The following is a 115,343-nucleotide window of genomic DNA, read 5'->3' as shown; positions in this document are numbered from 1 at the left end:
GGAAGGCGAAAATAAAGGAGAATTAATACTCCAGCCGGCCAAAGACGAAGTGATATTCCCCGATGGCGGCGGTTTCACCTCTACATTGAACCCATTGGTGGATAGAGCAAATTCCACTGACGAGACACGCAGTTACGATGTTATGGGTAACTTGTACTTACAGTACTCTCCTATCAAGGAAGTTATTCTGAAAACCACATTCTCTCCTACATACAACCGCAGCAAGCGAGGCGAATTCTATGGTGTGAATACAGACAGCCAGTTCTCTTCCAAGAACCCGAGCACGGGCGACCCTTACAATACGGCTACTATCACCAATGTTGATTATTTTACATATACCTGGGATACGCAAGCCAATTATACCAAAACATTCGGCGACCACAGTATCAACGCGTTGGCATTGTTCAGCGTATATAGCGCAACCAAAGAAGGGGATGCCATTACCGCCAACGATATGCCTTTCGATGTAGACTGGTATAATACAGGTTCTGCCGGCTTCCTGAGCAATGCAGACAGTTATTACGAAAAATTGACCATGCTCTCCTATGTACTCCGCCTGAACTATGCTTATAAAGGACGTTATTTGGCAACCGTATCCAGCCGTTGGGACGGAAGCTCCAAATTCCAGAAAGATAACCGTTGGGGCGCTTTCCCATCCATGGCATTGGCATGGCGTATCAGTGAAGAGGACTTTGCAAAAGAACTCTCATGGATCAGCAACCTGAAGTTAAGAGCAAGTATCGGTCTGACCGGTAACAACGCCAATGTGGGACCTTATGATACACAATCGCTGGCAGGAACCAAATATTGGTATAATTACGGTGGCGCACCGGCCTACGGATACGGCATCAACGGCATTACCAATACTTTGCTGACCTGGGAAAAGACAAGGGAAATTAACGTCGGTCTGGACTTTGGATTCCTCAACAATCGCATCAGCGGTAGCATCGACTGGTACAACAAGGTTTCAAGAGACTTGCTAATGGAACAATTAACGCCGCTGGAACTGGGTTCTTCAACAGGAGCCATGATGAACAACGTAGGTAAGGTAAAGAATACAGGTGTTGAAATCTCATTAAGCACAGTAAACGTACAGACCAAGGATTTCTACTGGAGCACTACTTTCTCTTTTGCCAAGAACAAAAACGAAATATTGGAATTGAACGGCGGCAAAGAAGACTTAGTAGCCAATAAATGGTTCATCGGCCAGCCTATCGACGTTATCTACGACTATGAATACGCCGGAGTTTGTACAGCCGAAGAGGCAAGGGCTTATGCCACAAACGACGCTATCAAGACTAAGTTCATCGAAGGTGAAATGAAGCTGAAAGACCAGCAGCAACCCGGTGAAGAGGGCTACGGAGTAATTGATGAAAACGACTTGGTTGTTTTAGGCCATGCATTACCGAAATGGACAGGTAGCGTTACCTCAAACATGACCTATAAGAACTTCGACTTCTCTTTCTCCATCTATACCAAACAAGGCGGTATGGTAGAAAGTCCGTTCATGGCCGAATTCACAAACTACAAAGACCGCGGACGTAACAAGCTGAAAATGGATTATTATATTCCCGCAGGCACTCCCGTGCTCAATGCCGACGGAAGCGGTTATACCTTAACTACGGAAGCTCACATGGGCGCATATCCTTATCCTACCAATACAGCCAACAACAACTATGGCGGCGGTATCGGTTGGGGTACCGACAAACAGACGACTTATGTAGGTAACTCTTACGTAGACAACTCTTTCGTGAAAATCAAGAACATCACTTTGGGTTACACATTCCCCAAAAGCTGGATGTCCAAGATTGGTGTAGACCATTTGCGTTTGTATGTCAATGTATTGAATCCGTTTACCTTTACAAGTTATAAGGGCTTTGATCCGGAATGGGCGGATGCCGCCTTAAATGACGGAACAGGCGGACCGAGTTCACGCACATACCAAGTTGGAGTCAATTTAAAATTTTAATACCTGATAACGATGAAAAAAGCAATATACATCGCAACCTGCCTGTTAGGGCTTAGCATAAGCAGTTGCTCAGACTTTTTGGAACAAGATAACAGATCGGATGTTCCCTCAAATGAATTCTATAATACCAAAACCGGTTTCAACAGCCTGTTGAACAGTACATATTCTTCTTTAAGAAGCATCTACGGCGGAGCTCCCTGGGTATTCAGCGCAGGAACGGACTTGTTTGCCGGCGGTAAACAAGGTGTGGACGCCATCGGTCTGTATGGCTCGTCTTACAATTCCGCCGACAAAGACGTGCAAGAGTTTTATACCGAATGCTACAAAGGAATACAACTGGCGAATTCCGTTATATATTATGGCGAATCGACAGAAGATTCTTCTGTAAGACTGCAATATGTAGACGAAGCGCGTTTCTTGAGAGCTTACTATTATTACTTACTGGTACAGCACTTCGGCGGGGTAGCTTTAAACACAACAATGTTTGAATCCGCAGTAATGAACCATGCACGCGAGAGCGCCGAAAACGTTTATCAGTTCGTTATAGATGAGTTCGCTTACCTGTCGTCCGACGACTCACAACTGCTGGAACGTTCGGAAGCTACCGGAGACAACTTCGGACGCGCCAACAAACGCGCCGCCATGCATTTCCTCGCCAAAACTTACCTGGCAAGAGGTTATGAAACTTTTGCAGACAGCAATGACTTTACCAATGCAGCCCAATATGCCGAGAAAGCCATAAACGGAGAAAAACCGACCATCGCTTTCAGTGATGTGTTCAGCATTAACAATGAAGAAAACGATGAAATCTTCTGGTCTGTACAGTACAGCAGCGCTACGTTGGAAGACTTGAGCAAAGACGGTAATATGCAACAATCGGTATTCGGCGTATACTTAGGCGGTGCCGAAGAAAAGAACAAATACAACGCCGGTTACCTTGCGCCGACCGTTCATCTGCACAATCTCTTTACGAAAGGTGACAAGCGTTATGAAGGTACATTCATGCTGGAACTGCATAAATTCTACTATGATTATTACACTGCTCCGACAACCTCTCCAATTAAGTATTTCTATGCTCCCGGCTGGATGTCGGATGCTGACATCACTGCTTGGAAGAACGAAAATCCGACTCTGCGCCAGAATGCGACTGTCATCAAAATGAGTGAGATGAGCGAGGACAGAAAAGGCAATATGACAGCATACGCCGATAAGTGTACGGATGATTACGGAGTGGCTTGTATAAGAAAGTTCGACGACCCCACTTCCGCGTTTTCTATGACCGGCAGCACGCATGACATCATCTTAGCGCGTCTGGGAGAAACTTATCTGGTAGCCGCAGAAGCTTATGTAAAACTGAATCAGCCCGACAAGGCAAAGGTTAAGATTAACGAGCTGCGCGAACGTGCTACGGAAGCCGGATATGACCTCTCGGTACAGGAAAGTGATGTGACCGGAGAACAAGGCATCGACTTTATTCTGGACGAACGCGCGCGTGAGTTGGCAGGAGAATATCACCGTTGGATGGACTTGAAACGTACCGGACGCTTAATTCAATATGTTGCCAATGGCACTTATGACGGACAAGCATGTTTCGCATATAATCACGATAACATCAAAGTCAGTGACTTTGTGGGCAATGACGGCAATTACAAAATACTCCGCCCCATCCCATTGGATGCCATCAACCGTAATAAAGAAACTGTAAAACAGAATCCCGGATTTTAATAAATTGCACTATGATGAAATTAAAGATATTCCTGATAGGCATTTTATTTCCCGCCGCTGTCTTTGCACAGAAAGCGCCTTCTTTAGATGCTTTGCAGGACGGAATACACCATTGGAACCTACTGCACCCTGACCGTACCTATGCCCGCTATGCCGAAAAGGATTACGAGAAGATTGCCGACAATCTGATTGCATATCAAAATGAAGACGGCGGCTGGCTGAAAAACATGGACTGGGCAGGCGTACTGAACATAGATTCCATAAAAGCCGGCCTGAAAGACGGGCAGAAGCGGAGTACACTTGACAACCGGAATACATTCTCGCAAATAGAGTATCTGGCGGATGTGTACACATTAACCAAGAAACAGAAATACAGAGCCGCCTCGGAAAAAGGTCTACGCTATCTGCTCTCCACACAAAAGGACAATGGCGGCTGGAGAGGCTGGGATGTAGATGCCGTTACTTTTAATGATGATGTTACCACCGGTACTTTGGAACTGTTCAGAAACATACTGCAAGGAGACTCCAGCTTTTTATGGCTGGACTCCGGTATGCTCAATGCAATACAGAAGTCATACGATAAGGGGCTTGCCGTAGTACTGAAAACACAATATGTACAGAATGGTGTTAAAACAGCATGGGCACAACAATATGATAACGAAACCCTTGTTCCCGTAAAAGCCAGGACTTTTGAGTTACCGGGATTAACGGCATGGGAAAGTACTGCAATCACCATCTTTCTCATGGGAATAAAGAATCCCTCGGAAGAGGTTATCCAGGCGATAGAAGCGGCGATAGCATGGTTCAATAACTCTAAAATAGAAGGTATCCGGATTGAACGCGTTCCATTGCAGGGAAAAGATATCATAAACCATGAATATCCTTACGACAACGTAGTGGTTAAAGATGAAACCGCTCCCGCTATCTGGAGCCGTTTTTATGAACTGTCTGACAACAGGCCGTTTATGGCTAAACGTTCCGGTGAGAAAGTATGGAAACTGTCTGACGTAAACGCGGAAAGGCGAACCGGATATGACTGGTACGGTTATTGGCCGGTAGAAGCCTTGAAGATGTACAAGGAATGGAAAAAACAATTCAAGCATTAAGAAGTTTCCGATAAACCGAAAGGAAAATAATGCTATTTAAATCGAAAGATATTAGATAGGCATTCTTTGCAAGGAAGAGGGACATCATTTGGATGATGTCCCTCTCGTTTTTACTCTTTTTCTTGTTCATCCTCTCCCCACAATTCCGTATCTGAAGGGGCTTTCTTCAGGCTCCAGGCTATTGCCGAGCCTATAACAAGCAAACTAATTAAATATATAATCATAGTTATGGTTTGGTTTCTAATTATTCAAAGAAAACATATTCAAACGGTTTATGTTCATTTTGAATACGAAATAGCGGTTTATCTCAGCGATTTATCCCGATACTCTGTCGGCGTCATGCCCATTTTCTGCTTGAAACATTTACTGAAATAGCGCGGGTCGTTGATACCGACCATATAGGATATTTGCGTCATGGAATACTCTCCGGTTTCTATCAGCTGGACTGCACGGTTGATGCGCATTTCCTTGATGAACTCGATAGGCGCCAAACCCGTCAGGGTTTTCAGCTTCTTGAAGAAAACAGAACGGCTGACGGCCAGTTCCCGAACAAAATCATCCACCACCAAGTCACCATTATCCATATTCTTCTCCATAAGCTCTACAAGCTTATCCATAAACTTACGGTCGTTGGGCGACATCACCGGAGCTTTATCCGCTTCGGGAACATCCGTTATATTCTCGTCATTCTGCTCTCCGGAGGCGGGAACGGGCGCTGCAACTCCTGCCGGCATCAAGTCCTGACGGTACAGAGCCTGCAACTTCTGCCGTTGGGCAAGCAGATTCTTTACACGCGCTTTCAGGTAGGTAGCGCTGAAAGGCTTGGTTATATAATCATCGGCACCGTATTCCAATCCTTCCAGCTTACTTTCGATGGACGACTTCGCCGTAAGCAACACAATGGGAATATGACTGGTAGTCATATCGGCACGCAGTTCACGGGTCATGGCGATACCGTCTTTTTCCGGCATCATCACGTCGCTGATAATAATATCCGGCAGGAACTTCAACGCTTTGTCCAGCCCCTCCACACCATTGGCAGCCTCTACAATGCGATACTCGGAAGCGAAGATACTGCGCAGGAAGATACGCAGTTCGGAATTATCTTCTACCAAAAGCATCAGGCCTTTGGATGTTTCCTCAGCCTCTTGCCCTTGCGGAGGCTCTTCTGCCGGCGGTTGCGGGGAAACGGTTTCTTCCGTACCCGCCATATTCTGCCGACGGATTTCCAGACCGGCCGTTGTATCATCCTGCATAAATTCCACCGCCTCGTCATAATGCTCCTTACCTTTCATAAAGTCTATCTTGAAGCAGCTTCCTTCGCCCAATTTACTGTCTACCGAAATCAGCGCCTTATGCATTTCCACCAGCTCCTTCACCAATGAAAGACCGATGCCCGTACTCGGATTGAACAAGTTACGGTCTACCAGATTCTCGAACCGGACAAAGATTGATTTCTTCTTATTCTCGGCAATACCGATGCCCTGGTCTTGCACGCCGATGGAAACCGTCTCCTCGTCCTCATGGATGAACAGCTTAATCATCTTTCCGTTCGGAGTATACTTGAAAGCATTGGAAAGCAGGTTGAAAATAATCTTTTCATACTTATCCGCATCTACCCACAGATAAAGCTCCGCCTTTTCCGTCTCAAACAAGAAGTCTATATGATGCTCCTCGGCCACAGAATCGAAGTTCTCCATAATCTTACGGGTAAAAGCCACCACATCGATGTGCTGCACCTGCATTTTCATCTTCTTGTTCTGAATCTTCCGGAAGTCGAGTATCTGATTGATAAGACGCAGCATGCGGTTCGTATTGCGTTCTACCACCTGTAACTGCTCGCGGGCATCCGCCGGTAATTGCGTATTCGCCAGCACGTACTCAACCGGACCGGAAATCAATGTCAAAGGAGTACGCAGTTCATGAGAAATATCCGTAAAGAAGCGCAGTTTCATGTTTGTCATTTGCTGCTCCACGGACACCTCATGCTTCAAGCGATAGATTGTAAACAGGATATAAACGGCTGTAACGATAATCAGCAATACGAACAAGACATACAGGAAATAGGCGAAAGGAGTTTCCCAGAAAGAAGGAAGCACCTCTATATCGAGCAAGCGCGTATTTTCCGTCCATATCCCTTCGGCATTGGTGGAGCGGACCTTAAACACATAATGGCCTTTGGGCAGGTTGGTATAAGTAGCCATCCGTTGCTTGCCTACGTAGTTCCACGCCTTTTCAAAACCTTCCAGAATATAGGCGTACTGTATTTCCGAAGGTTCCGTATAGTCGAGCGCCGCAAACTGAATGGTGAAAATATTCTCTTTGTGAGAGAGCGTCAACTTGCGGGTATCGTCCAGGCTCTGTCGCAGTATCGAATTCGTACCCGGTATCACATCTTCATTTGATATCAACAGTTTAGAGAAGACAATCGGCGGGACGTAGCCGCTTTTCCGGGTGGAGTCCGGATTGAAAAGAAAAATGCCGTCGCTCGTTCCGTACATGAGGTCTCCCCATGAGGTATAAAGCGATGCCGCCTCGCTGAAACGTACACGGAACGAGATACGCTCGTCGGCGTAATTCTCGAACCGTTCTTCTCCCGGGATAAACTTACTGATACCGTTCTCGGTGCTCATCCAGAGATTTCCCCCGTTATCCTCACGAATGGAAAGCAATATATCCGAAGGCAGGCCATCCTCAACGCAGTATGACCGGAACCTTGCATGGCCGTCCGCGTTTACAGACAGCAACTTATTCAATCCCCCGCCAAAGGTGGCCAGATAGAGTTCTTTTTTACGGGTGGACAGAATCCAATGCACGTCATTGTTGCTCAAACTGTACATATCGTCCTGCACACGCAGATAATGATGGAATACGGCATCTTCCGGATTTTTGAAACTACCGTTGACCATCAGCGCCCCGACAGTAGTGGCAATCCATATATTACCCTGATGGTCGCCGGTTATGAAGCGCACCTTATGGCATTTGTCGATAGGAAAGCCTTTCAGGTTGTTGCGGTGATTGACAAATATCTCCTTACCGTCCCGGTTGCGGGTCAGATAATTTATCCCGCCGCCGAAAGTGGCAACCCAAATACGACCTTTATCATCCTCGTAGACACAATACACATTGTCATCGCTCAAACTGTAAATATCATCTTTCCGGTGTTGATAACGTGTCAGTTTATAGCGCATCTCTCCCTGAGGTTCCGCTTTTACCAAGCCCTCTCCTTTGGTGGCAATCCAAAGGTTGTGCCCGCTGTCTTGAAAAATAAAATAAACATTCCCTCTTAGCGGAGTTCCCGTACGGGATACGACACCGGTTTCCGTCAGGTATCCGTATTCTGTACGGTTCTTATCATAAACCCTTAGCTTGCCGTCTTTTAATCCCACCCAGAGATTGTGCCGCGCATCTTCACACAACGCACGTACCTCATTGCTCAACGACTCGTACCGATGAGGTTCGGGCGTTATCATGCTGAACAGAGAGGGCTGGAAGGTAATCTTTTCCAATCCTTTGGAGTGGGTACACATCCACAGGTTACCCTGCCTGTCAGAAAAAGCCGAATGAATCTTATTGGAAAAACGCCAGTCGGCATCCGACAAGCCGTTGTAAAAAGCTCGCAGGCTATTGCTCGCTCTATCAAAACGCGAAAAGCCACCGCCATAGGGATGCACCCATACCGTACCGTAAATATCTTCGTGCACATGAAACGCCGGACGCGAACGGTCTGTGCTGGTAGGCTCCACACGTATCACTTCCGTTTTCAAGACCTTCGTTTTCGTATTGAAATGCGCGACGGTGCCCGGCACTTCCTGCTCAAACCATATTTCCGAGTACTTATCCACATAGATGGAACGTACCGGCGCTTTTGGCAAACGGGACGCCTCATAATGCTCGGTTGCTCCGGACTGTATGTTGTAAGTGAAGAATCCATCGGTTTCCGTCACAATCACAAGGTCGTGCTCATCGATGTTCTTTATCGCCACGATACGGGAAGTACCGGGTAGCTGCAATAAAAGGAATTGCCCGCCTTTCTTTTGATAACGCCATACACGTCCGTTATCCGAACCGAAAAAGATTTCATTTCCGCACTCCCGGGCTGTATAAAAGACTTGGCCGGACGTTTCTTCCTTATTGGCTGTTTCCACAAAATAAGAAACGAGTTCACGGCTGCCTTCGGCAAGCATCCCCAATCCGTTATTGGTCAGCATCCACTCGTTTCCGGCAAGGTCTTCATAAATATCATATACATGGGTGGCCGGAAACAAGCCCGATTTGTCAGAATACCACTCCGAGGTGAGACGATAGGTGGCCGGATCCGTTTTCACACGGATAGCTCCCTCATTCTCCGAAAGCAGCCATACAGAACCGCATGGCAACACCTTAACGGAAGCTATGACCGCTTTGCCGCCTTTCTCCTCCGTAGCGGGAACGCTTTCAAAGGTTTCGGAACGGGTATCAAAGCGATAGACTTGATTATCATACGTCTGCAACCAAAGGAAGCCGTATTTGTCTTCATACATATGGTCGGCGCGATTATTCGTCAGGTTAATCCGGTTATCGAACTTTGCCTTATAGGTTCTGAAAACATATCCGTTAAATTTATTAATGCCGTCCCATGTGGCAAACCACATATTCCCTTTCCTGTCCTGCAAAATACACATTACCGTATTCTGGGAAAGGCCTTCTTCGGATGAATAATGGGTAAACAGGCAGTCCGGCTGCGACTTAACCGGCAATGCGCATATCAAACCGACAATCAGATATAAGATTTTTCTCATAATATATTCATTCTGTGGCGTAAAGATACATATTTCGTTGAAAAATCTTGTATCTTTGTTTTTATTTTAAATATCGGCATGAGACTATTTGTTATTCTTTTTTCCTTTTTACTTTTCGCCAACCGGACTGTAAAAGCACAGACAGATACAATAAGCTACGGGGTGATAAAGAATATGCCCGCTTTTTACGAGCAACTGAAACAACAACTTACCTATCCCGAAGCATGGGGAAATTCCGCTACAAAAGACTTCGGAAAATGGAGAGCGGAAGCACGGAAAACGGTGATGGAATGTATGCAGAATCTGCCTCCCGCTCCCAAAGAATACGATATGTCCGTTGTCGGAACGGAGCAACGGGCAGGATATGAAGCCCGCAAAATATGGTTCAATGTTTCGGAATGGTCTCGCATACCGGCCTATTTATTGGTTCCTGACGGAAAAGGGCCTTTTCCGGCCATAATAATGCTGCACGACCATGGAGCGCACTTTTCCATCGGCAAAGAGAAAATGGTGCGTCCTTTCGGTGTTTCACCGGAAATATCGGCCGATGCCGGGGACTGGGTGATTCGTTGTTACGACGGGCAATATACAGGGGATTACTTTGCGCAAAACGGTTATGTGGTATTGTCCATTGACGCCTTGTTTTGGGGAGAACGCGGACGAAAGGAAGGGGTAAGTTATGACGGGCAACAGGCACTGGCTTCCAATTTTATGCAAATGGGGGCGTCCTGGGGAGCCTTTATCAATATAGATGATGTACGCAGCGCTGAATTTCTGGCTTCTCTGCCAATGGTGGATAAGGAAAAGGTCGGTTGCTTGGGATTCTCCATGGGAGCTTACCGTTCATGGATGTTGGCTGCGCTGACCGATTGTGTAAAGGCATCCGCTTCCATCTGCTGGATGAATACCACGGAACATCTGATGACGCTGACCAATAATCAGAACAAAGGCGGTTCGGCCTACTCCATGCTTATTCCAAATTTAAGGCGTTATCTGGATTACCCGCATACGGCAAGTATCGCGTGCCCCAAACCCTCTCTTTTCTTCAACGGAGCTAAAGACAAGTTATTCCCGGTGGCAGGGGTGAAAGATGCGTATCAAGCGATGAGGGAAGTATGGGAAAGCCGGCACGCCGGCGACAGGCTTGTCACTAAAATATGGGAAGAGAAGCACTTCTTTAACAAAGAGATGCAAAAGGAGGCGCTGGAGTTTTTTAATAAAGAAATGAGAAACAATGATTAACGGCTGGGAGTGTTCAAATACATTTTGACACACTCCCAACCGTTAATCACTGTTTCAGATGTTTCTTTATCCAGACCAAATGTCCATACTCCGTATCTTCGGATGTCCAATGTTCGTTAACGGGAGTAATAAGCGCTTCTTTGGGACAATCCAATACATTGTATACAATATAACTGGTAGTAGGCGGACAGGTATCATCGTTGTACCCCCAAGTCATGTAAGTAGGGATTTTTATCCGGCGGGCAAAGTTTACTACATCATAATAGGCCATTGTATTCAGCTTGTCGGCAGTATCCATGCCGGCCACACGGAAGAAATGCGGATAACCGCCGGCTCTGCCAGCCTTATATCCTGCCATATCGCTTAAAGCCGGATGATTGGCAACGCATGCTGTCACACGGGTATCCAATCCGGCGGTAATCAGCGCCAAAGCGCCACCCTGGCTACCGCCTTGCACGATAACATTTCTGCCATCCCATTCCGGTAAGGAAGTCAGGAAATCAATACTGCGGACGCATGCCAGATACACACGCTTCATGTAATAATTGTCCTTGTTATCCAAGCCGTTGGACAGGTATCCGTTCTCTCTGCCGTTGAACGCATTGCTAATTTCCTTAAATTCGGCTTCGGGCATCTCCGGATTGAGTCCATGTATCTCTATCTCGAAACGGATGCAACCCTGTTCTGCATAGTATTTGTGGCGAAGAGGGGCTTTGATGGTTTTGATTCCTGCTCCCGGCGGGCAAAGTACTACCGGACAGGCACCTTTCCGCATATTCTTGGGACAAGTCAAATAACCATAGATACTCTGTCCGCGACCGTTAAGCCGGAGCTTAACCAAATAGCAATCTATCTCATCGGTGGAATACTTTTCAACCCGCTCTTTCGTATATGCCAAAGGGAAAGCCGCGGCTTCGGATTTATTCTTATCCCAAAACTCATCAAAATCGGCAGGTGTCTTCGTATAAGGTTGAAGCTTCTCGGGTGAGAAGCCTACCTTTACATGGTGCTTATAAGTCTTTCCGCCAATAGTGGCTTGCAGACGGCAATCCCGAAACCCGGGCTGCTTCATGCTACCGATAGTAACGACGGCCTTGCCGTTCTTCAATATAACGGAACCTTTTGTATCGGAAGGCATCATATCGTCTCCGAGTTCGTAATTGACTGTCACGCCGTCTTGCGGAATACCGTATTTGTAGAACTGCACCTCTACGGTAGCTTTCTCGCCTGTCCGATAGAGCCAATCGGCATGATTAGGAACGGTTACCCAAAGCACATCGCTCCTGTAAGGATAATTCTCTGCGGCGGCAGTCAATGCCATCCCCAGCAGCAGAGTGATAACTCCCAGAATTGTTTTATTCTTTACCATTTCAGACTTGTTTTATCAATCAACGTTTGATGTCTACCAGCGCATTACCGTTGGCAACCGGATTCCAACCGTCGCTACCGGCAAGAACTGTCTCGATTTCATATCCTTCCGTGTCTTTCAACTGATGAGAGAAAGCGGCACGGGATTTAGGATTGGCTCCCGGACCATAGCTGTCATATTCAGCATAGAAAACCGTTTTCTCGGCATCTTTCTTGTTCCAATTGTGCCAACCGGCGGGAAGAATATGCTTTCCTAAATCACAATGAATAAACACGGCCCGGGCAAAAGGACGCCACGGACGGGATAGATAAACGTTCTTCACGTCTGCATCCGCAGTCAGTTTGCAGTCATAGAATACATAGCCGTATTTCTGCCCTTCATCGGTAGAAGGAGCCGTGACATAACCATCGCGTTTACTATGGATATGGCAGCGATTGAATACCGCCGTAGACCAACCGAATATAAAATCGACCGTACCTTCTACATAACAGTCCTCATAATACTGCCGCATTCCTTTTCCGTAGGTGTAGAGCGTATCTTGAAAACCGAGGAAACGGCAGTTCTTAAAATAAGCGCGGTCGGCGCTGATAAAACAGGCAACCGCCTGTCCTACCGGACCGGATGTATTTTCAAATGTAATATTCTCCGCATAAAAGTCGGGTGCATAGATATAGCAGGAAGACGAACCGGACGTACCTTTATTTTCACCAAAAACGTTCGGCTTGCCGGCATAATCGTCGTATGATATGACAGCCCCTTCCTGGCCTATCAAGGAGACGTTAATCTTGCTTTCGGGCACAATCAGCTTTTCTTTGTATACGCCTTTACGCACCAGTATCGTGGTACGGACATTCTTGCGGAAATCGGGTACGGCATTGATAGCCTCCTGTACGGTAAAAAAGTCGCCGCTACCGTCTTGCGCTACCACGAAATCATAATGGCGAACATATTTTGCCAACTCAGGCACTTCCCGGGCAATGACATCTACCGTAATACCGGCAATGACACGTGCGCCGTATATGTTGAGATGAGTATTGTCTTCGCGCCCTTTAGGCATGGCGGAGATAGTGTTGGCAGGTACCCACATGAAAAGCTTCTTCGATTCTTCCGGTCCCAGTCCCTCTACCAGATCGTGGGTGAGCTTATTCATATCGATAAAAGGAACATTCAGTTCCTTCGCTACATTACGCGGAGAATCCAGATAGGCTCCATGCGTATCAATCAGTTTGTCTCCTTCCACCACGCTGTGTTTTTGAGAAGCATCCTGTTTGGCATCAGGGTTGATTCCTTTACGGATATCATCCTGAAGAATAGCTTCTGCTACGGCTTTATTGTCGGCTGTGCCGAAGTTACGGCGTACGATGGAATTGAACAAAACGGGGATGCCGCCTTTCGCACGGGTTTCATTAACGAACTTACGCAGGTTGGCATCGAAAGTTGTTCCCGGATCTGTATGGCGGTCTGCTCTCGGCTTCTCGTCATTATGTCCGAACTGGATAAACACATAATCGCCTTTCTTCATCTGTGAAAGAACTTTGTCCCAGCGTCCCTCATCAATAAAACTCTTGGAACTGCGCCCGTTCATAGCATGATTATCCACCCGTATATCTTCTGAAAAGAAACCGGGCAATACATGCCCCCACCCTCTTTCAGGGTTACCGCCCGCCAACGACTTATTTGCCATTGTGGAATCACCAATCATAAATATCGTGATTACCGGCTTATCAGCCGTGAAAGCGGAACACAGAAAAAATGCTGCCAACAGCAGAATCAATTTATTTTTCATGGTTTTCAAACTTATTATTTAATATCGTATATTTGCCAAAATAAAATATCTTCCACACAATGAAAAAGACTAGAAGCAATACATTCGTTCTCGAAAACGAGAAAGTATGGGAACCCGCCGGTGAAGGCGTTGTTCGTCAGATTTTGGGGTATGACGGTCAGGTAATGCTCGTTAAGGTTAAATTTGAGCAAGGCGCCGTAGGCACACCGCACACCCATTATCATACCCAGACAACTTATGTGGCAAGCGGCAAATTTGAATTCACCGTTAATGGTGAAAAACAAATCGTGTCGGCAGGCGACGGAGTTTACATTGAACCGGACGCCGAACACGGATGCACTTGTCTGGAAGCCGGTATATTAATCGACTGTTTCAGCCCCATGAGAGCGGACTTTCTGAAACCGTAAGTTTAGCTTACGGTTTCCACTCACTGCATATCTTGAAAAGGTAGCTCATATCTTCATACTTTGCAACATCCTTTTGGGTCAGCCGCTTTATCCATTTCACCCGGTTGGTATCATCAGCTCCCTCTCCCGTATTGCCGAATTCGGCATAGCGGGCTGTCTTCTCATTTTCGGGATTACGCCAATTATTCCAGCCTGCCGGACAAATATGCCTGCCCAATTCACAGTTGATAAATACGGTAGCCGCATACGGGCGCCACGGACGTCCCAAATAAACCTTATCGACGCCCGGAGCAGCAGTCAGTCTGCAATTCTTAAACACATAACCCACTTCAATCTCCTTTGGAGTAGAGGCGGCCGTTATGTATGAATTGGATTTACTATGAATAATGCAATCCTTGAATAATGCGGTAGAAGGACCAAAGATGAAATCGGTAGTACCCTCGATATAACAATTCAGAAAATAGAGACGGGTACCTTTCGCACCGGTGTAAACGGTATCCTGGTTTCCCAGAAAACGGCAATTGATAAAGACCAGACGGTCGCCTTCCGTATGAAGCGCAACAGCCTGCCCCAATCGTGCGGCGTTATTCTCTATCGTCAAGTTCCTAAAAGTAATGGAACTTCCCTCCACTTTTAAAGTATAGGTACGAAAAGTACCCATCTTGTTTATATTGGCATGGTCGTCATAGGTAATAATCGTATTCTCTACATTCTCACCGATAAAATCGACGTTTTCCAGCCAGGAAGGAAGAACGACCTTTTCTTTGTATACTCCCTTTTTAACCAATACCGTCACCTTATAATCCATGAAAGCACGGATACCTTCCATCGCTTCGGTCAGCGTACGGTAATCTCCCGTACCGTCACGTGCAACCACAATCGTGTCTTTCCATTGCTGTGCCGCAGATAAAGAACCGATTCCGCACAGCAAAGTCATCACAAAGCAACACAATGTTTTCACAGTAACTTTCATCATCACTTCTGATTAACGATTGCTTTCACGTCCTGAAGACGTTCCCACTCCAATGATGCAAGAATAAACGGACCCACGGCTTTAGGATCGTTGTTGCGGATTGTTTCATTGATGTAATAATCATAATCGCCCGAACGATACACTTTTCCACCAAGACCGGCTACGGCACAAGCTTTTGTGATACTTACCACACCGTTCTTATCCACTTCTATAAAGTTATCAAGAATGCCTTTATATCCTTTAACAGCCACTTCCAGATAGGATTTATCGATATATCCCTTACGTACGCCCTTAAACAGGGAATATACAAACATGGTAGAGCAGGAAGATTCCAGATAATTGCCCGGGGCCCCGCTCTTGTCCAATACCTGATACCACAAACCGGTCTTGGAATCTTGCAGACGTTTTATCTGAGAAGCTATTTTATTGAAGATAATCAACATGGAGTCACGTCCCGCTTCATGTTCCGGAATAAAATCCAAAGCATCGACAAATGCCATAGCGTACCAGCCCATAGCACGTCCCCAGCTATGTTTGGATTGTCCGGTAACCGGATCTGCCCAACGCTCTTTGCGGCTTACGTCGCAAGCATGACGATAAACATCGTTCTTCGGGTCGTAAGTATGGCGCGCAGCCATCAGGAATTGATTGATAACATCGGCATAATCATTTACCCGATTGTTACGGAAAGCATATTCCGCATAGAAAGGAGCTCCCATATAAATACCGTCCAGCCATACTTGGTTCGGGTAAATCTTCTTATGCCAAAAACCTCCGTCGGCATTTCGGGGATGCTCATCGAGCTGGCTTCTCATCAAAGCAAGCGCTTTCTTGTATTTCTCATCCTTTGTCTGTTCGTAGATACGGAACATAAATTTACCGGAGTTTATACGGTCAAGGCTGTATTCTTCACGTTTGTACATTTTGATAGTTCCGTCGGCATTTACCATTGTATCGGCATAGGCCAATGCATAATCATAGATTTTCTGATCACCGTAACGGTCATATACATCCAGCATAGATTGCAGCTCCAGACCGTGGCAATAGTCCCATTTCAGCTTCGGCTGAAAATCCAGTTGCCAGGATTCCGGGCAGCGAATCATTTCGGATTCCACCATACGTACCGACCACGGCAGGTTTGTGCTTACACCCTGCGCAAACATACTCAAAGGAGAAAACAACAATAAACCGGATACAATAAAATTACAAATAGAGTTCTTTTTCATGAAGTTGTTCTTTTTTGGTATTAGACCTTATAATTTTTCACGAAACAAAAGTAGAGGTTTCTTTTCAAACACCTGTGCACTTTTTGGCGCAGAGGGTGTATTTTTTGATTTTCGTGTACGGAAACAAACAAAATTGTGCACGATAACGACAAATTTGTCCAAAATCATCCTTATTTACTATTTATTATGCCTTTACAGTTTGATTAATTGGGAAAAGGTCTTATTTTTGACCCCGATTTTCAATTCATACTATTGTAAAACATAATCATTTATCAATTAAATCACAAAAGAATGGAACAAGTTTTCGGTTACATCATCGCTTTGGGAGCGTCTGTAATGATGCCTATTATTTTTACAATCATAGGCATGTGCATCGGAATGAAATTTGGAAAGGCTCTGAAATCAGGTCTCTTCGTCGGAGTCGGATTCGTAGGTTTGGGTGTAGTCACCGCCCTGCTGACAACAAACTTTGACACTCCCTTGAAAGCCATATCCGATTTGTATCACCTGCAACTGAATGTATTCGACATGGGATGGCCTGCAGCCGCCGCCGTAGCTTACAATACCGCCGTTGGTGCACTCATCATTCCTATCTGCTTAGGCGTTAATTTCCTGATGCTTATCACTAAGACCACACGTACGGTAAACATAGACTTGTGGAACTACTGGCATTTCGCTTTCATCGGCGCTGTGGCCTATTTTGTTACCGGCCAAAACTTGGCATGGGGTTACTTCGCAGCCATCATCTGCTATGTTATTACACTGGTTTGCGCAGACCTCACTGCAGAAAAATTCCAAAAGTTCTATGATTTGGACGGAATCTCCATTCCTCAACCTTTCTGCCAGAGCTTTACACCGTTTGCCATACTTATCAACAAGGCGTTAGACAAAATCCCCGGTTTCTCCAAACTGGAAATCGATGCAGAAGGCATGAAGAAAAAGTTCGGCGTAATAGGCGAACCGTTGGTATTGGGAGTTATCGTAGGCATGCTGATAGGTTGGGCTGCACAGCTCGACATCAAGAAAGTACTCTTCCTGGGTATTACGATGGGAGCCGTAATGGAACTTATTCCCCGCATCACTTCTCTGTTTATCGAAGGATTGAAACCTATCTCCGAAAAGACTTCGGAACTGGTAAAAGCCAAATTCAACGGTAAGAAAGTACATATCGGTATGAGTCCTGCATTGGTTATCGGTCACCCCGCTACACTGGTGGCGTCGGTTATCCTGATTCCCGTTATTCTGGCGCTTGCCGTATTCCTGCCGGGTAACCAGTTCCTGCCATTGGCTTCACTTGCAGGTATGTTCTACTTGTTCCCCATGATATTGCCCTTTACCAAAGGTAATGTGTTAAAAACTCTCATCATCGGTCTTATTACTTTGATATTGGGTCTGTACTTCGTAACGGACATGGCGCCCGACTTCACATTGGCCGCCAATCAGGTATATGCCGAAACACACGATCCTACGGCACACATTCCCGAAGGTTTCGATGGTGGAGCCATTGACTTTGCCGCTTCTTTCTTCGGTTGGACCATATACAGAGGTATAAAACTCTCGTATGCAGGTGCTGCAATTCTGGTTGTGATAGCAATCGCCATGATGCTTATCAACCGCCGCATCATCATCCGTAGCGAAAAAGAAGCCCAAGCAAGTGCTAAATAAAAGAAAATTCAATCACAGCATATTAATATTTAAAGTTTATATCAGACATGAAAAAATTAGCAATTGCCCTGATGTTGGGTGCCGCCGCAATTACGGCTTCCGCCCAAGTAAATTACACTGTGCAGACTGCCTGCCATCCGTTGGACGTAAAGCACTATGATACAGAACGTCTTCGTAGCGCCTTTATGATGAGTAAAGTAATGGCTCCGGATGAAATCAACGTTACTTATACTCTCTATGACCGTTTGATTTACGGAGGTGCAATGCCTGTAAATAAAGTTTTGAAACTGGAAACCTTCCGTGAACTGGGTCCTGAAATCACTTACTTCCTTGAACGCCGCGAACTGGGTGTTATCAATACCGGTGGTGACGGAGTAGTTACCGTAGACGGTAAAGAATACCCAATGAAATATAAAGAAGCGCTTTATGTAGGTTGCGGTAACAAAGAAGTTACTTTCAAAAGCAACGATGCCGCCAACCCTGCTAAATTTTATATCAACTCGGCTCCGGCTTACAAACCGTACGTTACTCAGTTGATTACAACCGATGCCAAACTTCAAAAAGCCAATCCTAAGAAATATGCTCTGGGTATCTCCGACCATTACGGAAAAATGGAGGACAGCAACGACCGTATCGTAAACCAGCTGATTGTAAAAGATGTTTTGGAAAGAGTAAAAGACGGCGGTACAAACCAATTACAGATGGGACTTACCGAACTTGCTCCGGGTTCTGTATGGAATACTATGCCTGCTCATACTCACACACGCCGCATGGAAGCATATTATTACTTCAACCTGGCTCCGGGAAATGCAATCTGCCACTTAATGGGTGAACCTCAAGAAGAACGCCTCGTTTGGTTGCACAATGAGCAGGCCATCACTTCTCCTGAATGGAGCATCCACGCTGCCGCAGGTACCAGCAACTATACTTTCATTTGGGGTATGGGAGGTGAAAACCTGAAGTATAGTGATAAAGATGAAATCAAATACACAGATATGAAATAATATCCGTAGACAAGGAAATAGGCATGGTTGTTCGCAACTATGCCTATTTTTGTCATTTTCTCCATGATTTCTACCAAATATTACACACACACATAACACGAGAACGCGTATTTTTGCAACATTAAATAATAAATCTATTATCATGAGTACAATTCAGAACACACTGGGCAAGATGTCCAATTATCGTTGGACCATTTGCGCCATGTTATTCTTTGCGACAACAGTTAACTATCTCGACCGCCAGGTATTATCACTTACCTGGGATGAATTTATCAAACCGGAATTTCACTGGGACGAATCACATTACGGTACAATTACAGCAGTCTTTTCATTTGTATATGCAGCTTGCATGTTGTTCGCAGGCCGTTTTGTAGACTGGATGGGGTCTAAAAAAGGATATTTATGGGCTATCGGCATATGGTCTTTAGGAGCTTGTCTCCACGCTTTCTGCGGTATTATCACAGAACATTTCGTAGGGCTGCACAGCGCGGCCGAATTAATGGGCGCCACAGGTGATGTAGTTGTAACCATTGCTACAATCAGTATGTACTGTTTCCTTGCAGCACGATGCGTACTCGCATTGGGAGAAGCAGGAAACTTCCCCGCAGCCATCAAAGTTACGGCTGAGTACTTCCCTAAAAAAGACCGTGCGTACGCAACTTCCATCTTCAATGCAGGCGCGTCAATCGGAGCTTTGATCGCACCTCTCTCTATTCCTTTGCTGGCAAAAGCCTGGGGTTGGGAAATGGCATTTATCGTAATCGGTGTGCTTGGTTTCATCTGGATGGGTTTCTGGATATTTATGTACACAGCGCCGGCTAAGAGTAAACATGTGAACAAGGCTGAATTAGAGTACATTGAACAAGATAATTATGAAGAAGAAGGAAACGCGGTACCGCAAACAGAAGAAAAGAAAATGAGTTTCCTGCAGTGTTTCAGCTATAAACAGACTTGGGCATTTGCCATTGGTAAATTTATGACTGACGGTGTATGGTGGTTCTTCCTTTTCTGGACTCCTTCCTATCTGAACACGCAGTTCGGTATCAAAACTTCCGATGGCTTGGGTATAGCTTTGATTTTCACATTGTATGCTATCACGATGCTCTCAATTTACGGCGGAAAACTACCTACTATCATTATCAAGAAAACAGGTCTGAATCCTTATGCGGCACGTATGCGCGCCATGTTGATTTTTGCTTTCTTCCCTCTGTTGGTATTGCTGGCACAGCCTTTGGGTACTATCTCTCCCTGGTTCCCGGTTATATTGATTGGTATCGGTGGTGCAGCTCACCAGTCATGGTCGGCTAATATTTTCTCTACCGTAGGCGATATGTTCCCGAAAACCGCTATTGCAACGGTTACCGGTATCGGTGGCATGGCAGGTGGCATAGGTTGTATGGTACTTCAATACGTTGCCGGCGAACTTTTCGTTTATGCCGGAGAAACCAATATGGCATTTATGGGCTTTGAAGGAAAACCTGCCGGATATTTCGTTATCTTCTGTGTATGCGCTGTAGCATACCTGATCGGATGGTGTATTATGAAAGCATTAGTCCCGAAGTACAAGCCTATCGTACTGAACTGATACGAAGAAAATATATAGATACAAAAAAGCTCTTTCACATGAAAGAGCTTTTTTTTGCCCTCTACTGCAAATTATAATAGTGAGGGCAATCTTAAAGATTAAAAAAAGGGAAGTCTCACGACTTCCACAATTCTTCTAACCTTAAATCTAAATCTCTATGAAAAAAACGTGCTGCAAATATAAAGCTTTATTAAACACCTTGTTATTAATAAAGTATATAAAGAGAAAGAAAATATTTAAGATTTATTAAATGAAGAACTGATAACGGGCCATGAGAAAAAGCACAGTTTTAGTCCTTATGATTCACAACTTTGCAATAATCGGGAATAGATTGAATTCTGCTTCAACAATTGGGGAACTCCGGTTATGAACATCTGTTTACGGGCTCTGGTCAAAGCTACATTAAGTTTACGGTCTATTTGTACCCCGTTCTCTTCTGTCAGATTAGCGAGAAGTTTCAACTGGGATACTCTGTTCACACAGAAAGAATAAATGATGACATCACGCTCGCTTCCTTGAAATCGTTCCACCGTATCTATCAGAACATCATTCAGTTCTTTAATTCCCAAATCTGCGATTTCTTTCTTTATCAAAGCTATTTGGCTACGATAAGGGGTTATTATTCCCAAAGTGGAAGCGGTATTGAAACAACCCGTGGCAAAAATATATTGTCGATAGACAGCAGCAGCCAATCGGGCCACAATCTTCGCTTCCGAATGATTGATTTTTGCCGACTGCATAGGCTGCTCCGGAGTAGACGGAATGAAAGCGACACGACGTGTCAGCAAAGCAGCAAATTCATTAGTAGAGAGCTCCGGAGACAGCTCAATAGTACCTGTTTGATGCTCCAGCCCTACCGGTTGTAGTAATCCGCCATAGAAAGCATGGTTCGGAAAGGCGGCAACTTCCACATTCATACGCCCTTGACGACAAAGAATATCAAAGGAGTTGAAAGCGGAAAGTTGAGAGTTGAAAGTTGAGGTTTCTTCTCCACAGGCCAAAGGTTGCTTAATGGCATTCCGATAAAGGCGTTCAAAAAGAGAGTCCTTTAAATTACACAAACCGATAGCCCGTAAACTTTCATCCTGAACTTCCGACTGTTCCGATGATTGAAGTACTACGGCCGGAAGCTGTTTATGGTCGCCTATCAAAACAAACTTTCCGATAGCATTCCCACCGGCAACGCTACGCATGCACAACAGTCCCAACAGTTGCGGTTCCAAGATTTGAGTGGCCTCATCTATCAGGGCTACATCAAAAGTCTTTAAACGGAACAGTTCGGTCTTGGCGGAGAGCGTAGCGACCGTCCCCACAAAAATCCGGCAACGTGCCATGCGCTCCTGCACTTCACGGCGGGTAGAACAACTCTCCAACATATTCTCTATCAAATGCGGACGGTAAACCTCATCACAGGAAAGTTCACTGCCGATACGTATAAAATCGACTTCCGGTGTAATAGCTGTCAGCATTTTACATATCTCATCCACTGCCCGATTGGTATATGAAAGTAACAGAATTTCCTTACCTTCCCGATAAAAGGTTTCCACCATACTACGCAAAGCACGAGAGGTCTTACCGGTACCCGGCGGGCCTATCAGCAAGAAATAATCTTTAGCAGCCTGCGCTTTCAAGGTAATACGCACAAAGTCATTGTCAGCAGCTGCTATGGCACCATTAAAAGCGCTATCGAATTCCGGCTCACGCCGATTCAGCAATAAATCCCGACGGTCTTTCGTAGCAGATAAGAAAGCGGACAATCCCCAATACATACAACGAAAAGAGGTATCCATATAATCATGCTCTATTGCATAGCGGCTATTCATTGGCAGAACCTCGACATTCTGTTGTGCAGCACGAAGTCTGACTCGAATATCAGAATCGGAAATCGTCTCGATATTTCCCTTAAACACCATCTTGTTGGTAACATTATCTTCACTGATATTCCGTTCGTACAGAACAATAGCATCTCCTTGCCTAAAATTAGGCAAAGTACCGGTATCCGTATGCGTACGTTCCAATAACAAATAGGGTTTGTGAATATCCGCCGCACAATTCTGCCGTATCACCAAATCATATAAAATCTCCCCGTTCTCGTTTTTCTCCTCCAAAGTAGCAAGCCATAAAGCGGCTGCGCCGGCACGTCCTTCATACTCTATATCACCGGATTTTGAAGTGTAGAGTTCTTTGGTTATAAAATTGTACAAGGCATAAAAATACGACTGTTCCAACGGTGACAGCGCATGAAGCTTTTGCGTCACTGCATCAATGGAAGGATATAAATAACGCTTCCACAATATATTATCCAGTTGCCGTTCGTTCAAGGTTTCAGGATTAATATCACGCAAGCGCTCTGCCGTATATTGCGGGGTATTACGCAACTGAATACCATATTCGTTCGCCACGATACGGTTTCGGACATCCATTACCCGACGTAACATCGCCCATGAAGGACGTGCCGGATAAAGCAACGGATAACGCGTATAAAGCAAATACGATTTCACCCGACGGTGATCCTTTCCCATAGCATACTCCAAGACAGCCTGATACAGTAACATCTGTACCTTATTATTCTCTTTGGGTTCTATCTTGCCCCGTATAGTATATTCATCCGCTTTACCCGACTTCATTTCGATGAAAGACGACATATCACGTTGCATATAGTCCAAACGTCCTTGCAGGCCTAATGCCTCACAAATATAAGACGGTTCCAGTACAGCGTCCGTTTTATCCAGTTCGTAGCCCGAATCCCGGAAAGTTTCCGTAACAGTCTGCCGAATATTGTCAAAATGCCGTCTGCAATCGGCAAAAAACTCACGTTCCTTTTCGCGGTCGCGCAAATCAGCGCAAGCAGCCAGCTCAATGGGATACGAACGGAACGCTTTTTTCATGCATGCCAAATAGTCGGGCTCACTTTCCGCATGAATCCATTCATCTAAAAAGAGGTTGGCGATATTACCCAATAGAAGCGGACGGGTATTATCGGGTGCCTGCAATCTCGCCAGCATATAGTTTGCCGGATGATGTCCGTATTCTCTGAAACACTCTGCCAGCGAACTGATGTCGAGCAGATAGTCAGGTTCCAGAATAATAAAAGAAGGCGTAAGAGTACCAGACTCATCTACAGCCACATCCAGTAAATTAATCTGGGCATGCCGCCACAGCAAACCACATGTTTCGGCAAACTCATCATTAACTTGAGGCACATTGTAACGTACACGTAGCGGTTCATCCGCCACAGTATCTACCGGCAGGACATATAGATAATCCGTATCGGCATACTGAAAACTGACACGCATACGTCGTACTCGCTCCTTTGCCATAGGAGCTGCAATATACGTAGCATCGGCTTGCGGTAACAGGCGATACAACCCGGTCGGAATATCTTTACCCGTCAAACGTTTTATAAAGAAAGATAAAGTCTTGGCATCACGCAACAGTTCGTCCCGAGAAGGAATTGTCCGATGATTGAGAACTGCATTAGAAGTAAGCCGGAAAGTATGCAGGCGGTTTTGCTCCGTAACAGTCAGTCCGAGTTTGGAAGATACAAAATTGATACGGGCGGAGAGGTCTGTCATTTGCAGGCTACTATCCGTCATTTGCGTACGGCACAAATGTTCAAGCAATCCCCTCAATTGACGGTAAGCAATTCCCAAAGAAGGATATTCCGCACGGCATACTTCCTTCAATAAATGAAAATATTCCTTTATTTCAGCGTTCATTCCTCTTCCGTCTCTACTATCTCTTCGGTCTCATCGGTTTTCTTATCCTTAATCATCAGGATACTCATTTCATAAAGAAGATAAAGCGGAACAGCAACTACGGTCAGCGTAAACGGGTCGCCCGTAGGTGTTATGACAGCAGCGGCAATAACGATGATTACCACTGCGTGACGGCGATACTTGCGTAAGAATGTTTTATGTACCAGCCCCAATAACGAAAGCAGCCACGTCACCAGCGGAAGTTCAAAGGCAAGCCCCATACAGAGTACCAGCATCATAAAGTTATCGATGTACGAATTGAGAGAAATCTGATTCTCTATCGCCGCACTGAGCTGATAAGTGGAGAGAAAACGTAATGTAAGCGGATAAACCATGAAATACCCCAGCAACACTCCGACAAAGAACATCACCGTACCTAAGCCGAGCGCCTTCTGTACCCCCCTGCGTTCACCCGGATAGAGCGCGGGGCTGATGAACCGCCATATTTCGAAGAATATATACGGTGCAGCCGTCACTACCGACATCCAGAAAGCCGTAGATATATGGATAAAAAATGGTGCGGCCAGATTAATATTTATCAGTTTTATTTGAAACTCTTGCGTAAAGAACTCATCGTGCAAGTCGAATTTATTACCGATATAACGCAACAAATCATAGAAAATGAAATCATTATGGCAAGGAGCCAACACTACATTATCAAATAGATAAGGCATTGCAATGAAATAACCCACAGCCAATACAAACCATACGCCGAGAACGCGAAACAGCACCCGGCGCAGCTCATCCAAATGGTCCCAAAAGGTTAATTCTTTATCTGCCATGATTATAAACAGTGATAGGATGATAAGATGATAGGATATCACTCCATCACGTTATCGCCTCATTACTTATCTGCAGGTTTATCTACCTCTTCCTTGGCTTTATTGATTTCGTCTTTAGCCTCATTCACACCTTCTTTGAAGCTCTTTACGCCTTTACCCAAGCCACGCATCAATTCTGGGATTTTTTTACCGCCAAACAACAGCAAGATAACCAGTGCGATAATAATCCATTCGGAACCGCTGGGCAGGAAACCTAATAAAAGTAAGTTTGTCATAGTCATATCGGATTAAATTTGATTGCAAAGATAAGAAGATTTATGAAATATGAAGTATAAAGTATAAAGTATAAAGTGTAACTCATTATAGTAAGTGTTGAAATATTTTAGACCTTATACTTCATACTTCTTCTCAGTCCTGATAATATACTCTCTTCACACGTGTCGAAACACTTGTCAGCACTTCGTATGGAATGGTACCAAGCACATCGGAAAGAACGGTTATAGGAAGATGATCTCCGAAGATTTCCACACTGTCACCTTCTTTACAATCAATATCCGTAACGTCAATCATGCAGACATCCATACAAATATTCCCCACATAAGGAGCACGCTGCCCGTTCACCAGACAATAGGCGTGACCGTTACCTAAATGCCTGTTCAATCCGTCGGCATAACCGATAGGAATGGCTGCAATACGGGAAGGGCGCACTAAATGTCCCTTACGGCTATATCCCACCGTATCTTCTTCGGGTACATCACGTATTTGCAGAATAGTAGTCTTCAGCGTACTGACATTATTCATTATAGAATTATCTATCGGACTGACACCATACAGCCCGATTCCCAATCGTACCATATCAAACTGTGCTCCCGGAAAACGCTCTATACCTGCCGAATTGCAGATATGGCGAAGTATTTTATGCGGAAACGCCTCCTGCAACTGCATGGATGCCTTCTCAAAAATCTCTATCTGTCTGCGTGTAAAGGCATCGAACTGCGGAGCGTCGCTTCCTACAAAATGGGAGAATACCGAACGGGGAATGACTGCATTCTGTCCTTTCAGACGTTCTATAAGCAGGGGCATATCATCCGGAGCGAACCCCAACCGGTGCATACCGGTATCCAGCTTTACATGAATGGGGAAATTGGTGATACCTTCTTTCTCGGCTTCCTTAATCAACGCCTCCAGTAAGTGGAAGCTGTAAACTTCCGGTTCCAGTTTATAATCGAACATCGTCTTGAATGCCGTCATTTCCGGATTCATAATGATGATGCTTGCCGTAATTCCCGCCTTGCGCAAGTCCGAACCTTCATCGGCAACGGCAACAGCCAAGTAATCCGCATGATGTTCCTGCAAGGTTTTGGCAATCTCATACGATCCTGCGCCATAAGCGGAAGCCTTCACCATACATACCATTTTTGTTTCAGGCCTCAGTTTACCGCGATAATAATTCAAATTGGCAATCATCGCACCGAGATTCACCTCCAATATCGTTTCATGCACCTTCTTCTCCAGAACCTCCGTCAACTCATCAAAGCCGAACTTGCGCGCACCTTTAATCAGGATTATTTCATTCTCCAAGCGGAGTTCGCCTTTTCCAATGGCTTCAGTCAGCGCAGCCGTATCCGGATAAAAAGCTTTCTCGATATTAAACCGTGCGGCACACGAAGATATTTCATTTCCCACACCGATAATACGTTCTATTCCCCGGCTGTTTACCAATTGCGCCACCTGCCGGTAAAGAGTAGGCGTATTCTGTCCCGTCTCCAGTATATCCGAAAGAATCAGTGTCCGTTTCAAGCCCTTGCTCTGTGAGCGGCGATACAAGAAATCAAGCGCTATATCCAGCGAACCGAGGTCAGAATTGTAACTGTCGTTTATAAGCAAGCACCCGTTTTTGCCCTCTTTCACCTCCAGGCGCATCGCTATCGGTTCCAGTTTTGCCATACGCTCCGTAATCTGTTCGGCAGGCAGCATCAGATACAGACAGGCCGCCAAACAATTCAACGAATTCTCGATAGAAGCATCATCAATGAACGGCAGTGTAAATGTATTGTCCATATCCAGATAACGATAAGAAACAACAGTGGAATCCTCTTGCTTTTCCACCTTACTTATATATAACGGACGCTCCATATCTTTCCTGCTCCATGCTATCTCACGGGCGGAAAGCATGGATTTGCCCACGCAGTTATTGATAAACTCGTCGTCACCGTTATAAATCACCACATCGCAATTCTTAAAGAGCGCCAGCTTCTCCATACATTTCTCCTGCAAAGAGAAGAAATTCTCCTGATGCGCGCCTCCTATATTTGTCAGGATACCGATTGTAGGTTTGATAATATTCTGCAAGGCACGCATTTCTCCCGGTTCCGAAATGCCCGCCTCCAATATGGCAAGCTCCGTTTGCCCATTCATCTGCCATACGGACAAAGGCACTCCAATCTGCGAATTGTAACTGCGGGGCGAACGGGTGATTACACGCTCCGGACTCAACAACTGATGCAACCACTCCTTCACAATGGTTTTTCCATTACTGCCCGTTATGCCGATAACAGGTATTTGAAAGCGATCACGATGTTGTTCCGCCAACTTCTGCAATGCTTTCAGCGGACTTGGCACGACTAATAAGTTAAAAGTCGAAGACTGAAAGTTGAACGTTTCAACTTCCTTCAAGCCTTCTTCGCTGACGACAAAATTACGAACGCCGCGCGTATATAAATCACGGATATAACGTGCTCCGTCATTCCGTTTGGTAGTCAAAGCAAAAAACAAGGTTTCCTCCGGGAAACTCAGGGAACGGCTATCTGTAAGCAGCCAGTCAATAGCGGCCGGCGTATCGCCTATCCGCCGCGCACCAATTATTCGGGCTATATCTTCAATCGTATATGACATAATTCTCTCTCCTTTTGGAAGTCTAAGTACGGGTATTTTCCGTTAAGTTGGTCTATTTTTAACACAATTTGTCCTAAAAAACGCTTATACTCTTCAGAATCCGGGTGAAAAGGCTTATGAGCTAATCCTCTACGGATATTTTCACTTTCCTCTATTATCTGTAACGTCTCCTCCGAGAAACACGCAGACGAAAAACGCTCCCACACATATTGTACAGCCATATCGGAAGGATGTACCATATCTTCAGCATAGAAACGATAATCGCGTAATTCATCCAAAATCAATTCATAGGCGGGAAAATAGAATACGCTTTCCTGAAAAGCGGCTTGCAGCCTGTCTAGAGCCAGCAACAAGGTAGCTTTACTGAGTTGGTTGGCGTGCATACCATCCCTCGCATGACGAATGGGACTGACTGTAAGTATCACTTTCAGTCCGGAATTTCGCGCCAACAACCCGGACAACAATGAAGTATAATCCGATACGATTTCATCGACCGTCAATCGTCGGAGGATAAATTCTTTTCCCGGCAGCTTATGACAATTTCCTACGATGCGTCCTGTATTCTTTTGCTCGTACACCCACGATGTACCGAAAGTCAACAACAAACAGTCCGAACGAAAAATCCACTCATGTGCGCGGGCAATCCGTTCATTTATCTTCTTCAACGTTTCATCTGCTGACAGTGATGAGAAATCCCCGTGATGCATGGGGCTGTGCCAACAGTCACGAAAGAAAAAGAGATCTTCCTTTCCGTACACCTTTCCGAGTATGATTTCGCGCAAAGCGGCAGATATGGATAGAGGGTTGTAAAGTACACCGTAAGGATTGATGTCACACGAGAATTTAGCATCCGCAAGCCTTGTACCCATATTAGTCGCAAAACAAGAGCCGAGCAGCAACAAACGGTCCGCGTGCCGCAATCGGGGCAGGTTGGCAGGGAGTTCAACAGGGGTAGTGAAGTTCATACACAAACTTTATTCAAATCTTTGCAAAGATACAAAGAAATACCATAAACGGGGAAACTGCAACTTTAAAATCCCGTAAAAGGCGGACGACGGAACAAAAAACAGACAAAATGATACAGCCATCCGTTTTCTTTTGCTATTTTTGCATTTTGTAATCTTCAGTACAATGATGAAAACAGAACCAACAACATATAACTTGTTAGACTCCATTTCCTATCCGGAAGACCTGCGTAAATTAAGCGTGGAACAGCTCCCGGAAGTTTGTGAAGAATTAAGACAAGACATCATTCAAGAACTTTCGTGCAACCCGGGACACTTTGCAGCAAGTCTGGGTACAGTGGAACTTACCGTCGCGCTGCATTACGTCTACAATACCCCTTACGACCGTATAGTATGGGACGTAGGGCATCAAGCCTATGGTCACAAGATGCTGACCGGACGTCGCGAGTCTTTTTGCACCAACCGGAAGTTCAAGGGCATACGCCCCTTCCCCACTCCAGTGGAAAGCGATTACGACACCTTCACCTGCGGACATGCTTCAAACTCCATTTCGGCAGCCTTAGGCATGGCTGTTGCCGCAGCCAGAAAAGGTGAGAAAGACCGTCATGTAGTAGCCGTCATCGGCGACGGAAGCATGAGTGGCGGACTGGCTTTTGAGGGCTTGAACAATGCCTCGTCCACCGCCAACAATCTGTTGATTATCCTTAACGACAACGACATGGCAATAGACCGCAGTGTAGGCGGCATGAAACAATACCTTTTCAATCTGACAACCTCCAACCGCTACAACCAGCTGCGTTTCAAAGCCTCCAAGATGTTATTTAAAATGGGCGTACTGAATGAAGACCGGCGTAAAGCGCTAATCCGCTTTTCCAACAGTCTGAAATCAATGGCGGCCCAGCAACAGAACATCTTCGAAGGGATGAACATCCGATACTTCGGTCCGATAAACGGACATGACGTAAAGAACTTGGCCCGTATTCTGCGGGATATAAAAGATATGCAAGGACCTAAAATCCTTCATTTGCACACTGTAAAGGGTAAAGGCTTCGAACCGGCCGAGAAGGAGCCGGGCATCTGGCACGCACCCGGCAAATTCGACCCCGAAACCGGAGAGCGCATCACTGCAGACACCAGCAATCTGCCTCCTCTATACCAAACCGTATTCGGCGAGACGTTAGTGGAATTGGCAGAGAAGAATCCGAAAATCGTCGGGGTGACGCCCGCCATGCCCACCGGATGTTCCATGAACATATTGATGCAAGCCATGCCCGACCGGGCTTTCGACGTAGGCATCGCCGAAGGACACGCCGCCACATTCTCCGGCGGTATGGCAAAAGAAGGTCTGCAACCTTTCTGCAACATATATTCGTCCTTCATGCAGCGGGCTTATGACAACGTGATACATGACATTGCCATCCTGCGGTTGCCTGTAGTGCTCTGCCTGGACCGCGCCGGATTGGTAGGTGAAGACGGACCGACACATCATGGCGTATACGACCTCGCTTATTTCCGTCCTATCCCGAACCTGACCATATCCTCACCCATGGACGAGCACGAACTGCGTCACCTGATGTACACGGCACAGCTGCCGGACAAAGGTCCGTTCGTAATCCGTTATCCGCGCGGACGTGGCGTGTTGGTGGACTGGAAATGTCCGCTGGAAGAAATCCCCGTAGGTAAAGGTCGGAAACTGAAAGACGGGAAAGACCTTGCGGTCATCACCCTCGGTCCGATAGGAAACATTGCCGCGCGCGCCATCAAACGGGCGGAAACAGAGAAAGGACTCTCCATAGCCCACTACGACCTGCGTTTCCTCAAACCATTGGACGAAACACTGTTACACGAAGCGGGACGCAACTTCAAACGTATCATCACCATAGAAGACGGTGCGCGAAAAGGCGGTATGGGAAGCGCCGTACTGGAATTTATGGCAGACAACAGCTACACCCCGCACATAGAGCGCATCGGCGTACCCGACACGTTTATAGAGCATGGTACGGTACAGGAGTTGTATCAGTTGTGCGGAATGGATGAGGAAGGAATCTATAATATATTAATTAAGAATGATGAATGATGAATGAAGAATCGGGTTGCGCTCGCTACGCAAACCATCCGCAAGGGAATTCTTCATTCATCCTTCTTAATTCTTCATTTCTAAAAGCATTGTGAAGATAATCATTGCTGGTGCCGGCGCAGTAGGCACACATTTAGCCAAGCTATTGTCTCGCGAGAAGCAAGACATTATATTAATGGACGACAACGAAGAAAGGATGAGTACACTCAGCTCCAACTTCGACTTGATGACTGTCACTGCCTCTCCCACTTCCATTAAAGGATTGAAAGAAGTAGGGGTGGGAGAAGCCGACCTCTTTATCGCCGTTACTCCCGATGAAAGCCGTAACATCACTGCCTGCATGCTTGCTACCAATCTGGGTGCGGTAAAGACCGTAGGCCGCATTGACAACTACGAATACCTGTTGCCCAAGAACAAGGAATTCTTCCAGAAGCTGGGGGTGGACTCGCTTATCTACCCGGAAATGCTTGCGGCAAAAGAGATTGTATCTTCTATCCGTATGAGCTGGGTACGCCAATGGTGGGAATTCTGCGGCGGCGCGCTGATTCTGATAGGCGCCAAGATGCGTGAGAAAGCAGAGATTCTGGATATTCCTCTGCATCAACTGGGCGGACCTGAACTGCCTTATCACGTGGTAGCCATCAAGCGCGGCAACGAGACACTGATTCCCCGAGGTGACGATGTCATCAAACTGCATGATATTGTTTATTTTACAACTACCCGCAAATTCGTTCCGTACATCCGTAAGATAGCCGGCAAAGAAGATTATGCCGATGTGCGCAATGTCATGATTATGGGTGGAAGCCGCATTGCAGTACGTACCGCACAATATGTTCCCGACTATATGCAAGTGAAGATCGTGGACAACGACTTGAACCGCTGCAACCGCCTGACCGAATTACTGGATGATAAAACTATGATTATCAACGGAGACGGACGGGACATGGACTTGCTTGTAGAAGAAGGATTAAAGAACACCGAAGCCTTTGTGGCGCTAACCGGAAACTCGGAAACAAATATCCTCGCCTGTCTGGCGGCAAAGCGCATGGGAGTAAGCAAGACAGTGGCGGAAGTAGAAAACATAGATTACATAGGCATGGCGGAAAGCCTCGATATCGGTACGGTTATCAACAAAAAGATGATTGCCGCCAGCCACATTTACCAGATGATGCTGGACGCCGATGTCAGTAACGTAAAATGCCTGACCTTTGCCAACGCCGATGTAGCTGAATTCACCGTCAAACCCGGCTCGAAGATAACCAAACATCAGGTAAAAGACCTCGGTCTGCCTAAAGGAACGACCATCGGCGGACTGATACGTAACGGCGAAGGCGTTGTGGTTATGGGTAGCACGCAAATATTACCCGGAGACCACGTGGTAGTATTCTGCCTGAACATGATGATTAAGAAAATCGAAAAATACTTTAATTAGCGAACGTGATTAACTTTAAGACAATTATACGGATTATCGGTATCCTGCTATTACTGGAAACAGTCATGCTGCTGGCATGTTCGGCAATATCGTATTACTATAATGACGAAGCCCTGCTCGACTTCTGGAAATCGGCAGGCATCACTGCCGGAGCCGGCCTGCTCATGGCTATTGCCGGAAAAGGCGGTGAAAAACAGCTGACCCGCCGTGACGGTTACGTACTGGTCAGCCTTGCCTGGGTGGCTTTTTCCCTTTTCGGCATGCTGCCTTTCTATATCAGCGGATACGTTCCCGACATCACGAACGCTTTCTTCGAAACCATGTCCGGTTTTACAAGTACGGGAGCCACCGTACTGGATAATATAGAATCGCTTCCTCACGGATTACTGTTCTGGCGCGGCATGACGCAATGGATCGGCGGTTTGGGAATTATCATGTTTACGATTGCGGTATTGCCAATTTTCGGGGTCAGCGGCCTGCAGGTATTTGCCGCCGAAGCCAGCGGTCCCACGCACGATAAAGTGCATCCACGCATCGGCATCACCGCCAAATGGATATGGAGTATCTATACCGGCCTTACCCTGATTCTCGTAGCCCTGTTAATGCTGGGCGGTATGGATTGGTTCGACAGTGTGTGTCACGCCTTTGCCACCACAGGAACGGGAGGATTCTCTACCAAACAGGCAAGTGTGGCCTATTACAACTCCCCCTATATAGAGTATGTCATCTCTATTTTCATGTTCATTTCCGGTATCAACTTTACACTGTTACTATTCTTCGTCAACCGGAAATTCAAAAAGGTCATCGACAACGCCGAGTTAAAATGGTACTTCTGGTCGGTAGTCGGTTTTACCACCGTCATAGCCGTTGTCCTCTACTATACCAGTTCGATGGGCGTGGAAGAGGCTTTTCGTAAATCATTGTTCCAGGTTATATCTCTGCAGACCTCTACTGGCTTTGCCACAGATGATTACATGCTGTGGACGCCTATGCTTTGGGGATTGCTAACCGTCGTCATGATCATGGGAGCTTGCGCAGGCAGTACCACCGGAGGACTGAAATGCATCCGGATGGTAATCCTTGCCAAAGTATCACGTAATGAGTTCAAACATATTCTGCATCCCAATGCCGTACTGCCGGTACGCGTAAACAAACAGGTAATATCTCCTTCCATCGTTTCCACGGTGCTGGCATTCTTCTTTTTATACATCATCATCATTATCATCGGCATATTAATCATGATGGGAATGGGGATAGGAGCCGAAGAATCCATCGGTTGCGTCATATCCAGCATCGGTAATATGGGCCCCGGATTAGGTGATACAGGTCCGGCCTATTCATGGAACGCCCTGCCTGATGCAGCCAAATGGCTACTGTCATTCCTCATGCTATTGGGACGTTTGGAATTATTCACCGTCTTACTTTTGTTCACCCCGGAATTCTGGAAACGGAATTGATTTAGGATAAAAAGTGTAAAAATAGTCATTTTTTGTTATGCAGAGATAGCAAAATGAGAGATACTTATTATATCTTTGCGCCCTGAAAAGAGATATGGAGATATGAAACAGTGCATAAAATATTGTATAATAGCCATACTCGCAGTTTTATTACACAACGGTGCAATAGGGGCTGCGGATTTTTTGTGCACTCCGGTCAACTGTAAAGCAGAAAGTTGCGTCTTAACTCAGGCGCCTACCGCCCAACAAGCTATCCAGAACTATTACAACCATTTATCGTCTACATCTTCCTGTCTGGAATATGTGGAACATATGCAAGTGCCAAGTAATAAAGGTTCTCTGCTGCGTGTCGATATTATCCGTATGCAACAATTGCTGCGCGCACAAAGTTACGACCCTATGCCGGACTTACATTACCCTCCCGTTCCCGACCCGCATTACTACGTATTCGGGCTTAGAAAGATTATCAGATAAAAGGGTGGCCTCTACCACTTTATTGCCTTTATTCAGCATATCTATATATTATATATCTAAAATCTTATCAGATTTATGAACTTTACTTTGTTAGTAGTCGTCTTGCTGACGGCAATTGCTTTCGTGGGTATTGTTATCGCGCTGTCCAATGCGATAGCCCCCCGTTCGTACAATGCACAGAAAATGGAGCCGTACGAGTGTGGTATTCCCACCCGCGGTAAATCATGGATGCAGTTCCGGGTAGGTTACTATCTGTTCGCCATTCTGTTTCTGATGTTTGAAGTAGAGACCGTATTCCTGTTTCCGTGGGCAGTCATTGCACGCGAGCTTGGAGTAGCCGGGCTTTTCAGTATTTTGTTTTTCCTTATTATATTAATTCTGGGTCTTGCTTATGCCTGGAGGAAAGGAGCTTTGGAATGGAAGTAACGAAGAAACCCAACATAAAATCCATCCCTTATGAGGAGTTTACAGACAACGAAACGTTGGAGAAATTGGTTCGGGAACTCAATGCGGGAGGCGCTAATGTGGCTCTCGGCGTACTGGACGATTTCGTCAACTGGGGACGCAGCAATTCGCTGTGGCCGCTTACGTTTGCAACAAGCTGTTGCGGTATCGAATTCATGGCCCTCGGCGCAGCCCGCTATGACATGGCGCGCTTCGGGTTTGAAGTAGCCCGTGCCAGTCCGCGCCAGGCAGATATGATTATGGTGTGCGGAACAATCACGAACAAAATGGCGCCGGTACTGAAACGTTTGTACGACCAGATGGCCGACCCTAAGTACGTGATAGCCGTAGGCGGTTGCGCTGTCAGCGGCGGCCCGTTCAAGAAATCTTATCACGTTGTCAACGGAGTGGATAAGATTCTGCCGGTAGACGTATATATCCCGGGATGTCCTCCCCGCCCCGAAGCATTCTACTACGGAATGATGCAATTGCAACGTAAGGTAAAAATAGAGAAGTACTTTGGTGGTGTAAATCAAAAAGAAGAAAAACCGGAAGAATAAATATGAATGCAATAAGATATATAGAGCCCGCGGCTTTGCATGACGAGATGCTGCGCCTGCGGCAAGAAGAGCAGATGGACTTTCTGGAATGCCTCACCGGTATGGACTGGGGCGAACCGGATACTGCAAAAGATACTCCCGATACTCCGCGCGGACTGGGCGTAGTGTATCAGTTGGAGTCCACCGTTACCGGCAAACGGGTTGCGGTTCGCACCGCCACTCTCGACCGGGAACATCCCGAACTCCCTTCCGTTTGCGACATCTGGAAAGCCGCAGACTTCCTGGAACGTGAAGTGTTCGACTTCTATGGCGTAGTGTTCATCGGACACCCCGATATGAGACGCCTCTATCTGCGCAATGACTGGGTAGGCTATCCGATGCGTAAAGACGATGACCCGGAGGCACAGAACCCTCTGCGCATGGATAACGAAGAAACCATCGATACCACCACCGAGCTGGAACTTAACCCGGACGGAACCGTAAAGAACAAAGAGTCACAACTCTTCGGCGACGACGAATATGTGGTAAACATCGGTCCCCAGCACCCTGCCACCCACGGCGTAATGCGTTTCCGCGTATCGTTGGAAGGCGAAATCATCGAAAAGATAGATGCTAACTGCGGATATATCCACCGTGGTATCGAGAAAATGTGCGAAAGCCTTACATACCCGCAGACACTGGCTCTGACCGACCGTCTGGACTATCTGGGCGCTCACCAGAACCGCCACGCCCTGTGTATGTGTATCGAAAAGGCCATGGGCATAGAGGTAAGCGAGCGCGTGCAATACATCCGCACCATCATGGACGAGTTGCAGCGTATCGATTCTCACCTGCTTTTCTACTCCTGTCTGGCAATGGACCTCGGTGCGCTGACCGCTTTCTTCTACGGCTTCCGTGACCGTGAAAAGATTTTGGACATCTTTGAAGGCACTTGCGGCGGGCGCCTCATCATGAACTACAACACGATTGGCGGCGTGCAAGCCGATATCGCTCCCGACTTCCAGAAGAAAGTGAAAGAATTCATCCCTTACCTGCGCGGCATCCTGCACGAATACCACGACGTGTTTACGGGAAATATCATTGCGCAGCAACGTCTGAAAGGCGTAGGCGTACTGTCCCGCGAAGACGCCATAGCTTTCGGCGCCACCGGCGGCACGGGGCGCGCCAGCGGTTGGGCGTGCGACGTACGTAAACGTATGCCTTACAGTGTATATGATAAGGTGGACTTCAAAGAGATTGTCCGCACCGAAGGAGACTCCTGGGCACGCTACCTCATCCGTATGGATGAAATCATGGAAAGCTTGAAAATCATCGAACAGCTGATAGACAATATCCCCGAAGGCGCATACCAGGAGAAGATGAAACCGATTATCCGTGTGCCGGAAGGCACTTACTATGCCGCCGTAGAAGGCAGCCGCGGTGAGTTCGGCGTATTCCTCGAGAGCCATGGCGACAAAACTCCCTACCGTTTGCACTTCCGCAGTACGGGTCTTCCGCTGGTATCTACCGTAGATACGATTTGCCGCGGCGCAAAGATTGCCGACCTTATTGCCATCGGTGGAACACTGGACTATGTAGTACCGGATATCGATAGATAAAGGAGTAGATAGCAAACATACACCAAACTATCAAATAGTAAATCGTAAAATCGTAAATAAACAGATGTTTGACTTTAGTATAGTAACCAATTGGATTCACCAGATGCTGACCTCCTTCATGCCGGAAGGTCTGGCGGTGTTTCTCGAATGTGTAGTGATAGGCGTATGCATCATCCTGATGTATGCAGTGCTTGCCATTATCCTGATTTATATGGAGCGCAAGATATGCGCCTTTTTCCAATGCCGCCTCGGACCGATGCGTGTGGGAAAGTGGGGATTGCTCCAAGTGCCCTGCGACGTTATCAAGATGTTGACTAAAGAAATCATTGACCTGAAGTTCTCCGACAGATTCCTCTACAACCTGGCGCCGTTCATGGTCATTATAGCCTCGTTCCTCACTTTCGCCTGTCTGCCCATCAGCAAAGGGCTGGAAGTGCTTGACTTCAACGTGGGCGTGTTCTTCCTGCTTGCCGCTTCAAGTATCGGCGTGGTAGGTATCCTGCTTGCCGGCTGGAGTTCCAACAACAAGTTCTCGCTTATCGGAGCCATGCGAAGCGGCGCGCAAATCATCAGTTACGAACTTTCCTGCGGGCTGAGTATCCTGACAATGGTAGTCCTGATGGGCACGATGCAGTTCTCCGAAATCGTAGCCGGACAAGCCGACGGCTGGTTTATATTCAAAGGACACATCCCGGCAGTTATAGCGTTCGTCATCTATCTTATTGCGGGTAATGCGGAAACCAACCGCGGCCCGTTCGACTTGCCCGAAGCCGAAAGCGAGCTGACCGCCGGTTATCATACGGAATACTCCGGTATGGGTTTCGGCTTCTTCTATCTGGCAGAGTACCTGAACCTGTTCATCGTAGCCGGTATAGCCGCCACTATTTTCCTGGGTGGCTGGATGCCGTTGCACATCGTCGGCCTGGACGGTTTCAATGCGGTCATGGATTACATTCCGGGCTTTGTGTGGTTCTTCGGCAAGGCATTCTTCGTAGTATTCCTGCTGATGTGGATTAAATGGACATTCCCGCGCCTGCGCATCGACCAGATTCTGAACCTCGAATGGAAATATCTGGTTCCTATCAGCATGGTGAACCTGATTCTAATGGTATTAATCGTAGTATTTAAATTACATTTCTGATGAAAGATAATAACTCCTACATAGGCAGCCTCATCAATGGTATCACTTCCCTGCTCACGGGTATGAAAACCACTATGACCGTTTTCTGCCGTAAGAAGACTACCGAACAATATCCGGAAAACCGGAAGACGCTGAAACTCTCCGAACGTTTCCGGGGTACGCTGACAATGCCCCACAATGAGCGGAACGAGCACCATTGCATCGCGTGCGGCCTGTGCCAGATGGCTTGTCCCAACGACACCATCAAGGTGACGAGCGAAACCGTAGAAACGGAAGACGGCAAGAAAAAGAAGATACTGGCGAAATACGAATACGACCTCGGCTCCTGTATATTCTGCCAGCTTTGCGTCAATGCCTGTCCGCACGATGCCATCACATTCGACCAGAACTTTGAGCATGCCGTATTCGACCGCAGCAAACTGGTACTGACGCTGAATCATCCGGGCAGTCACGTAGAAGAGAAGAAACCCGCCGCTCCCCAACCCGAAGTAGCGAAGTAATTAGTAATTCATAATTAGTAATCAATAACATGGAATTTAATCTTGAAACAATAGTATTTTACTTCCTTGCGGCTTTTATTACCGTATTCTCCATACTGACGGTAACCACCAAACGTATGGTACGTTCGGCCACATACCTGCTGTTTGTGCTGTTCGGTACAGCCGGCATCTACTTCCTGCTGGGATACACATTCCTCGGTTCGGTACAGATTATGGTATACGCGGGCGGTATCGTCGTGCTTTACGTCTTCTCCATCCTGCTCACCAGCGGTGAAGGCGACATGGCGGGAAAGCTGAAACGCAGCAAGTTCCTCGCCGGACTGGGCACTACCGTAGCCGGAGCTGTCATTGTACTGTTCATAACCCTGAAACATAAATTCATCGCCACCACCGACGTAGCGCCTCTTGAAGTCAACATCAAGACTATCGGCCACCACATGCTGAGCGGTGACAAGTACGGTTACCTGTTGCCTTTCGAAGCCGTCAGTATTCTGCTGCTGGCATGTATCGTAGGCGGATTATTAATAGCACGTAAAAGATAAGAATTATGATACACATGGAATATTACCTGATAGTCTCGGCTATCATGTTTTTCGCCGGTATCTACGGGTTCTTCACCCGCCGCAATACCTTGGCGATATTGATTTCAATCGAGTTGATACTGAACGCTACGGACATCAACTTCGCGGTATTCAACCGTTTTCTGTTTCCCGGTGGGCTGGAAGGCTATTTCTTCGCCCTGTTCTCCATCGCCATCTCGGCGGCCGAGACAGCTGTGGCCATCGCTATCATGATTAACATCTATCGCAACATACGTTCTATCCAGGTGAACAAGCTGGACGAACTCAAATGGTAATCACTAAATTTAAAATTAAAAGAGAAATGGAGTTTCATTTTTTAATTCTCAACTCTTAATTCTCAATTTAGAAATTATGGAATATACGATTCTAATCCTTCTTCTTCCCTTGCTCTCGTTCCTTGTGTTGGGATTGGGCGGCAAATGGATGTCGCACCGCACCGCCGGAATCATCGGCACGGCGGTACTGGGTGCAGTGGCGGTACTCTCCTACCTCACCGCAATACAATATTTCGCCTCTCCCCGGCTGGCAGACGGCACATACGCCACGCTGATGCCTTACAACTGTACATGGCTGCCGTTCACACCGTCGCTCAGCATTGACCTGGGCATCTTGCTCGATCCCATATCGGTGATGATGCTGATTGTCATAAGTACCGTATCATTCATGGTACACCTCTACTCTTTCGGCTATATGAAAGGGGAACGCGGTTTCCAACGCTATTATGCTTTCCTCTCGCTTTTCACCATGTCCATGCTGGGGCTGGTGGTAGCGACCAATATCTTCCAGATGTATCTGTTCTGGGAGTTGGTGGGTGTATCTTCCTACCTGCTGATCGGCTTCTACTATACGAAACCCGCGGCAATCGCCGCCAGCAAGAAAGCGTTTATCGTGACCCGTTTTGCCGACCTTGGCTTCCTTATCGGTATTCTGGTTTACGGTTACTATGCCGGAACCTATACTTTCCAGCCCAATGAAATGGCACTGCTGAAAGGCGGCGCAACAATGATTCCGCTGGCGCTGGGACTGATGTTCATCGGTGGAGCCGGCAAGAGCGCCATGTTCCCGCTGCACATCTGGCTGCCCGACGCCATGGAAGGCCCTACTCCGGTCAGCGCGTTGATTCATGCCGCTACCATGGTCGTCGCAGGCGTCTATCTGGTGGCACGCATGTTCCCGCTGTTCATCGACTATGCACCCCATGTGCTGCACCTCGTCGCCTATGTAGGCGCATTCACAGCGTTCTACGCCGCCAGCGTAGCCTGTGTGCAAAGCGACATCAAGCGTGTGCTCGCCTTCTCCACCATCTCGCAGATAGGCTTTATGATGGTGGCTCTCGGCGTATGTACTTCCATGAACCCGCACGAAGGCGGGCTGGGCTACATGGCAGGTATGTTCCATTTGTTTACGCACGCCATGTTCAAGGCATTGCTGTTCCTCGGTGCAGGCAGCATCATCCATGCGGTGCACAGCAACGAGATGTCCGCTATGGGCGGGCTGCGCAAATATATGCCGATTACGCATATCACTTTCCTGATAGCCTGCCTTGCCATCGCCGGCATTCCCCCGTTCTCCGGATTCTTCTCCAAGGACGAGATATTGACGGCCTGCTTCCAATTCAGCCCTGCCATGGGTTGGATAATGACAGTGATTGCCGCAATGACCGCATTCTATATGTTCCGCCTCTACTACGGCATTTTCTGGAGCGACAGGAAGTCGGCGGTTAGCGACGAACACGCGCAAGACACCGAGCACGCGCACCACACTCCCCACGAAAGCCCGTTGACGATGACCGTCCCGTTGATGTTCCTCGCCGTTGTTACAGTGGTTGCCGGATTCATTCCTTTCGGACACTTCGTCAGTTCGAACGGCGAAGCCTATACCATTCATCTGGACTGGGGCGTGGCAGGTACAAGCATAGCCATCGCCGTTATTTCCATCGCTTTGGCAACCTATATGTATAAAAGCGGAAAGCAACCCGTCGCCAATGCGCTCGCCCGCCGCTTCAACGGTTTGTGGACGGCAGCCTACCACCGCTTCTATATCGATGAAGTTTACCAGTTTATCACCCACCGCATCATCTTCGGCTGCATCAGCCGTCCCATTGCCTGGTGGGACCGTCATGTGGTAGACGGCTTCTTCGACTTTCTGGCCTGGGGCGCCAATGCCACCAGCGACGAGATACGAGGCCTGCAAAGCGGACGCATCCAGCAATACACCTTCGTATTCCTGCTGGGTACGCTCATACTGATATTGCTGCTGTTGCTGTAAACGAGAAACGGACATTGATATCGATGTATCAATCCATAGAACAATAACAATTAATACAATACTATAAAGATGAATTTCTTATCCATATTCGTACTCATCCCTTTGCTGATGCTGCTGGGTCTTTGGCTCAGCCGTAACATAGCACAGATACGCGCGGTGATGACAACCGGCGCTTCGGCACTGCTCATCGCTGCCGTCGGACTGACTATCGTCTATCTGCAAGCCCGTCATGGCGGCGCTACGGATGAAATGCTGTTCCGTGCCGACGTAGCCTGGTATCCCGCCCTCAACATTCACTATTCCGTAGGTGTGGACGGCATCTCGGTAGCCATGCTGCTGCTCTCGGCCGTCATTGTCTTTACGGGAACATTCGCTTCCTGGCGTCTGCAACCGCTGACCAAAGAATATTTCCTGTGGTTCACCCTGCTGTCAATGGGTGTGTTCGGCTTCTTTATCTCCACCGACCTGTTCACCATGTTCATGTTCTACGAGGTAGCGCTTATCCCGATGTACCTGCTGATTGGCGTATGGGGCTCGGGACGCAAGGAATATGCCGCCATGAAACTGACACTGATGCTTATGGGCGGTTCCGCTTTCCTGCTGATCGGTATCCTGGGTATCTACTTCGGCAGCGGCGCCACCACCATGAACCTGCTGGAAATAGCCCAACTGCACAATATCCCTATCGAGCAACAACGCATCTGGTTCCCGCTTACCTTCCTCGGTTTCGGTGTGCTGGGCGCTCTGTTCCCTTTCCACACATGGAGCCCCGACGGTCACGCATCCGCACCGACTGCCGTTTCCATGCTGCATGCGGGCGTACTGATGAAACTGGGCGGTTACGGATGTTTCCGCATCGCCATGTATCTGATGCCCGAAGCCGCGCAGGAACTCGGCTGGATATTCCTCGTACTGACAGGTATCTCCGTTGTATACGGCGCATTCTCCGCCTGCGTGCAAACCGACCTGAAATATATCAACGCCTACTCTTCCGTATCGCACTGCGGTCTGGTGCTTTTCGCCATTCTGATGATGAACCGGACGGCCTGTACGGGCGCCGTGCTGCAAATGCTTTCCCACGGATTGATGACCGCCCTGTTCTTCGCCCTTATCGGTATGATTTACGGACGTACGCACACACGTGACGTACGCGAGCTTAGCGGACTGATGAAGATTATGCCTTTCCTGGCCGTATCCTACGTCATCGCCGGTCTTGCCAACCTCGGTTTGCCGGGACTCAGCGGCTTCATCGCCGAAATGACAATCTTCAACGGCGCTTTCCAGCATCCCGATACATTCCACCGCGTATGGACCGTCATTGCCTGCACAAGCATCGTGATTACCGCGGTCTACATTCTGCGCCTTGTCGGTAAAATCCTTTACGGAACCTGCACCAACAAGCACCACCTGACATTGACCGATGCCACGTGGGACGAACGTACCGCCGTAATCATTCTTATCGCTTGCGTAGCCGGCCTCGGTCTTGCCCCGCTGTGGATAAGCAACATGATTGGAGACAGCGTGCTGCCGGTAGTCAACCTATTAGCCACTCACTAATCATTAATCACTAAACAGTTAATCACTAAATAACATGGATTACTCCCAATTTCTCTTAATGAAGGAAGAGCTGTCGCTGATAGCGGTTATCGTTATCCTCTTCATAGCCGACCTCTTCATGAGTCCGGATGCGCACAAAAACGACGGCAAGCCGATGTTGAACACCATGCTGCCCGTTGTTCTGCTCATTATCCATACGCTTATAACCATCATTCCCGGCCCGGCAGCCGACGCTTTCGGCGGGATGTACCATAACCAGCCGATACAGAGCATCGTCAAATCCATCCTCAGCGTAGGTACGCTTATCGTATTCCTCATGGCGCACGAATGGATGCGCCGCCCCGATACGGCAATCAAGCAAGGCGAGTTTTATGTGCTGACACTCTCCACGCTGCTGGGTATGTACTTTATGATTTCCGCCGGCCATTTCCTGATGTTCTTCATCGGACTGGAAACCGCCAGTATCCCGATGGCCGCACTGGTGGCTTTCGACAAGTACCGCCACCACTCTGCCGAGGCAGGAGCCAAATACATTCTTACCGCGCTCTTTTCCAGCGGCCTGCTGCTTTACGGCCTTTCGCTGATATACGGTTCGGTAGGTACGCTCTACTTCGCTGATATTCCGGCACGTCTGGATGGAAACCCGTTACAGATTATGGCGTTCGTATTCTTTTTCTCCGGCATGGGATTCAAGATTTCATTGGTGCCCTTCCACTTGTGGACGGCCGACGTATACGAAGGCGCCCCGAGTACGGTAACCGCTTACCTGAGCGTTATCTCCAAAGGCGCGGCGGCATTCGTGCTGATGACCATACTTTATAAAGTGTTTGCCCCGATGGTGGCGCAATGGCAGGAAGTGCTTTACTGGGTTATCATCGCCTCCATCACGCTTGCCAACCTCTTCGCGCTGCGCCAGGAAAACCTGAAACGACTGATGGCGTTCTCCAGTATCTCACAGGCCGGTTACATCATGCTGGGTGTCATCAGCGGAACGTCACTGGGTATGACGTCACTGGTGTACTACGTATTGATTTACCTGTTTGCCAACCTCGCGGTCTTTACCGTTATCACGATTGTGGCATTACGTGCCAATAAGTTTACGCTGGAAGATTACAACGGATTGTACACCACCAATCCCAAGCTGGCTTTCCTCATGACATTGGCGCTGTTCTCACTGGCGGGTATCCCGCCGTTTGCGGGCTTCTTCTCGAAGTTCTTCATCTTTGCGGCAGCCTTCCAGAGCGGTTTCCATCTGCTGGTATTCATTGCGCTGATTAACACAATCCTGTCACTTTACTATTATCTGAAGATTGTAAAGGCAATGTACATCAACAAGAGCGACGAGCCGATTACCGCTTTCCGCAGCGACAACTACACGCGCGCCAGCCTTGTCATCTGTACGCTGGGCATCGTGGCGCTGAGCATTGCGAGCGTGGTATACCAGTCCATCGACAAGTTCTCGTTCGGCATGTAGCGGTTGGTTTTCCATAAAACAACGTTTATCACATATCCCCCTTCACCTTCCACGCTCCCCTTTCCACGGGAGATAGAGGGTGAAGGGGGATTAATATGTCAAGGGAGTTGAGGAGCCAGGAGCTTATCAACGCTTCGACAGCCCTTAATTCTACTTCATGATTTGGTTTCTGTACTGCGTCGGCGTCAGCCCCGTCAGTTGCTTAAAGGTACGGTTGAAATGCGAGATAGAGTCGAAGCCGCACTCCACCGCTATCTGCGAAATCTCCATGTCACCGATGGTCAGCAGCTTGCACGCATAGCCGATACGCATATCCGTTACATATTGCAGGAAAGTCTTTTCCGTGACCTCTTTGAAGAAGCGGCAAAAGGCGCTGCTGTTCATATTCGCCATTTCGGCAATCTCGTCGAGCTTGAGGGAACGGGTGTAATTGCTGTTGATGAAGGAGATGATTTTATCAATCCGTTTGTTGCCTGCCGTGGGGAACTTCTCGTAGTAGAAAGGGCTTGCCAACATCTTCTTTGGGGAGGACACGGACAATCCCTGTAATAAATCCAGCAATCCCGTTATCTGCCCGAAGCCTTTCAGTTCGGGAAAAGCGGATACCATGTCACGTGCCGGGCTGTCGTCGGCTGTGTGAAAAACGACTCCCCGTTTGGCCTCTTTCAGCAGCAGCCGTATCTGATGAAACTGCGGATAATGGTCGAAAGAGTATTGCATGAAGTTCTCCTCGAACTGAATGATGGTGCCTTGCACCCGCAGCAAAGGATTACCGCAATGATAAGCATCGTCACTCCGCATGTAATGAGGCAGGTTGGGACCGAACAATATCACATCGCCGTCCGAAAACCGCTCTATGCAATCGCCCACAAAGCAGCGGCCGCTACTGTTCCTCACATAGATTATTTCGTACTGGCTGTGGAAGTGCCAGGGATAAGTGAAACGGTCGTAGTCGTAGTAACGCGCCTTTATCGGGTTGGATTCCGATATCTGGAGTTGTTCGTTTATTATCTGTCTCATAACGCTGCTTGCTATCAGTCCGGCATCTGCCGGCTTGTCCGTAGAACAAAGATACGAATAATAATAATAAGTACACCGGGAAGAAAGAAATTACAAAGAGGGGATAACGGAAATAACAAGGGGGAACAACGAAAATACCAATAGCCGGTACACGGAATACCAACGCTTGGTAGCGGTTGTACCAAAGCATGGTACGAACCGTACCTTAGTGTGGTATGAGATGTACCAACCGTTGGTATAGGCCGTACCAGATGCCGGTACTATATTGGTACTTATATGCTATTGATTTAAAGTCGTTTACTTCTCCGCGCCGGCTACTATCCCATCTTTCTTCCGATATATGCAAATATCCGCAAATATCCTGCAAATATCCGTTCATATACGGAGTGTTTTAGTGCCTATATTTGCACCGGATAAAGATGTGCATAGTTAGTTCATACTATCTGTCATTCAGAGAATACAGGCTTGCAACATCTGCTCAAATAATCATTTTAAATCATTAATACAAAGGAAGTATGGAAAAGACTTGGAGATGGTTTGGTAAAAAAGACAAAATAACGCTCGATATGCTTCGTCAAATCGGTGTGGAAGGTATAGTCACCGCTTTGCACGATGTGCCCAACGGCGAAATATGGACAGAGGAAGCTATCAACGATTTGAAGGCATATATCGAGTCCTACGGTTTGCGCTGGTCGGTTGTAGAGAGCCTGCCCGTATGCGAGGCCATTAAGTACGCCGGACCGGAACGCGAACAACTGATAGAGAATTACAAAATCAGCCTCGCCAACCTGGGTAAATGCGGCGTAAAGACCGTATGCTACAACTTTATGCCCGTTATCGACTGGATACGTACGGATTTGCAGCATCCCTGGGCGGACGGTACATCATCACTCTATTTCGACCGGGTACGTTTTGCCTATTTCGACCTGCGCATTCTTCAACGTGAGGGAGCCGAGAAAGACTACTCTGCAGAAGAACTGGCTAAGGTGGCCGAGCTGGACAAAACCATCACCGAAGCCGAAAAAGAGAGCCTTATCGACACAATCATCGTAAAGACACAGGGATTCGTAAACGGCAACATCAAGGAAGGCGACAAGAACCCGGTGAATATCTTCAAGAACCTGCTGGCCTTGTACAAAGGTATCGACCGCGACGCGCTCCGCGAAAACATGCGGTATTTCCTTGCCGCCGTCATGCCGGTGTGCGAGGAATACGGAGTGAATATGTGCGTACATCCCGACGACCCTCCTTTCCAAGTATTGGGTCTGCCGCGTATCGTTACCAACGAGGAGGACATCGCATGGTTCCTGAACGCTGTGGATAATCCTCACAACGGACTGACCTTCTGTGCCGGCTCGCTCAGCGCGGGAGAGCATAACGATACCCGCGAACTCGCCAGAAAGTTTGCATCACGCACCCACTTTGTACATCTGCGCAGCACCGCAGCCATGCCGGGCGGAAATTTCATAGAAAGCTCCCACCTGACGGGACGCGGGCACCTCATCGACCTTATCCGTATCTTCGAGCAAGAGAATCCGAACCTGCCCATGCGTGTAGACCACGGACGGATGATGCTGGGCGATGAGAACAAAGGATACAACCCCGGCTATTCATTCCACGGCCGCATGCTGGCGCTGGCACAGGTGGAAGGCATGATGGCAGTGGTGCGGGATGAAATGGGGATTGAGAATTAAGTATGAAGTATAAGAACGATAAATAATAAAAGAAAGAAAAACTATGAACGAACAATTCAGTATTGCAGGTAAAGTAGCGGTCATCACCGGTGCAGGTGGTGTATTGGGTGGCAGCATCGCCAAATGTTTTATGCAACAAGGCGCTAAAGTTGTAGCGGTGGACATCCGTCAGGAACAACTGGACAAGCGCGTAGAGGAACTGAAAACGTATGGTGAAGATGTTATCGGTATCGTAGGTAACGTACTGGACATCGCCAGCCTTGAGAAACTTGCCGATGACATCGTTGCCAAGTGGGGACGTATCGACATTCTGCTCAACATCGCCGGCGGAAATATGCCGGGCGCAACTCTGGCTCCCGACCAGCACTTCTACGACATGGATATCTCCTGCTGGGAGAGAGTTACCAACCTGAACATGAACGGAACCGTTTATCCGTCTTTGGTGTTCAGCAAAGTGATGGCAAAGCAGGGTAAAGGATGCATTGTCAACGTATCTTCCATGGCGGCATACAACGCCATCACCCGTGTTCCGGGTTACTCGGCCGCCAAGACGGCCGTTGCCAACTTCACGCAATGGCTGGCAAGCGAACTGGCTCTGAAATACGGAGACGGTATCCGTGTCAACGCCATCGCCCCGGGCTTCTTCATCGGCGACCAGAACCGTGCCGTACTCATCAATCCCGACGGCTCACTGACCGACCGCAGCAAGAAAGTATTGGCCAAGACTCCGATGAAACGCTTCGGTGACATCAACGAGTTGAACGGCGCCGTACAATTCCTGTGCAGCGATGCCGCCAGCTTCGTTACAGGTGCATTGCTCCCTATCGACGGTGGTTTCAGCGCATTCAGCGGAGTATAATCCGGCAGAGGTTTCCTCTAAGGAATGAATAAAGAAGGCTCTCTACCTTGCGGTAGAGAGCCTTCTTATTTATTATAAACTTATAAAATGGATATTGCTTAATATCCCGGATTCTGCTCTGCTTTCTTTTCTTCCGGAGTCAGTGCGTGACCGTTCTTCTGGATAGCATCCAGGTAGGTTTGCGGAATAGGACGCAGCAAGTGACGTTCTTCGATATTGGGAGCCGCTTCCGGATTGAAGGCTTTAACGCGGGCCACCAATGTTTTGGTTCTTGCCAAATCTACCCAACGGTGGAATTCACCGCAAAGTTCACGAGAACGTTCGTTCAGCAACAGACACATCATGCGGTCGTAATCTGAAGAGTAGCCGAGTTTGGCTATGATTGCCTCATCTTCAGCCGGAAGATTATGAATATCCGTTATATCCAAGCTGGTAGCTGCCGTGGTTTCGGTTATGTTGTTGGATTCATAGTAGGAGTTCTCCGTATAATATGAATTCACGCCGTCATTCTTCCAACCCAGTGCATTTTCATTGTACGATGCCCCGCCGTCGCAATATGCGGAACGGTCTTCACCGCTCTTATAAGCCGCACGCTGACGAATCTTGTTGATATAATACAATGCATCATCGTATTGATTCTGACGGATCAGGACTTCGGCTGCAATCAGGTAGGTTTCGCCTACACGTGCCAGGATACCGTCACGATGTCCCTGCATATCGCCGAGCGCTTCACGAGAACCGTCGATATACTTATTAAGAGAAGCAAAACGTGTTACATCGTCATACAAGGCCACATCATCCGCACCATTACGGTCTTTCGGGTAAGCAACGAATACGGTAGGAATCTTCTTGCCGGTCTTGCTGTCCGTTACCTTCTCAGTGAGCTGTACTCCGTCAAAACGAGTATCGCCCGGACGATTGATAACATACATCACTCCCAAATCTCCCAACTGATAACCGGAATCTTTCTTGGGATTGTTCACGGCATATTTAGTCTTGAAGCTTTTCCAGAAACGTGAATCATTGACCATATCATACACATTGTACATGTAGTAAGAAGTTCTCAGACGTTGATATTCACGTCCACCTGCCAAGTCGCGCTTCATCTGAGGCAGATTGTTGTAAACGGACAGGAAATAGAGATGGCAAGGATTGCCGTTGGCTCCTTCGGATGATTTATCAGAAGAGAACTGAGCGGAAAGGATTATCTCATCCAATTGCTCGCTGGGGCCGTCGGGCTCCGTATAGTTCCACAGTGCGGAGAAGTTCTCAGCCAACTGATGATGCGCAATCACTTCTTTAGCCAAACGCAAAGCCTCCGTCAGGTCTTCGTCTTTAGTAGCACTGTTCCAACTGTCGTTAATCTCACTGGCACGGAACAGATACGCTTTAGCAAGGAAATGAGCGGCAGCGTCTTTAGTCATTTTTCCGGTCAGGCTTGCCGTTTCGGGAAGCATATCATAGGCATTCTTCAAATCGCTGATAGCCTGCCCTACGGTAGCTTCCGCAGAAGAGCGGGTGAACTCACGAAGAGGCACATCACTCGGTTCGAGCTTCAAAGGTACGCCGCCATATTGAGAAACCAACTTCAAATAGTTGAACCCGCGCAGGAAATAAGCCTCTCCCATATAGGTCTTCTTATTTGCACCCGTATAGCTGTCAGGAGTAATCTTGCTCAGCAACAGGTTAGCATTATTGATACCGATGTACATATTGTCCCAAAGGCTTTCCGCCATTGTAGTATTGGAGTTGGCTGCCACAATTTGTGACTGGAAACTACCGTCATAATTGTTCCATACCTTGTTGGAACCGTCACCGCCCACGGTAAACTCGTCCGTACCATAGTTAGTGGTGGCATATGCCCACTCCTTACCAAAGTGGAAACGCAAATTATAATACATGCCTATTGCCAGCTGGTCAATACCTTCTTCCGTATCAAAATAGTCGGTATTCTGCTGAGTAGTCAGTTCTTCATCCAGAAAATCGCTGCAGGAAGCCATTGAACCTCCTAAAGCCAAGGCCATCAAGCCGAATGTAATACTTTTATATAGTTTCATGGTTATATGCTTTTAAAGTTTAAAATCCTACGTTCAATCCTATTGTGAAACCACGGTTCCAAGTGGATGTCAGGTTTTGGGAAGCATCCAGTTCAAGGAAGTCGATGTTAGAGAAGATACGTCCCGGATTCTTAGCTTGTACATACACTTTCAAGTTAGACAGATTCCACTTCTTAACCAATGTTTGCGGGAAAGTATAACCTAATGAAATATTACGCACTTTGAGGAACGAACCGTTCTTATAACCCAAAATCTGATAGTAAGGATCACCTCCTCCATCATCGTGGATAGGTTTCTGGTACTCGGCATTCTTGTTGTTTTCGTTATAATAGTTAATCTTACGTTGGGTATAACGGCCGCCTTGCCATTCACCGCCGGTATCTACCATATAATCAAAACGTCCATACAGCATAACGGAGAGGTCGAAGTTCTTATAAGAGAAGGTATTTGTCATACCGAAAGTCCAGCGCGGACGAGTATGTCCTATTACCACACGGTCGTCGTTCGGATCAATCTTGTAGTCTCCGTTTTGGTCTACCGGACGTGCCATACCTGCCTGGAACGAATGTCCTTTGGCATTGAACTTAGCCATCTCGGCAGCATCTTCTTCTTTCCAGATGCCAGCCGACTGATAACCGTAGATTACGCCCAGCGCCTGACCGATGAACCAGCTGTTATTGATATCGTCTTCTTTACCGTTGGCCAGCTCGTCAATCTTATCTTTCTGCCAAGCGGCATTGATGCTGGTAGACCATTCGAAAGAACGTGTCTTAACGTTTACGGTGTTCAATGTAAGGTCGATACCGATATTGGAAGTCTTACCTACATTGGCATACGTATTTGTATAACCGTTCAAGGAAGGGATAGTCATTTCCATCAACAAGTCTGTTGTACGGGAAGTATAGAAATCCAAAACTCCCGAGATTCTTCCGTTCAATACCGAGTAATCGATACCGATATTGTACTGTGTAGTCTTTTCCCATGTCAAATCCTTGTTTGCCATAGCTACGTTACCGTCCTTGGCAATGGACTCGGAAGCCACAAAGCCCGGAGTAGGAGAAGCGCCGAACGGATAATATACAGGCACTACCGCACCTTTAGTCTGGTAAGGGTCGATAGCCGAGTTACCGGTCACACCGACACCGACACGCAGTTTCAACTGATTAATCCAGTTAACGTCCTGCAAGAAACCTTCCTGGTCAAGACGCCAGCCTAATGCGGCACTGGGGAAGAAAGCCCATTTATTTCCCTGAGCAAGCTGGGAAGCGCCATCCCAACGGCCGGAAACCGTCAACAGATATTTATTGTTATAGTCATAGTTCAGACGGAACATGTAAGAGAGCAATTGCTTTTCCGTCAAACCGCTGCTCCAGTCATCCAATGCGGAAATATTCTTTTTGCTCAGCGCATTCCATTTTGCGCTTGCCAAAGGAATGTTGATAGCAGCCATAGAAGACTCTTCATAATGATATTTAGTAGCGCTCTGTAACAGAGTTACCCCGAAAGAGTGCTTACCTATTTCTCTATCATAGTAAATCAAATTGTCCAATGTCCAAGAGAAGTCGGATGAATTAGACAGCTTGGCGCGGTTAGTACCCTCGCGGCTTACGGATTTTGCATCCTGGAAGCTACCGTTACGGTAATAACGGAAATCGGGACCAAAATTAAAACGATATCTAAGACCTTTCAAAGGAGAGTAAATTTCACCCAAATCCAACTGGGCATACAAACTACCGATGGCACGGAACATACGACGTTCGTTTTCACTATAATTCCATTCGTCTACGATAGTCTTTACTTTATCATCACCACCCGGATAGTCGATGCGATTTCCTTCATCATCATAAGGTACAGCGTAAGGGTATAAACTGGTAGAAGCGGCATACAAGTTAGACGGTCTGTCTTTCACCATCTGTCCTACCGCTTGCGCAGAAGAGCCGTATTGCTGGTTGCTGAACGTACCGTTGATATTCAAACCCATTTTGAACCATTTGGTCGGGTCCATATCCAAGCTTACTTTCGCTGTATAACGGGTATAAGATTGCCCTCTTACAGTACCTTCATTGTTAAGATAACCGATAGAAGCATAGCCTTTTACCTTTTCAGAACCACCGCTGGCACTCAGTGTGTGCTCATGAGTGATACCGGTTTGCGTAACCATATCAGCCCAATCGGTAGTAGGTACGGCAGCACCATTCCAGCTACCGCCTGCCCATCCTTTTTCAATATTTCTCCAAGCATAGGGGTCTTTTGCTCCATTGAAAATCAAATAGTCACTATCCTTGGTCGGCTGGTCGCCTCTCGGATATTTGTTCGGTTCTTTGTAGTAATAAGCCCAACGACGCCAATCGATATACTCGGCAGAGTTCATCATTTCGGAATAGTCCTGCAAATTTTCGATAGTAACCGTACCGGAGTAGTTCAAGGACATTTTGCCTTCTTTACCGGATTTGGTAGTAACCAGAATAACGCCATTGGCACCACGGGAACCGTAGATAGCTGTGGCAGAGGCGTCTTTCAACACATCGATAGATTCGATATCTTGCGGATTCAAGGTTTCAATACCGCTATTGGACATCAAAGGGATACCGTCCACTACATACAGCGGGGTATTGCTGGCGCTCAAAGAACGCACACCGCGTACGTTAATTGTTCCGACTTCACCCGGGCGCTCATTGCTGACAATGTCCACACCGGCTGCCTTACCCTGCATGGCTTCAAAAGCATTGGCTACCGGACGTGAATTCAGTTCTTCGGAACCTACGCGAATCATGGCGCCGGTAACATCCGATTTCTTCTGAACGCCATAACCCACTACCACTACTTCATCCAGCATTTCATTGTCTTCCACAAGTACCACTTTAAGACTGGTCTTGTTCTTCGCGGAGATTTCCTGGGTCTTGTAACCGATATAACTGATCTGGATAACTCCCGCTTCGGGCACGTCATTCAGCGTGAACTTACCGTCGATGTCAGTGATGATTCCGTTCGTTGTCCCTTTGACAAGAACACTGGCACCGATGATAGATTCACCGTTTCCGTCCACTACAAGTCCTGTGATTGTTTTGTTTTGCGCGAATGCGCATAAGGTTGCTGCAAAAGCAAAGAGCACAAACAGCACCTGACGCTTAAGTATACTCATAGAATATACTCCTTCTTTCTTCCTGCTTCTCATAGAATAATCTTGGTTTAACAATTAGTTTAACATTAGCGTTTTTCTAACACAGTGTTTGATACGGGCAAAATTATTAATCTCAAAGCAGTTATAGCATAACCGTTTTGATACAATTCATTCTTTTTTTGCTATAAATGAGTGGGGAAAAGATAGAAGATTATCCGATAATATCGCTCCTATCAAGCGATAGGTAATGTAAACCAAAAGCACGCCCCTTTGCCCGGTTCGCTCTCTACGCCGATGGTTCCGCCCAGTTGCTCAACGATGCTCTTACTGATGGACAACCCCAATCCGGTTCCATGCACAAAAGAGTTCAACTTGACAAAACGGTCAAATATTTCGGTTTGCTTTTCCTGCATGATGCCAATCCCGGTATCGGCGACATAAAAGCGTAAATGGCCGGCATCTATCCGGTCATATCCCAAACGTATGCTACCGGTGGCAGTAAACTTTATCGCGTTATTAATAAAGTTGGCGATGACCTGGTTCAAGCGGTTGCGGTCGCTCGCTATGACGCACTCCGGCAGGTGACGGTCGAAGACGACCTCTACTCCCGGCTTGGCTTTTAGCTTCATCACACGCACCATGTCTTCACATAGCAGGTTTACATCCAGTTCCCGTTCGACGAAGTCAAAGGTTCCGGCTTCCATTTTAGACAAATCCAGAATATCGGATATCAGTTGCAGCAACAGTTCGTTGTTTTCTTCTACGATTGCCATGTACTGCTCCCGTTCTTCCGGATTCTCTTCCTGCACCAGCAGACTGGAGAAGCCGACAATCGCATTCAACGGAGTACGTATCTCATGGCTCATATTGGCGAGGAAAGCGCTTTTCAGGCGGTCGGCCGTTTCGGCTTTCTCTTTGGCATCGATCAGTTTGGATTCGGTTTCTTTCAGCTCCGTGATATCATAGTTTATGCCGATAAGCTCGATTACTCCGTTTTCCGGCTTAAACTGGTTGACTACCACGTTGGTGCGTATCCAGTTCCATTGGTCTTTTGTTCCCGGACGCAAGATACGCATCTCTCCCTTGAAGTCTTTCACTTTGCCGAGACGCGCCTTATAGAAGAAGTCCAGCATCTGTTTTCTATCCTCCGGATGCATCTTGCCATATACTCCTACGACTTCCGGCAAGGAAGCGTTTTCATCTTCTCCCATATTCTTATACCATTGCTTGATGGCATAACCTTTCTTATCCAGCAGATTCAACTTTGCATAACCCACTTTCGCATAATCGGAAATCAACAGGAAGAAGTTCTCAAAATCGCATATGCGGCTCAAAGCGTCTATACGCTCGGTATTATCAATATTGATTAGGGCATATCCGGTAAAGTATCCTTTACTGTCGTATATCTTACTTACTTTGGTGTACAGATTAATCTTATTACGCCTGTCGGAAGGATAATACCCCTCTATACTCCCGAATTCATAATCCAGACGGAAATCCACGACATCCTGCTCGCGTATCCGCTCTATCAGTTGAGGGGACAGATTCGGATTCTCAAACAGGTTGATACCTATTACATCGGCTTTGTCGCGGATGCCGAATATCTCCATGTTCTTATTGTTAATATCTACCAGAATACCGTTCGTATCATAAATCTCCACTCCGGCCGGTATATTGGTAAAGATATTCCTGAACAGTTTCTCACTGCGGTCTAAAGCCTGGCGCTCATGTATAGCCTCATCTTTCGCTTTACGCAACTCGACGCAAATGCTGATGATATTCGCCAACGAGCTCAACCACTGGTAGTCTTCATTACTCCACAAGATGGTACGGTCTACCAAATCCACTCCCATAAATCCTTTCACCGTATCATCCGCCACCAATGGAACAACCATCAGCGCCTTGATGCCCTGCCGGTCCAATAATTGGAATTCGCTTTCTTCCATTTCGGGCAGCTTATACAATGACTCGAACAATATAGGTTTCCCGGATAGAATCTGCGAAGCCCACCATGACATGGAAGTCACCGGAATATTCTGGAGTGTTTCTATGGCCGGCATTACTCCTTCGGCTACAACCTCGTACGTACAAGTCTGGGAAGTATAATCCTCGTTATACTCAAAGATATAGGCGCGCCCCGCACGGAAGAAATCCAGAATATCTTTCAGGATTTCGTAAATGCCGGAAGCCACCGATTCATCTTTCAGAAAATGGGACAAGGAATGGGAAATGGAATTCTGACGGTACAACAGATTATTGATATGGCACATTCTGTCCTTATCTTCTTTATTCACGGGTTCCGTTACGCGTTGCAGAATTCCGAAGACTTTTAAATGTCCGTCAGGCGTAATCTCCTTAAAACCCATACGGGAATGTACCCAAATCACTCCTGCCGCAGTATGAATAGGAAAGGTCTGTTCGTAGACTTCCACTTCTGTAATGGCAAGAAACTCTCTGGTAATGCGCCCCCGATAGTCTTCACGAATCATCCGGCCGAAATCCATGAAAGAAAGTGACTCTCCTTTTACTCCCAACAAATCGCATACATATTCGGAACAAAGATACTGCTTAGCGGAGAAGTCGGCCTCCCACCAACCAATCCGTCCAAGCAGGGATAGGCGGCGAAAACGTTCGGTGTCATTGTGAAGGGGAACGCCCATAATGTGTCTATTTTTTTAATGATTATACAAATGTAGAGATAAAACTTCAATAACCAAGTACCTTATATTCTTTTTTAAGTTGCACGGCATGACAAAATCATACAGATTGTGTAACAGAGCCTTAATAAAAACGAAAATGTATTGTATAAGGTATGTACCACTCTTGAAATACGCCCGGCGCATCTTTGCAGCGAACTAAGAAACGTATAAAAGAGATGAGTATGAAAGTAGATTTAGGAAAGATTTTCTTCCTTATTTTATTCCTTACACTTTCTGTCATGACGGCCATGGCAGGCACCATCAAAGGTACTATCACCGACAAGCAGACCCGAGAACCGCTGACCGGAGCTACCGTGCAGATAGCAGGAACCACGCAAGGCGCCATCGCCGATATGGACGGCAACTACTCCTTGGATGTGAAAGACGGTACTTACACATTGTACATTAAATATGTGGGTTACAAAGATATCGTACTGAATAATGTAAAAGCAGGCAATACCGACGTCGTACTGAACTTCGAGTTGGAAAGCGACGCACAGGCGTTGAGTGAGGTATCCGTAGTAGCCGCAGCAAAAAAGAACAATGAAGTGTCCCTGATGCAGGAACAGAAGCGCAGTTTAGTGGTACAAAGCGGCGTATCCGCCCAACAGATTGCCAAAACACAGGACAAAGATGCCTCCGAAGTTATCAAGCGTGTACCGGGTGTATCCATTATAGACGAGAAGTTTGTCATGGTGCGCGGACTGTCCCAACGTTACAATAATGTATGGATGAACGGCAGCGCCGTTCCCAGTTCGGAAGCCGACTCACGCGCTTTCTCTTTCGACATCATTCCCAGCTCCCAACTGGACAACATGGTTATTGTAAAAAGCCCTGCCCCCGAATATCCCGCAGACTTTACCGGTGGTTTTATTCTTATCGACACTAAAGATATGCCAAGCGAAAACGGCTTTAATCTTTCTATCGGAGGCGCAATCAATGACCAGACCCATTTTAAAGATTTTCTAAAAGCCAAAGGGGGAAACATGGACTGGCTGGGATTCGGCACCGGTTTCCGCACACTCGACGCCGGTATGAAAGGAGCATTAAATACATATCCGAACTATGCCAACGGCAATACCGCCCGTATAGACATCCTTAACAACGGCCTTAACAACGACTGGACACTAAAGACCATAAAGCCTGTCGGAGACCTTAAAGTAAATCTGTCTTACAACCATAAATGGGAAACCGAGAGCGGACGTACCTATGGTATGCTGGCAGCCGTAAATTACAGTAATACTTATAAAACGTATCTGGATATGGAGAATTCCCTTTACGGTCCGTACGATACATCCAATGACAAAACCGTATTCCTACGCAAAGCAACAGATAACCAATACAGTAATGATGTGCGTCTGGGCGCTATGCTGAATCTCACCTTTCAGCCGAGAGACAGCCGTCACCGTTATGAATTTAAGAACATTTTCAATCAAATAGCCAAAGGCCGCTATTCGGAACGTACCGGATTCAACGCCCAGCCCGATAATATCAATAATATGGAATACTACTATTCCAGCCGTACTACATACAACACGCAATTTACCGGCAAACATACGTTTGATGCCAATAAGCTCGACTGGAGCATCGGTTATGCGTATGCCAACCGTAATCTGCCCGACCGCCGCCTCATCGAGCGTACCGACCGTACAGACGAAACCATGAGTATCTATCGTATCAGCCGTGAGTTCACCAAACTGGACGAGCATATCGCGTCGGCTAATGTAAACTACCGTCATGATTTCCAGTTCGGAAACATTGAACCGACTTTGAAAACCGGTTTGTACGGCGAATACTGCACGCGTACCTATAATACCCGTCAGTTTCAATACGGCTGGGACCCTGATAACGCTTTGCCGGATCGGTTTGAGTTCGACACTGACGTTGTAAATAACGTACTGATTGACTCCAATTACGGAACCGACAAACTCTATATGCAGGAAGAAGTGAACTACATGAACAACTACGAAGGAAAGAACACTCAAATTTCCGGTTATGCAGGAATCAACATCCCCATAGGCGCTTTCAGTTTATATGCCGGAGTACGTTATGAGCACAACCGCCAGGAACTCATCATGAATACCCGGCAATACGAGGAGAGCAAACGCAGTACTTTCTACGATTATAACGACCTCTTCCCCTCTTTGAATGCCACATACAAACTAAACGAGAAGCAGCAGTTCCGCCTGGCTTACGGCAAATCCGTGAATCGTCCGGAATTTCGCGAACTTTCCACTTCCGTTTACTACGACTTCGACCTCGGCAGTGACGTGATGGGTAACTCCGGTTTGAAAGCAGCCTATATACAAAATGTAGACCTGCGTTACGAATGGTATCCCGACAATGGCGAACAAATCTCCGTGGCCTTATTCTACAAACATTTCAAAAACCCTATTGAATGGACATACACCATGTCCGGCGGTACCGACCCGATTTATTCCTATATTAATGCCAAAGGAGCCGACAACTATGGTATAGAAGTGGATATCCGCAAAAACCTCGACTTTATCGGTATGAAGAACTTCAGCCTTTCATTCAACGGGGCGCTCATCAAAAGTAAAGTTCAGTTTGCGGCGGGAACTAACAATATCGACCGGCCTATGCAAGGGCAATCACCGTACCTCATCAACACAGGATTATTCTATAACAACACAGAGAAAGGCTGGAATGCCGCCATCCTCTACAATCGTATCGGTAAACGCATTATCGGTGTAGGCAACCGCTACGGCAGTTCTTCCGAAGGTGATGCACGCAATATTCCCAACTCCTATGAAATGCCTCGTAACAGCATTGACCTCTCTGCCAGCAAAAAGTTTGGCAATCTGGAAATAAAAGCCGCTATACGCGACCTTCTTGCAGAGCGCTATTACTTCAAACAGTTTGAGGATGTAGTAGTAAACGGACAAGCCCGTACCATTGAAGAAATAACGCGCAGTTATAAACCCGGACGGAGTTACAACCTGACAATCGGTTACAGTTTTTAAATATACAAGAGAGACTAACAGATTAGAAACAGAAATCCAAAACAAAAAAGAAGTATGAAAATGGAAATTAAAAAGTTTGGCTGGGCCAGTATGATATGCGCAGCCATTGTAATGGGAAGCGGATTAACATCCTGCTCTGATGATGACAATACCGGAAATGGCAATACCGAAGAACCGAAAGTAATTTACGACGGAACGACAGCCGTCAGCGAAGGTATTCTATTCAACAAAGGTACAGAACTGGGTAGTGGCGACCAAGAATTTGTATTTACCGGTGACGTAACACTGGAAAAAGGAACTTACCTCTTGAAAGGTTGGGTATACATTGCCAGCGGAGCCAAGCTGAGAATTCCCGCAGGTACAATCATTAAAGGCGACAAGCAGACCAAAGCCGCCCTTATAGTGGAACCCGGCGGTTACGTAGAAATGAAAGGAACCAAAGAAGCTCCTATCGTAATGACTTCCGAAGAGGCTCCGGGTAACCGCAAGCCCGGTGACTGGGGTGGCCTGATAATTTGTGGTAAAGCCAAGAACAATGAGGGAACCAAACAAATAGAAGGTGGTCCGCGTACAACTTTCGGTGGTGATAACGACAGTGACAATTCCGGTATCTATCAATACATCCGCGTGGAATTTGCCGGTTATCCGTTCAAAACAGATCAGGAAATCAACGGAATCACTTTTGGTTCTGTCGGTAGCGGTACAACCATCGACCACTTACAAGTATCTTATTCCAACGATGATTCTTACGAATGGTTCGGCGGTACGGTAAATTGCCGGTACCTGGTGGCCTACAAAGGTTGGGATGACGAGTTCGATACCGACAACGGTTTCAGCGGAACAGTACAATACTGTCTTTCAATCCGTGACCCGCGCATTGCCGATACATCTCAGTCCAACGGCTTTGAGAGCGACAACAACGCAAGCGGTACGGAAACGGCCCCATTTACTACCGCCACTTTTAAGAACATAACTTTCATCGGTCCCAAGACCGCCTTGAATACGGACTTTGCCAACACTTCAGACTACATCACCGGCGGTAGCGTATATCCGAACAACGGCTCTAAACTCGGTAAATTCCAATCTGCCATGCAAATCCGCCGTAGCAGCAGGTTGAATTGTGAAAACTCATTGGCAGTAGGTTATCCTATCGGCCTGATTATAGATGGCGAAAAAGGCAATACACCGAAGTATGCCAAAGAGGGCGGCTTCACATTGAAGAACATCATCTTCGCAGGTATGGATATTATCGGCTCCGACGGTAACAAAATTTATGAAGACCACTTATCCGCCGACGGCAAAAATATAACAGACGGCAGCCGTATATCTTTCTCTCACGAGTTCTTTGTAAACGACGGTTCCTTGGGCACTACTTACGCCAATTCCATCAATAATGCAGTGAAGAGCGAATCCGAATTAGGCCTGACCGACCCGATGAATACCGGCCAGAAATATTGTCCGGCTTCAATCCTCTCCGATGGTAATAACGGTTATATCGGAGCTTTTAAAGACGCCAACGACGACTGGATGAAAGGTTGGACCAACTTTGATCCGCAAAATACCGTATATTAGTTAAACGGAAATCCGGTTAGGGGATATTCAGATAAAAACAGCCTGTATCAGAATAAGATAATAGCTCATTCTGATACAGGCTGTTTCTTCTATTTCAAAAGCAAGACCAGCAGGAATAAATCTACCGGCAACCAATCCTTGACAGCTAAGAAAGCACCCGTTGGAAGTCCCTTCCCGACGGCGACTGGAATACCTGTAAATCGAATTCGGGGATGATAGCCAGAACATGGTCGAATACATCGGCCTGTACCCCCTCATAAGGAATCCAATCCTTGATGGCACAGAAGAAATAAAGCTCCATAGGAATGCCATGGTCTGTGGGTTGCAGTTGGCGCACCATACAGACAAGTTCCTGATTTACATCAGGAAGGCTTTTCAGGTAGGCGGTCAGATAAGCCCGGAACACCCCCAAATTGGTTTGGCGACGACCGTTGACGAGAATGGAGTTATCGATATGATGTTCTTTATTGTACTCCTCTATCACCGCTTCGGTATGCTCCACATAGTCCTTCAGCAAACGAATTTTACGATACTTGTCCAACATCTCCGGAGTACAGAACTTCACGCTGTTCATATCGATGTTAATGGAACGCTTGACACGCCGCCCGCCGCTCTCGCGCATACCGCGCCAGTTCTGGAACGAGTCGCTGACCAGCAGATAGGGTGGAATCGTAGTAATGGTATTATCCCAGTTACGCACCTTTACCGTATTCAGCGTGACTTCTATCACCGTACCGTCGGCGCCGTATTTGGGCATCGCAATCCAGTCACCCACCTTCAGCATATCATTGGCGGATAGCTGTACTCCCGAAACAAATCCCATAATCGAATCTTTGAATACCAGCATCAGGATAGCGGCAGAAGCGCCCAGTCCTGCCAATAGCGACAACGGAGACTTATCAATCAGAATACTTACCACGATGATAGCGCCCACAAACCAGAGAATCACCTGTACCGTCTGCAACATTCCCTTCAAAGGGCGGTCGCGAAGCTGTTCTTTCTCGCTGTACACAGTATAAACCGCTTTCAGGAACGAATTGATAAAACTTAGGAACGTGATAAGAATATAGATAAGGCAGACACGCTGGATGAATCCCAAAGTGGAAGAACTCGTCTCGGCAAAAGCAACCGGAATAAAGATATAGATGATGACAGGAGCCACCATCCGGCTAAGGTGAATCAACACCTTACGGTCGAAAACGATATCATCCCATGTCGCTTTCGTTTTCCTTATCAGATGCGCCACCACCTTTAACAAGATATTCCGGCAAATAGCGTCCGCCAGAAAAGCGACTATAAGCACAAGCGCAAAAGCTATAAATTGATCGAGCATATCGGCCAGAGAAGGGGCTATTCCCCAGGAAATCAATAATTCGTCGATATTCTTTAATATGTCCATGATGTTTAAATATAAAGTATAATAGGTGGTCAGAGCTTCTCCCGTTCGAGGAACTCCCGGATGTCTTCTTTCAACCACTGATAGAGATAAAGGTTCTTGTAACCGCTGTTTTTCTTCAACATGACAGCTACATTGACCTGGCTGTTCTCATAGCCCGTCAGTTCATTGCGGAACTGTTCGTTATGCTCCGCCAGACGTTTAATTTCCTGTTCACGCTCACGACGGAGTACGGTACAAACGGGTATCAGCAGCTTCAACACCACACAGTCCATAATGTGATGTCCCTGTATATAGAGATAGGTATTGTCGGGAACTAATCCTAATTTACGCAGTTCTTCTCCCAACTTGTCAACGTGCTCTATGTAGTGCGGAAAACGGACTTGCATTTCGGACAACTTGGCAGATACCGTACGCTGCATAGCATCCAAAGCGCTATAAGGATGCCGCAGGCTTATTTCCTGCAAACGGACACAGGCATTAAAATCGTACATAGGGAAGGTATGCGTATCATGCTGGCGATAAAACCATACGTTCCACAGAAACAACGGATAGGCTATCTGTGAATAGCGTTTCAGGAAAGCGGGAAAATCGAGGATATGACGGTCGTTCAACGTTGCCTGCACACAAACTTCATGAAGGCTCTCGGCAAAACAATGGAAGTTCTCAATGGCATATCCGTAAGTCTGGAAAATATAAGGATTGCGGTTTATCTTCCGCGACACATTGGTAGCCCCTTGCAGCAGGAAATCGTAGTCACTGTCCACACAAGCTATCAGGCTGCGTCCCAGCTCCGTTGTATTGAGCGTATTCATCAGCACCATCTTCTTACCCTTCGCCAATGAAGTGGCGGACGGAAGCATTACTTGAAAATAGCGTTCCTCGTTCTCGAACTCTGCCAAAAGAGTACGCCAAAAAGCTATATCATCATAGCTTTCCACATACGCCACAATGCGTCTGCTCCCCCTCTTCGATGAGAATTTATGCGCGGCGTCCAGATAAGCGGAAGTCAGATTATGTCGTAAAGATGTTGCCAAAACAGTGATGAATGATGATTTTAATGAATCATTTAATTTATAATCGTTGAAATATCTTCCACTTCCGTCACTGCATCCAGCCATCCTTCCATGATAACGGCAGGCGAATGGGTAGTGAGGATAAGCTGTACATTCGGATTCAAATCACGTATCATACCGATAAGCTTTTGCTGCCATTCAATGTGCAATGACGCTTCCGGCTCATCCATAAAGAGTACACAATGGTCTTCGTCGCGCACGAGGACAGTCAGCAGGATTACCAGCATCTGTTTCTCACCGGATGAGAGTTTATAGGGAAGCAACCGTTCTCCATCCTGGAAAAAGACGATATCATTGCTCTTGCGGTCAATCTTCTTGCGGGTATAGCTGAACAGTTCGTCAACCATATCCTGGAACTTCCGTTTAGGTACGGAAAGAGCCGGAGCCATACTCCGCTGTTCCTCGTCGCCGCTCAACAGTTCAATCATCTTGTTACCGATATTCACTTGGTAATCAAGATAACGACGTTGGAGCAGATAGAGTTGCCAGTCCAGTTCGGACTTTACGTTCGGGTCTGCCATGCGGGCGGTGAAATCTCCCATGATAAGGGGACGGTCGTAACTGCGGATTACATCATAAGGGATGAAAGTCGCTTCCGGATTATCGAAAAAAACGTGTACTCCGTTCTTCTCATCACTCTTCACTTCTCCGGTGGTTTGCTCCAGATAACCCACCGAACGGTTCAGAATCGTAGTCTTTCCTACCCCGTTGATACCGGAAAGAATGTTGACATCGGGACGCAACTCCCAAGCTATATTATATCGATGCCACAGTCCGTGTATCTCGATACGTCTGATGTAATTGGCTTGTACTTCCATGATTCCTCTATATTCGTGTAGCAAATATAAAGAAAGAGATTGAGAATTTAATTACCTTTGCGGCGTTTTTCACCACAACCAATACATATTTTACAATATGAACAAGAACATACAAGGTCACCTCTTCGCTCTGACCGCCAATATTCTATGGGGACTAATGGCACCCATCGGCAAATCCGCATTAGTTGAGTTCTCCGCTTTGTCTGTCACTACTTTCCGCATGGTAGGCGCAGCGGCTTGCTTCTGGCTGCTCTCACTCTTCTGCAAACGTGAGCAGGTAGACCACCGGGATATGTTGAAGATATTCTTCGCCTCTCTTTTTGCATTGGTGTTCAATCAGGGAGTCTACATCTTCGGACTGTCCATGACTTCCCCCATCGATGCCTCTATCGTAACTACCACCCTTCCTATCGTCACCATGATTGTAGCGGCCGTTTATCTGAAAGAGCCCGTTACCAATAAAAAAGTGCTGGGCATTTTTGTAGGGGCAATGGGGGCATTGATACTTATTATGAGCAGCCAAAATGCAAGCAGCGGTAACGGAAGCATCATAGGCGACTTACTGTGTCTCGTCGCCCAAATCAGTTTCTCTATCTACCTGACCGTATTTAAGGGATTGTCCCAAAAATATTCTCCCATCACCCTGAACAAATGGATGTTTGTGTATGCATCCATGTGCTACATCCCTTTCTCCTATCACGATGTGGCCGTCATTCAGTGGACGGAAATCTCTACTGCGGCACTGTTACAAGTAGGCTATGTAGTGGTAGGCGGCAGTTTCTTTGCCTATATATGTATTATGACGGCGCAAAGGCTGTTGCGCCCCACAGTAGTAAGCATGTACAACTACATGCAACCTATTGTAGCTTCAATAGTTACAGTCATAATCGGTATGGCGGTATTCAATCTGGAAAAGGGAATTGCCATTGCGCTGGTATTTCTCGGTGTATATATCGTTACACAAAGCAAATCGCGCAAGGACTTTGAGAAAGAAGGAAAAGAGGTATAGGGAGCAAGAGGTTATCAAAATATGCTTGAGGATTTCTTTCAGGCACGGATTACACAGATTTACTTGATTCTTTTCCGTGTAATCCATGCCTAAAAAGGAACAAACAGCAAGTGTCTTCTACTTTGAGACCCCACTAATTCTTTAATTCCGTAAAATAAGTATCCAGCAAATTCTTGGCAGCGACAAAGGATGTCAGGTTACCTTTTAATACCTGGCTCTCTTTATCGGTCAGCATCGCTTCAATTGTTGGATTATGATAGAAACTGTCACGGAGTTGTTCATTAATGGTTTCGTACATCCAATATTTGCTTTGCTCGTTGCGGCGATATTCAAAGTAACCGTTCTCTTTCACAAAATCGATATATTTGTAGACCATATCCCATACTTCCTGTACCCCGAGGTTGTAAAAGCCGGAATAGGTCAGTACCTGCGGCGTCCAGCCGCTCTCCGGAGCCGGGAAAAGATGCAGCGCATTACGGAACTGGGTGGCGGCCAACTTGGCACGTTCCAGATTATCCCCATCCGCCTTGTTGATGACGATACCGTCCGCCATCTCCATAATGCCGCGCTTGATGCCTTGCAGCTCATCGCCCGTACCGGCAAGCTGGATAAGCAAGAAGAAATCCACCATTGAATGTACTGCGGTTTCACTCTGTCCCACACCCACTGTTTCTACAAATATCTTATCGAATCCGGCGGCTTCACAAAGCACAATCGTTTCACGCGTCTTACGCGCCACACCGCCCAGCGAACCTGCCGAAGGGCTGGGACGGATAAAAGATTTAGGATGAACGGAGAGCTTCTCCATACGGGTTTTATCACCCAAAATACTGCCTTTGCTGCGCTCGCTGCTGGGGTCGATAGCCAATACCGCCAGTTTGCCGTCGTATTTCTCCAATACGTGCAATCCGAATACATCGATAGACGTACTCTTGCCGGCACCCGGTACACCGCTGATACCTATACGGATAGAGTTGCCGGAATATGGCAGGCACTTTTCTATCACCTCCTGGGCAATGGCCTGATGTTCGGGCTTTACGCTTTCCACCAATGTCACAGCCCGACTTAATATCGTAACATCACCTTTTACAATACCCTCTACGTACTCGGCAACGGAAAGCTGGCGTTTCTTCGGCTTCCGCTTCAAATAAGGATTGACGGACGACGGTTGTTCAATGCCTGCATTGACAACCAAACCTTTATATTCTCTGCTATTTTCAGGATGTTCCATGGTAAGATTTATATTATTTCGCTTTAATATTAATCTCGACTTTCGGCTGCATCGGATCATTCGTAATCATCAGTAAGCGCAGATGACGGCGTTTTTTGCCGATATTCCGTTTCGCCACCGTTACACGGAGACGGGTACTTTCTCCCGGTTGCAGCACACTTTTCTTCAAGCTGGCACCCACAGCTGGGTGGAATACCTGCAGTTTGCTGATTTGCAAAGGAGAACGGCCTGTATTCGTTATAATAATGTCCTGACGCGCCTTCGACTTCTTTGCCAATACCGTACTCATATCGATATCCTTAATGGAAAGATTTATGGCAGGGGCATTCGCCTTTTCCGTCTCGGTCATGCCCGAGAAGTCCGGCAGAAGAATGGCGGACACAGGAATTTCATTTTCATCCCCCACCTTGTCACCCGCAAAACGTGCCAGATAGACAGAGGCTTGCGTCAGTCCGAAGTCCGTCAAGCGTTCGGAGTCCAACGTAACGGTGATGACACCCTTTTCTCCTTTTTGCAAGACATTGGGTTTCACTTCCGTTTGCAGATAAGGCGGTAGATGCATCAGCACAGGTTCGTACGGACGGTCTGACAGATTCACGACTCCTATGTGCATAACAGGCTTTTCACCGGCCTGCACATCGGGGAAGTCAAGACTGTTCTTATCAATGCGTATCTGCCCGATGAGATACGGATGGGTTTTAGTAAAATCCTTGATTTCACGCACTACCTCACCGTTGAACTTCAAGTAGACCAAATGAGGTTGCGCATTACTGTAAATGGCTACGGATTTGTTGAAGTGCCCCAGAGCCTCTGCGTCAAAAGTCACATTGACCACTCCCTTTGCACCCGGAGCGATAGGAGTTTTTGTCCACCGTGCTACGGAACAGGCACAATCGGGCTCCACACCGGTAAGCACCAAAGGCTGGTTACCGGAGTTCGTAATGGAATATTGCACCGTTACCGGATGCTTCCATTCAATCTGCCCGAAATCATACATTTCCGTATTAGAGGTGAAACGCGGTTGCGCTACGGCCGTTAATGCCGTAGCTGCAAGCGCATATAGAATGATAAAACTACGTCTCATTTATATTGCTTCTAAATTAGTCGTACAAATGTAAAGTTTTTAAGCGAGATACACAGATTTTCTTTCCGCTTTTTATAACCTGTAAACATTCGATAGCAAGTAAATCCATCTACCCTATTTGATTACAACAGTTCCACCCGCAGAGTGTGAAGCATATTCCGGCGCATAAGCACACTGCACGGTAGCCAGTCCGGTTTCGTACGTACCGCCGCGAGCCACCCGATAGCTATGTTCCAGTACATAAACGCCTTTACCCAGGTGGTCGAAGAAGAAATTGGCTCCGGCATCTTCCACCTCTGCGTAATATCCGAAACCGTTGCTCCAACGATAGCCCGAAAGCGAGTTTACCGGTTCGAAGCAGGCGCCACGTTGGTCTTTCAACTGAATAAAGTCCATGGCACGGTCCAAGCGGAGAGTAAGCCGGGACACGACCTTATCACCTACGGAAAGCTGTGCGGCATCCGCCAACGGTTGCAGAGATTTCTGTCCGTCGGCCGAAATACGCTCTACAAAGAGTTTCTTATCGATATCCAGCTCACCGCCTTGTTGCTTCACATCGGATATGGGCGACAAGTATTGCGCATAAACGGCTCCCCACGCGATACCCGCATCCCTCTTCTCTACGGTAACGGATGTCGCCTTCAGTTCAGGACTGCCTTGCGTGAAGACTTCCTTGATGTATCCCAATCCCGGTACAACGGTCTTTGCCGGAGAAAGCGTTTCCAGCACTTTATTACCTAAAGTGATGCGGACATCTCCTTCGCTTTCCAGCAAATCGCTACCCTGGCAAAGCAGTGCATAAACCGCATCGGCGGTAGCCACCGGAGAATTCCAAGCCGTCGTCTGTTTCTGTTTCAACAACCAAAGCTTCATTTCTTCTATCAAAACATCATTGCCGCCCGCCTTACGCAAGGCCGTCATGACGGCCACATGGGCAGGAACCGGCATCATCCCCCAAGTATAAGGATTGGCATGGAAAGCAAAATGCGCTCCCATTTCATCCGTTTGTACAAGATGCTCTTTTATGGAAGCTATAAACTCATTCGCTTCCGTCCTGCGTCCCACCGTCTGCAGGATAACGGCTGTCTGCGCTTTACGAATCATTGTACCGTTCTCAAGATTACCTCCCAGCTTGGTAAGGAAGTAATCGAACGCTTTTGCATATTCGCCGGACAGTTTTTCCGAACCGAGAGCCACCAGATACAAATATTCCATAGCGGCATCCGACAAAACGGTAATCTTAATCCCATTCTTCTCAGCCTTACGGATATCCCGGTATTCTTTCAGAGCTTCCTTATTCAGATAATCAAAAGCCTTATCCTTCATCACCGCCACTTCTTCCGGCAGTGCCTTATCCGTAAGTAAAGAAAGGCGGACAAGTAACCCGGTGATATAACTTGTGACATAACGGTTGCCGGACATACCGCCAAACCAACTCCATGCGCCTTCCTCCCCCTGTAACTCTTTCAATTTGAGCAAAGACGACATATTACGGTAATTTAATTGGTTAACATCGAACAGGGTAGCGATGCGTTGTTGCTGTTCCGCCTCAGTAGTAGCTTCCAACAACCAGGGAGACTCATCCAACAGAATGTTTTTCACATCCTGGTTTTTCTCCAATTGGCTGAGGAAAGTTTCTTTTGTCCCACCCGCCAGACGCCAGTTGTCGAACACCGCTTTAATGCGCGGCTGGCTATTGGCAATATAGCCCGCCAAACTGTTGGCATAGAAAGCGGTTGCCCAGGAAATGGCATTATCGGTTGCAGGCCGACTCAGTACAGGCAGGGCTTGTACGGCATACCATGCCGGATTACCTGTAAATTCCACCGTCAGGCGACGGTCGGTTGCCGTACGGCTGTTACCGTTGAACAAGCTGTCCAGCGAGAAAGTACGCGTTTCTTCACCACGGACAGGCATGGCAAGCGTCTCCGTTATATACTCCTTATTGCTTAAAACAGGCAACAGATGTTGTTCCCCGTCACTGAACGTGCCGCCGTCCGCCACCATACGTACACCAAGCAGGTCATAACGTTCCGTTACATCAAACCGGAAATCAACCGATACCGTCTTTCCGGCCTCCACCGAGAACTTCTGACGCCGGGTGGAGATAATCTTCTCCGTCATCGGGTCGAAAAGGGTGAATACGGCTGTGCCTTTTACCTCCTTCCCTGTCAGGTTGGCAATACCGGCAGCTATCCGTGTCTTATCACCCACCCGTACAAAGCGCGGCATATTCGGAGTAAGCATAAACTCTTTGGCGGTGACAGCCGTAGCGTCAAGCATACCCGTCATCATATCCCGGGTATGGGAATACCCTCGGAAATTCCAACGTGTCAAACTCTGCGGCATAGTGAAGGAGAAAGCGATCTCACCCTGTTCATTCGTACGCAGTTGGGGATAGAAGAAAGCCGTTTCTGCAAAATTAGTACGCAAATCAGCCACCGGCTGTAACGTCTGTCCGTCAAGAGGAATAGTTTCCGATTCAAAAACAACATCCGTCACCGCTTCTTCTACCTGTGCCGGAACATATTTCACTTCAACCGCCTGTCCGGCTTCTTCTGTCGCAGAGAGGGCGGCATTACTGCTCTGCGGACTATATCCGCGTATCTTCAGCCCGCCCGTCGCAGCCTTGCTGCGTGCGCCTCCGTATCCGACGACCGTCACCCCGTTGATAGCCGCGTTATCTTCGACAATTTGCAAAACCTCCGCCACTCCGTTATAGGGCGAAGTGAAATAGTCAAAATGCCAAACGGGAACTCGCCACGACTTCGTGGGGAAATAAGGAGCGTAACTCTTTCCGTTATTATTATTGATATCCCAATAGTAATAAGGAATATACCGGTTGTAATAAACGCTTAACGACTGGCTGCGGCTATAAATCCGGTCTAATGAAGCGTCGTACATCATTGCCAGCATCTCGGCTGCGGCAGGAAACCCTTGCGGAGTTTTGATAACCAGCTTCCACTCTTCCTCCTGTCCCGGACGCAAACGGTCGCGGAAAACTTCCCACTTCATATCCAACGTCCGCTCAGGCAGGCGTTTCCGCAATTCCACCCTACGTGTATATAGCTGTCCGTTCTTTACAAAGGTAAACTGCACGGCAACCCCGTCTCCATACTCTTCGCGATAAGGATACTCCATACGGAGAATCGAATCGCTCAATGACAGGGTACGGCTCTCCAGCCTTCCCTTTTGTCCGAAAACATCTGCCAAGACATAGGCATCCTGCATGGAAGTGCCGAAGTAGAAAAGTGCCGGATGAGTTGCATCGAACTCAGTATTCTTTTCATAGAGGAAGGTTTCCATAAACATAGCCGGACGCGCATCTGCCAATGAGAACAACACAATATTCACCATATTATCTGCATTGCTGACTTCCTTGCCGTCACGGTCACGAATCGACATGACAAAACGATACTCTCCCGACGGCAGTTGTTTCCAAGCGGCGAAGTCTTTCGTTTCACCCGACATAAATGTGCTTTCATAAACCGGCCTGTCTGAGACTTTTCCTGTTTTAGAGTCGAGAATCGGATACAGACGGCACATACCTTCCATGGACAACGTCTCATTCACGGCATTCATCACTGCCAGCCTTCCCGATATGGAATCTTCCTTGCATAATTCCCTGTTAATATCAGGCATAAAGAAATAGGCTCGGCGGGCTGCACTCAGGTTATACTGCGAAGTCTGCGTTTCACCCGCATCACCCGTTACCGACACTTCTATCTGATAGGAAAAACGTTCCCCGCCCATTCTGTCCGTATCGGCACCCGGCTTCAGGACGACAGGTATGGAGAAGTTACCTTTCGCATCCAGTTGTACCGTATCCGAGGCAAGCGGCGCGGCAGCTTGTCCCCAATATCTCCAATTGTTACGACGGGTAACGGTATATACCAACGGCACATCCTGAATGGCCATACCGTTATATGCCTTGACATTGCCCGTCACATCTACCGTGTCTCCCAAACAGAAGGCTTCCTTCAACGGATTAAAAGTAATCTCAAAGGTAGGTCGTTTGTAATCCTCCACCCGTACGGAAACGGAAGTCTTATTTTTTACTCCAACCGTAAAGTTGCCATTCAAGCAAACCGTCGGCAGCACCAATTCCGTTGTAAAGGAACCGAATTCGTTGGTATTGACATTCTTCTGTACCAGCTCTTTTCTATTTACGTCCAGCAAGCATATCTGATAGCTCTTTCCGGCCAAGACATGCGCCTTATCCGCTTCCTGTTCATAAGCGATACCCTTGACATAAACGGTCTGACCGGGACGATACAAAGAGCGGTCTGTCAGCAGGGTGATATGTTCTTCCGGACGCGACTCACCGCGCTCGTAATATCTGTTCAAATAAATATGCTGGGGCATCATGGCCGTATCCGTCCCTTTACGTGCCACATAGCTGCGGATGGCTTTATTCCATTCCACAACAGCCTTACCACCGGCATCGGTAGTAACCGTCTGCACCGGTTTACGGTCTTTCTCATTGTACGTGGAATAGAAGCTGACCGTTGCATCGGAAATGGGTTGTCCACTACGGCTATCCACCGTAACCACTTCCATTTTGTTATCCGGCAGAGACAGCGTCAATACCTTGAAACGGGTTGAGACAAGAAAGGAATCCGCCGTACGGGCAGTCGCTACATCCGGTACAATCTGTAATATATAAACGCCCGGTTCATCCGGCACATAAAACTTCAAATCCGTACGTTGCAGGTTGCCCGATGCCTCTCCCCGCCTCTCGTCTTTCCCGGCCTGAGCATCCAGTTCAAAATGAGTTGCGGACAATTTACGGGCATGCTTCTGATAGAACGCCCTGCTTATTCCGGTATCCATCCAAGGTACTTCGGACAGATTCGTACGGTACAGGTTCAGCGTAAATCCTTTCAGATTACGATAAGCTACGTTCAGTTCCAATGAATCACCGGGATAAATACTACCCTGGGTATTAATATCCAGATAGGGCTGCAGAATATTTTCCCGTATGTTTCGCAGTTCATTGATACGCTTATAAACAGGGTAGCGTTTCACTCCTTCATCACAGGTCTGCAAAGCCTCATCAATATAAGTTCCTCCCAAACCACGAAGTCGGTCGGCTTTACAGATATAGGCTTCCGCACAGATTTCACGCGTGCCGTATTCCCGGATCAGACTATCCAGAACTTCAAGATACTCTTTGTTGAGTTGCTCTTGCCTCTCGCGATAAGTAGCGTAGGGCTCACGGCTTATACCACCGCCTGTTACTTTCCATTTCCAATAATCAAGCGTTGCCAGCACCACCGCATCTTCCGCCCCGGCACGATGCCGGTAAGCATTTATCATACCTGTATAAATACCCTCAATCCGGGAGAGCTGCAATGAGTCCACCCGAAAGCCGTCCAACAACCGGTAGGTATCGATGGCACGGGCTGCCAGCAGATGATACATATCGTGACCGTAAAAACGGCTTCCGTCTTCCAGCACGACAAAAGGCACGTATTCTTTGGAAGAAGCCCCAAGCAAGCGGACAGAATCCCGCAATGAAGCCAGATTATGTTCGTCTACCTTAGCGACAAAAAGGTTATTGCTCCACTCACGAATGTCTGTCGGGGCTTCGTCTGCGTCCAAAGCCGTGCGTTCCGACAACAGCCGCCGGTTACCCCGCATATAATCCGCATATTCGCGGGCAAGCAATGAATGCAGAATAGCTTTGCTTACCGGATTTCGCTCCGATTTCGCCCAACTTTCCAGATTCTTCAAATTAGTATACAGGCTATCCGGAGTCAGTCTTTCCTGATAGGCCTCCCCACAGATATATGCCTTGAGCATCTGCGGAGCGTTCTTCTCCAGCTCGGCTTTCCGGTAAATTTTCCCCGTCAGCTTCACTACCGTTTGCGGCAAACTCTTCTTTTGAGCTTGCTCTACCTGTTTCCACAGTTTTTCATAAGACTGAGCATGCAAAGCGGAAAAGCACAACCCGATCATCAGCAGAAACAATGTACAAAATCTTTGGATTTTCTTCATAGCTATTCTATTGTTATTAGTTTTTGTTTTTTACGCGAATCAGGAATCAAATAATAAAAACTTATCCGCACGGCTATCCGCATTCATATTCCGGTACGGCAGTTTGTACGGTTTATCTTCATTCCCTTATCGGGCCTGTCAGCCTCTTACCTATGACGAGCTATTATTAAAAGGCTTCTAATTGCATATTGAAAGGCTTTTAATATGCAATTAGAAGCCTTTTAATGATACTTCAACCGTAATGTCATGTCGGCGCCCATCTATACAAACGATTCATATCTCCGCCACATGAATGCACACTGTAAAAATAACAAATTAATAGCCACATTGTGCCGGCTTTTTAGAAAAAATAAAAAAACAAAGCATATACTGACATAAATACCTGCGGTAATAAAAAAAGCGGGGGATACGTTCTCAGAACATATCCCCCGGTCTCTTATCAATTACTACACTCATCTCGGGTAGTTATAATACTTCATCGCTTCAATCCAATTCTCGCCAACTTTGGCAAGAATACCTTTGAAAGAGTTTACAATCTTTTTTCCCATAATCTTAAAAATTAAACTAATACCCTGAAAACATTTTCTCTTTATTTCTTGATGGTGTATCCCATCATCAACATCTCATTACGACCTACCTCTGCGAGAATACGTCTGAATGAATTCATAATCTTCTTTTTCATAACCTTAAAAAATTAAACTAACATCTTGAAAACTGAAAACTAATTTCTCTCTTAAAAGGGGATGAATGCTTAAAGCATTACATAACCCCAGATGTTCTTATCGGCTTCGCCGAAACGTCTAAATAATTTTCTTAACTTTTTCATTTTGTTATCCTCCTAAAATCAATCTTGTTATTCTTAAAAATAACCTGTTATCCTATCGTTTCTATGTTTTATAACACAAAAATAAGGCCTTTGTTCAAGATAGCAAGTGAAAACACATAGAAAAACATGTTTTATAACACATTTCTTGACCTAAATCAATTCCCTGCAACATTACGGCGGCAAGCAGGGACAAAATGTCAGTAAAGCAAAGCAATTCTGACAGACCGAGGTAAAAATGGCGGCAATAAAAAAGCAGAGCGCATCGGCACCCTGCTTTCACATTATTATATATAAAAAGAATTACTTTTCCGGAGTCTGCTCCAAAGTAGCAACCAGGAAGTCATAGAACTTCGTCACAGACGGAATATATGCACGTTCATCGGGCGAATGCGGTGAACGCAGCGTAGGTCCGAAAGAAATCATGTCGAGTCCCGGGCAATTGGCACCGATAATACCACACTCCAAACCGGCATGAATGACCTTCACAGCCGGTTCCACACCGAATTGCCGCTTATAGGACAACGTCATGGCATGCAGAATCGGGGAATCCACATTAGGCTGCCAGCCGGAGTAACCGCCGCTCAACTCTACCTTCATACCTGCCATAGAGAAACATGCTGTCAGGCTATCCGCCAAGAAGTCTTTCATTGTATCGCAAGAGCTGCGAGCCAATATGCGAACATCAGCCTTACCGCCTCCAATCGTTACAATGGCCAGATTGGAAGAAGTCTCCACCGTGTCGGGAACAGTAGGAATCATACGCATAACCCCGTTCTGACAGGCCATCAATACACTGATCATATTATCCTGGATTTCTTCGGGAACAATGGCGGCAGGCAACTCTACGTTCTCCAGTTTTAACGTAATACCTTCTTCGATCGGAGTATATTCTTCATTAATCTGTGCCTCATATTCCTTGATATAGTCTTCTAATCCTTCGATGTCTTCGGGATTAAAGACCAATACGGCGTGCGCCTCACGTGGAATCGCATTACGCATATTACCACCTTCAAAGCCTGACAACTGGCAATCGAACTCGATCAGCAAGTCGTGTACGATACGGGCAAGCAACTTATTGGCATTACCGCGTCCCTGATTGATTTCCAATCCGGAATGTCCGCCACGCAAACCTTTCAAGGTTATCTTACGGGCTACGGAATCAGCCGCAGGGGTTTCTTCCTTATATTCCAATATAGCTGTAATATCGATGCCGCCTGCGCAACCGATATAAAGTTCCCCTTCGTCCTCGGAGTCAAGATTCAGCAGAATCTCACCATTCAGCGTACCCGGTTTCAAACCGAACGCGCCGTACATGCCCGTTTCCTCGTCTTTGGTAATCAACGCTTCCAACGGACCATGCTTCAGGTCGTTCGCCTCAAGCACAGCCATAATAGCGGCTACGCCCAAACCGTCGTCCGCACCCAACGTGGTGCCTTTAGCCTTTACCCAGTCACCGTCAATGTAAGTTTCAATGGGGTCTTTGGTAAAATCATGAACTGTATCGTTGTTCTTCTGCGGAACCATATCCATGTGTGCCTGCAGAATGACACCTTTGCGGTTTTCCATACCCGGAGTGGCAGGTTTGCGGATAATAACATTGCCGACCTCGTCAACAAACGATTCCAAGCCCAAACCCTTACCGAAATTTATCAGGAACTCAGTTATTTTCTCCATATGTCCGGAAGGACGGGGTATCTGAGTCAGCGAATAGAAATGCTTCCACACATTTTGTGGAGCCAACTGTAAGATTGTACTCATAATTATAAATGTTGTTTTCGCAAATATAAGAGTAATTTTTCAATATCGCTCTAATCGGAATTGCAAAAATCGGTAAAGTCACGCTCAAATTGCATGAAGCCGCCGGGATAAACGGCGTCTATCAGTTGGGAATAACGAACGCCTGTCATCTTTTTATTCAATAAGGCTATAAAGTTCTCCATAAACTCTTTTTCAGCCACTTCAAGTCCGAACGTAACAAGCGCGTGGGAAAGAACGTAGGCATAAGATTCATCCGTAAGCAGTTTCTTACGAAAATCACCGTTGGTATTGTCGATAAACGATTTCAAATCCACTTCACCTAACATGTACATGGTACGTATCCGTCCCCGCTCGTAATCTCCAAGCGTGTGCTTAAGCCCTTTCTTACCCAACTCACAATTTTCAAAATATTTGGATAGGCCTTCGTTAAGCCATCCCGGCAGTCTTTTCATGGTCTGACGGCTTAAATGATGCGTCAATTCATGAATAATTATCTTTGAGCTCCGTTCCCGCCATTTTTCACGTCCTAAGATAATCGCCTCTTTCTTACCGGGGATATACAGTCCGCCGGCATGCAGAGATGGCAAGGCTACTTTTATGCTGTCCAAATAATACCAAGCATCCTGCTTTTTCTCAAAGACGGTCAACTTCAAGTTAGTAGTATCTTTCAAGCCAAACCGTGCATAGAATTCTATTTCGGATGTCAAAAAACGTTCTATCCAAATCCTATCTTTTTCCGAAAGGGGATCTCCCCCATATCTTATCTGTAAATTTTGCGCGACAGCCCCGCAATATGAGGCAAACACCAAATAAAGGAATAGTGAAAGTCTCATTTCATTTTTTACTTTTTAAATACTTCTTTTGTTCACGCTTGCTCATATCCAGCATAATGAGTTCATCATCGACAAGCGCATTATACATCTTCCTCTCCACAGGCTTTACATCGCCTTCCGCAGTACGGAATACCGGCGTAAAGTGTGAATAGACATATCCGGCGGCTTCCAATCCGCTGAATTTATTTTTATCAAGGAAGAAAAAGGAGATAGAAACTCCCGTAGGACCGGCTATCCCGACCGGTTGTCCCGTACGCACCTCCTCACCGGGAGAAACAAAATTCTCATTCATAGCCAGATAGGCTGCAAAAGTATAGTCGGCATGGCATATCAGCAACTGGCGAGGCAACATCGTACGACACACGATTCCGCTACGGGTGGCATAGACAGTATCACCCGGCAACATGCGAAATTGCAAGGTTCTGACAGATTCGCGCCTGTCCGTTTTCCAAGCGGTTTGCATGCCATTCTTTACAGGAAACGCATAAGGCGTATTTATATTGAAGTCCTTTGGAAAACTTCCACGAAAAAACATGTAAGTAGTGGCTCTGTTAAATAGGTTATTGTACTGTGCATCTTTCATTCTCTTAAAAACGGTGTTCTTGCCGGGTCTCAAATTATAGGAGTCATCATTAACCCTATAAAGATAATAGTTACAATAATCTTCGTTGTAATAATTCAGTTCCTGATTCCCGTCATTATCATACTCCCATTCCGACCGGACTATATTGACAGGGCGTTCCAATATTCGTTGAAAAGACTGTGCATCAGCAAAAACCGATAATGCCGACAATGCAGCGGCTACTATCAAAGAATTGATTGTGTTTTTCATAAACAGTTTACTTTCTATGCGCAAAAGTAATTATTTATTCCTAACAGCAAATAATAAGAACATAAAAATCTTTCTTATCCGTCATTTCTGTTACTTCTTGAGCCGTATGCATGCAAAAGATGCTTGGCAAGCCATCTGCGTACCGGTTCATCATACAATTTCAAGCATAAGTAAGCCAACACGACAGAACCCGCCACAAGCGCTACCGCACCCGGCAGAGACTGCGTAAATGTAAGGTGTTCATTCTTAACCCAAGCATAATACAGATAGATAAAAGGATAGTGCACCATGTACAACGGATATGATATATCTCCCAGAAACTTACAAACCCGGGTCGTGACTTTATCCGTAGTCTTTCCCGAAGCTCCAAGACAGACTAACAAAGGAAACGCGACGGCAAAGCATATAGTATCATACAAACCATTCATCCATAGATGCTCACTGCCGCCAATTCTGGGAATCGCCGATAAAATGACAATAGAGAAACTCCCTATCCAGAAAGCCCCTCGTACCTTGACAGGCTTAAAGATGCGTGACAACAACAAACCAGCCGGAAACGAGAACAACAATCGCAAAGAGCCGCCGATTATATTTTCTTCCGTCAAAGCAAAGCCCACACATATATCGCCAAGCGGTCCGCAAAGAGCAAATACAGCCAGTCCGCAACCCGCCGACAATACTAATATGGAAAGGACTTTTGTAGAAAGCTTATGCAGAAAGAACGCATATAGAATATTACCCATATATTCAAAAAACAGAGACCAGCTGGGTCCGTTCAGAGGGTACATCTCGCCTACTCCCCGGATTTCCATACCGGGAGTCGCCGGAATTAGAAAAGCATTCATTAGCGTAGCGAGTATCAACGCCATTGCAGATACCTGTGAAACATCCCAAACAGAACAGCCTTGAAAATAAAACATCACAGCTCCGATGACCGCTCCGAGAACTACCATAGGATGCAAACGAATAAACCGACGTTTAAGGAAATCAGTAATACGCATTGTTTTCCACCGGTCATCATAAGCATAACCAACGACGAATCCGGATAAAATAAAGAAAAAATCGACAGCCAAATACCCGTGGTTAATCTTCTGGTCCAGATGACTGGTGGCATAAGCCTCAAACAAGTGGAAACATACAACTGTCAGCGCCGCCACCCCACGCAGTCCGTCGAGGATATTATAATGCGGTTTCGTATCTGCAAACGCAGATGATAAAGTATCAGACATCTGTGCTATTTATGTGTTTATACTTTTGCAAAAGTATAAAATTAATTGATTCATTTTGCACGGTTCACCAACGAAACGTGCAGTCCGCCATAAATACCGAGCAGTACAACCAGCAAGGTTTGAATACCATGTACTATCAGTGCAAAAGCACCGGCATCCGTAGCGTTCACGCCGTAAAGCATCATCATGGTGATAACGGCAAAATGCCAAGGGCCCGCCCCATTGGGCGTAGGAACGATTACAGCAAACGTTCCGCCTACAAACATCACCATTGCGGCCTGAAAACTAAGATGTTCCGTAAAAGAGAAGCAATAGAAAGTCAGATAGAAATGATAGAAGTAACATCCCCATATAAGTAACGTATAGAGAATAAACAAGGGGATATTCCTCACATTACGAAGCGACATCACCCCCTCGCACACATTCAGCACGACTCCCTTCACTTTCTCAAAGAAAGAAAGCATCCGCATCAGATAATACATAAGCACCAGCACGCCGATAACACAGAACAGGGACACATAAAACCAAGGCGATGTCAGCAGGTGCATCAGTGAAGGGATTTTTGTACCCGTTTCCTGAAAGAAGCGGAGAAACACGGGCATCTGAACCAGAAAAGTAAGTCCCGTAATCAAAAGGATGCACAAGGTATCCACCAAACGCTCGGTTACCACAGTCCCCAAAGATTTGGAAAACGATACATCATCATACTTAGCCAGAATACCGCAACGCGACACTTCACCCACACGGGGCAATATCAAATTGGTAGCATAGGAAATGAATATGGCATCCACGCAATCGCTCCTCTTGGGGTAAGCCCCCAACGGTTCCAGCGTCTGTCGCCAGCGCCACCCTCGAAACACATGGCTCATCACGCCGAAGAACAGTGAGAACAGCATCCATCCCCAATTCGTACCATGCAAAAGCAATTCTTTGGCACGTTCAAAATCAAAATCACGATACACCCAATACAGGATAAAACCGCCCAAAAGAACGGGCAACACGATTTTCAATGTCTTTTTTATTATCTTATTCATCGTTTTACCTTAAAATTCATCCGGCACGCGTCGTAATTTGTGATTTGTAACTCGTAATTCGCCGAAAAGGATTACCTTTGAACCGCAAAAGTAACGATTTAGTTGATACATGAGATTAGTTAAACCTAAAAAGTTTCTCGGCCAGCACTTTCTGAAAGACCTGAAAGTAGCGCAGGACATCGCCGACACCGTAGACGCCTGTCCCAAACTCCCGATACTGGAAGTGGGACCGGGTATGGGGGTACTGACACAATTTCTTTTACCCAAAGAGCGCACAGTGAAAGTTGTGGAAGTGGATTACGAATCGGTAGCCTATCTGCGGGAAGCTTACCCGCGATTGGAAGATAATATCATAGAGGACGATTTCCTGAAAATGAACCTGCAACGCCTGTTCGACGGACAGCCATTCGTACTGACGGGTAATTATCCCTATAACATATCCAGCCAGATTTTCTTTAAAATGCTGGACAACAAGGACCTGATACCATGCTGCACGGGCATGATACAGAAAGAGGTCGCCGAGCGCATCGCCGCCGGTCCGGGCAGCAAGACGTACGGTATTCTGAGCGTACTGATACAAGCCTGGTATCGCGTGGAGTACCTCTTCACCGTAAGCGAGCACGTATTCAACCCTCCCCCTAAAGTGAAAAGCGCCGTTATCCGTATGACTCGCAATGACACGCGACAATTGGGATGCGACGAAAAGTTATTCAAGCAGGTGGTAAAAACCACATTCAACCAACGCCGGAAAACCTTGCGCAATTCCATAAAACCGATACTCGGCAAAGAATGTCCGCTGACCGAAGACATCCTCTTCAATAAGCGTCCCGAACAACTGTCCGTACAAGAGTTTATAGAGTTGACCAACCGGGTGGGAACAGCCTTGAAAGAAATGAAAGAAGAAACAGACAAACGAGCATTTAACGGCTTTCAGCCTTAGGCGATATACAATGAGTTATGGAAATAAACGAAGAATACATAGATAAAGTCAAAAGCTTTATAGAGCAGAAAGACGCGGAAAACGTCAAGGCGCTTCTTATCGACCTGCATCCGGCAGACATTGCCGAACTGTGTAATGACCTCGCGCCCGAAGAGGCGCGCTTCGTTTATCGTCTTCTCGACAACGAAACAGCCGCCGACGTATTGGTAGAAATGGACGAAGATGTCCGAAAGGAATTCCTGGAGCTTCTGCCTTCGGAAACCATTGCCAAACGGTTTGTGGACTATATGGATACGGACGATGCCGTAGACCTGATGCGCGACCTCGACGAGGAGAAAAAGGAAGAAGTCCTCTCGCATATTGAAGATATAGAGCAGGCCGGAGACATCGTAGACCTGTTGAAATACGATGAAGACACCGCCGGCGGTTTGATGGGTACGGAAATGGTAACCGTCAACGAGAACTGGAGTATGCCGGAATGTCTGAAAGAAATGCGTCTGCAAGCCGAACAGCTGGACGAAATCTACTACGTATACGTCATTGATGATGACGAACGCCTGCAAGGCGTATTCCCGTTGAAGAAGATGATTACCTCTCCCTCCGTTTCCAAAGTGAAACATGTGATGAGGAAAGACCCCATTTCCGTCCATGTAGACACTCCCACGGACGAAGTGGTACAGATTATCGAGAAATACGACTTGGTGGCAGTGCCCGTCGTCGACAGTATAGGCCGCCTGGTAGGGCAAATCACTGTGGACGACGTCATGGATGAGGTTCGCGAACAATCGGAGCGCGACTACCAATTGGCATCCGGTTTGTCACAGGACGTGGAAACGGACGACAATGTCATGCGCCAGACTTCCGCACGCTTGCCGTGGCTGCTTATCGGTATGTTGGGCGGTATCGGTAACTCCATGATATTAGGCAATTTCGACGCGACTTTCGCCGCACACCCCGAAATGGCGCTGTACATTCCGTTAATCGGCGGCACGGGCGGAAACGTGGGAACCCAGTCTTCCGCAATCATCGTGCAGGGCCTTGCCAATAGTTCTCTGGACGCAAAAGATACATTCAAGCAAATTGCCAAGGAATCCGTGGTAGCGGTAATCAACGCGACTATCATATCCTTATTGGTATACATATATAATTTTGTACGGTTCGGCGGTACGGCCACAGTTACCTACTCCGTATCTATCAGCCTGTTTGCCGTTGTCATGTTCGCTTCCATATTCGGAACGTTAGTACCCATGACACTCGAAAAGCTGAAAGTAGACCCGGCCATCGCCACAGGTCCGTTTATATCCATCACCAACGATATTATCGGCATGATGATGTATATGGGCATCACCGTACTATTAGCCTGAAACGGCTAAATTGAAAAAAATTAAGGGAAAAAGTATGAAGTAATCATTTTATTTCATTAATTTGTAACCTAATGTAACCCGAACGGGGTATCCCGTTTCTAAAAAGTAAATACAAATGACGGACACTCATGACACTAATCTCCCCGACAAACCGGTGGAATTAGAAGAAGACAAGAAAACAGCAGAGGTTTCTGAGCCGGCAACAACAGAAACTCCCGCTGAGGCAACCTTGACCGACAAGCCGGCCGAATCAGTTCAAAAGCTCACTAAAGAAGAAATTCTGAACAAACTCAAAGAGATTGCAACAGACGTGGAGAATGCTGCCAAATCGGAGATAGACGGTTTGAAACAGGCTTTCTACAAACTACATAACTCAGAGCAGGAAGCCGCAAAGAAGCAATTCGTTGAGAATGGGGGAGCTATTGAAGAGTTTGTTCCACAAGCCGACGCTTTGGAAGAGGAATTCAAAAATACCATGTCCGTCATCAAGGAAAAAAGAAGCGCGCTCAATGCAGAACAGGAGAAACTGAAAGAACTCAACCTGCAAATCAAGCTTTCTATCATCGAGGAACTGAAAGAGTTGGTGGAATCTCCGGAAGACGCCAATAAGAACTATACGGAATTCAAAAAGTTGCAGCAGCAATGGAACGAAGTTAAAATCGTGCCGCAGGCCAAGATTAACGAACTGTGGAAGAACTACCAACTGTATGTCGAGAAGTTCTACGACCTTTTGAAACTGAATAACGAATTCCGTGAATATGACTTCAAGAAGAATCTTGAAATAAAGAATCATCTTTGCGAAGCCGCCGAAAAACTGGCAGACGAACCGGATGTGGTTTCCGCTTTCCATCAATTGCAGAAATTGCATCAGGAATTCCGCGACACAGGACCGGTAGCCAAAGAACTGCGCGACGAAATATGGGCACGCTTCAAAGCAGCCTCTACTACCGTGAACCGTCGTCACCAGCAACATTTCGAAGCTTTGAAAGAGACTGAGCAACACAATCTCGACCAAAAGACCGTAATTTGCGAAATCATCGAGGCCATTGATTACAGCGAGCTTACCAACTTCGCTTCCTGGGAAAACAAAACTCAGGAAATTATCGCTTTGCAAAACAAATGGAAAACCATCGGTTTTGCTCCGCAAAAGATGAACGTGAAGATATTTGAGCGTTTCCGCAAAGCCTGTGATGAATTCTTCCAGAAGAAAGGCGAATTCTTCAAATCCCTGAAAGAAGGCATGAACGAGAACCTTGAAAAGAAGCGCGCCTTATGTGAAAAAGCGGAAGCCCTGAAAGACAGTACCGACTGGAAAGCGACAGCGGACGAACTGACCAAACTCCAGAAAGAGTGGAAAACAGTAGGGCCTGTTGCCAAGAAATATTCGGACGCCATTTGGAAGCGGTTCATCTCCGCCTGCGACTACTTCTTTGAACAAAAGAACAAAGCGACTTCTTCACAACGTTCCGTTGAACAGGAAAATCTGGAAAAGAAGAAAGCCATTATCGAAAAGCTGACCGCCATCGATGAAACGACGGATGTGGAAGAAGCCACCCAACAGGTTCGCGAACTCATGAAAGAGTGGAACGGCATAGGGCATGTGCCATTTAAAGAAAAAGACAAGATTTACAAACAATATCACAGCCAGATAGACAAGCTATTTGAACGCTTCAACATCAGCGCTTCCAACAAGAAGCTGAGTAACTTCAAATCGTCTATCAGCAATATTCAGGAAGGCAGCCCGCAAGCCCTCTACCGTGAACGGGACAAACTGGTACGTGCCTGCGAAAACATGAAAAACGAATTGCAGACTTACGAAAACAATTTGGGTTTCCTGACGGCTTCTTCCAAGAAAGGCAACAGCCTTCTGACCGAACTTAACCGTAAGGTTGAGAAACTGAAAGGCGATATAGAGCTGGTTAAACAGAAAATTAAGGTGATTGACAATTCAATCAACGAAGCGGAATAATTTTTTGAACCTAATTATACGAGGTTATGCCAAAAGAATGAAGGCTTTTGGCATAACCTCTTTTTTATCCAAATCTAATCTCACTGCTGAAATATGAAAAGAATTCTAACCTTAGGTATCGTACTGCTGACGGCAAACAGTCTGCTACCGGCACAAGAAATCACATTCTCGGAAACCAAATTCGATTGGGGAACCGTTCAGGAACAAGACGGAACCGTCAGCCATGATTTCCGGTTCGTAAACACCGGCGACAAACCTCTCACTATCAAAAATATCATTACCGGTTGCGGATGCACCTCGTCCGAATGGTCTGAAAAATCCTATCAACCCGGTGAGAAAGGAACCATACGGCTGGTATATCATCCGCAAGGCAGAACGGAAAACAGCATCAACCTCGTTGCCGAAATATATACCAACCGAGCTGCCAAAGGAGTGGTTACCTTGGAAATGGCAGGAGAGATAAAACGTCAGGCATCCTCCTATCCCGCCTACTATAATCCCGCCAATGGAAAGCGAAGCCAAAGCCAAGCCGGCATCCCGCAGGACGAATATGAGCAAATTCTCGACCGGATACGCGAAGAACTATATGCCAAATCCACCCCGCAGCAAACAGACCAAGCAACAGAGAGATTATTACGCTCCATGCTCCCGGAAGGCAAATGGAACGACCTCGATTATACCTGTTTTTTCCGTACCAACTGGGAACCGGCAGACCACTTGAAGCGGTTGGTTACAATAGCCGCTTCATATACCGACAAACAATCCCGCTATTACGGTAACGAGGTATTATACAATGCAATCAGGGCTGCCCTGCAATACTGGATAGCACAAGATCCTACCTGTTTCAACTGGTGGTATAACCAAATTTCCGTACCGCAAACGCAAGCTTCGCTCCTCGCCCTGATGGATGCAGGACAACAGAAGCTCCCGCCCGAAATCAGTGCGCCTATCTTAAAAGCAATGGGCGAACGCAGCGACCCGCGTAAGTGGACCGGCGCCAATAAAATGGACATTGCCATTCATCATTTAATAAGAGGTTGCCTGTTGAAAAATGACAGCATTGTACGCGTCAACGCCGATGAAATATTCTATCCCGTACAAATCATCGCGAACGAAGGCATACAGGAAGACTTGTCCTATCACCAGCACGGGCCGCAACTCTACATCGGCGGATACGGAACGGTGTTTGTTGATAACATAGTGCGCATGGGCAATATCCTCAACGGCACAAAATATGCCATGAATCCGGAGAAACTCAGCCTGTTTTCCAATTTTATCCGCAACACCTACTTCAACGTATTCCGCAGCAGATATCTGGACTTCAGTGTAACAGGCAGAGGTGTCAGCCGCAAAGGAACATTGGATTACGGAGATTGCGCAGTCCTGTTTAAAAACTTACAGACGCTCGATGCCGCACATGCCGACGACTATGCGAGCATTGCCCGCCGTTTCCTCACCCGGGAAGCATCTTATCAGCGTTCGGACAGAAATACAATGTATTATTGTTCAGACTACATGTTACACAACCGACAGAATTACGACTTTTCCGTACGCGCCTCCTCAACACGCACCAACAAGACCGAAAGCGGTAACGGCGAAAATATATACGGAACCTATATGAGTGACGGTGCTACCAACATTCGTGTCAATGGTAATGAATATGTTGACATCTTCCCCGTTTGGGAGTGGGACAGAATACCGGGAACCACTCTGCCCGCAGGAGAAAAACGCAACCCTGTTGACTGGGGAACCAAGGGAACCTGTACATTCACAGGCGGAGTATCCGACGGGAAATACGGTGTAATGACCTTCAGGCTGAATGATTATGGCGTAAAAGCCCAAAAGTCATGGTTCATGTTCGACAACGAAGTGGTCTGCTTAGGTAGCGGCATCGGCTCGGATGTCCCGGCAGACATCGTTACCACCCTCAATCAATGCCATTTAGACGGAGACACATGGATAAATACAGGAAAGACACTCCGGCAAGCAGCCCAAGGAGAATTTTCTTTTGAGCAAGCTCCGCAATGGATCTGGCATGACAGCATCGCCTACCTGTTCCTTCAGGAGAATAATGTAAAACTAAGGATGAACAGGCAAAAAGGCAACTGGGCAAAAATCAATTTCAATTATCCTGCTACGGAAATCAGCATACCTGTGTTCAACCTGAGCATTAATCACGGCAAGTCACCCCGGAATGCATCTTACGCATATATCGTTGTACCGGGAATCAACCATCCGGAAAAGATGAAAGCATACTCCCACCGGCATCTGAAAATTGAACGGAACGATATGGAGATACAAGCCGTTAGTAATCGGAAATCGGGAATCCTGCAAATTGTTTTCTTCAAGCCCGACACCTTCGACAATGGAGAAATAAAGGTGAAAGCCCTGAAACCCTGTGTTGTACAAATAAAGAGAAGTAAAGGAAAAGTGACGGATATACAAATTGCCGACCCGCAAAATCAGGAAAAGCTAAAGCCCGGGATAGATGTAATAATCTTATAGAAGGGGACGTCAAAATACACTCGATAATTTCTTTCAGGCACGGATTACACGGACTTCACGGAAAAGGATAAAGGAAATCCGTATTTTCCATAAAATCCGTGTAATCCGTGCCTGAAAAGAAACAAATAGTAAGTGAATTTTATTTTGGCACATCCACCTCTTAATGGTGGAACAGACGGATACCCGTAAACGCCATTGCTATACCATACTTATCGCAAGTCTCGATAACATGATCATCGCGTACCGAACCGCCGGCCTGCGCTATAAACTCCACGCCACTCTTGTGAGCGCGCTCAATATTATCACCAAAGGGGAAGAAAGCGTCAGAGCCCAGTGCAACCCCTCTTAAAGTATCCAGCCAGGCACGTTTCTCCTCACGGGTCAGCACCTCCGGCTTCTCCGTAAAGAATTGCTGCCAAACGCCGTCAGCCAATACATCATCATAATCGTCACTGATGTAAACGTCAATCGTATTGTCACGGTCGGCACGGCGTATCTTCTCCACCCAAGGCAGATTCAGCACTTTCGGATGTTGGCGCAAGTACCATATATCAGCTTTATTTCCTGCCAAACGGGTACAATGAATACGGCTTTGCTGACCGGCGCCGATACCGATTGCCTGGCCGTCTTTCACATAACATACGGAATTAGACTGGGTATACTTCAGGGTAATAAGCGCTATCATCAAATCACGCTTGGCGGCTTCGGAGAAATTCTTATTCCGGGTAGGAATATCAGCAAACAACTCCTCGCCATTCAGCTTAATCTCATTGCGCCCTTGTTCAAAAGTAACTCCGAACACATCTTTATGTTCAATCGGAGCCGGTTTATAAGCCGGATCAATCTTGATTACATTATAAGTACCTTTACGCTTGTTTCTCAATATTTCGAGCGCCTCATCGGTATAGCCCGGAGCAATCACCCCGTCTGAAACCTCACGATTGATGAAACGGGCGGTAGCCTCGTCACATACATCACTCAAGGCGATAAAATCGCCATAAGAAGACATACGGTCGGCACCACGGGCACGTACATAGGCATTGGCAAGCGGTGAAAGCGGCAGGTTATCAACAAAGTAAATCTTTTTCAGCGTTTCGTCCAGCTCCAGCCCGATAGCGGCTCCTGCCGGGCTCACATGTTTGAATGAAGTGGCGGCCGGCATTCCAGTAGCCTCTTTCAATTCCTTCACCAATTGCCAACCGTTCAAGGCATCCATAAAGTTGATATACCCCGGACGTCCGTTCAGGACTTCGATAGGCAACTCCCCCTCCTGCATAAAAATGCGGGCCGGCTTTTGATTAGGGTTACAGCCGTATTTCAGCGATAATTCTTTTGCCATAATTAGTATTGTTTGAGTTGTTGCAAATTTACTCTTTTTTGCCTAATAAAAAAACCCACTAAATTATGATTTTAGTGGGTTCTTTAGCTTTAAATATATGTCTTATGGTTGGGCTACCTGGATTCGAACCAGGAATGACAGGACCAGAATCTGTAGTGTTACCATTACACCATAGCCCAATTGAGCATCGCATTTCTGTTTTGCGGTGCAAAGATACAAAGTTTTCCATAAACCAAAACATTTTCCGTTATTTTTTTCATTAAAATCTGATAAGATACCATGACACAAAGAATTATATACCTAAAAAAAAACAAAAAATGAAAGACTTTTTCTCTTTTGCGTGTTTGATATGATAAATCAACGTATATTTGTCACCTGTTTAATATTAATAATGTGTAATGAACGAAGCTAAAAAACTAATTCAACAAATAACAGAAGGTATTCAAGATAAAAAAGGAAAAAAAATCGTCATAGCAGACCTTACCCAAATAGACGATACTATATGTAATTATTTCGTCATCTGTCAAGGAAACTCTCCAAGCCAAGTAAGCGCCATTGTAGACTCTGTAAAAGACTTCACCCGTAAAGGAGCGAACAGCAAGCCTTTTGCGGTAGACGGTTTACGTAACGCCGAATGGGTAGCCATGGACTATTCCGATGTATTGGTTCACGTCTTTCTGCCGGAAGCGCGTGACTTCTACAATCTGGAACACCTATGGGCAGATGCCAAACTAACTCAAATCCCCGACCTCGATTAATTTAGACTTATGGACAATAACACCAATAAAAAGCCCTCTAAAACCAATATGCCCAAGTTCAACCTGAACTGGTTGTATATGATTATAGCCATGATGTTACTGGGACTGTATCTCACCAACGAAAGCGGTACAGCCAGCAAAAACATCCCCTACGACGAATTTCAGGAATATGTACGCAACGGCTATATAAGCAAAGTGACCGGTTATGACGATAACTCCGTAGAGGCATACGTCAAGCCCCAATATGTGCCCAATGTATTCAAAGCCGATTCCAGCCGTGTAGGCAAGAATCCTCTGATTACGACAGAAGCCCCCTCGCGCGAAAGCCTGGGTGACTTCCTGCAGAAAGAAAAAGACGAGACCCGTTTCGACGGCTCCATCAACTACGAAAAGAAGCGTAACTACTTCGGTGCAATCCTCTGGCAGATACTGCCGTTCGCATTCCTTATCGGCTTCTGGATATTCCTGTCCCGTCGCTGGAGTGGCGGTGGTGGCATGGGCGGCGGTAGCGGCATCTTCAGTGTCGGCAAATCCAAAGCGCAACTGTTTGAAAAGAACTCTCCCGTAAAGGTAACCTTCAAGGATGTAGCCGGACTTGCCGAAGCCAAACAGGAAGTAGAGGAAATCGTGGAATTCCTGAGAGAACCGCAGAAATATACAGACCTGGGAGGCAAGATACCCAAGGGCGCATTGCTCGTAGGCCCTCCGGGAACAGGTAAGACGTTGCTGGCAAAGGCGGTAGCCGGAGAAGCCAACGTACCGTTCTTCTCATTGGCAGGTTCCGACTTCGTGGAAATGTTTGTCGGCGTAGGCGCTTCCCGCGTCCGCGACCTGTTCCGCCAAGCCAAAGAAAAAGCTCCCTGCATCGTATTCATCGACGAAATCGATGCAGTGGGACGTGCCCGTGCCAAAGCGGCCGCTATGGGCGGTAACGATGAACGCGAAAACACATTGAACCAATTGCTGACCGAAATGGACGGTTTCGGTTCCAACAGCGGTGTCATCATTCTCGCCGCAACCAACCGTGTGGATGTCTTGGACAAAGCATTACTGCGCGCCGGACGTTTCGACCGCCAGATACACGTTGATTTACCGGACTTGAACGAGCGTAAAGAAGTATTCGGCGTACATCTGCGCCCCATTAAGATAGACAATACGGTGGACGTGGAATTACTGGCCCGCCAAACTCCGGGTTTCTCCGGTGCCGATATCGCCAATGTCTGCAACGAAGCCGCCCTGATTGCCGCCCGTCACGGAAAGAAGTTTGTAGAAAAGCAGGACTTCCTGGATGCCGTAGACCGTATCGTAGGCGGATTGGAAAAGAAAACCAAAATTACGACAGAAGAGGAACGCCGTTCCATCGCCATACACGAAGCCGGACACGCCAGCATCTCATGGCTGTTGGAATACGCCAATCCGCTGATTAAAGTAACAATCGTTCCGCGTGGACGCGCCCTGGGCGCTGCCTGGTACTTGCCCGAAGAGCGACAGATTACCACCAAGGAGCAGATGCTGGACGAAATGTGCGCCACTTTGGGAGGACGCGCTGCCGAAGATTTGTTCATCGGAAGAATCTCTACCGGCGCCATGAACGACCTGGAGCGTGTAACCAAGCAGGCTTACGGCATGATTGCCTATTTAGGCATGAGCGACAAATTGCCTAATCTCTGCTACTACAATAACGAAGAGTATTCTTTCAACCGCCCGTACAGCGAAAAGACCGCCGAACTGATTGATGAAGAAGTAAAGCGTATGGTCAACGAGCAGTACGAGCGTGCCAAGAAGATACTTTCCGACAACAGGGACGGCCACAACAAGCTGGCTCAACAGTTGATAGACAAAGAAGTTATCTTTGCGGAAGATGTGGAAGAAATCTTCGGCAAGCGTCCGTGGGCTTCCCGTTCCGAGGAAATCATCAGTGCCGGCAAGACCTCTAAAGAGCTGAAAGAAGCCGAAGAGCAAGAAGCCGCCAAGGCCAAAGAAGCGGAAAAAGAAGTGAAAGAAGAAGAAAGCCGTAACACAGAGGCTTCAGACAAAACCGACAATACGGCTCACGCCGAATCAAACAATTAAAACGAGAACACTTTGAAAAATAACTTCATACAACGCGCGATTACAGGTGCATTATTTGTAGTCATATTGGTGGGCTGTATCCTTTACAGCCCCCTCTCATTCGGGATTCTGTTCACCATCATCAGCGCATTGAGCGTGCATGAGTTCGCCCATTTGGTAAACAAAAGCGGTGAGGTCGGTATCAACAGGACGATTACCGCTTTAGGCGGAGCCTATCTGTTCCTCGCGCTCATGGGCTTTTGTACGTCCGCTATCGACGCGCGCGTATTCTTACCCTATTTAGGGCTGCTGCTCTATTTGATGATTACGGAGTTATATCTGAAAAAGAAGAATCCCATCGGCAACTGGGCATATTCCACATTGAGCCAGCTATACGTAGCCTTGCCTTTCGCGTTACTGAATGTACTCGCTTTCCAGAATTCACCGGAAACGAGCAGCGTGACTTACAACCCTATCCTGCCGCTTTCCATCTTTGTATTTATCTGGCTGAGTGACACAGGCGCATATTGCGTAGGTTCTTTAATAGGCAAGCACCGTCTGTTCGAGCGCATCTCTCCCAAGAAATCATGGGAAGGCAGCATAGGCGGAGCGGTTTTCTCCATCGCCTCTTCCTTTGTATTTGCCCGTTTTTTCCCTTTCATGTCCATGTGGCAATGGGCGGGACTGGCAGTCATCGTGGTTATTTTCGGTACCTGGGGCGACCTGACCGAATCGCTGATGAAACGCCAACTGGGCATCAAGGATTCCGGAAACATCCTGCCGGGACACGGCGGAATGCTCGACCGCTTTGACAGCGCCCTAATGGCCATTCCCGCAGCGGTGGTCTATCTGTATATACTGACAATGATTTAACAAACAAGAAACCAATATTTTTTAGGCACGGACTACACGAATTTCACGGCTCTTTTCAAGTTCATCCGTGTTTTCCGTGTAATCCGTGCCTAAAAAGAAATCGGCAAACAGGTTTTAAGACACCCTATTCTTCACGCATATAATACGACGACCTTCCTACTTCAGCCGCATCTTCGATAAGTCGAGGTTTCGTATATCCTTCGTATTATCATCGGCAGCTACAATATCGAATACCAATTCCACCTCACCGTTTACTTCCGAATTAAGTTTCAGTTTAATGCCTTTTGTCTCGGAAGTCACGTCAAGACTGTTCAGGTTATACGATACCGCGCCGTAGTCGCGCAGCCCCGTCAAGTCCTCATAGTCATTATAGCGGAGTTCCAAATGTATGTAACCGTCCTCTCCATATAAATCCGCATCATCTTGCGGACGCACAAGACTGATACGATGCTTGGTTTTGGAGGGCAGATTCTGCATGAACACGATATTCATATACCCTCCGCTGATACCGATATCCCCTTTAAATATCAGGACAGGATCATTACCGAACTCTTCCTCGGTCTCGGGAGTCAGCGTTTCGACTTCCTTCGTCAGCACATCCTGCAAACTTAAAAGCTTCACAGCGTGGTCGTACCCGTCAAACCCGTCGGATAAAGGATTAAACATGGTAATCACGCGCTTTCCGTCGACCGGTTCGTACCATCCCAAATCCGTATTCACAGGCCAGAGAGTTCCCCAAACATCACAGTCCAGATAAAAAGCATTTCCGGTAACACGTACCGTAGCCCATAACGGTGGAGTGAAATCACCGATTGAATATCCGTCGTTATCATCACAGGATTGCAGTACAGGCATCACAGCCAAACAAACTGCCATAAATAACCAATGTAGCTTTCTCATAATTAAAGTCTTTTTGTTTATTTCTGTATGGAAAATACAAAAGCCGGGCATTTACTGCACCGGCTTTATTCCTTTTAACAAGAAATTAAATATCATCCTACTTTTTAAAACGTTTCTTAAGCAAAGCCACCATCTTACGGGCTGCGTGCGCAGGCGCTCCCGCTTCGCCCAAACGGGACGCCATATATTCGTAACCGTCAAGCATCCGCCTGCGGTACGCCTCATCATATAAGATACGTTGAAGTTCGGCACGTATCCGCTCCACCGTCATGGTATCGGCAACCAGCTCTTTCACGACTTCACGGTCCGCGATAAGATTAACCAAAGAAATGTACCTGACTTTCAAAATATGCCGTTTCAGGAAAGCGATAACCTTACCTATCGGCGTATGGTAGCATACCGCCTGCGGAACCCGGAACAACGCCGTTTCCAGCGTTGCGGTGCCCGAAGTGACCAGTGCCGCTTCCGCATGCCGAAGCAAAGAGAACGTACGGTTAAAGATTATTTTCACATCCGAGTTGCCTATATACTTTTGGTAATACTCCGGAAAAATGCCCGGAGCCCCTGCCAGCACCAACTGATAATCGGGGAATGAAGCGGCAGCCCGAATCATATCCGGCAAATTATCCTTAATCTCCTGCTTGCGGCTTCCCGCGAGCAGCGCAATGACAGGCTTCGCGGAAAGGCCGTTGGCCTGCCGGAACTCATCCGAAGTTTCCGAATAAGCGGCCTGAAAAGCGGTCACCTCATCCATCGTCGGATTACCGACATAATGTATGGGATAATGGTGCCTGCCTTCAAAGAACTCCACCTCGAACGGAAGAATGGAGAACAGTTCATCCACATCCCGCTTGATATTCTCGATGCGGTACTCCTTCCAAGCCCATATTTTGGGAGAGATATAATAATACACGGGGATTTGCGTATGGGCATGAATAAACTTGGCGATATTCAGGTTGAATCCCGGATAATCCACCAAAATAAGTACATCCGGTTGCCAGGCCGCAATATCTTCTTTGCACCGCTTCATATTGGCAAAAATAGTACGCAGATGCAACAAGACGGGAACGAAACCCATATACGCCAATTCCTTATAATGCTTTACCGGCGTTCCGCCCACAGCCGCCATCAAGTCGCCGCCAAAAAAGCGGAACTCAGCCTGCGGGTCTTCCACCTTCAAAGCGCTCATCAGGTGAGACGCATGCAGGTCACCGGAAGCTTCGCCGACAATCAAATAATACTTCATAAATACCGTAAATCAATTTATACTCTCTGAAGTTGTGTCCAAACGAAATGTCAGAACCAGGTCTTCAATTCGTCTATCAAGCCGTATGCGGTTACATCCACGGTAGTCGGGGTAATTGCCACATAGCCGTTTTGAAGCGCCCAATGGTCGCTCTTTTCATTCTCTTTTTCAGCCTCTTCAAATTCTCCGGTCAGCCAATAATAATGCGCATCGCCCCGGTGGGCAAAGTTCTCCCATTCGTTGGTCCACTGTCCCTTGGCCTGTTCGCAGATTTTCACCCCTTTCAGCTCTTTGGTGTCGGGGAAGTTGACATTAAGACAAGTCAGCGGCGGCAATCCTTTTTCCAACACCCGGCGGGCTATCTCACGGATATACGTTCCCGCAGGCTCAAAATCGGCGTCGGGCTCGTGGTTGCACAGTGAAAAGCCGATAGAGGGAACCCCCTTCAGGCAACCCTCGATAACCACGCCCATCGTACCCGAATAATGTACATTGACAGAGGAGTTATCCCCATGGTTGATACCGCCCACCACAAGGTCGGGCTTACGGTCGAGTACTGTATGGAACGCCAGTTTGACGCAATCGGCAGGCGTACCGGAACATTTATAAACCGTCAGCCCCACATCCTTGCGAAGCAACTGGTAACGGATAGGCTCCGTTACAGTCAGCGCGCTCGCACTGCCCGAACGCGGCGCATCCGGCGCCATCACCACAATCTCGCCCAACGGACGGAGAAACTTTATCAACTCGCTGATTCCTTTCGCAATGATGCCGTCATCATTGGAAATCAATATTAAAGGTCTCTGATTTTCCATATTTCTTTTTAAATTTGCTACAAATTTAGCAAAAGAGAACCACATATTAACCACCAACACTCAAAAAGATATGCCAGACATCATTCTCATCATAACGGGTATCCTCTGCCTGATAGCAGGACTGGCCGGCTGCATACTGCCCGCCATACCCGGCCCGCCCGTCTCCTATGCCGGTTTATTGCTGCTGCACTTCACCGATAAGGCGCAATTCTCCGCCACGCAATTACTGCTCTGGCTGCTGATTGTCGTCATCGTTCAGGTACTCGACTATCTCGTCCCCATGCTGGGCAGCAAATACAGCGGTGGAACCCGGTGGGGAACACGTGGATGCCTCATAGGAACCGTCATCGGACTGTTCTTCATGCCCTGGGGCATTATCCTCGGCCCGTTCCTCGGCGCATTCATCGGTGAGCTTTTCGGCGGCAGGGAAACCCGCCAGGCGTTAAAGTCCGGATTGGGTTCACTGCTCGGCTTCCTGTTCGGCACGGTGGTAAAATGCGTCTTATGCGGGTACTTCGCATGGGAGTTTGTATCGGCGTTAGTCCGGTAATCGCACGCGCATCAAAGAGAAGAATACCCCCTCCACCTTTCACATCCCTTTATTGATGCGGGATAGCGGGTGAAGGCCGGCTTTAAAGCGTTTCGTTCTGATTTGTCTCGCGGGATGAATGATTTCGTTCCGCGGGATGGATTTATCCGTCTCACGGGACGGATATTTTTGTCTCGCGGGACGGTTTAATCCATCCCGCAAGACGGTTTCACCCGCTATCCCGCATCAATAAAAGGATGTGAAAGGTGAAGGGGCTACATGCAAACCGTTTTTTCATACGAAACACACCGTCTGTCGCACCCGGACAGACTATGCGTTCACCTCGGACAGACAGTGCGTTTCGCCCGGACAGACCCTGTATTTTCCTACGATGATAATCCGGTTTGATACGCTTGAAAAAAAGATTTGCTTATAGTGAAAACTTGTTTGGATGTACATCAAAACAAGCCGGCACAAAACGCGTCGCAGCGCAACGCCCGCATTGAAATAAATCTTAATCTTACGCAAGTGAGACAAAAAAACAGCTTCATTTCAAGATAAATACGTATATTTGCCTGCCAACACAGAGAAGGAGTACTCCAGCGTACTTTCATAGGGAAGAACCGAAATAAACGCCCGGGAGTTATTAACAAAACAGGCGACTTTTCAACCGTTTTTGCAATCTTTCTCTTTTTTAGTAGGCGCTATTCGGAATTATCACTTATTTCGCTGCCAATAAACATTGAAATTATGGGAAAAATAATTGCTTTGGCAAATCAAAAAGGTGGTGTAGGAAAAACAACAACGACCATTAACCTCGCAGCTTCTCTCGCCACGCTTGAAAAGAAAGTTCTTGTTGTGGACGCAGACCCCCAGGCAAATGCCTCATCAGGGTTGGGCGTGGACATCAAGCAGGCGGAATGTACTATCTATGAATGTATTATAGACCGTGCCGATGTGCGCGACGCTATTCACGACACAGAGATTGATACATTGAAGGTTATTTCCTCCCACATCAATCTGGTAGGTGCCGAAATAGAAATGCTCAATCTTAAAAACAGGGAAAAGATACTGAAAGAAGTGCTTGCCCCGCTGAGAGAAGAGTTTGATTATATCCTGATAGATTGCTCACCGTCATTGGGGCTGATTACCATCAACGCGCTTACGGCCGCCGACTCGGTTATCATCCCCGTACAGGCCGAATACTTCGCGCTGGAAGGTATCAGCAAACTGCTGAACACCATTAAAATCATCAAGTCCAAGCTGAACCCCGCACTCGAAATCGAAGGATTCCTGCTGACCATGTATGATTCACGCCTGCGCCAGGCCAACCAGATATACGATGAAGTAAAGCGCCACTTCCAGGAACTGGTGTTCAACACCGTTATCCAGCGCAACGTAAAGCTGAGCGAAGCGCCCAGCTACGGGCTTCCCACCATCCTGTACGACGCAGACTCCACCGGAGCCAAAAACCACATCGCGCTGGCCAAAGAATTAATCAGCCACAACGAGAAGTAATCTCCCGTATGGCAAAACAGTAAATTGTAAATCGTAAAACAGTAAATAAACAGATGGTACAGAAAAGAAATGCATTAGGACGTGGGCTGGACGCCTTGCTCTCTATGGACGAGGTGCAGACCGAAGGCTCTTCCTCTATCAATGAAATAGAATTGTCGAAGATTGCCGTCAACCCCAATCAGCCCCGCCGCGAGTTCGACCAAACAGCGTTGCAGGAACTTGCCGATTCTATTGCAGAGATTGGTATCATCCAGCCTGTCACCCTGCGTAAGCTATCCGATGATGAATACCAGATTATTGCCGGCGAACGCCGTTTCCGCGCTTCACAAATAGCCGGACTGACAAGCATCCCCGCCTACATCCGTACGGCCGACGATGAAAATGTCATGGAAATGGCGCTCATCGAAAACATACAGCGCGAAGACCTGAACTCCGTGGAAATAGCGCTGGCCTATCAACACCTGCTGGAACAATACGGACTGACCCAGGAACGCCTCAGCGAACGCATAGGAAAGAAACGTACCACCATCGCCAACTACCTGCGCCTGCTGAAACTGCCGGCTCCCATCCAGATGGGACTGCAAAACAAGCAGATAGACATGGGACACGCCCGTGCCTTGATAACGTTGGGCGACCCCAAACTGCAAGTGAAGATTTTCGAGGAGATACTCGAGCAAGGATATTCCGTGCGCAAGGTAGAGGAAATCGTGAAATCATTGAACGAAGGGGAAACCGTGAAAAGCGGCGGTCGTAAGATTGCTCCCAAACGCGCCAAACTGCCCGAAGAGTTCAATATGCTGAAGCAGCAGCTTTCCAGCTTCTTCAGCACCAAAGTACAACTGACCTGCTCCGAAAAAGGGAAAGGAAAAATCAGTATCCCGTTCGGTAACGAAGAAGAATTGGAACGTATCATCGGTATTCTCGATACGCTGAAAAATAAATGACGAAGAAGAGAAGAATATATCAAATCGGTATCGCCCTGCTGCTTTGCTTTATGCAGACGGCAGGGATTGCTATGTATGGTCAGAACCGTCCGCGCGCCGCTGCCAAAAGGATACACAGGCTGCAGGCGGACTCCCTCAACGCCATACGGCAAGCTGCCCGGATACCGTCCGACAGCCTGGGTCTGACAATGGACGAACCGGTACTGCACCAGGCCGTTACCTCGGCGGACAGCATCGCCACCGCCGACAGCATTGCGGCCGAGAACAAGAAAAAGTTATTGGAAATGACCTCCGCTCCCGCCTTGGAAGAACCGGAAGCGCCGACAGACAGTCTGAAAAGAGAAATCAACCCAAAGGTGTGGGTTCCCAACCCTACGAAGGCAACCTGGCTGGCGCTCGTGATTCCCGGCGGCGGACAAATCTACAACCGTAAATACTGGAAACTGCCTATATTCTACGGCGGTTTCGCCGGATGCGCCTATGCATTGACGTGGAACGGAAAAATGTATAAGGACTACTCCACCGCATACAAAGACGCGATGAACGGCAACATGCAGTCCAGCAGCATCACCGACCTGCTGCCCCCCGGATACACGGTTTCCGAAACCCAGCTGAAGGAATTGCTGCGCAAACGAAAAGACACCTATCGCAGATACCGGGATTTAAGTATCTTCGCCTTTATCGGAGTATATCTGCTATCCGTCATCGACGCCTATGTGGACGCCGAGCTGTCCAATTTCGACATCACTCCCGACCTCAGTATGAAGGTGGAGCCGACTGTCATCAATAATCAGATAAGCAACCCGTCCAACCGTTCCGTAGGATTGCAATGCAGTTTCCGATTTTAAAAACAAATAAAACAGATTTATCCATGACAAATAAACCTACATACATGAAAAGAATAATCATAGGTTCCTCATTGCTGTTCAGTGTATTGCTTGCGGCTCCGCAAGCGTATGCCCAGGAAAGCGTAGACGTCATCATCCGTGAAAACGGAACGGAACGCCGGGAAGTCATCGACCTGCCCAAGAGCATGACTTACCCCGTAGACAGCCTGCTCAACGACTGGAAAGCAAAAAACTATATAGATTTGGGAAAGGATTGCAGCACTTCTACCGTCAATCCGGAATTCAGCGACTCTGTATATATCGACCGGCTTTCACGTATGCCGACCGTCATGGAGATGCCTTACAACGAGATTGTTCGCAAATTCATCGACATGTACGCCGGACGCCTCCGCAACCAGGTGGCTTTCATGCTGAGCGCCTGCAATTTCTATATGCCTATTTTTGAAGAAGCGCTCGATACATACGGTCTGCCGCTGGAGCTCAAGTATCTGCCGATTATCGAGTCGGCTCTCAACCCCTCGGCCGTATCCCGTGCAGGAGCCTCCGGCTTATGGCAGTTCATGCTGAACACGGGCAAGATATACGGTCTGGAAAGCAACAGCCTTGTGGACGAGCGCCGCGATCCGATTAAAGCGACCTGGGCCGCCGCACGTTATCTGAAGGATATGTACGCCATTTATCAGGACTGGAATCTGGTAATCGCCGCTTACAACTGCGGTCCCGGAACAATCAACAAAGCCATCCGTCGCGCGGGCGGCAAAACGGATTATTGGGAAATATACAATTACCTGCCCAAAGAGACACGGGGATACGTACCTGCCTTTATAGCCGCCAACTACGTAATGACGTATTACTGCAAGCACAATATCTGCCCGATGGAGACCAATATTCCGGACGCCACAGATACCGTACAGGTGAACCGCAACCTGCACTTTGAGCAAATCGCGGATGTTTGCGGCATCGGAATGGATGAGCTCAAGAGCCTGAATCCCCAGTACAAAAAGAATATCATCCCGGGAGACAGCAAACCTCAGACACTCCGTTTACCGATAAACTCCATTAGTACTTTTATTGACAAACAAGACACGATTTATACCCATCGCAGCGCAGAGTTGTTTAAAAACCGCAGAACCGTTTCCGTGGCCGATACCCGCAGCAAAGCACGCGGCAGCAAAGGAAAAAGTTCTTCACAAGGCGATGTAACCTACCACAGGATACGCAACGGAGAAACCCTGTCGACTATCGCCCGTAAATATGGCGTCACCGTCAATCAGATAAAAAGCTGGAATGGATTGAGAAGCACAAAAATTAACGCAGGAAAGAGACTGAAGATTTACAAATAAAGACATAAATGCTTGTCCGGTGTTGAAAATTGCTTATTTTTGCAAAAAGTGAAGAAGAAAGGAGAAACAGTATATGGAAGAGAGTGTAAGCCAGAAGGAGAAAGAGAAAGCCGAAGAAGAAATGATTGAACAGGCATTCCAGGAACTGTTGAACGACTATTTGGCAACCAAGCACCGCAAGCGTGTCGAAATAATAACCAAAGCATTCAATTTTGCCAATCAGGCGCATAAAGGAATCAAACGCCGTTCGGGCGAGCCTTATATCATGCACCCCATCGCCGTTGCCAAGATTGTGTGCAATGAGATAGGTTTGGGGTCGACTTCCATTTGCTCCGCCCTATTGCACGACGTAGTGGAAGACACCGATTACACGGTTGAAGATATTGAAAACATTTTCGGCCCTAAGATTGCCCAAATCGTAGACGGGCTGACCAAAATCTCAGGCGGTATCTTCGGTGACCGCGCCTCGGCGCAAGCAGAGAACTTCAAGAAGTTGCTGCTCACTATGTCCGATGACATTCGCGTTATCCTTATCAAAATAGCCGACCGGCTGCATAATATGCGTACGCTCGGTTCCATGCTGCCCAACAAGCAGTTCAAGATAGCCGGTGAAACCTTGTATATCTATGCGCCGCTGGCCAACCGGTTAGGCTTATACAAGATAAAGACGGAGTTGGAAAACCTGAGTTTCAGGTACGAACATCCGGAAGAATACCGCGAAATTGAAGAAAAACTGGCGGCAACAGCCGTAGAGCGCGACAAGGTATTCAAAGAATTCACCGCTCCGATACGTGCCCAACTGGATAAGATGGGATTGAAATACCGCATTCTCGCCCGCGTAAAATCCATTTACTCTATTTGGAACAAGATGCAGACCAAGCACGTGCCGTTCGAGGAAATCTATGACCTGCTGGCCGTACGCATCATCTTCGAACCCCGCAATATGGAAGAGGAGCTGAACGACTGCTTCGACATATACGTGTCCATATCCAAAATATACAAACCGCATCCCGACCGTCTGCGCGACTGGGTGAGCCACCCGAAAGCCAATGGTTATCAGGCCTTGCACGTCACCCTTATGGGGAATAACGGACAATGGATTGAAGTCCAGATTCGCAGCGAGCGTATGAACGACGTTGCGGAGCAAGGCTTCGCCGCCCATTGGAAATACAAAGAAGGCGGTGGCAGTGAGGATGAGGGCGAGCTGGATAAATGGTTGCGTACCATCAAGGAGATACTCGACGACCCCCAACCGGACGCCATTGATTTTCTGGATACCATCAAGCTGAATCTGTTTGCTTCGGAAATTTTCGTATTTACTCCGAAAGGCGAAATCAAGACCATGCCGCAGAACTCGACAGCATTGGATTTCGCTTTTTCCCTGCACACAGACATCGGCAGCCACTGCATCGGCGCGAAAGTAAACCACAAACTCGTTCCTCTCAGCCATAAGTTGCAGAGCGGCGACCAGGTGGAGATTCTGACCTCCAAATCGCAGCGCGTACAACCGGAATGGGAAGCTTATGCCACTACCGCCCGTGCCCGCGCCAAGATTGCATCCATCCTGCGCAAGGAAGCGAAAGCTCATCAGAAAGAGGGTGAAATAATGCTTGCCGACTTCTTCAAGAATGAGGATATACGCATGGATGATGCAGCTTTAGACAAGCTCACCCGTCTGCACAATTTCCATACCCGCGACGAACTGTTCGTTGCCGTCGGCGGCAAAAAGCTCGTATTGGGCGATGCTGACAGAAACGCCTTCAAAGAAAAGCAGAGTACCAACTGGAAGAAGTTCCTGACTTTCTCCTTCGGTAACAAAGATAACAAAGACACAAAGGAGCAGCCGTCCGAAGATAAAGCTCCGCAAGAAAAAATCAATACCAAACAGATATTGAAACTTACGGAGGAAACCATCCAGAAGAACTATATCATGGCGGATTGCTGTCATCCCATTCCCGGCGACGATGTACTGGGATATATAGACGAGCAGAACCGGATAATCATTCACAAGCGCCAATGTCCGGTAGCCGCACGCCTCAAGAGCAGTTACGGCAACCGCATCATCGCAACCGAATGGGATACTCACAAAGAGCTGTCATTCCTTGTGACGATTTATCTGAAAGGTATCGATAGCATGGGACTGCTGAACGAAGTTACACAGGTCATCTCCCGCCAACTGAACGTTAATATCCGCAAGCTGACGATTGAAACGACCGACGGCATTTTTGAAGGCAAGATACAGCTTTACGTACATGACGTGGACGATGTGCGCAGCATCTGCGACAACTTGAAACTGATACAGAATATCAAGCAGGTAACGAGAATAGAGGGATAATCCTTTAAAGATTCTCTTTGATAAGATTCTCTTTCAATGCCTCTACATCTTCATAGGTAAAGGCATCGAGTGATTCTTTCATACCGATAAGTTCTTCACGGATACTTTTAAGCCGCTCTACGATTTCAAAATTCCGGAGAGTGGCTTCTTTATTGTCTTTCATCCGCTGGCGTGCGCCGGGTAACGTCATCCCACGCTCCTTAACCAGGTGATAAATCAACTTCACAGTCTCAATATCTTCCTTACGGTATTGGCGTATCCCCCGCCCGCCCTTCTTGGGATTGAGTTGCGGAAATTCCTTCTCCCAGAAACGAAGCAGCGATTCGTTGACGTCAAACATTTTGGCAACCTCGCCAATGGAGTAATACAGTTTCAGTTCTTTATCGGTATTCAGCATGACAATACTATCAATCAGTCGTTATACAATCCATTAATCAAGCACCTTACCGTGATTGGCCGCAATCTGTATCATACGGTCGTAATCTTCGGCGCTCAAATCCATAAAGTAATAGTTAACCGGATTTACTACCTGTCCTTTTACATGCACTTCGTAATGCAAGTGAGGACCTGTACTCTTGCCCGTACTGCCTACTTCACCGATAACCTCACCTCGTACCACCCGCTTACCGAGTTGCGTACGGAAACCTTGCAAGTGAGCGTACCAAGTCTGATAACCGAAGCCGTGGTCAACGATAATAATATTGCCGTAACCGGTTTCCCATCCCATTTTTACCACCTTACCATCGCCAGTGGCGTATACCTCCGTCCCCGGATGAGCCGAGAAGTCCATACCCGCATGAAATTTGGTAGTTCCGTAGATAGGGTCGATACGCGTGCCATAACCGGAAGCCGTCTTACGCAAATCCTTATTGGAAATCGGCTGAATGGCAGGTATGCAACGTAACATTTCATCATGGTTCTTGCACATCTCCACCACGTCGTCAAACGAACGGGATTGGATATAAAGCTGCTTCGTGAGCATATCCATCTTCTGAGTAGTGTTTACCACCAAATCCGAATTAGCCATATCCATCAGATGTTCGTAACGGTTTGTACCGCCGTACCCCGCCTTACGGATAGCCGACGGAACAGGGTCGGCCTGGAAAATGACGCGATATAAGTTGTCGTCACGTTGCTGTACATCCTGCAATACTCCCATCGCCTCGTCCATTCTTCGTGAAAGGACATTATACTGCGCCTGAAGCCGGCTGTTTTCTTTCCGCAGTTCTTTCTCGGAAGGTGAACCGAAAATCAGCAATAATATGATGAAACTGCCGGCTCCCAACCCCATACCGAAAAACAGCCTGCGCAATATACTCAACGCCCGTTGCCGGACGGTAGGATAAATTCGGTCGTAAGTCTGTGTCCGCGGATTATAAATGTAGTAAACTTTGCGCATTGAGAGTAAATATTTCATTATCAATGCGACAAAAATACGAAAAACAAGCTATCTTTGCACAGTTTTTTCAAGAATTATAAGATTTATGACCGACGATTTATGATTTATCGGAAGGTGAGTCATAGAATGTGTAAGTCATAAATCACAAGCAATAAATCAGAAATCATAAATCAGAAATAAGAAGTATGTTGACTGCAAATGAAATCAGAGACTCATTCAAGAGTTTCTTCGAAAGTAAAGGTCACCAAATTGTGCCTTCGGCTCCAATGGTGATTAAAGACGATCCCACGCTGATGTTTACCAACGCGGGTATGAACCAGTTTAAAGATATTATTTTGGGGAATCACCCGGCGAAATATAGAAGAGTGGCGGACTCGCAAAAATGTCTTCGTGTCAGCGGAAAACACAATGACTTGGAAGAAGTGGGTCATGACACTTATCACCACACCATGTTCGAGATGTTGGGTAACTGGTCTTTTGGCGATTACTTCAAGAAAGAAGCTATCTCCTGGGCATGGGAGTATCTGGTAGACGTGCTGAAGCTGGATCCGAAAGACCTCTATGCAACCGTGTTCGAAGGCAGTCCCGAAGAAGGTCTGGAGCGTGACAACGAGGCCGCTTCTTACTGGGAACAATTCTTGCCGAAAGACCATATCCTCAATGGAAATAAGCATGATAACTTCTGGGAAATGGGTGATACAGGCCCTTGCGGTCCGTGTTCCGAAATCCATGTGGATTCACGTTCGGAAGAAGAGAAAGCCAAAGTTCCCGGATCGCAATTGGTGAACAAAGACCATCCGCAAGTTATCGAAATCTGGAACCTCGTATTCATGCAGTTCAACCGTAAAGCGGACGGCAGCCTTGAAGGACTTCCCGCCAAGGTTATCGATACAGGTATGGGCTTCGAGCGTCTGGTACGTACATTGCAAGGCAAGACTTCCAACTATGACACCGATGTTTTCCAACCAATGTTGAAAGCAATCGGCGACATGTCAGGAACCGCATACGGCAAAAATGAGCAACAGGATATCGCCATGCGCGTAATCGCCGACCATATCCGTACGATTGCCTTCTCTATTACTGACGGCCAGTTGCCGAGCAATACCAAGGCCGGTTATGTAATCCGACGTATTCTTCGCCGTGCGGTGCGTTACGGTTACACATTCCTCGGGCAGAAACAGGCGTTCATGTACAAGTTACTGCCTGTACTGATTGAAAATATGGGTGGTGCATATCCTGAACTGAACGCACAAAAAGAACTGATAGCCAAAGTTATCAAAGAAGAAGAAGATTCTTTCCTTCGTACTTTGGAAACCGGCATACGTCTGCTGGATAAGACCATGGCGGATGCCAAAGCAGCCGGTAAGACTGAAATCAGCGGTAAAGACGCCTTTACGCTTTATGATACATTCGGTTTCCCGCTCGACCTTACGGAGCTTATTCTCCGCGAAAACGGTATGACAGCCGACATCAAAGAATTTGACGCCGAGATGCAGCAGCAAAAGCAACGCGCACGTAACGCAGCAGCCGTGGAAACCGGAGACTGGATTACATTGCAGGAAGGTACAACCGAATTCGTAGGCTACGACTATACGGAATACGAAACATCCATTCTGCGTTACCGACAGATAAAGCAGAAAAACCAGACATTGTACCAGATTGTACTGGGCAAAACCCCGTTCTATGCCGAAAGCGGCGGTCAGGTAGGTGATACCGGTGTATTGGTGAACGAATTCGAAACAATTGAAGTCATTGACACAAAGAAGGAAAACAATCTTCCTATCCATATTACCAAGAAGCTTCCCGAACATTTGGAAGCTCCGCTCATGGCATGTGTAGACACGGACAAACGCGCCGCTTGCGCCGCCAACCACTCTGCCACTCACTTGCTGGATGCAGCGTTGCGCGAAGTGCTGGGCGAGCACGTTGAACAGAAAGGTTCTTTGGTCAGCCCGGAATCCTTACGTTTCGACTTCTCTCACTTCCAGAAAGTAACGGACGAAGAAATCCGCCGGGTAGAGCATATTGTAAATGCCAAGATACGCGCCAATATTCCTTTGAAAGAATATCGCAACATTCCTATTGAAGAAGCCAAGGAACTGGGAGCTATCGCTTTATTCGGTGAGAAGTACGGTGACCATGTACGCGTTATCCAATTCGGTTCTTCCATCGAATTCTGTGGCGGTACGCACGTAGCCGCTACCGGAAACATCGGAATGATAAAGATCGTATCCGAAAGTTCCGTTGCAGCCGGTGTCCGCCGTATCGAAGCCTATACCGGAGCCCGTGTAGAAGAAATGCTCGATACGTTCCAGGATACCATGCGCGATTTGAAAGCGCTCTTCAACAACGCTCCCGACTTGTCCGGCGCAATCCGCAAATACATCGAGGAGAATGCAGGTTTGAAGAAACAGGTGGAAGACTTTATGAAAGAGAAAGAAGCGCAACTGAAAGAGAAACTTTTACAGAACATTCAGGAAATAAACGGTGTGAAAGTAATCAAATTCTGTGCAGCCATGATACCTGCCGATGCAGTCAAGAATATCGCTTTCCAACTGCGCGGGGAAATTACAGAAAACCTCTTCTTCGTTGCAGGAACAGTATTTGAAGGGAAACCGATGTTGACAGTAATGCTGAGCGACAATTTGGTGGCCGGTGGCCTGAAAGCCGGTAATCTGGTGAAAGAAGCAGCCAAACTGATACAAGGCGGCGGTGGCGGTCAACCTCACTTTGCAACTGCCGGCGGTAAGAACCCCGACGGGCTGAATGCAGCAGTTGAGAAAGTGATAGAACTGGCAAATATCTAAACGATTATTCCAATCACCATAAAGTAGAAACCCCGTCTCGGCTTCCTTTGCCAAGACGGGGTTTCTTTTATTTATCCAATCTGTTCCTGCGGATAATTTACTAAATATAACGTCCCCGTAGCACGGGTAAAGGCTGTATACAGCCAACGGAAATAATCGGGTGTCAGATACTCGTCCGTCATATACCCCTGATCGAGAAAAACGTTCTTCCACTGCCCGCCCTGCGCTTTATGGCAAGTCACGGCATAAGCGTACTTCACCTGCAAAGCGTTATAGAAAGGATCGGCTTTCATCTTTTTCATCCGTTCACGTTTCGTCGTTATATCAGCATAGTCCTCCAGAACAGTATAGAAAAGCCTGTCGTTATCTGCTTTAGGCAACGCGGGGGCATCGCTATGCAAAGTATCCAGCAAGAGATTCACCTCTAACTCAAAATCATTATAATCAGGAAATGCCAAAGTCACATCGGCAAAGCGAAAACCATACAACTCACGGGTGCGGCGTACTCGGCGTACTATGGCGGTTTCACCATTGGCTATGAAATCGGGAATTTGCGCAACAGCTTCTTTCTTCTCGCCATTGCGCAACATATCCGTTTGAAGCTGTTCCGTCCAAAAATAATTATTTTTCGCAACCATCAGCAAGTCTCCCGTATTCAGTTCATCCTCCCTCCAAAGAATCTGGGCACGAATACCGTTATTATAAATATTCGCCCGTTTATTGGAACGGCATATCACAATGGTTTCATCCAATCCGTCATGGTCATAGCATGTTTCAAGCCTATCTATCAACTCATTACCGGGTAATGCCTTTATGTCCGCAAAGCCCGTTATCTTTATTTTCGGTAACGCTTCACAAGTATCTTCGGCTATCAGTTGCCGTAAACGGGTTGCATTCCACAATATACCCGATTGCTGTTCCTGACGGACGACTTGAGTTAAATCCACTTCCTGTACTTCCAGCCCATATCCTTTCAAAGCATCGGCAAAAAGTGCAGGACTTTGTTCCTCTCCTACCGGCGGAAGCTGCGCCGTATCGCCCATCAGTAAAAGACGGCACCCCGTACCGGAATAAACAAACTGTACCAAATCATCCAGCAAACGTCCCGTTCCGAATGAAGTTCCCGACAGGCCTTCATTGGAAATCATCGACGCCTCATCCACAATATATAACGTGTGAATTGTCAAATTATCGTTCACAGAAAAATTACTTGTCTCGTTAGAGAATGATTGCTGTCTATATATTTTTTTATGAATTGTAAACGCCGGATGTCCCGCATAAGCAGAAAATACTTTCGCTGCCCGCCCCGTCGGAGCCAGCAATATCACCTTTTGCTGCAACTTATCCAACGTCTTGACCAAAGCGCCTACCAACGACGTTTTACCCGTTCCGGCATAACCACGAAGCAGAAAAACCGCCTCGCTGCGTAGCGACAAAAGGAACTCCGACAAAGATTTTATTGCAATTTCCTGCTCCGAAGTTGGTTGATAAGGAAAATTTTCCTTAATTTGCCTTTCTAAATAGTTATTTATCATTTTTGTAATAGAAAAAAGTAACGGGAACTATCGTTTTTAAATTTATTTCTTTTATTTTTGCGGTGCGAATATAACAACTAAAAAACATATTTATCATGAAAACAGTATTTAATATCGTTTTAGGCTTATGTGCTCTGGTCTTAGTTTATATCTGCTATGCCAGTATCATGGGTCCTATAAACTTTGAAGAAGCCAAAAAGCACAGAGACGCAGCAGTTATCGCACGTCTGATCGACATCCGTAAAGCACAGTTGGAATATCGTGGTTTGCACGACCAACAATATACCGCCAGCTTCGATACGCTGATTGACTTCGTAAAGAATCAGAAACTTCCGTTCATCTTCAAACAAGGAGAATTGGATGACAAACAGTTGGAAGACGGTTTGACTGAAAAGAAAGCTATCAACATCATCAATAAAGCCAAGAAGACCGGTAACTATTCAGAAGTAAAGAAATGGGGATTGGAAAACTTCAAACGTGATACCATGTGGGTAGCCGTATTGGATACTATCTTCCCGAAAGGCTTCAACGCAGATTCTATGAGATATGTTCCTTTCGGAAACGGTGCGCAGTTTGAAATGGCTATCCGCAACGATACAGCCAAATCAGGTGCTCCTTTCTGTCTGCTCGAGGTTAAGACTCCGTACGATGTATATCTGAATGGTTTGGACAAGCAGGAAATCGCTAACTTGAAAGACCTTCAAACTAAGTTGGGTAAATACTCAGGTTTGATGATCGGTAGCTTGGAAACAGCTAACAACAACGCCGGTAACTGGGAATAATCTACCGACAATACGTATGATAGAAACAACTGATTTTAGTAAATCGGAACAATATACCTTATCCATCCGTCTCAGTACGGATGGATTTTCTTTTTCTATATTCAACCCTCTCGGCGACGGTGAAGTTTCTTTCTATGAGCGTGAGGTAGACGATTCTTTATCTCTAACCGCCAACCTGAAACAAACTTTCCGGGAAGTGGAATGGCTGAACTTCGCTTTCCGCCGTGTCAATGTGCTCATGGCAAACAAGCGCTTCACATTCATTCCTTTAGAGTTTTTTGAGGATGAACAGGTAGAAACCGTATTCTATCATAATCACCCCAAGCAGGAAAACGAACTGGTGCAATATAATATTCTGCACAAAAACAATATAGTCGTACTGTTCGGTATGGATAAAAGTACTTGTTCACTTTTACGGGAACAATATCCGAACATCCGTTTCTATTCTCAAGCAAGTCCGTTTATAGAATACTTTGCGACTAAAAGCCGGCTGGGTAACTGCCGGAAAATGTATGTACATCTACGTAAAGAAGCAGTAGACATATACACCTACGAACGTGGCCGGTTGACATTCGCCAACGCTTTTGCGTGCAAGGAAGCCAACGACCGTATCTACTACATCCTCTATATATGGAAACAACTCGGCATGGAACAGGAACGCGACGAACTTCACCTTACCGGCGAACTGTCCGACAAAGAGCAACTGCTGCCCGAACTGAGAAAATTCATCCGACAGGTATTCATCATGAACCCTGCCACTAATCTTGACCTGCAAGCCATTAACCTATGCGAGTAATCAGCGGAATATATAAAAGAAGACGCTTTGATGTGCCTCATACATTCAAAGCACGCCCGACTACGGATTTTGCCAAAGAAAACCTGTTCAACGTACTATCCAACTATCTCGACTTTGAGGAGGGTGTGCGTGCCCTTGACCTGTTTGCCGGTACAGGCAGTATCAGCATAGAACTTGTGTCCAGAGGTTGCGACCAGGTTATCAGTATAGAAAGAGACCGTGACCATTACGCCTTTATCTGTAAAGTGATGCAAGAACTGAAAACCGACAAATGTCTACCCGTCCGCGGTGATGTATTCAAATACATACGAGGCGGCCGAGAGCAGTTCGACTTCATCTTTGCCGACCCGCCTTACGAGCTAAAAGGACTTGAAACTCTACCTGACCTGATTTTTGAAAATAACCTTTTAAAAGAAGACGGTCTGTTTGTTCTGGAACATGGAAAAAGCAATAATTTTGAAAGCCATCCTCATTTTGTAGAAAGAAGAGTATACGGTAGCGTAAACTTCTCCTTTTTTAAATTGAAAGTTGATAGCTGAAAGGTGAAAGTTTCACTGTGTGGCAAACTCTCAACTTTCAACTATAAAAGTGGTGCCAGCAAACGCACCACACTCTCTGCCGCCTTACGATACCACGGTCGTTTTTCCCAGTTCTTGGAGAATACTTGTACACACTCCCGTTGATCCTGCAGAAATATCTCACGCATCTGGAGAGCCGTTTCAGTATCGTATATAAATGCATTCACTTCAAAGTTATGTTCAAAACTACGGAAGTCCACATTTGTAGAGCCTACAGTAGATAATTCATCATCCGAAACCATCAATTTGGAGTGCAGAAATCCTTTTTTGTAGAAATAAACTTTCACTCCCGCCCGTAATGCTTCTGCCAAATAAGAACAAGAGCCTAAATGCGTCAGCCTGTTATCTGCACGGTAAGGGAGCATCAAACGCACATCAACTCCTGCTAAAGCCGCTGTCTGCATTGCTACGGCAACGGCCTCCGTCGGCAGGAAATAAGGAGTTTGTATGTAGAAATATTTTCGTGCACCGGTTATCGCCATGACAAGTCCCTGCATAATCTCTTTCCAAGGGCCTATCGGTTCACTTGTTACAATCTGCGCCAACGAGGTTCCGCAATTATCGACTTTCGGAAAATAGCGGGCGGACGTTATCAAAGTACGATCTACAAAATACCAGTCGAGCAAAAACGCCGTCTGCAAGCCGTGCACAGCTTTACCATCCAGCAAAATATGAGTATCACGCCAGATACCCCAAGAGAATCCGCGCATATAACGCTCTGCCAAATTCATTCCGCCGACAAATCCGATACGTCCGTCAATAACCGCAATCTTACGGTGATTACGATAGTTCACCTTACTGGTAAACAATGGAAAACGAACCTTCAAAAAGCTACGCACTTCCACGCCCGCCTCACGCATCTGATCATAAAAACGGTGGGGAACATGCCAGCATCCCACATCATCATAAATAACACGTACCTCTACCCCCTGTCTTGCCTTATCTACCAACACATCTCGCACCATACGCCCGATGGCATCATCCTCAAAAATATAGAACTCCATGTGGATATGTTTCGTAGCCTTCTGCAACTCGCTCAACAAGGATTGGAGCATGGAAAGCCCCCTCGTATAGACTTCCACACGGTTTCCGTCAAAAGGAAATGCTTGGTTAGTATTACGGAACAGGGCGATGAGACGGCTGTAATTCATCGGAAGTACACACGAATTCTGGGCAAGATATTCCGCCATCGGCTTCTTCAGCAAACGGTTGTAGCTCTTCTTCCCGATGACACGTACACGCCGTTGACTACGACCGAAGAAGAAGTAAAGCACAAGCCCCGCTAATGGCAGAAACATTAATATCAATATCCACGCCATCGTCTTTACCGGATTTCGGTTGTCGAGGATAATGACCGTAATTGTTCCGATAATTGCACCAAAATAGATTATATCAAATGCTACTGTGGCAATCAGGCTGGCTATGAGGTTCCAATCAAACATACATTTGTCATAAAGAGTAAAACAAATGTATAAAAAACAAAGGGATTTTTACGACCTATTACATTGATTAACATTAAAACGGACGACGCCCACCGCCAAATCCGCCCCGATGTCCTCCCGGATGGCCGCCAGGGCCGCCAAACCCTCTGCGCCCCTGCATGCTTTCGCGAGCAGCCTTACTGCCAAAGATATTCAAGCGATAAATAAAGTGCAGCATACAATAGCTATTGATACCGTTATAAGAAGATACCGAACGTGCATCTGCCGTCAACGAACGACTGATATTACTCTGCTGTTTCAGTATATCGTACATCTCAAAACTTACAGTAGCCGCACCTTTCAGGAAAGACTGCGAAAGTTGGGCATTCCAAATCAATTCGTTACGGTTCATGCTGCTATCCGTATAGCCGCGACGGCTCTGATTGGTAATATTGGTAGAAAGCGTCATCTTCCAGGGCATCGTTATATTAGTCAAAGCACCGTAAGAGAAGGTATAAGGTTCCTGATTATTCTCCGGACGCAATTTGCTGCGCTCGGCCGTATAAGAAATAGAACCGTTCAGTCCAAATTCAAACCAATCGTTACGATAAGCTCCGTTCAACCGTTCACTCAGCGTTAATCCGGTAGTGGTATTCTTATCATCCACCTTTGTATCCTTATTGTATAGGAAAGCTACATTATTGGCATAATTGATATTCGAGAAAGAATTTATCGTAAACTTCTTATTCTTCAATGCCGTATTGAATCCAAACATGCCGAAAGCGTTCCAATTACCGTTGATATTCTTCGGAGTGGTAGTTCGCCCACCGGTTTGCTCATTATATATCGTACTGTTGCTGATACTATTCTGAGTCGTCGAGAAGCTGACATGTGTCATCATACCACGCTGCAGTTCTGCGTTATATGTATTATAAAACAAACGCATATTATGCGTAAACGCAGGTTTCAGGCCGGGATTACCCACTTTGATATTCAGTGGATTTGAATTATCGGCAATCGGCAATAAGTTCTCCATACTCGGCTGACTGCTACGCCCACGATACATGAAACGTAACTGGCTCACTTTGGAGAAACGGTAGCGAAAATCAATATTCGGAGCAAAGTTAAATACGTTACGTGTCGTATCAATCATATAATCACCACGTTTGTAGGACAGTACCGAATGTTGCGGCTGGAAAGACATTCCCGCGCTCAACTGATACTTTTCACGGATGAAACGCAACGATACAGACGCATCATGATTATAGTACCTATACTCTGCATATTTGCCCAAACTATCCACCGGATGCGTTTCATACCCTGCAGGTAATGGTCCGTTGATATCCCATTCGGGAAAGCTCAACATATCAAATGTAGTCTTATCGCTCTCACTATACTTATACTGGAACTGATAACTGAACTGTAAAAAAGTAGCCCGTGCAATCGGCTCGCTGTATGTAATTTGGGCGCTATAATTATAATTGCGGGTGGGAGTCGTAATGTATTGGTTACGATACAGGATGGAGTCACCTCCCAATGCATTCAATATCTGATAGTAACGAGTTTCTGACTGCGTATATTGGTCATTATCGTTATCCCCGTAACCAAAACGTCCGCGAAAAGTAACATTACGTCCTCTGTCATTAAGTTTCCTGTTCAGCTGCAAAGTAGCCGCTGTAGAGATACTCTTACTTTTACTTAAAGAAGCGTCGTTCGTAGCATTGACACGAATATCTTCCAAAGGATCATCTGTCATCTGGTCGAAATTGAGGAAATCGTTCGGGTTGGCAACCAAACTATACGGATCGATATTGAATGTTCCCGACTCCGATCCGGAAGCATTATTCGTTTTACCATAAGAGAAGTTCGGACGGAAAATAATATTGGTCATTGAATCCGGCTTCCACTCCAAACGGAAATCAGCATTAAAGTCTATATTCTTGTTCCTATTGACGGAATTGGAGTTTGAATACGAGTTTCCGTTCTGCAGGAAACGTTCGGAAGAGTTGGTACTGATAATATCCGCGCCTCTATAATTATATCGGGCGCTGCCGCCAACTTCCAGTTTGGATGTTTCCGTAGCGAAATTCGCACCCAACGTTTTAGTAGCCACCAAACCGTTATTTCTGCGCCAACGCGGACCACCGCCACCGCCCGAGAAGCCTTGGTCATTGACATTATTCGCCGAACCGATCAAGGAGAACTGCGTTTTATCCACAAAATGATTCACCATCATACGAGCCATATAGCGGTCTTCCGTACCATAAGCAACATCCGCATTACCAAACCAGCCCCTGTTCATGCCTTTCTTCACAGTGAGGTCAAGCACCGTTTCCTCTTCACCGTCGTCTATACCGGTGATACGTGCCAGGTCTGATTTCTTATCGTAGGTTTTCAGTTTATCAATCATATCGACGGGCAAATTCTTCAATCCGGTTTTTACATCACCGCCAAAGAATTCTTTGCCATCTACCATAATTTTCTTCAACTCCTTACCATTAATCTTCACATTACCGTCGTCATCAATTTCGGCACCGGGAAGTTTCTTCACCAATTCTTCCAGCATCGCGCCTTCCGGAGTACGGTAAGCGGTAGAATTATACATTAATGTATCTTCCACCACTTGTACTTGCGGCGCTTCGGCGGTTATCACGGCTTCAGCGAGCATAATGGCATCCGTTTCGAGCGTTACCGTACCGACATTCTTATTCAGTACATTGGCATACAGATGCAAAGGGATAAATTTATTCTTAAAACCGATATAGGAAACTTTCAATACATACTTCCCGGCATTCACCTTCGGCAAGGTAAAATAGCCATTTCCTGTAGTAGCGACACCGGCAGCATAGGCGCTGTCCGGCAATGAAAGTAACTGAATAGTAGCTTGTACCGCAGGTTCGTTCGTATCCTCAACCACACGACCGGAGACGGTAATGTTTTTTGTTTGTGAAAAAGCGGATAATGCCGTTGCCAGCAACAACATTGCTCCGGTGATAATTCTTTTCATGCCCTGTCTTCTAAATGATCAACAATGTTTATTTGTAACTGCTTCATTTGACAAACTTACGGACAAAAGGTTTAATGCCTAACAGATTGATTTTATTTAATTATCGATTATTCCGCTTAAATAACCGGTCAACAGTCGCTTTCTTTATACCAAATTCAAGACAAAGAACATTTATAATCAGGAATATCAAGAAAGAAGAGGAGTCTACAGACATTAAATCACCTTGTGCCACACGATAGAGCATGTTACCAAAGATGAAAAACACCGTCAAGAACATAGCGTTCCGCGTAGCTTTGTTACGTATTGCCTCCACCTCTTTACATTCATTTTTTGTCAAAGCGAATATTATCATCAATGCCCCCAACATCATCAAAAGTTTGGAACATTCCTTATAAAACAACAAATTAGCATCCGTTACCCTGCCCATCATCACCATTAAGAACGGTAGAAACAAAGCGAGCGCAATTATACAATATCCAAGCGGACGACAATATACGGGAAGTAAAGCTTTCATTTGGATTTCAGAATTATGGTTTCAGATTTATTTTCGTGAGACAAAGGTAGCATTTATTGTCGAAAGAATTATCTTTGTCCCGCAATAAATCATAAATCAGCAATTTTCTCATGAGTAAACAAGAAGTAATCCTTTGCGAAAAACTCGAAAGCAGTCTGACGCATGCCATTGAGAAGTGTCCTCACGATAAGCTCTTCATCCTTACCGACGAACATACCCACCGTCTTTGTTTGCCGCAACTGCAAAGTATTCCCGCACTGCAAGATGCTGCCGAAATCATTATCGGAGCAGAA

At 46.8% G+C, this 115,343-nt stretch carries 80 protein-coding genes and 1 tRNA gene (2 of these 81 cut by a window edge); 45 read left to right on the top strand and 36 right to left on the bottom strand.

What is annotated here, in order from left to right:
- The 3 genes in view from I2F54_RS09765 to pelA are tightly spaced (at most 12 nt apart) and all read left to right on the top strand, a layout consistent with a single transcriptional unit that may run on beyond the window.
- Positions 1 to 1,969, top strand: partial view of a SusC/RagA family TonB-linked outer membrane protein gene (locus I2F54_RS09765; protein ID WP_229097161.1) — the 3' portion only. Its footprint begins 1,190 nt before the window's first position; 1,969 of the gene's 3,159 nt are visible here — the last part of the coding sequence; the start codon falls outside the window, past its left edge; the stop codon is at positions 1,967 to 1,969.
- Positions 1,970 to 1,981: 12 nt separating this feature from the next.
- Positions 1,982 to 3,694, top strand: coding sequence for a RagB/SusD family nutrient uptake outer membrane protein (locus I2F54_RS09760; RefSeq protein ID WP_087412335.1), 1,713 nt, complete (start codon positions 1,982 to 1,984; stop codon positions 3,692 to 3,694).
- Between the two features lie 11 nt (positions 3,695 to 3,705).
- Entirely contained in the window at positions 3,706 to 4,800 is a 1,095-nt protein-coding gene (gene pelA, locus I2F54_RS09755) for a pectate lyase (RefSeq protein WP_009123040.1), read from the top strand.
- A 302-nt stretch (positions 4,801 to 5,102) separates the two neighbouring features.
- On the opposite strand, the gene I2F54_RS09750 is transcribed toward pelA, so the two are convergent.
- A complete protein-coding gene (locus tag I2F54_RS09750; protein ID WP_195501073.1) occupies positions 5,103 to 9,581 on the bottom strand; it encodes a hybrid sensor histidine kinase/response regulator transcription factor in 4,479 nt (1,492 codons plus the stop codon).
- Positions 9,582 to 9,659: 78 nt separating this feature from the next.
- Here I2F54_RS09750 and I2F54_RS09745 point away from each other — a divergent pair, with 78 nt between their 5' ends.
- Positions 9,660 to 10,823 carry a dienelactone hydrolase family protein gene (locus tag I2F54_RS09745; protein ID WP_195501072.1) on the top strand — a complete coding sequence of 388 codons (1,164 nt, stop codon included), beginning with the start codon at positions 9,660 to 9,662 and terminating at the stop codon, positions 10,821 to 10,823.
- A 46-nt stretch (positions 10,824 to 10,869) separates the two neighbouring features.
- On the opposite strand, the gene I2F54_RS09740 is transcribed toward I2F54_RS09745, so the two are convergent.
- Together I2F54_RS09740 and I2F54_RS09735 are read right to left on the bottom strand one after the other, a co-directional pair.
- On the bottom strand, positions 10,870 to 12,192 hold the full coding sequence (locus I2F54_RS09740; protein WP_009123036.1) for an acetylxylan esterase: 1,323 nt from the start codon (positions 12,190 to 12,192) through the stop codon (positions 10,870 to 10,872).
- A 19-nt stretch (positions 12,193 to 12,211) separates the two neighbouring features.
- Entirely contained in the window at positions 12,212 to 13,978 is a 1,767-nt protein-coding gene (locus I2F54_RS09735; protein WP_087412339.1) for a pectinesterase family protein, read from the bottom strand.
- A gap of 59 nt (positions 13,979 to 14,037) precedes the next feature.
- Here I2F54_RS09735 and I2F54_RS09730 point away from each other — a divergent pair, with 59 nt between their 5' ends.
- Positions 14,038 to 14,385 (top strand): cupin domain-containing protein, encoded by a 348-nt coding sequence (locus I2F54_RS09730; protein ID WP_009123034.1) that lies wholly within the window; start codon positions 14,038 to 14,040, stop codon positions 14,383 to 14,385.
- A gap of 7 nt (positions 14,386 to 14,392) precedes the next feature.
- On the opposite strand, the gene I2F54_RS09725 is transcribed toward I2F54_RS09730, so the two are convergent.
- Together I2F54_RS09725 and I2F54_RS09720 are read right to left on the bottom strand one after the other, a co-directional pair.
- Positions 14,393 to 15,361: a pectinesterase family protein gene (locus I2F54_RS09725; RefSeq protein ID WP_009123033.1), complete on the bottom strand. Its 969-nt coding sequence runs from the start codon at positions 15,359 to 15,361 to the stop codon at positions 14,393 to 14,395.
- Positions 15,361 to 16,584 (bottom strand): glycoside hydrolase family 88/105 protein, encoded by a 1,224-nt coding sequence (locus I2F54_RS09720; protein WP_039951076.1) that lies wholly within the window; start codon positions 16,582 to 16,584, stop codon positions 15,361 to 15,363. Before I2F54_RS09720 ends, I2F54_RS09725 begins: the two co-directional genes overlap by 1 nt.
- A gap of 291 nt (positions 16,585 to 16,875) precedes the next feature.
- On the opposite strand from I2F54_RS09720, the gene I2F54_RS09715 reads away from it, so the two are divergent.
- The 3 genes from I2F54_RS09715 to I2F54_RS09705 all read left to right on the top strand — a co-directional run bounded on the left by I2F54_RS09715 (position 16,876) and on the right by I2F54_RS09705 (position 20,838).
- Positions 16,876 to 18,249, top strand: coding sequence for a PTS galactitol transporter subunit IIC (locus tag I2F54_RS09715; protein ID WP_009123030.1), 1,374 nt, complete (start codon positions 16,876 to 16,878; stop codon positions 18,247 to 18,249).
- A gap of 47 nt (positions 18,250 to 18,296) precedes the next feature.
- Complete coding sequence (kduI, locus tag I2F54_RS09710) at positions 18,297 to 19,253, top strand: 5-dehydro-4-deoxy-D-glucuronate isomerase (protein WP_009123029.1); 957 nt, start codon at positions 18,297 to 18,299, stop codon at positions 19,251 to 19,253.
- 142 nt (positions 19,254 to 19,395) lie between these two features.
- Positions 19,396 to 20,838 (top strand): MFS transporter, encoded by a 1,443-nt coding sequence (locus I2F54_RS09705; protein ID WP_009123028.1) that lies wholly within the window; start codon positions 19,396 to 19,398, stop codon positions 20,836 to 20,838.
- Positions 20,839 to 21,134: 296 nt separating this feature from the next.
- On the opposite strand, the gene I2F54_RS09700 is transcribed toward I2F54_RS09705, so the two are convergent.
- The 5 genes from I2F54_RS09700 to I2F54_RS09680 all read right to left on the bottom strand — a co-directional run bounded on the left by I2F54_RS09700 (position 21,135) and on the right by I2F54_RS09680 (position 29,238).
- Complete coding sequence (locus I2F54_RS09700) at positions 21,135 to 24,557, bottom strand: AAA domain-containing protein (protein ID WP_195501071.1); 3,423 nt, start codon at positions 24,555 to 24,557, stop codon at positions 21,135 to 21,137.
- Complete coding sequence (gene tatC / locus I2F54_RS09695; RefSeq protein ID WP_009123026.1) at positions 24,554 to 25,378, bottom strand: twin-arginine translocase subunit TatC; 825 nt, start codon at positions 25,376 to 25,378, stop codon at positions 24,554 to 24,556. The genes I2F54_RS09700 and tatC overlap by 4 nt, the downstream gene beginning before the upstream one ends.
- 62 nt (positions 25,379 to 25,440) lie before the next feature.
- Positions 25,441 to 25,653: a Sec-independent protein translocase subunit TatA/TatB gene (locus I2F54_RS09690; RefSeq protein ID WP_021939892.1), complete on the bottom strand. Its 213-nt coding sequence runs from the start codon at positions 25,651 to 25,653 to the stop codon at positions 25,441 to 25,443.
- 133 nt (positions 25,654 to 25,786) lie between these two features.
- A complete protein-coding gene (locus I2F54_RS09685) occupies positions 25,787 to 28,273 on the bottom strand; it encodes a bifunctional UDP-N-acetylmuramoyl-tripeptide:D-alanyl-D-alanine ligase/alanine racemase (RefSeq protein ID WP_195501070.1) in 2,487 nt (828 codons plus the stop codon).
- Positions 28,249 to 29,238 (bottom strand): GSCFA domain-containing protein, encoded by a 990-nt coding sequence (locus I2F54_RS09680; RefSeq protein WP_195501069.1) that lies wholly within the window; start codon positions 29,236 to 29,238, stop codon positions 28,249 to 28,251. Before I2F54_RS09680 ends, I2F54_RS09685 begins: the two co-directional genes overlap by 25 nt.
- Before the next feature lie 169 nt (positions 29,239 to 29,407).
- On the opposite strand from I2F54_RS09680, the gene dxs reads away from it, so the two are divergent.
- The 14 genes from dxs to I2F54_RS09610 all read left to right on the top strand — a co-directional run bounded on the left by dxs (position 29,408) and on the right by I2F54_RS09610 (position 44,801).
- A complete protein-coding gene (dxs, locus tag I2F54_RS09675) occupies positions 29,408 to 31,315 on the top strand; it encodes a 1-deoxy-D-xylulose-5-phosphate synthase (protein ID WP_195501095.1) in 1,908 nt (635 codons plus the stop codon).
- Between the two features lie 91 nt (positions 31,316 to 31,406).
- The gene (gene trkA, locus I2F54_RS09670) at positions 31,407 to 32,747 is read left to right on the top strand and encodes a Trk system potassium transporter TrkA (protein ID WP_009123021.1); all 1,341 of its coding nucleotides are present in this window, start codon (positions 31,407 to 31,409) and stop codon (positions 32,745 to 32,747) included.
- Positions 32,748 to 32,752: 5 nt separating this feature from the next.
- Positions 32,753 to 34,204: a TrkH family potassium uptake protein gene (locus tag I2F54_RS09665; protein WP_195501068.1), complete on the top strand. Its 1,452-nt coding sequence runs from the start codon at positions 32,753 to 32,755 to the stop codon at positions 34,202 to 34,204.
- Positions 34,205 to 34,306: 102 nt separating this feature from the next.
- Positions 34,307 to 34,678, top strand: a complete 372-nt coding sequence (locus I2F54_RS09660) for a hypothetical protein (protein WP_022218226.1) — start codon at positions 34,307 to 34,309, stop codon at positions 34,676 to 34,678.
- 75 nt (positions 34,679 to 34,753) lie between these two features.
- Entirely contained in the window at positions 34,754 to 35,104 is a 351-nt protein-coding gene (locus tag I2F54_RS09655) for an NADH-quinone oxidoreductase subunit A (protein ID WP_009123018.1), read from the top strand.
- Positions 35,095 to 35,682, top strand: a complete 588-nt coding sequence (locus I2F54_RS09650) for an NADH-quinone oxidoreductase subunit B (RefSeq protein ID WP_022218227.1) — start codon at positions 35,095 to 35,097, stop codon at positions 35,680 to 35,682. The genes I2F54_RS09655 and I2F54_RS09650 overlap by 10 nt, the downstream gene beginning before the upstream one ends.
- 2 nt (positions 35,683 to 35,684) lie before the next feature.
- Positions 35,685 to 37,280: an NADH-quinone oxidoreductase subunit D gene (locus tag I2F54_RS09645; protein ID WP_195207319.1), complete on the top strand. Its 1,596-nt coding sequence runs from the start codon at positions 35,685 to 35,687 to the stop codon at positions 37,278 to 37,280.
- Positions 37,281 to 37,344: 64 nt separating this feature from the next.
- Positions 37,345 to 38,421 (top strand): NADH-quinone oxidoreductase subunit NuoH, encoded by a 1,077-nt coding sequence (gene nuoH / locus I2F54_RS09640; RefSeq protein ID WP_009123015.1) that lies wholly within the window; start codon positions 37,345 to 37,347, stop codon positions 38,419 to 38,421.
- A complete protein-coding gene (locus I2F54_RS09635; protein ID WP_195501067.1) occupies positions 38,421 to 38,921 on the top strand; it encodes a 4Fe-4S binding protein in 501 nt (166 codons plus the stop codon). Before nuoH ends, I2F54_RS09635 begins: the two co-directional genes overlap by 1 nt.
- A gap of 29 nt (positions 38,922 to 38,950) precedes the next feature.
- Positions 38,951 to 39,463 carry an NADH-quinone oxidoreductase subunit J family protein gene (locus tag I2F54_RS09630; protein ID WP_009123013.1) on the top strand — a complete coding sequence of 171 codons (513 nt, stop codon included), beginning with the start codon at positions 38,951 to 38,953 and terminating at the stop codon, positions 39,461 to 39,463.
- 5 nt (positions 39,464 to 39,468) lie between these two features.
- Entirely contained in the window at positions 39,469 to 39,777 is a 309-nt protein-coding gene (gene nuoK / locus I2F54_RS09625) for an NADH-quinone oxidoreductase subunit NuoK (RefSeq protein WP_009123012.1), read from the top strand.
- A gap of 76 nt (positions 39,778 to 39,853) precedes the next feature.
- Positions 39,854 to 41,770 carry an NADH-quinone oxidoreductase subunit L gene (nuoL, locus tag I2F54_RS09620; protein WP_087412348.1) on the top strand — a complete coding sequence of 639 codons (1,917 nt, stop codon included), beginning with the start codon at positions 39,854 to 39,856 and terminating at the stop codon, positions 41,768 to 41,770.
- A 69-nt stretch (positions 41,771 to 41,839) separates the two neighbouring features.
- A complete protein-coding gene (locus I2F54_RS09615) occupies positions 41,840 to 43,327 on the top strand; it encodes a complex I subunit 4 family protein (protein WP_009123010.1) in 1,488 nt (495 codons plus the stop codon).
- 34 nt (positions 43,328 to 43,361) lie between these two features.
- Positions 43,362 to 44,801: an NADH-quinone oxidoreductase subunit N gene (locus I2F54_RS09610; RefSeq protein ID WP_009123009.1), complete on the top strand. Its 1,440-nt coding sequence runs from the start codon at positions 43,362 to 43,364 to the stop codon at positions 44,799 to 44,801.
- A 150-nt stretch (positions 44,802 to 44,951) separates the two neighbouring features.
- Here the strand turns inward: I2F54_RS09610 and I2F54_RS09605 are convergent, their stop codons facing one another.
- Complete coding sequence (locus tag I2F54_RS09605; protein ID WP_022218231.1) at positions 44,952 to 45,821, bottom strand: AraC family transcriptional regulator; 870 nt, start codon at positions 45,819 to 45,821, stop codon at positions 44,952 to 44,954.
- Positions 45,822 to 46,336: 515 nt separating this feature from the next.
- On the opposite strand from I2F54_RS09605, the gene uxuA reads away from it, so the two are divergent.
- Together uxuA and I2F54_RS09595 are read left to right on the top strand one after the other, a co-directional pair.
- Positions 46,337 to 47,515 (top strand): mannonate dehydratase, encoded by a 1,179-nt coding sequence (gene uxuA / locus I2F54_RS09600; protein ID WP_022218232.1) that lies wholly within the window; start codon positions 46,337 to 46,339, stop codon positions 47,513 to 47,515.
- A gap of 43 nt (positions 47,516 to 47,558) precedes the next feature.
- The gene (locus I2F54_RS09595; protein ID WP_195501066.1) at positions 47,559 to 48,374 is read left to right on the top strand and encodes an SDR family oxidoreductase; all 816 of its coding nucleotides are present in this window, start codon (positions 47,559 to 47,561) and stop codon (positions 48,372 to 48,374) included.
- A gap of 98 nt (positions 48,375 to 48,472) precedes the next feature.
- Here I2F54_RS09595 and I2F54_RS09590 read toward each other — a convergent pair whose 3' ends face one another.
- The 3 genes from I2F54_RS09590 to I2F54_RS09580 form a co-directional block, all read right to left on the bottom strand.
- Positions 48,473 to 50,431, bottom strand: a complete 1,959-nt coding sequence (locus I2F54_RS09590) for a RagB/SusD family nutrient uptake outer membrane protein (protein WP_129618794.1) — start codon at positions 50,429 to 50,431, stop codon at positions 48,473 to 48,475.
- A 19-nt stretch (positions 50,432 to 50,450) separates the two neighbouring features.
- Positions 50,451 to 53,606 (bottom strand): SusC/RagA family TonB-linked outer membrane protein, encoded by a 3,156-nt coding sequence (locus I2F54_RS09585; protein ID WP_195207321.1) that lies wholly within the window; start codon positions 53,604 to 53,606, stop codon positions 50,451 to 50,453.
- A gap of 179 nt (positions 53,607 to 53,785) precedes the next feature.
- Positions 53,786 to 56,212: a sensor histidine kinase gene (locus tag I2F54_RS09580; protein ID WP_195501065.1), complete on the bottom strand. Its 2,427-nt coding sequence runs from the start codon at positions 56,210 to 56,212 to the stop codon at positions 53,786 to 53,788.
- Between the two features lie 215 nt (positions 56,213 to 56,427).
- Between I2F54_RS09580 and I2F54_RS09575 the strand changes: the two genes are divergently transcribed.
- Entirely contained in the window at positions 56,428 to 59,235 is a 2,808-nt protein-coding gene (locus tag I2F54_RS09575) for a TonB-dependent receptor (protein WP_195501064.1), read from the top strand.
- A 54-nt stretch (positions 59,236 to 59,289) separates the two neighbouring features.
- Positions 59,290 to 60,807 carry a hypothetical protein gene (locus tag I2F54_RS09570; RefSeq protein WP_195501063.1) on the top strand — a complete coding sequence of 506 codons (1,518 nt, stop codon included), beginning with the start codon at positions 59,290 to 59,292 and terminating at the stop codon, positions 60,805 to 60,807.
- Positions 60,808 to 60,952: 145 nt separating this feature from the next.
- Here the strand turns inward: I2F54_RS09570 and I2F54_RS09565 are convergent, their stop codons facing one another.
- From I2F54_RS09565 to I2F54_RS09555, 3 genes are read right to left on the bottom strand one after another with little or no spacing between them, the layout of a single operon-like run.
- A complete protein-coding gene (locus I2F54_RS09565; protein WP_009122999.1) occupies positions 60,953 to 62,206 on the bottom strand; it encodes a mechanosensitive ion channel family protein in 1,254 nt (417 codons plus the stop codon).
- 29 nt (positions 62,207 to 62,235) lie between these two features.
- A complete protein-coding gene (locus I2F54_RS09560; protein WP_195501094.1) occupies positions 62,236 to 63,240 on the bottom strand; it encodes a DUF4435 domain-containing protein in 1,005 nt (334 codons plus the stop codon).
- Positions 63,241 to 63,272: 32 nt separating this feature from the next.
- Positions 63,273 to 64,097 (bottom strand): AAA family ATPase, encoded by an 825-nt coding sequence (locus tag I2F54_RS09555; RefSeq protein WP_009122997.1) that lies wholly within the window; start codon positions 64,095 to 64,097, stop codon positions 63,273 to 63,275.
- A gap of 97 nt (positions 64,098 to 64,194) precedes the next feature.
- Here I2F54_RS09555 and I2F54_RS09550 point away from each other — a divergent pair, with 97 nt between their 5' ends.
- Positions 64,195 to 65,106, top strand: a complete 912-nt coding sequence (locus tag I2F54_RS09550) for a DMT family transporter (RefSeq protein WP_195501062.1) — start codon at positions 64,195 to 64,197, stop codon at positions 65,104 to 65,106.
- Between the two features lie 133 nt (positions 65,107 to 65,239).
- Here the strand turns inward: I2F54_RS09550 and meaB are convergent, their stop codons facing one another.
- The 8 genes from meaB to I2F54_RS09510 all read right to left on the bottom strand — a co-directional run bounded on the left by meaB (position 65,240) and on the right by I2F54_RS09510 (position 79,933).
- Positions 65,240 to 66,337 (bottom strand): methylmalonyl Co-A mutase-associated GTPase MeaB, encoded by a 1,098-nt coding sequence (gene meaB / locus I2F54_RS09545; RefSeq protein WP_009122995.1) that lies wholly within the window; start codon positions 66,335 to 66,337, stop codon positions 65,240 to 65,242.
- Positions 66,338 to 66,350: 13 nt separating this feature from the next.
- Positions 66,351 to 67,421: a DUF1573 domain-containing protein gene (locus I2F54_RS09540; RefSeq protein ID WP_195501061.1), complete on the bottom strand. Its 1,071-nt coding sequence runs from the start codon at positions 67,419 to 67,421 to the stop codon at positions 66,351 to 66,353.
- A gap of 114 nt (positions 67,422 to 67,535) precedes the next feature.
- Positions 67,536 to 73,421, bottom strand: coding sequence for an alpha-2-macroglobulin family protein (locus I2F54_RS09535; RefSeq protein WP_195501060.1), 5,886 nt, complete (start codon positions 73,419 to 73,421; stop codon positions 67,536 to 67,538).
- A gap of 1,126 nt (positions 73,422 to 74,547) precedes the next feature.
- Positions 74,548 to 76,005 (bottom strand): aminoacyl-histidine dipeptidase, encoded by a 1,458-nt coding sequence (locus I2F54_RS09530; RefSeq protein WP_195501059.1) that lies wholly within the window; start codon positions 76,003 to 76,005, stop codon positions 74,548 to 74,550.
- 50 nt (positions 76,006 to 76,055) lie between these two features.
- Entirely contained in the window at positions 76,056 to 76,838 is a 783-nt protein-coding gene (locus tag I2F54_RS09525; protein WP_195501058.1) for a hypothetical protein, read from the bottom strand.
- A gap of 1 nt (position 76,839) precedes the next feature.
- Complete coding sequence (locus tag I2F54_RS09520) at positions 76,840 to 77,670, bottom strand: M23 family metallopeptidase (RefSeq protein WP_195501057.1); 831 nt, start codon at positions 77,668 to 77,670, stop codon at positions 76,840 to 76,842.
- A 74-nt stretch (positions 77,671 to 77,744) separates the two neighbouring features.
- On the bottom strand, positions 77,745 to 78,899 hold the full coding sequence (locus I2F54_RS09515) for an acyltransferase family protein (protein WP_195501056.1): 1,155 nt from the start codon (positions 78,897 to 78,899) through the stop codon (positions 77,745 to 77,747).
- A gap of 50 nt (positions 78,900 to 78,949) precedes the next feature.
- Positions 78,950 to 79,933 carry a lysylphosphatidylglycerol synthase transmembrane domain-containing protein gene (locus I2F54_RS09510; RefSeq protein WP_009122988.1) on the bottom strand — a complete coding sequence of 328 codons (984 nt, stop codon included), beginning with the start codon at positions 79,931 to 79,933 and terminating at the stop codon, positions 78,950 to 78,952.
- Between the two features lie 109 nt (positions 79,934 to 80,042).
- Here I2F54_RS09510 and rsmA point away from each other — a divergent pair, with 109 nt between their 5' ends.
- The 4 genes from rsmA (at position 80,043) to I2F54_RS09490 (ending at position 86,711) form a co-directional block, all read left to right on the top strand.
- A complete protein-coding gene (rsmA, locus tag I2F54_RS09505; protein WP_195501055.1) occupies positions 80,043 to 80,873 on the top strand; it encodes a 16S rRNA (adenine(1518)-N(6)/adenine(1519)-N(6))-dimethyltransferase RsmA in 831 nt (276 codons plus the stop codon).
- 17 nt (positions 80,874 to 80,890) lie between these two features.
- Positions 80,891 to 82,237, top strand: a complete 1,347-nt coding sequence (gene mgtE, locus I2F54_RS09500) for a magnesium transporter (protein ID WP_162614293.1) — start codon at positions 80,891 to 80,893, stop codon at positions 82,235 to 82,237.
- 115 nt (positions 82,238 to 82,352) lie between these two features.
- Positions 82,353 to 84,206, top strand: a complete 1,854-nt coding sequence (locus tag I2F54_RS09495) for a DUF349 domain-containing protein (RefSeq protein WP_022218081.1) — start codon at positions 82,353 to 82,355, stop codon at positions 84,204 to 84,206.
- Positions 84,207 to 84,299: 93 nt separating this feature from the next.
- Positions 84,300 to 86,711: a polysaccharide lyase family 8 super-sandwich domain-containing protein gene (locus tag I2F54_RS09490; protein WP_195501054.1), complete on the top strand. Its 2,412-nt coding sequence runs from the start codon at positions 84,300 to 84,302 to the stop codon at positions 86,709 to 86,711.
- Between the two features lie 160 nt (positions 86,712 to 86,871).
- Here I2F54_RS09490 and I2F54_RS09485 read toward each other — a convergent pair whose 3' ends face one another.
- A complete protein-coding gene (locus I2F54_RS09485) occupies positions 86,872 to 88,053 on the bottom strand; it encodes a phosphoribosylaminoimidazolecarboxamide formyltransferase (RefSeq protein WP_302050570.1) in 1,182 nt (393 codons plus the stop codon).
- Between the two features lie 102 nt (positions 88,054 to 88,155).
- Positions 88,156 to 88,229 (bottom strand) — tRNA-Gln (locus tag I2F54_RS09480).
- Positions 88,230 to 88,448: 219 nt separating this feature from the next.
- Here I2F54_RS09480 and rsfS point away from each other — a divergent pair.
- From rsfS to I2F54_RS09465, 3 genes are read left to right on the top strand one after another with little or no spacing between them, the layout of a single operon-like run.
- Positions 88,449 to 88,808 (top strand): ribosome silencing factor, encoded by a 360-nt coding sequence (gene rsfS / locus I2F54_RS09475; RefSeq protein ID WP_009122981.1) that lies wholly within the window; start codon positions 88,449 to 88,451, stop codon positions 88,806 to 88,808.
- A 9-nt stretch (positions 88,809 to 88,817) separates the two neighbouring features.
- Positions 88,818 to 90,881 (top strand): ATP-dependent zinc metalloprotease FtsH, encoded by a 2,064-nt coding sequence (ftsH, locus tag I2F54_RS09470; protein ID WP_022218077.1) that lies wholly within the window; start codon positions 88,818 to 88,820, stop codon positions 90,879 to 90,881.
- 12 nt (positions 90,882 to 90,893) lie between these two features.
- Positions 90,894 to 91,733 (top strand): phosphatidate cytidylyltransferase, encoded by an 840-nt coding sequence (locus I2F54_RS09465; protein WP_009122979.1) that lies wholly within the window; start codon positions 90,894 to 90,896, stop codon positions 91,731 to 91,733.
- Positions 91,734 to 91,889: 156 nt separating this feature from the next.
- On the opposite strand, the gene I2F54_RS09460 is transcribed toward I2F54_RS09465, so the two are convergent.
- The 3 genes from I2F54_RS09460 to surE form a co-directional block, all read right to left on the bottom strand.
- Positions 91,890 to 92,633, bottom strand: coding sequence for a NigD1/NigD2 family lipoprotein (locus I2F54_RS09460; RefSeq protein WP_118046536.1), 744 nt, complete (start codon positions 92,631 to 92,633; stop codon positions 91,890 to 91,892).
- A 97-nt stretch (positions 92,634 to 92,730) separates the two neighbouring features.
- A complete protein-coding gene (gene lpxB, locus I2F54_RS09455) occupies positions 92,731 to 93,879 on the bottom strand; it encodes a lipid-A-disaccharide synthase (RefSeq protein ID WP_195501053.1) in 1,149 nt (382 codons plus the stop codon).
- 50 nt (positions 93,880 to 93,929) lie between these two features.
- Positions 93,930 to 94,694: a 5'/3'-nucleotidase SurE gene (gene surE / locus I2F54_RS09450; protein ID WP_022218074.1), complete on the bottom strand. Its 765-nt coding sequence runs from the start codon at positions 94,692 to 94,694 to the stop codon at positions 93,930 to 93,932.
- Positions 94,695 to 94,764: 70 nt separating this feature from the next.
- Between surE and I2F54_RS09445 the strand changes: the two genes are divergently transcribed.
- From I2F54_RS09445 to I2F54_RS09420, 6 genes are all read left to right on the top strand, one after another.
- Entirely contained in the window at positions 94,765 to 95,244 is a 480-nt protein-coding gene (locus tag I2F54_RS09445) for a DUF456 domain-containing protein (RefSeq protein ID WP_009122975.1), read from the top strand.
- A gap of 729 nt (positions 95,245 to 95,973) precedes the next feature.
- The gene (locus I2F54_RS09440) at positions 95,974 to 96,741 is read left to right on the top strand and encodes a ParA family protein (RefSeq protein WP_009122973.1); all 768 of its coding nucleotides are present in this window, start codon (positions 95,974 to 95,976) and stop codon (positions 96,739 to 96,741) included.
- A 53-nt stretch (positions 96,742 to 96,794) separates the two neighbouring features.
- Complete coding sequence (locus I2F54_RS09435; RefSeq protein WP_009122972.1) at positions 96,795 to 97,685, top strand: ParB/RepB/Spo0J family partition protein; 891 nt, start codon at positions 96,795 to 96,797, stop codon at positions 97,683 to 97,685.
- Positions 97,682 to 98,533 (top strand): DUF5683 domain-containing protein, encoded by an 852-nt coding sequence (locus I2F54_RS09430; protein WP_009122971.1) that lies wholly within the window; start codon positions 97,682 to 97,684, stop codon positions 98,531 to 98,533. The genes I2F54_RS09435 and I2F54_RS09430 overlap by 4 nt, the downstream gene beginning before the upstream one ends.
- 44 nt (positions 98,534 to 98,577) lie before the next feature.
- Entirely contained in the window at positions 98,578 to 99,876 is a 1,299-nt protein-coding gene (locus I2F54_RS09425; RefSeq protein ID WP_174263183.1) for a lytic transglycosylase domain-containing protein, read from the top strand.
- 73 nt (positions 99,877 to 99,949) lie between these two features.
- A complete protein-coding gene (locus I2F54_RS09420) occupies positions 99,950 to 102,211 on the top strand; it encodes a RelA/SpoT family protein (protein ID WP_009122969.1) in 2,262 nt (753 codons plus the stop codon).
- 4 nt (positions 102,212 to 102,215) lie between these two features.
- Here I2F54_RS09420 and I2F54_RS09415 read toward each other — a convergent pair whose 3' ends face one another.
- Positions 102,216 to 102,608: a MerR family transcriptional regulator gene (locus I2F54_RS09415; RefSeq protein WP_009122968.1), complete on the bottom strand. Its 393-nt coding sequence runs from the start codon at positions 102,606 to 102,608 to the stop codon at positions 102,216 to 102,218.
- Between the two features lie 33 nt (positions 102,609 to 102,641).
- Positions 102,642 to 103,610, bottom strand: a complete 969-nt coding sequence (locus tag I2F54_RS09410) for a M23 family metallopeptidase (protein WP_022218068.1) — start codon at positions 103,608 to 103,610, stop codon at positions 102,642 to 102,644.
- A gap of 185 nt (positions 103,611 to 103,795) precedes the next feature.
- Between I2F54_RS09410 and alaS the strand changes: the two genes are divergently transcribed.
- The gene (gene alaS, locus I2F54_RS09405; protein WP_195501052.1) at positions 103,796 to 106,417 is read left to right on the top strand and encodes an alanine--tRNA ligase; all 2,622 of its coding nucleotides are present in this window, start codon (positions 103,796 to 103,798) and stop codon (positions 106,415 to 106,417) included.
- A gap of 71 nt (positions 106,418 to 106,488) precedes the next feature.
- Here alaS and I2F54_RS09400 read toward each other — a convergent pair whose 3' ends face one another.
- Positions 106,489 to 107,952: an ATP-dependent DNA helicase gene (locus tag I2F54_RS09400; protein ID WP_195501051.1), complete on the bottom strand. Its 1,464-nt coding sequence runs from the start codon at positions 107,950 to 107,952 to the stop codon at positions 106,489 to 106,491.
- Between the two features lie 95 nt (positions 107,953 to 108,047).
- Between I2F54_RS09400 and I2F54_RS09395 the strand changes: the two genes are divergently transcribed.
- Genes I2F54_RS09395 through rsmD form a run of 3 tightly spaced genes read left to right on the top strand, consistent with a single transcriptional unit; the run spans position 108,048 to position 110,069 of the window.
- Positions 108,048 to 108,734 (top strand): hypothetical protein, encoded by a 687-nt coding sequence (locus I2F54_RS09395; protein WP_009122964.1) that lies wholly within the window; start codon positions 108,048 to 108,050, stop codon positions 108,732 to 108,734.
- A 16-nt stretch (positions 108,735 to 108,750) separates the two neighbouring features.
- On the top strand, positions 108,751 to 109,530 hold the full coding sequence (locus I2F54_RS09390) for a DUF3822 family protein (RefSeq protein WP_009122963.1): 780 nt from the start codon (positions 108,751 to 108,753) through the stop codon (positions 109,528 to 109,530).
- On the top strand, positions 109,521 to 110,069 hold the full coding sequence (gene rsmD / locus I2F54_RS09385) for a 16S rRNA (guanine(966)-N(2))-methyltransferase RsmD (RefSeq protein ID WP_087425623.1): 549 nt from the start codon (positions 109,521 to 109,523) through the stop codon (positions 110,067 to 110,069). Before I2F54_RS09390 ends, rsmD begins: the two co-directional genes overlap by 10 nt.
- 41 nt (positions 110,070 to 110,110) lie before the next feature.
- On the opposite strand, the gene cls is transcribed toward rsmD, so the two are convergent.
- From cls to I2F54_RS09370, 3 genes are all read right to left on the bottom strand, one after another.
- Positions 110,111 to 111,550, bottom strand: a complete 1,440-nt coding sequence (gene cls, locus I2F54_RS09380; RefSeq protein ID WP_195501050.1) for a cardiolipin synthase — start codon at positions 111,548 to 111,550, stop codon at positions 110,111 to 110,113.
- Between the two features lie 73 nt (positions 111,551 to 111,623).
- Positions 111,624 to 114,536 (bottom strand): TonB-dependent receptor, encoded by a 2,913-nt coding sequence (locus I2F54_RS09375; RefSeq protein WP_087412371.1) that lies wholly within the window; start codon positions 114,534 to 114,536, stop codon positions 111,624 to 111,626.
- Between the two features lie 100 nt (positions 114,537 to 114,636).
- The gene (locus I2F54_RS09370; RefSeq protein ID WP_009122959.1) at positions 114,637 to 115,050 is read right to left on the bottom strand and encodes a hypothetical protein; all 414 of its coding nucleotides are present in this window, start codon (positions 115,048 to 115,050) and stop codon (positions 114,637 to 114,639) included.
- Between the two features lie 110 nt (positions 115,051 to 115,160).
- Between I2F54_RS09370 and aroB the strand changes: the two genes are divergently transcribed.
- Positions 115,161 to 115,343 carry the beginning of a 3-dehydroquinate synthase gene (gene aroB / locus I2F54_RS09365; RefSeq protein ID WP_009122958.1) on the top strand. 879 nt of this gene lie beyond the right edge of the window, so 183 of the gene's 1,062 nt are visible here — the first part of the coding sequence; the start codon lies at positions 115,161 to 115,163; the stop codon falls past the right edge of the window.

It is taken from the genome of Bacteroides clarus (assembly GCF_015555825.1).
GTDB lineage: Bacteria > Bacteroidota > Bacteroidia > Bacteroidales > Bacteroidaceae > Bacteroides > Bacteroides clarus.
Note: the sequence above shows the minus strand (reverse complement) of the source record. Positions and strands in the feature narration are given on the sequence as shown.

Excerpts from the sequence above, each read along its gene's own strand:
- I2F54_RS09760 (WP_087412335.1), top strand. The coding sequence starts at position 1,982 with ATGAAAAAAGCAATATACATCGCAACCTGCCTGTTAGGGCTTAGCATA.
- pelA (WP_009123040.1), top strand. The coding sequence starts at position 3,706 with ATGATGAAATTAAAGATATTCCTGATAGGCATTTTATTTCCCGCCGCT.
- I2F54_RS09750 (WP_195501073.1), bottom strand. The coding sequence starts at position 9,581 with ATGAGAAAAATCTTATATCTGATTGTCGGTTTGATATGCGCATTGCCG.
- I2F54_RS09745 (WP_195501072.1), top strand. The coding sequence starts at position 9,660 with ATGAGACTATTTGTTATTCTTTTTTCCTTTTTACTTTTCGCCAACCGG.
- I2F54_RS09740 (WP_009123036.1), bottom strand. The coding sequence starts at position 12,192 with ATGGTAAAGAATAAAACAATTCTGGGAGTTATCACTCTGCTGCTGGGG.
- I2F54_RS09735 (WP_087412339.1), bottom strand. The coding sequence starts at position 13,978 with ATGAAAAATAAATTGATTCTGCTGTTGGCAGCATTTTTTCTGTGTTCC.
- I2F54_RS09730 (WP_009123034.1), top strand. The coding sequence starts at position 14,038 with ATGAAAAAGACTAGAAGCAATACATTCGTTCTCGAAAACGAGAAAGTA.
- I2F54_RS09725 (WP_009123033.1), bottom strand. The coding sequence starts at position 15,361 with ATGATGAAAGTTACTGTGAAAACATTGTGTTGCTTTGTGATGACTTTG.
- I2F54_RS09720 (WP_039951076.1), bottom strand. The coding sequence starts at position 16,584 with ATGAAAAAGAACTCTATTTGTAATTTTATTGTATCCGGTTTATTGTTG.
- I2F54_RS09715 (WP_009123030.1), top strand. The coding sequence starts at position 16,876 with ATGGAACAAGTTTTCGGTTACATCATCGCTTTGGGAGCGTCTGTAATG.
- kduI (WP_009123029.1), top strand. The coding sequence starts at position 18,297 with ATGAAAAAATTAGCAATTGCCCTGATGTTGGGTGCCGCCGCAATTACG.
- I2F54_RS09705 (WP_009123028.1), top strand. The coding sequence starts at position 19,396 with ATGAGTACAATTCAGAACACACTGGGCAAGATGTCCAATTATCGTTGG.
- I2F54_RS09700 (WP_195501071.1), bottom strand. The coding sequence starts at position 24,557 with ATGAACGCTGAAATAAAGGAATATTTTCATTTATTGAAGGAAGTATGC.
- tatC (WP_009123026.1), bottom strand. The coding sequence starts at position 25,378 with ATGGCAGATAAAGAATTAACCTTTTGGGACCATTTGGATGAGCTGCGC.
- I2F54_RS09690 (WP_021939892.1), bottom strand. The coding sequence starts at position 25,653 with ATGACAAACTTACTTTTATTAGGTTTCCTGCCCAGCGGTTCCGAATGG.
- I2F54_RS09685 (WP_195501070.1), bottom strand. The coding sequence starts at position 28,273 with ATGTCATATACGATTGAAGATATAGCCCGAATAATTGGTGCGCGGCGG.
- I2F54_RS09680 (WP_195501069.1), bottom strand. The coding sequence starts at position 29,238 with ATGAACTTCACTACCCCTGTTGAACTCCCTGCCAACCTGCCCCGATTG.
- dxs (WP_195501095.1), top strand. The coding sequence starts at position 29,408 with ATGAAAACAGAACCAACAACATATAACTTGTTAGACTCCATTTCCTAT.
- I2F54_RS09660 (WP_022218226.1), top strand. The coding sequence starts at position 34,307 with ATGAAACAGTGCATAAAATATTGTATAATAGCCATACTCGCAGTTTTA.
- I2F54_RS09655 (WP_009123018.1), top strand. The coding sequence starts at position 34,754 with ATGAACTTTACTTTGTTAGTAGTCGTCTTGCTGACGGCAATTGCTTTC.
- I2F54_RS09650 (WP_022218227.1), top strand. The coding sequence starts at position 35,095 with ATGGAAGTAACGAAGAAACCCAACATAAAATCCATCCCTTATGAGGAG.
- I2F54_RS09645 (WP_195207319.1), top strand. The coding sequence starts at position 35,685 with ATGAATGCAATAAGATATATAGAGCCCGCGGCTTTGCATGACGAGATG.
- nuoH (WP_009123015.1), top strand. The coding sequence starts at position 37,345 with ATGTTTGACTTTAGTATAGTAACCAATTGGATTCACCAGATGCTGACC.
- I2F54_RS09635 (WP_195501067.1), top strand. The coding sequence starts at position 38,421 with ATGAAAGATAATAACTCCTACATAGGCAGCCTCATCAATGGTATCACT.
- I2F54_RS09630 (WP_009123013.1), top strand. The coding sequence starts at position 38,951 with ATGGAATTTAATCTTGAAACAATAGTATTTTACTTCCTTGCGGCTTTT.
- nuoK (WP_009123012.1), top strand. The coding sequence starts at position 39,469 with ATGATACACATGGAATATTACCTGATAGTCTCGGCTATCATGTTTTTC.
- nuoL (WP_087412348.1), top strand. The coding sequence starts at position 39,854 with ATGGAATATACGATTCTAATCCTTCTTCTTCCCTTGCTCTCGTTCCTT.
- I2F54_RS09615 (WP_009123010.1), top strand. The coding sequence starts at position 41,840 with ATGAATTTCTTATCCATATTCGTACTCATCCCTTTGCTGATGCTGCTG.
- I2F54_RS09610 (WP_009123009.1), top strand. The coding sequence starts at position 43,362 with ATGGATTACTCCCAATTTCTCTTAATGAAGGAAGAGCTGTCGCTGATA.
- I2F54_RS09605 (WP_022218231.1), bottom strand. The coding sequence starts at position 45,821 with ATGAGACAGATAATAAACGAACAACTCCAGATATCGGAATCCAACCCG.
- uxuA (WP_022218232.1), top strand. The coding sequence starts at position 46,337 with ATGGAAAAGACTTGGAGATGGTTTGGTAAAAAAGACAAAATAACGCTC.
- I2F54_RS09595 (WP_195501066.1), top strand. The coding sequence starts at position 47,559 with ATGAACGAACAATTCAGTATTGCAGGTAAAGTAGCGGTCATCACCGGT.
- I2F54_RS09590 (WP_129618794.1), bottom strand. The coding sequence starts at position 50,431 with ATGAAACTATATAAAAGTATTACATTCGGCTTGATGGCCTTGGCTTTA.
- I2F54_RS09585 (WP_195207321.1), bottom strand. The coding sequence starts at position 53,606 with ATGAGAAGCAGGAAGAAAGAAGGAGTATATTCTATGAGTATACTTAAG.
- I2F54_RS09580 (WP_195501065.1), bottom strand. The coding sequence starts at position 56,212 with ATGGGCGTTCCCCTTCACAATGACACCGAACGTTTTCGCCGCCTATCC.
- I2F54_RS09575 (WP_195501064.1), top strand. The coding sequence starts at position 56,428 with ATGAGTATGAAAGTAGATTTAGGAAAGATTTTCTTCCTTATTTTATTC.
- I2F54_RS09570 (WP_195501063.1), top strand. The coding sequence starts at position 59,290 with ATGAAAATGGAAATTAAAAAGTTTGGCTGGGCCAGTATGATATGCGCA.
- I2F54_RS09565 (WP_009122999.1), bottom strand. The coding sequence starts at position 62,206 with ATGGACATATTAAAGAATATCGACGAATTATTGATTTCCTGGGGAATA.
- I2F54_RS09555 (WP_009122997.1), bottom strand. The coding sequence starts at position 64,097 with ATGGAAGTACAAGCCAATTACATCAGACGTATCGAGATACACGGACTG.
- I2F54_RS09550 (WP_195501062.1), top strand. The coding sequence starts at position 64,195 with ATGAACAAGAACATACAAGGTCACCTCTTCGCTCTGACCGCCAATATT.
- meaB (WP_009122995.1), bottom strand. The coding sequence starts at position 66,337 with ATGGAACATCCTGAAAATAGCAGAGAATATAAAGGTTTGGTTGTCAAT.
- I2F54_RS09540 (WP_195501061.1), bottom strand. The coding sequence starts at position 67,421 with ATGAGACGTAGTTTTATCATTCTATATGCGCTTGCAGCTACGGCATTA.
- I2F54_RS09535 (WP_195501060.1), bottom strand. The coding sequence starts at position 73,421 with ATGAAGAAAATCCAAAGATTTTGTACATTGTTTCTGCTGATGATCGGG.
- I2F54_RS09530 (WP_195501059.1), bottom strand. The coding sequence starts at position 76,005 with ATGAGTACAATCTTACAGTTGGCTCCACAAAATGTGTGGAAGCATTTC.
- I2F54_RS09525 (WP_195501058.1), bottom strand. The coding sequence starts at position 76,838 with ATGAGACTTTCACTATTCCTTTATTTGGTGTTTGCCTCATATTGCGGG.
- I2F54_RS09520 (WP_195501057.1), bottom strand. The coding sequence starts at position 77,670 with ATGAAAAACACAATCAATTCTTTGATAGTAGCCGCTGCATTGTCGGCA.
- I2F54_RS09515 (WP_195501056.1), bottom strand. The coding sequence starts at position 78,899 with ATGTCTGATACTTTATCATCTGCGTTTGCAGATACGAAACCGCATTAT.
- I2F54_RS09510 (WP_009122988.1), bottom strand. The coding sequence starts at position 79,933 with ATGAATAAGATAATAAAAAAGACATTGAAAATCGTGTTGCCCGTTCTT.
- rsmA (WP_195501055.1), top strand. The coding sequence starts at position 80,043 with ATGAGATTAGTTAAACCTAAAAAGTTTCTCGGCCAGCACTTTCTGAAA.
- mgtE (WP_162614293.1), top strand. The coding sequence starts at position 80,891 with ATGGAAATAAACGAAGAATACATAGATAAAGTCAAAAGCTTTATAGAG.
- I2F54_RS09495 (WP_022218081.1), top strand. The coding sequence starts at position 82,353 with ATGACGGACACTCATGACACTAATCTCCCCGACAAACCGGTGGAATTA.
- I2F54_RS09490 (WP_195501054.1), top strand. The coding sequence starts at position 84,300 with ATGAAAAGAATTCTAACCTTAGGTATCGTACTGCTGACGGCAAACAGT.
- rsfS (WP_009122981.1), top strand. The coding sequence starts at position 88,449 with ATGAACGAAGCTAAAAAACTAATTCAACAAATAACAGAAGGTATTCAA.
- ftsH (WP_022218077.1), top strand. The coding sequence starts at position 88,818 with ATGGACAATAACACCAATAAAAAGCCCTCTAAAACCAATATGCCCAAG.
- I2F54_RS09460 (WP_118046536.1), bottom strand. The coding sequence starts at position 92,633 with ATGAGAAAGCTACATTGGTTATTTATGGCAGTTTGTTTGGCTGTGATG.
- lpxB (WP_195501053.1), bottom strand. The coding sequence starts at position 93,879 with ATGAAGTATTATTTGATTGTCGGCGAAGCTTCCGGTGACCTGCATGCG.
- surE (WP_022218074.1), bottom strand. The coding sequence starts at position 94,694 with ATGGAAAATCAGAGACCTTTAATATTGATTTCCAATGATGACGGCATC.
- I2F54_RS09445 (WP_009122975.1), top strand. The coding sequence starts at position 94,765 with ATGCCAGACATCATTCTCATCATAACGGGTATCCTCTGCCTGATAGCA.
- I2F54_RS09440 (WP_009122973.1), top strand. The coding sequence starts at position 95,974 with ATGGGAAAAATAATTGCTTTGGCAAATCAAAAAGGTGGTGTAGGAAAA.
- I2F54_RS09435 (WP_009122972.1), top strand. The coding sequence starts at position 96,795 with ATGGTACAGAAAAGAAATGCATTAGGACGTGGGCTGGACGCCTTGCTC.
- I2F54_RS09430 (WP_009122971.1), top strand. The coding sequence starts at position 97,682 with ATGACGAAGAAGAGAAGAATATATCAAATCGGTATCGCCCTGCTGCTT.
- I2F54_RS09425 (WP_174263183.1), top strand. The coding sequence starts at position 98,578 with ATGAAAAGAATAATCATAGGTTCCTCATTGCTGTTCAGTGTATTGCTT.
- I2F54_RS09420 (WP_009122969.1), top strand. The coding sequence starts at position 99,950 with ATGGAAGAGAGTGTAAGCCAGAAGGAGAAAGAGAAAGCCGAAGAAGAA.
- I2F54_RS09415 (WP_009122968.1), bottom strand. The coding sequence starts at position 102,608 with ATGCTGAATACCGATAAAGAACTGAAACTGTATTACTCCATTGGCGAG.
- I2F54_RS09410 (WP_022218068.1), bottom strand. The coding sequence starts at position 103,610 with ATGCGCAAAGTTTACTACATTTATAATCCGCGGACACAGACTTACGAC.
- alaS (WP_195501052.1), top strand. The coding sequence starts at position 103,796 with ATGTTGACTGCAAATGAAATCAGAGACTCATTCAAGAGTTTCTTCGAA.
- I2F54_RS09400 (WP_195501051.1), bottom strand. The coding sequence starts at position 107,952 with ATGATAAATAACTATTTAGAAAGGCAAATTAAGGAAAATTTTCCTTAT.
- I2F54_RS09395 (WP_009122964.1), top strand. The coding sequence starts at position 108,048 with ATGAAAACAGTATTTAATATCGTTTTAGGCTTATGTGCTCTGGTCTTA.
- I2F54_RS09390 (WP_009122963.1), top strand. The coding sequence starts at position 108,751 with ATGATAGAAACAACTGATTTTAGTAAATCGGAACAATATACCTTATCC.
- rsmD (WP_087425623.1), top strand. The coding sequence starts at position 109,521 with ATGCGAGTAATCAGCGGAATATATAAAAGAAGACGCTTTGATGTGCCT.
- cls (WP_195501050.1), bottom strand. The coding sequence starts at position 111,550 with ATGTTTGATTGGAACCTCATAGCCAGCCTGATTGCCACAGTAGCATTT.
- I2F54_RS09375 (WP_087412371.1), bottom strand. The coding sequence starts at position 114,536 with ATGAAAAGAATTATCACCGGAGCAATGTTGTTGCTGGCAACGGCATTA.
- I2F54_RS09370 (WP_009122959.1), bottom strand. The coding sequence starts at position 115,050 with ATGAAAGCTTTACTTCCCGTATATTGTCGTCCGCTTGGATATTGTATA.